Here is a 115,343-nt window from a genome sequence, read left to right as displayed (position 1 = left end):
GCTGGGTTGCCAAAAACATTGTGGCTGCGGAACTAGCCACCAAGTGCGAAATCCAGTTCGCCTATGCCATCGGCCATCCCAAACCAGTTAGCGTGCACGTCGATACCTTCGGTACCGGCACGCACAGCGACGATGCCATTCTCGCTGCTGTACTGAAAGTCTTCAGCTTCAAGCCCGCTGACATCGTCAAGCAACTGGACTTGCTGCGCCCGATTTACAGCAAGAGCACCAACTACGGCCACTTCGGCAAAGACGACGCCGACCTGACCTGGGAGACCACTTCCAAAGCCGACGCACTCCGCAAAGCCGTAGGTAAGAAGTAGCCGAAGTCGCCAGACCTTGGATGCTATGCTTATGACGTAGCCGAAGTCGCCAGACTTTGGACCTATACTACGGACTTCAGCGTTTCGTAAATCTTTTTTGAAACGCTGAGCCCGCGGAGAAATCGTTGATTTCTCTGCGATCCTCTGAGTCTCGGCGTTTAAACTTTGAAAAGCCTCCAATCTCTGGCAAGATCAGCGACAAGATTTCTATCTGGACAGCGAATTACACCAGTGGGCTGGTGTTAATCCTTTGCGAGTCTGGAGATTGAATCCATGAATCTTTGCGCTGTACCGCAGACCCTCGTCAAGCGATCAGCCTGGCTGGGATCTGCGATTTTGACATTTGGCTTGGTCGTCTCATTCGCAGCTTTTGCCAGTTTGGCCGCACCCCTGGTCGCCCATTTTAATGGTGCGCCTGGCGATTTCTCACGTCATATCCTGCAAGTCTCGCTGCTGACATGTGTGCCCTTCGGAATGTTGACCGGATTGGCCGCAGCGCGTTATGCCACGACCAAACGCACGTGGCTCTCGGTTGCCAAGTACTTTTGGGTATTGCTGCTTTTTATCCCGCTATCGCAAACCTCGCTGGCCGGCCCTATGCTCGACTATACCGCAGTCGTATATGGCTTCACGGTTCTGTTTGCGATCGTGAGCGGCAAAGCCTTCAAGCGGCCGTCGCCCAGCGTGCTCAGGGCGCCAACCTGCGCGTAACATCGATGGCATAAGCCGGATATTGCTGCTGTACTAGCGCTTGAGCTGTGCCGCTATCGCGAGCAGTGACCACCATGGAAAAAGGATAGGCGTAAGGATTGGGAGGAACTACAACCACTTCCCACAAGTCGGTTGCACCAGAGTCGACGGCCAACATGTCCAGTTGAAGTAAACGTACCTGGGCGGCTTGAGCGGCGTTGAATTGATAAGCGCGGGCTGCTGACGAGAGCATCAGGGCTTCACGTTGGGCCAACCGCGAACGCTCTGTGTCTTCCATCTTCTCTTTTTGAAGTGCGCGCCAGCGGGCCAATCCCGGCTCCAGTATCGCTCGCTCGGCACTGCCAAACAAAAAGATCGGCACTTTAACTTCTTCGCCACTCGTTAGGGCAATGCTTACGCCTTCGACGGCATAAATATGAGGCACTTTGCCTTGCTCGGTCAACCATGACTTCAATTCGGGCAGAGCGGTGATCTTGGCCGTCTCGAAGTGCTCGACGATACTGGGCAGAATGGCTAGCAACGTCTCGGGCAGTTTGCTCTCTTCTGCACCATCGACCATCAGCTTGGCGTTTAGTCGTTCGACCACCATGTCATGAGCAAAGTAGCCAGCGATCCGACCGATGATTTTCATATCACCTTGCAGCCGCCATACATGATCCTTATCTCTATCAGACAGTTTGCCTGCACCGGCTTCTTCAGATTTGAGATAGGATTGGTCCGTTTCTGATAGCTGCTTGATCTCGACAGCGATTAATCGGCCATCAGTCGTCTTCAGGACTACCACGTCTTCGCTGACAGCAATCATGTCTGCTTCGACTTTAAATCGTCCACTAACATCTGTCCACGTGCGCGCCATGGCGAAGGACGAGCACAATAGAGTCACAATTAGGGCAGCGAAAATTTGCAGACGGGACATGGTTTCACCGAGCTGGTTGGGTTCCAAAATTAAGCGTAACAAGTTGCCAGCATGCAAGTTGCGGACCGGGTTGCTAAAAACTTGGATCAGCGTTCAACTATGCAACTGGCTGGCGTCGACAACCAGTGCGATTGTTAACCGTGCGATTGCTAACCCTGCGATTGATAACCGTGCATTTGATGCTTAAAGAGTGCATTTGATGCTTAAAGAGTGCGGTTGATTTAAAGAACCGGTGAACATTACGGATCCACAAACGTTGGTCAGCATTGCGATTTTGGCTGCCTCAGCGTGCCTGCAGGCGTCGGTAGGTTTTGCCGCGGGTCTATTGGGAATTCCGTTACTGCTGTGGGCAGGCAACTCGTTACCGGATGCTCAGGTAATGATCATTACCGCCATGTTGCCACAGAATGCATTGTCGCTCTGGCGGCTCAGGCAGCACACCTCTTGGCGAGAGGTCGCGGGCCCGGCCACGATTCGGTTGGCATTTCTGCCCCTAGGCATCGTGAGCTTGGCTTATGTCGTAGCCAACTCCGCAAACCTGATCAAGCCACTGGTGGGACTGATTGTCTTGGCTGCGGTGGCGGCGCAGACTGTCCAGACGCGGCCCTGGGAAAGTGCCAAACGTTGGTATTGGGTGCTGGCCGCATTTGGGCTGAGCGGTCTGCTCCAGGGCTTTAGCGGCATGAGCGCTCCACCGATGCTGCTCTGGATTCATGGCCAGCGATTTGCAGCCAAGCGCGCCCGTAGTTTTCTTTTTGCCATATACTTATCGAGCTTCTTGCCGCAGCTGATCATCATGCTGCTTACGTTTGGGCCGAGGATTATTGAGCGCATGCAAGTCTCGTTGATTGCACTACCGCTGGTCGTTCTGGGGGCCATTATCGGGCTGAAAGTTGGCAACCGGTTAGGCGATCGCTGGTTGCGGCCCGCCACGTATGCGCTGTTGGTATGGATGGCGGTCCTATGTTTGCTCGATCCATGGTTGTCGTGAGTGATTTTAAATGGAAGTGATTTTCGAAAGTGTTGTTGCTCTGATCGCGCTGAGCGCAATGGAAATTGTGCTGGGCATCGATAACCTCGTCTTCATTTCCATCTTGACCAGCAAATTGCCGTTGGATCAGCAAACCAGTGCTCGACGTTTGGGACTTGCTGCGGCCCTGGTGATGCGCATCCTGCTGCTGAGTATGATCTTTTGGATGTCCCGCATGACAGCGCCGATATTTCACATGAATGACATCTTGCCCGTCGACGGACTCCAGCGCTACTTCATGATCGAACCCTATGACGACGAGCCTGAAGTATCCAACCCTGCTGCTGACCATAGCGAAACTTCCGCCGACACGACTAGTCACACAAGTGATTCTCCCCAGCGGCTCGTCCTGAACAAACATGCCTGGAACGAGTTCATTGAGGTATCGTGGCGCGACATTATTCTCATGGCGGGTGGACTGTTCTTGCTCTACAAAAGCATCCACGAGATTCATGGTGAGGTCGAAGGCGAACATTCTGACCGAAACACTAAAGTCAAGCAGCCCAGCTTCAACAACGTGCTCTTTCAAATCGCGCTGATGGATATCATTTTTTCGCTCGACAGCGTCATCACTGCCGTCGGCATGGCCGATCATTTGTGGATCATGATTGCCGCGGTGATCCTGGCCGTGGCCGTTATGATCTTGTTCGCCAACCAAGTCGGCAACTTTGTCTCGGCCAATCCAACCATCAAAATGCTGGCCCTGAATTTCTTGCTGATCATTGGCATCATGTTGGTCGCCGAAGGCATCGGGACGCCTATCAGCAAAGGCTACATCTACTTCGCCATGGCCTTTTCGCTGATGGTCGAGTTCTTGAACTTGCGTGTGCGCAAGAGCACGATACCAGTGGATCAAGGCGCTGAAATCTAATTGTGGCGCCCGGTCAATTGTTTACTAGTGCTCTTATCTGTGTGTCGAGAGCCTCGGCTTGGGCATTGGCTTCAGTCAATGGCAGTCCGGCCGTGATGCCGGGTCGCACATGTTTGGTAGCAGTTAGCCAGGCAAGTTTCAGTACTTGCTGCTTTTGTTGCACAAGCTTGAGAAGTTGTTCACCGTGCGGATGTTCTGAATAACCATTCGCGTCCAACCGTAACCCCCAAGCCTTGGCCAGCGGACGAGCGATCACCGCCTGGCCTGCGGCGTTGGGATGAACGCCGTCGCTGGCGAATGTGAAACGAGGCTCGCTCTTGCGCTGCTCTTGAACTACTGATTTCATGGCAGCGTGGACATCGTAAACTTCCCAACCATCGGCTTGCTTACTCAGCAGCCACTTGGAATACTCCTCCAGCACTTCGTCGTAGCCAACATACGGCGTGGTGTATTCACTCAAACCAGCCGGCAACAACTTGTCTTGATTCGGTAACGCATCGAAGTATGCGGGCGTCAGGTGAATGATCTTAGCGCCGCTGCGTTCCACCGCTTGATGCAGTCGCTCAATACCGGACTTGAATTTATCAAAGCGATCCTTGCCTAGCGGGTAGTAGATCCCGTCGTTCATCCCATAACAAGCAACTACCAGCTCTGGCTGCGTTTGTTCCAGCACGCGCGCTAAACGCTCGTGCAGATCGGGCCTGGGAAACTGCCCTCCCGCATGACCGGGTTCGGACAAGCCCGAGACGGTTTCGCTGGGCAGGCCCAAATTCAAAAACTCGATCTGCCGTTTGGGGTCCTGCGCAATGGCCGCCGCTTCCAAACTGGCAATGTACCCGCCACCATGCGTGATACTGTCGCCCAGAAAAACAATACGTTTGACTGGCGGCAGTTTCTCTTGCGTCCAGCCCGCAGAGGACAGAGCCAAGGTGGCCAAACATCCGAATAAAATCCAATGGATCCAAAGGGTAGTTTTCATGGCAGAATTTCTGAATCGAGGAGAAGGTGCTATGGGGGAGTTTGGTTAGTTTAACCCATAGCCCGGCCCATTGGTGTTGCGCTATACTACGCACGCAAGTAAATCTCACTGAGCTTATCCAGAAGAACATCAGCCGCATTTAGACTCATCCACAGCGGTTGTAGAACACGTCCAGGCGTCCCATTCGCGATCAAGGCTCTGCTGGTAATAGAGATGCCGTTGGTCCTTAAATAATCATAACCATGAGTCTCTTGTCCATGACCAGCTATCGATGGCGGATCGTAGCGATTCTGTTTGTTGCTACAGTAATCAATTATATCGATCGACAAGTCTTGTCGTTTGCGATGATCGATGATGGGTTTCGTCGATCGATGCTGGGATTGCCAGATGGTCAGACATTAACCGCAGCGGAAATTGCTCGCTTTAAAGAGCTGATGGGCTATGTCGACTGGGCCTTCAAGACCGCCTATGCCATTGGGTTCTTGGTGATTGGTTACCTGATCGATCGCTTGGGCACCAAGCTGGGACTGGCGGTGGGCATGACCGTTTGGAGTTTAGCCGGCGTACTCTCAGCTCTGACAGCCGGGGTCAAGAGTATGAGCGCGACGCGATTTGTTTTGGGTTTAGGTGAAGCGTCGATATTCCCAAGTTCCGTCAAGGCGATTTCGGAGTGGTTTCCGAAACACGAACGCACTCTCGCCATCGGCATCTTCAATGCCGGTACAAACGTAGGCGTAATCGTAACCGCTTTCGCAGTTCCGCTGCTAACCTTGTACTTCGGGTGGCGCGTCTCATTTTTGGTAACCGGTCTCTTGGGCTTTGGAATGTTGATTGTGTGGCTGGCGTTCTATCGCACTCCCAGCCAGCATCCCCGTGTTTCGCCAGCAGAAATTCAGCACATCGGTCAAGATCGAGAGCCGGTGTCGACCGAGCACGTATCGTGGCTGAATCTGCTGAAGTATCGACAAACCTGGGCACTGATGACGGCCAAGTTCTTAGCAGATCCTATCTGGTGGTTCTATTTGACTTGGTTGCCAACTTTCTTCAATGACAACTCGGTCTTGGGAACGAACCTGGACTTAAAGAATATTGGACTCCCGTTTCTGATCATCTATCTCGTATCCGATTTTGGATCGATCTTCTTTGGTTGGCTCTCGACGCGTTTCATGATGATGGGTTGGTCGCTGAATCGGGCTCGCAAGACAACGCTGCTGATTTGCGCCGTATGCATTATGCCGATCTACTTTGCTTCGACGACCAGTAGCATTGTCGTGGCCATCGCGCTCATCTCCTTGGCGACTGCAGCCCATCAAGGATGGTCGGCCAATATCTATCCGATTGGCTCTGACTTGTTTCCCAAACACCTGGTGGCATCGATTTCAGGGATTGGAGGTACTGCTGGAGCGATCGGTGGCATGATTTTGGCCCCGCTGGCCGGCATCATCATCGCCCGTTTCGGTTATACACCTTTGTTTATCTGGGCTGGCAGCGCATATATCATCGCCTGGGTTCTGCTGAACTTGATTCTGCCGAAGATGGAGCCCATCGAATAAGGCTATGCTTTACTCGTCCAGGTCTTCGTACACGTTACAACGCTTTCTGCTCAAGAAAGATCTCTTTTTGATAGTCGCCTGTCGAACAAACTGCTAGCGGAGCAGATTGGGATAGTTGGCTGATTTGGATGGAAATCAGCTTCACGGAAAATGCCGAGTGGAAATCTAATCCGACTTCGGAGAAGTCGGTTTATGCAGACAGGGAGGTCGTGATGCTACGCCCGTTTCTTATAGTTGGGTGCTTGATGCTTGTCAGTCTGGCAAGCTGTAAGGCTATTTCGAATCATACACCTGTCTGTTACAAAAAACCCCCGCACGCATACCACAATGCGCAATCGGCACAAGCCGCACAGTTTTTCTGGACGGTATTTCAGTCTGCCGACTACGCGCACTCCGATCAAGCTCTAGCAGGACTGACGGCGGCAACTGCTGCTGATCCAACCGACCCACACATGGTATCGCTCACTGGTCTCTGCAGTTTTTGGAAGGTAGTCGAGCATAATAGAGGCTGCATCCCTTCGGCAGCAACGCATGATTTAGCTGTGCAAAGTTTGCAGTACGTGCAACAAGCTGCCTGCATGGATCCGAGCAACCGTTTAACGCCGGGCTTTGTCAGTTCCGCCAAGTATCAGCTGGGCGCCATGCAAGGCAATTGCCACATGATGGATGATTCGGCGATGGAACTGGAACGCAACACGAATGTCTACCCGCAATTCCACGGCTTCGTCGAAGGCTGGGTGCTGACGGCCATGTTGCCGCCCACTCACCCACGTTATGAAGCCGCCGTCGAAGCATATTATGAAACGCTAGATTCATGTGCTGGCATTCGCGTGCCGCGCAGCTTCCCGCGTCTCGGCGAATTCGGCTTCTACATCCTCGCCAAGAAGTCCAAGAATCAAACGGTTTGCTACAACACGGACATCGCGCCTCACAACGTTGAAGGCACACTGCTGGGTCTGGGCGACGCGCTGGTCAAGCAAGGCAAACATCGCCAGGCGCGCATGATTTACGAAAGCATTACCCGCATCCCAGCGTACAAGACCTGGCCCTACAAAGATGTCTTGATGTGTCGCTTGAACAACATGGAAGAGCTAACCGCCAAGTGGGTCTGCGACAGCGGCAAAGTCGATGTCCAAGAGCCCGCCATGTTATTCCAATCCTCCATCTCCTGCACCTGCTGCCACGCGCGCTAAAGGTCACCTCTCCATGCGCAACTGTAGCCGAAGTCGCCAGACTTTGGAGGCGTCACCGATCGACTTCCAATCTGGCGAGACAGGGCTACAAAGGCCTTAGGGTGGCACTGGCTATGCGCAGCATTGCCAGTGTATGGAACGAAGTTGTGCCAACGTTTAAGTCTTGCTTAGTGCCCGGCCCCCTCCCGCAGACTTCGGCTAAACGCCTCGTCTGCGACCTCCCCCAGCTTCGCCGGGGGAGGTGACAGTCACCACTCGGCAGAACGTCAATTCTCCTACTCCTACTCCTACTCCTGCTCCTACTCCTGCTCCTACTCCTACTCCTACTCCTGCTCCTACTCCTACTCCTACTCCTACTCCTACTCTCGAATAGGCGTAGGAGCCTTGCTGGACTTTGCTTGCTACTGAAAGCACATCAACTGGCTCTTGGTGCGCACGTACAGCCGGCCGGCGTCGATGGAGGGTGTCGCGACGATAGGTTCTTTCAAGTCGAGCGTACTGAGAACCTGAAACTCTTTGCCTGCGGACAACAAACTTAGCTTGCCCTGCAAGCTGGCCAACACGATGCGCTGGCCGCTGCCGATCGGGGAGGCGTAATATTGACCGGTCGCGCCTTTCAAACGCTCGCGTTTCAGCACCTCGCCGCTCTGGCGGTCCAAGCATAACATGATGCCGCCATCGTTGATGATGTACACCAAATCTTCCATGACCAAAGCGGATGGGATGTAAGGAGTATTCTTGGTGTACTTCCAGGCAACTTGCGCATCGATCTTGTCGCCTTCGCTCTTGAGCTGGACGCATGACAGCCCACCTTTGTTCAAGAAGGAACCAAAGCCTTTATTCCATTCCTCGAGATCAACTTTGCCGTCACCGTTGCCGAAACCCTGATCGATGCGTTCGATCAATCGATAGGTACCCACCGATTGTTTGACCTCCTCGAGCTCAATGACTTCGTCGCCGTTTTTGTCCGCGTTGCCCAAGGCGGCCATCGGCAGTGGCTCTCCTGGCGGTTCCGAGTAATAGATGAATTGTTTGTCGACGACCGGCGTCGTCACCGGCGCATTACTCAGCCCGAGCACCGAGAACCGCTTTTCACCAGTCATCAAGTCATATCCGACCATTTCGCCTGGAGCGGCGCTGACGATCAACTTCGTGCCGCCGACTTCTGCCAAGGTGGGAGTCGAATAACCGCCAGTGACACCCAGCAGACGTTCCACTTTCCACAACTCTTTACCTGTCGCAACGTCTAGCGCTACGATGTACGGATCGCGAAGTTGATCGAGAGCCACGATCAATCGACCGTCGACCAGAATCGGTGACGCACTGATGCCGTGCATGCTGTAGAACGGACCCAAGTCCTTCTGCCAGACTTCCTGACCTTCAATCGAGTAAACAACTAAAGCAGCATCGGGGAAGAGGGCACACACGTACTTGCCATCGCAGACCGGCGAGCAGGTTGCGGGCGTGTTCGGTGGCGTAGCCGTTTCCTTGCGCGCACTTTCGATCGACTTGGACCACAATTCTTTCCCCGTGGCTGCGTCCAAACAATGCACACTTCTGCGATTGTCTTCAAATGAAGTAACAAACATCTTGCCTTGGCTAAACACCAGCGAAGATGTCCCCGGCGCGAAATCAACCTTCCAGAGAACATTTGAATCGGCAATCGTATCCGATAATCGCAACTCGCTGGCCAGGCCGGTACCATGCGGACCGCGGAACTGATTCCAGTCATTTGCGTGACAGTTACCGGTCATCCCAGGATAACTGGCACCAGCGAAAATGAACGCTACCCACGCACAACTCACCCATAATCTGCCACGCATGTCAGGTAATCCTTTGCAAAGTGGAACTCTACGCAACTATCCTGTTGCCGCATGTTGCTGGCTGTTGCCCATAATCACGAGATTAAAACCTGTTACACTATTTTCGCCATTGGCTTAATCTTGTCTTCTAACCCCCGGGTCCAATCATGCGATTGCCAAGTCTACTCTTGAGTTGCATTTTGTTTTCGACTTCACCCCTCGGTATGGCGCAGGAGCGACCGGCTCGCCCGCCTGCGTTCAAATCGGTGGAAGTGGCCGAGGATCGTTCGATCACGCTCCGCCTGTGGGCTCCCAACGCCAAAGAAGCCAGAATCGCCAGCAGCGATATGCCCGGTGCCAATCCCTTTGGTCCTGGCCCGACGATGACCAAGGGCGATAACGGCGTGTGGGAAGGCAAAGTCGATCCGGTGGTCGCAGGATCGTATCGCTATAGCTTTAACGTCGATGGCTTGACGGTCATTGATCCTCGTAATCCTCTCACTAGCGAATCGAACTCCAACACTTGGAGTTTGCTGCATGTACCAGGCTCTGAATACTCTGACGAGAAAAATGTTCCACACGGTGCCGTAGCCCAGCTCAACTATTTCTCTAAGGCACTTGATCGTAATCGCCGGGCTCACGTGTATACTCCGCCCGGATATGAAAGCGGTAGTGACAAGTATCCGGTGCTGTATCTATTGCACGGTGCAATGGACTGCGATGCTTCGTGGAGCACTGTCGGCCGTGCTGGCTTCATTCTAGACAATCTGATCGCGGCCAAGAAAGCCAAGCCGATGATCGTGGTCATGCCCATGGGGCACACCGGCCCGTTTTCGTTTGGTCCAGAAGGCAATAGCTTGCAGAAGCAGATGGAAGAGTTCCGTCAAGACTTCACCAGCGACCTTCGTCCGCTTATCGAAGAGCGTTATCGAACTGTTAACGACCGTGACCATCGCGCCGTGGCCGGATTATCGATGGGCGGCGCTCAAACGATCGATATTGCCATCAACAACCTGAAGGACTACGGTTACATCGGTGTCTTCAGTTCCGGAGTCTTCGGCATCACTGGCAACTTTCCAGGTGGCAGCGATGCCAAATGGGAAGACACTCACGCTAAAGTACTTGACGATGCAGAACTCAAGCAGGACTTGCGTCTAATCTGGTTTGCAACCGGCAAAGATGATTTTCTGCTGGCCACCAGCCAAGAGACCGTCAAAGTCTTAAAGGCTCATGGGTTCAAAGTCGATTACGAAGAAACCGCCGGCGGCCATACTTGGATCAACTGGCGCGAGGACTACTTGCCCAAGTTCGTTCAACAGTTGTTCACGCATTAATAAAAGCGGCATGTAGCCACCGCTGCCCAGCGGCGGTCAAACGCTGGCATGCGGAACGTAGCTACCGCTGCCAAGCGGTAGTCAAGTGCCGGCTTGCGATTTTAGTTCCGTGTCCACGCCATTCCACCGTCTGGCGACGGTGGCCACGAAGGACAGTCCACCGTCTGGCGACGGTGGCTACGAGGGCCAATAGTATCCGTGATGAATCCACAGTCCAAAGCGAATTAGTGCACCAATCGAATTCAACTGCGAACCGACCGATTCTGGCTTCGTTCTGGCATGGACTTCGCGCATTTCGCTTTACGCTTTGGATCTTGATCGCAAATTTTGTGGCCCTGTGTTTCCCTGGCATCTTTAAGAGCTTGGGCAATGTCAGCCTGACCGATGCCTGGGTTCTGCTGATCATGGTGCAACTGATCATGTTTGGCATGGGAACGCAGATGCGGTTCAAAGACTTCTGTCATGTGCTGAAGATGCCGGGCACAGTCGCGATTGGAGTGACTTGTCAATTCGTGATCATGCCCTTAGTAGCCTACGGGCTGACCAGAGTGATACCGCTCCCTCCGGAGATAGCCGCTGGCATGATCTTGATTGGCAGTTGCTCGAGTGGCTTGGCCTCAAATGTGATGACGTTTATGGCTCGCGGAAACTTGGCGCTTTCGGTGACGTTGACAACTCTAACCACCTTGTTGGCGCCGGTGCTTACGCCCCTGTGGATGCGCCTCTTGGCTACTTCGATGGTGAAGATAGACGCCCTGAAGATGTCGCTGGATATTGTCAAGATGGTCTTGGTGCCGATCTTAGCCGCCTTCGTCCATGACTTTTTAAGTTCATCAAGCACAAGTGTGCGCAGAGCTGCGTGGGCCTGTGTGGGCTTAAGCAGTCTGTGGCTTGTATGGTTGAGCGTGGCGGGCGGGTGGCAATGGCTAACCCTGCACGCATCGGCTACGCTGACGCCGTCGCTGATGTCGCTGCCCGGATTTATTTCCGCGGCTTTTGTGTTTGGTGCACTCTATCATTGGCTAGTTAATCTACTCCCCCAGATCGTCGCCTGGATGCCCAGGCTGAGCATGTTTGGCATTATTTATTACACCCTGGTGGCAACCGCAGAGGGTCGAGAGCAATTGCTGTCGGTCGGCGTACTATTAGTCGTGGCCGTTGCAGTTCATAATTTGGCCGGTTATACGCTGGGGTATTGGTCAAGTCGGTTGCTTGGCCTCAAGGGCAGCGACTCCCGAACCGTCGCGCTGGAAGTTGGACTGCAGAACGGAGCGATGGCGATCGGGTTGGCGCGTGGTATGGATCTACTTGGCACAACCGGTTTGGCCGGGATGATCTTTAGTCCGTTGATGAATGTGACAGGGTCAGTATTAGCCAACTATTGGCGGCAACATCCTGATTCAGACACCGGTGGATAGCAACTTAACCTGAGATATCGAAAACCTGGAACCCATCGCTTCGATCTGGCATTGCGTGAGTCGCAGGGGACGGGTATGAAATATCGCGCATGATTCGCCCGAATACGCCCTGAGCCGCTGGGACCGCAGCCCGTCGCTCGACATGAATGGAGGCCCAGCCTGATGGAGCCCTTAATAGCCTACGTCGGTGACGACTTCACCGGTTCAATCGAGGTACTGGAAGCCCTGCAATGGGCTGGACTAAAGACTGTTCTGTTTCTCAAGACACCCGCGGCAACGGATCTGAGCCAGTACGCAGACTGCCAGGCAATAGGCGTGGCCACCCAGGCCCGCTGCATGACACCTGAGCGAATGGATGCTGCACTTGGGCCATTGATTCAAGCACTCCAGGCGCTGGCGCCCAAGTTCCTGCATTATAAAACTAGCTCCACCGCGGACTCATCGCCACGCACCGGAAGCATTGGCAAAGCCATCGAACTGGGACACACTAGTTGCGGTGCCCATAAGGTCCCCGTCTTAATTGCCGCTCCGTCACTCGGTCGATACCAGGCGTTCGGCAATTTGTTTGCAACGCACGGTGAGCCCGGTAAGATTTACCGCCTCGATCGACATCCCGTGGCGCGTTATCATCCAATTACTCCAATGTACGAAGCGGATGTGCGCGCTCACCTGAGCCTGCAAACATCCCTGCCCATCGAACTGGTCGATTGTCTTCAAACACAACAACCGCTGATGAACGCTTGGGGAACCTCAGGCGAAATCATGCTCTTCGACGCGTTAACCGATCAGGACGTGGCTGTTTTCGGCCAGTATTGCCACGATTTGGCCAGCCACTCGTCGCCTCTCTTTCTGGTGGGCTCCTCAGCCATCGAAAGCGGCTTGTTAGCAAGCTGGAAAGATGCGCCACCGGTAGAAGCGCTGCCAGCCCATACTCAACCAGAGCGTGAACCGGCCAAGGCCGCGCAGATGCTGGTGTTGTCGGGCAGTTATTCACCGGTCAACGAACGACAAATCCTGTGGGCCCGGCAAGCAGGTTTTGATGCGATAGAAATTGAAACAGCCCTGTTGGTCGATCCCGAGACTCGCGATGCCGAACTGGAGCGTGTGATCGATCTGGCCGTCAAATCGCTGGGTGCCAGCAACAGTTTGATCATGCATACCGTCCTTGGGCCCAGTGATCGTCGGCGCAATCAACTCATGAACGCCTTTGCCAAACTCGGTTTAGAGCAAGAACAGATACAGTTGGAAAACTCCAAACGCTTGGGACCGATCTTGGGTGAACTCGTGAGCCAGATCCTCAGCCGACATCCGGTCCAGCGACTAGGCCTATCAGGCGGCGATACGAGCATCTATGTAGCTCGTCACCTGGGGATCGTGGCGATCGAAGCGCTGGTGCCAGTGGCACCGGGCGCGCCACTTTGCCGCGTCCGCGCACCCAACGCATTTGACGGCCTCGAAGTTATCTTCAAAGGCGGTCAGGCAGGGGATGAACACTTTTGGAAGATTGCGTCAAAGCGATAACTACAGGACTTCGCGGAGTAGCTGCTGGCCGCGACGAATATGCAATTCCATCAACTCACTAGCCGCCTGAGCTTGGCCGCTGCGGACTGCTTCCAATATCTCTCGATGTTCAATAACGCTTTGCGGGGCGCGGTTGGGGGATCGTGTAAAGACATTGATCGTCACCAGTCGAATGCGCTGCGAATACTGTTGCATCAACTTGATAATCTGCATGTTCCCCAAGAACTGGCTCGGAAGCGCATGAAACTCGGTATCCAGGTCGACGATCTTTTTACGCTGACTGGTATCGGCAGCGATTTCAGCCAGCGCCTCCAAGTTGGCTTCCCACTGCGCGAATTGATCCCGAGTTAACTGGCCAGTTACGGATTTAATTACAAAGCACTCGAGAGCCACGCGAACGTCGTATAATTCGGCAATCTCGGTGGGTGTGAGTTCGCGAACGCGAATGCCCGATTGCGGTGAGACGACGATGTAGCCTTCCATTTCTAATCGTTCCAGAGCGGCTTTGATTGGCGTCTTACTCATCCCCAACTCAGCCGCCAATTGTCGCTCTGACAAAAAGGCTCCTGGTTCATATTGGCAATTGAGCAGCCGCGCATGCAGTTCATCGTAAGCGCGATTCTTGAACAGTTCGCGCGAGACGGTGGCTCGACGTCGGGTCGGTTGTTTCTCTTCCGGTGAAACAGCGATAATGCACCTCCGCTCGGTTCCGATTTGTAGTAAATCCACCCATCATTCTGAGATCTCAAATTCGAATATTCAACCCCCAAAGTTGAGAATATTTGGCGGTCAGCTTCCCCGCGCAGCAGGGAGTCTGCGGGAGGGGGCACGGCATCTAGCCGATCTCGCCAGAGATTGGAAATCGTTCGGTGACACGTCCAAAGTCTGGCGACTTCGGCTACAGTTGCTCTGCGCATGAAGAGGTGGTTGATTCCATGGAAGCTCTGGTCATTTCTGGCTGAGCAACCAAGTGACGGCATGTCGAGACAATTCAGGGGCAGATTTTATCCCCAGCTTGCGTTTGATGTTCTCGCGATGGGTATCGACTGTGTGCGTACTCAACAGCAATTGGTCGGCAATACTGTGACTGGACAAACCCTCTCCGATCATCCGAAAGACTTCCAGTTCACGAGCACTGAGGCGTTCAATGGGGTCTTCAGTTTCTTTACATCCATCTAGCGACATGGTCAACAAGTGTTCCGCCAGTTCGGGGCTGATATAGCGTTTGCCCGAGGCGATCGCCTGCAGTGCCTCGATGAGATGCTCGCTGGAGTTTTGTTTGTTCAGGAAGCCGGCAGCGCCTGCTCGCAGGCATCGTTCGGCATAGAGTCCCTCTTGGAATCCAGAAACCACCAATGATCTCGTGTGGGGCGATCTCTTCCTGATCTCTCGCAAGAGCGAAACGCCGTCGCCGACTTTGAGTGCAATGTCGACGGTGGCAATGTCGGGCTGGAGTCGTTTAATGAGAGCGACTGCCTCATCTTCTGTGCCGGCCTGTCCGACGACCTGAAACTCTGGGCACAGGCCGACACGCATAGCGATGCCCTCACGAACCAGAGGATGATCGTCGACGATCACAACAGATTTTGGAGCTGGCACATTCATCCCCAGCAAGTAGTTAGGAACCATTGACCATCAAGCTAAGTCTATCCGCTCTATCGGCTATTACAAAGCAGTATGCTACTATGGCGAATTCCACCAGCGACGATTTGACGAAATTCTCTATTGCTATGCGGTTGTGGTGTGTTTCTAAAAAACATAGAGAGCCTACAGCACCACGGGCTTTTGCTGGGCATCACCAAATGTAGACTCTGGGCTCGAAGTCTACCTTCGCATGATTTGCAACTGCGCGTTTGGACAACACGAAAGAAAGCGACCTGAAATGCTCGAAAATTCAGTTCAAGGCATCGTGACAGAGAACGTCAACTTATTGGCTGCCGCATTGTCGCATCTTGGTGAGGGTGTGATGATCACGGACTGCAACTTGACGCAGCCTGGACCTCTCATTTTGTACGTCAATCCGGCAATGTGCAGGATCAGTGGGTACTCAAGCGACGAATTGCTCCATCAGTCGCCTCGAATCTTCCAAGGTGAAGCCACGGATAGAGCCACACTCGATCTACTTAAGTCGGAACTTCTCAGTGGTAGATCATGCACGGTAGAACTCGTCAACTATCGCAAAGGTGGTACTGCTTACGATGTCGAGCTGTTCCTGTCCCCCATTCTCAACCTGCAAGGCGATTGCACGAACTACGTTTCTATCGTACGCGATCTGACGGAACGTAAACTGATGGAAAATGCGTTGCTCGCCAAACATCGACACTTGACCGCGGTACTGGACACGGCCGTCGATGCCATCATAACCATCGACGAGCATGGGCAAATTGTCTCAGCCAACCGCGCCACGGTTAAGATGTTCGGTTTTTCATTGGACGAATTGCTGTGCGCAAACGTGAGCATTCTGATGCCCGAGCCTTTTCGCAGAAACCACGACCAATACATTCGAAACTATCTCGCATCTGGCCATGCGAAAATCATCGGGATCGGTCGAGAACTGACGGGTCAGCGAAAAGACGGGAGCTTATTTCCCATCGACCTATCCGTAACAGAAGTCGATGACTCAAAAATTTTCACGGGCATTATCCGAGACCTCTCCTCGCGACGCGAAATTCAACAAAGAATACTGGAAGTCGCTGGCGAGCAGCAGCGGCAAATTGGCTACCAGTTGCAGGAAGGTGTCGAACAAGATGTCACCGCGATTCATCTGCTAGCCACAACTCTCGCAGATTTACTGCAGTCGCGAATGCTGAATATGGAGGCAAGCCAGACTTCGCCATTCGTGTCGGAAAATGAATTCGGCCAAATTTGTTTACTCGCCGAGCGGTTGACGGCAGGAATTGGTGAAACTCTACGCAACTTGAGCAAACTGAAGTTCGGAATCATGCCGGTTCAATTGGATTCGCGGGGATTGGATGTGGCCCTGCGTCAATTGTGCATGGACACGACGGTCCTGACCGCATTGAGATGCACCTTTCAGTCCAATGCTCTGGTTGAAGTTCGAAATAACACCGTAGCGGCACATATTTTCCGCATCATCAAGGAAGCCATCGACAACGCCTGCAGACGGGAAGCGGTTACGCAGATTGAAGTGCGAATCTCCAAACAGATGGAGCTAGTTGCAGAAGTAATTGACGATGCTGCCCACAGTCCACACAACCGCGGAAGGCGACCGTGTGAATCGGTGACCAGCTATTCGCTCACCTCCGAGATTATGAAGTATCGCGCCGGTCTGATTAGCGCCACTCTATCGAGTGAATTCATCGAACCACGTGGACATGCCATCAAGCTACACGTAAATGTAGAGGTCCTGGCATGAAACATCTGAAGCGCTCACTCGGGGGCGTTTTGTCGCACGTCCACCCTCTTCAATGGCAATCCAGGGATTGGGTGAGCAAAAGCTTTAGCAGATTGGTAGACTGACGCAGGTGGCGAACGGTTGATGTCGTTTTCTCGCGACTGAAACTCCAGCAACTCTCGTGGTGGAGAATACTCTGTGGCCGAACAGGACCCCAAGTGTCTGGACATTGCCTTGGACCAGAGTAGTGCGGCAAATCTGCGAGAAGACCGCGCAGAAAGTGCCGGGCAGCTGACACCCATCTCACGCGACCATTTGGCATCGTTTGTCGAACAAGCTCCCTTGGCAATCGCGTTGTTTGATCGCTCCATGAACTATTTGGCTGTAAGCCAAAGCTGGATAAGGGCATTTGGAAAGGGACGCTCCTCCCTCACCGGCATAAACCATTACGAACTTTATCCGGATCTTCCTGAGCGTTGGAGAGTCGCCCATGGCCGTGCCTTAAATGGGGAAACTCAGTCAAGCAACAGCGATTTATGGGAACAGCCAGATGGCACGCAAATGTGGTTGCGCTGGGACACAAGACCCTGGCTGAAGGAAGACGGTTCCATTGGTGGTATTATTCTGTATAGCGAAGATATTACCGCACAGCAAATTGCGCTCAATCAGCTTTTGACGGAGCAGCAACGATTGCGAGCGCTGCTTCATTCGGCCGTTGACGCAATTTTACTGGTCGACGGCTCTGAGACGATAACGGAAAGCAATCCGGCCACGACTAGACTGTTCGGGTATTCGCGAAATCAATTGGTGGGCAAGAAAGTTAAAGTGCTTGCTCGTTTAGAAAGCGTGTTTGCATCGGCCAAGTCCCAAGCATGTCGCGTGACATCGTTAGGGGCATCCGATGCAGAGCCCGTGCAGGAGTTGGTTGGAATTCAGGCCAGGCATCGAGACAACGGTTTGGTATCAGTAGAGTTATCATGCAGCTACGATCAACATTTGGACATGTTTACTATCATCTTTCGTGATGTTTCTGAACGAAAGTCACTCGAGCAGCAGATTTTGAATGCAACCGAGAATGCACAACAGCGCATTGCTCAGGAACTCCATGATAGTGTCCAACAAGAACTGACTGCATCGGCCCTTATGGCTTCAAGTCTTGTCCAGGTCATCTCCTCGTTGTCCTGTGACTCAGCCAACAATCGATCTGAACAAATTGCTCGTGCAAAAGTGATAGCCAGTACATTGCTGACGAATCTGGTAAGTTCCGGGACCCACATTCGTGACTTGGCACACGGACTTATGCCCGAAGAAGTCGAACCCGATGGACTGATAGGGGCTTTGCAAGAACTTGTCACCAGGAATGACAAGCTCAATGGCATGCGCTGTACATTCATATCAGATCCTACGTGCGAACTGCCGGATTCCAACACGGCCACGCAACTGTATCGAATTTGCCAGGAAGCAATCAACAACGCCCAGCGCCATAGTCAGGCAACTCAATTGGACGTTTCCCTTGCGCAGAAGTCGGCCAAAATCGTCCTCGAGGTCCATGACAATGGGATTGGTATTTCGGCCATCCACCAGACAGATAGCTGCAAAGGAATTGGCCTGCGCACCATGAAATACCGTGCAAATCTAATAGGTGGCGATATACGGCTGTGTCCTCGCACAGGCGGCGGAACCGTAGTGTCCTGTACTATCCGCCGACCCGACAAGGCGCGCGCTTCGCAACAGTCTGGACCACATCTCCGATTGCCCACTGGCAAGCAGTCAATCGCTGCAGAATCGCTGTGAGAGGAGACACACTTGGGAGTCCAGTCAAAATTCGCGCCCACGTGCTTACAAAGTACCGGTATAGAAATAACTCTTAAATGGATGCGACTCGCTAGAGCTGCTGCAGCATGCAAGATTCCCCCTGCGATAAGACTCCGGTACTATCCATTCGCCAGCTGACAAAGACTTACAGGATGGGTGATGTCCTTGTTGAAGCGCTGCGCGGTGTTGATCTCGATCTGTGGTCTGGTGAGTTCGTCGTGATCTTGGGACCTTCGGGCAGCGGCAAGTCAACTCTGCTGAACATCCTCGGTGGGCTCGACAACCCGTCCAGTGGCACTATTCACTACGGTGAGCAAAATCTGACAACCAGCGATGAAGCCGATCTGACGGAATACCGACGTCAACACGTGGGCTTTGTTTTTCAGTTTTACAATTTGCTCAGCGGGCTTACGGCGCTCGAAAATGTGGCACTGGTCTCTGAGATCGCACGCGCTCCGCTGGAACCACAGGAGGCTCTACGTCTAGTTGGACTTACGGAGCGAGCCAACCACTATCCTTCCCAATTATCTGGCGGCGAACAACAACGGGTGGCCATCGCTCGCGCCATCGGTAAACGACCCGACGTCTTGCTCTGCGACGAGCCGACAGGTGCCTTGGATGTGGCTACTGGAATCATCGTCTTGGAAGCCATCTCAAACGTAAACCGTCAACTGGGGACGCTGACGGTCGTCATCACGCACAACGCCACTATCGCAGAAATGGCCGATCGAATCGTATTTATGAGAGATGGCTCTATCGACTCAATTCGAAGGAACTCTACTAAAAAGTCACCGCAGGCATTAGTCTGGTGAGATGACCGTGAACACGCGCAGCCAACTGTTACTCTCCGATCTATTGAAAACCCGGCGACAAGGGGTGGCCATCAGTCTGCTGTTAGCATGCGGTGTGGCCACGTGGGTGATGATGACCAGCGCCATGCAGTCGATATCCTCCAGCTGTGATCATTATTATCGTCAGTATAACTTCGCAGATGTCTTCTTAGAGTTGACCCGTGCACCCAACTCAGTGGCCGACCGGATGCAGGTGATTCCTGGAGTGATACGCGCGCAATCTCGCATTGTCCATCAAGTACTACTTGATATCCCATCCATGCCTGAGCCTGCTGCGTGTCGCATCGTGTCGCTCGGCACTGATCCGGCCAGCGATCTGAATGCAATTTATCTTCGCAGCGGTCGCTACCCCACTGCCGAATCGACCGCAGAAGTCGTCGCGAGTGAACTGTTTGCCAATGCACACCAATTACGGACTGGTTCAAAACTAGATGTTGTAATGAATGGTCGACGACAGAAGCTAACGGTTGTAGGAACGGGCATTTCACCCGAGGCCGTCTATGCTGTGCAGCCAGGACAAGTCGCGCCGGACAATCGACATTTTGGGATTCTATGGATGCCAAGGGCGCAGATGGAAAGCGCGTTTGATATGAAAGGTTCGTTTAACAACATCACCTTTAGCTTGCGACGAGGCGCGTCGAGCGCTGAACTGATGCAACAAATCGATAGACTGGCCGAGCCTTACGGCGGTCGCGGCTGCTACGAGAGAAAATACCAAACTTCCCATGCTCGCGTCTCGGACGAAATCCATCAAATGAGCATGATGGCCTACATTACACCAGCCATCTTTCTGGCCGTCGTAGCCTTCCTATTCAATATCGTTCTCGGAAGGTTGGTTCATCAGCAACGCGAACAGATCGCAACCCTACGCGCGTTCGGATTTCGAATTCGTGAACTCGTCCTCCACTACCTCAGTTGGGTGCTCATGTGGGTTGCATTAGGTTCAAGCATAGGTCTGCTAGTCGGTTACCGGTTAAGTTGGTGGATGACTGGACTCTACTCGCAGTTCTTTCGCTTTCCTAGTACATCACATGAGCTAGGAACTGGGGAGATGATCCTGGCGTTCGCACTATCTTTGTTGGCTGCGGCCATTGGAGCTGCGGCCGCGTTGCGTAAGATCATCGTATTGCAACCGGCGGTCGCCATGCGACCGGAGTCACCCACCGGACACACGAGATTGGTAATTGACCGTCTCGGCCTGCGGAGTTTCTTCTCACCTCTGGCTCGACTGATCGTCGGCAGGCTGCAGGACAATCTTGCAAATTCGTTGTTGACTGTTCTGGGCATTGCTCTGGGTATGGCCGTCGTCGTCGTGGGTGCGTTCCTGGAAGACACGATTGACTACGTCATCGATGAACAATATGAGCTCTCTCAACGGCAGGATATGCAATTGACATTTAATGAAGTGTCTTCGTATTCCATTCTTCACGATTTGATGCAACAACCTGGTGTCCAGCGTGTGGAGCCCTTTCGCGCCATCGCAGTGCGACTGCGAAACGGGCTGCGTGAACGCCGCGTAGCACTGTTAGGACTGGAACAAAATCCACAACTCTTTCGCGTACTGGATGCCAACCAACGGCCTCTCGAATTTCCGGCTCGAGGCGGCCTGACGCTGACTCAAAAATTGGCTGAATTGCTGGACGTCCGAGTCGGACAAGAGTTGGAAGTAGAATTTCTCGAGGAGAGTCGGCGCACGGTACGCATGCCCATAGCCACTGTGTTTCCGAATTATGGAGAACCGGCTGCGTACATAAATCGCCACTCGCTTCACGAATGCTTGCGCGAAGGCCCACGGCTGTCAGGCGCCTTCGTAGATATAGATCTTCAGTATCGCGACAGGTTTTATAAAGTTCTTAAAACAACGCCATCGGTGCTCTCCATTGTTGACAATAACATAGCGCGAGAGAACTTTCGCGCATTGATTGCCGAAAGCACTGGGCTGATGCGGTGGATCAACTCATCTCTGTCCATGATCATTGCCCTTGGCATTATGTACAATTCTGCCCTAATCTCGCTGGCGGAACGTGGGCGCGACTTGGCGACACTCAGAGTGTTAGGATTTACTCACCGCGAGGTCCTGTTCGTGTTAGTCGGTGAACAAGCCCTGCTCGTTTTCATGGCTATACCACTGGGTGTACCGGTTGGGTATAGTTTTGCCTATTTGGTGACTCGGGCACTCGATACCGAAAGTCATCGTTTTCCACTAGTGATCGGGCTTCACACCTTTGCCTATTCCGCGCTGATCATTCTCTTGGCGGCGCTGGGCTCTTCGCTAGTAACCAGACAGATGTTCCGCAAGGTCCAGTTGGTGAGCGTGCTGAAAGTGAAAGAATGAAGAAGAGTCATAAGACTAAGCTACCTTGGATATTCTCTGGCGTCCTCCTAATTGTTTTGGTTGCCTACGGTTTGATACCGGAGCCAACGCTCGTCGATGTCGTGCAAGTTAAGACGGGATCTCTGCAAATTACGGTCGACGCAGAGGGGGAGACGCAGGTAAGAGAACGGTACATGGTCACTGCCCCAATCGCCGGCAAACTAGTTCGATTGAATTTGCATGCGGGCGATCGAGTGGAACTGGGGGCGACACTAATCGCGCGCATTGAAGCTGGTGATCCTGCGCTACTGGATGCGCGTTTCCTGGCCGAGAGCAAAGCACGCGTTAGCGCCGCCGAAGCATCCAGATTGCGTACTCAGGCCGAGCTAGAAAGCTCTAAGGAGGCCAGCGAAATCGCTCGCCACGAGTTCGACAGAGCTCAGAAACTGCAAAAATCCAACGCAATCTCGCAAGCCGACTTTGATCAAGCTGAACATCAACACCGGATTTCGCTTCACAATACCCGCTCCGCCGAATTTGCTCTCAAAGTCAGCGAATACGAGTTGGATTTGGCCCGTGTCGCTCTGAGGAAACTCGACCCGGCACGCAACGGCAACGGCGACAATGCCATGGAGTTGACCAGTCCAATCAACGGTTGCGTGCTAAGGGTATTGCGCGAAGATGGCGGCATAGTCTCCGCAGGCAGCGAGATCTTAGAGATTGGAGATTTGACAGATTTGGAGATGAAGATAGACGTTCTTTCCAAAGACGCCGTCAAAATACCGCTCAATGCAAAGGTCGTTATCGATCACTGGGGCGGTCCGGAAAAGTTAAGCGGTATTGTTCGACGCGTAGAACCAGCCGCCAGGACCAAAGTGTCCGCTTTGGGCATTGAAGAAAAGAGAGTCTACGTACTGGCCGACTTTGTAAGTCCATTCCAAGCTCGAGCAACCTTGGGCGACGGCTTTCGCTTCGAGGCGTCCATCATTGTCACCGAGACCGATCCTCAAACGCTTATCGTCCCAGCCGCTGCGCTCTTTCATGCCAATGACAAATGGCTAACCTATCGCATAATCAACGACAAGGCTCAGGCATGTCAAGTCGAAGTTGGCTTGAGCAATGGCACTATGACCCAGATTACCGCAGGGCTTGAGGCGGGGGACCGCATTATCAACCATCCCTCCACCGATATCCAAAACAATAGTCGTGTACGCTCGCGCTGAGAAAAGCTGCATCTAAGCTCACGGCCCCGCGCTAAGCAAAGTCGATGACCAGAAAATGGCGATTCCAACGATATGCAAGACAAGCCTCAATTTGAAAATCTTTGGGCGATCACAATTTCGAGGTCTGTCTCAATTACGAGGTGAAACATGCGTGTCGATCCGTGGGATATGGCAAGTGACTTAGATCGAGATATTTTGTTCTGCCTTTCAGGAGGACGCTTTGATGGATTGACGATTTCGTCCTCTATGCGCAGTTTAGCGCAGAATTTATGGATCGTCACGAACGCTGGTACGATAGGCAACTGTTTTCGCTTAATTGACACCGACGGACAGCCCTGTCGCCAGCGTGTACCACTAGGATTTGGCTGGGTCTATCCTCGCCATCGCTATCGAGTCACGTCCCGATGTTCAAGCGGCCAGAAGCTGTCAATTCATAGTCACTTTGTGTCTACTGACTACGTTATCGATAATGAGTTGCCTAACTAAGCACCGTCCAATTCGGATTGGAGCCCTGTCCGTGTCCGCGTGGGTAGCAAATTCCCTGATCCAAGAATTGCGGGTTTGATCGATTTTCACACCTGGTTTGACATGGGAAAATCGCTTCCGCCCGAACAAAAGCTCAGGGTAATGACGGTCGCTGGAAATCTAGGCAATAAAAGATCGAGGGTATTATGGTCAGTATGTTGTCAAATCAAGCAGTGGTTGAGCCAGAGGCCCCCTCAATGCTGAATCTGCACAGTGTCATTCAAAAGCAATTGGAGTCAAACGACATCATGCAACTTCGAGGCTTAGTTTGTGAGAGCCACGGACAAGTTGTTGTGCTTCGGGGTCAGGTGGATTCCTACTATCTGAAACAACTAGCCCAGGAGTTGGTGAGAAAGTTGGACTCAACTGTTTCGATTGTCAATCTAATCAGGGTGAATTGACTAGATTCGAGGTGCCCATTGATCGTTGGTCTAGATACCGGACCGGCCATCGCCCAGCGGCCGGGCGGGAATATATTCGTGGTCAAACAAATATCGCACCGGCTGCCAAACCCATGGTCACTTACGAACTCGCTGGCTTCGAAATGCTTGACACGTAAGAGCCTCGGTATTACGGGCCTGGCAAGCAGTTGCCAATGTGGGTGTGTCAGGGACGTGCACGCCTCGAGGCCGTGGGCGTGATTGGGCGATTGTGACCGGGCGACTCGATAATCACTTCATGAGCTCCACAGCCACCCATGAATTGAAAGGCTTCGCCTTCCTTGTGCCTCGCCATTGTTCTTTTGTTCAAAACTCTCCTTACTGACCGGCGACAGCATCCCGTGTGCGGCAACACCACTCTGCCGATTCAGCGACCCTCAAAAAAATCTGTTTGACTTCAGTCAGTGATCGCAATGTGTCGTACCCGAGCGAAAACGATCGATCGACGATTTCAATCTGTAGCAATCTATGTTGCATCAGCTCGTCTGTTCTTGCACCAAGTCTGATCTGCAGTTGCTGGAGCATATTGAGAACATCCAAGAGATCCACCGTGCAACCGCACTTGGCAAGGAACTCGAACGCGTAGCGTAGGCGCTTGATGGCGATGCGCAAATGATGAACGTTGGTGTCACAGATCGAACCGCTCGTGGACGCCGTCACGTACCGGCCACCAAGTTGGACCATGCGGGTACCGACGAATTCTGCCACTCTCACGCGATCGACTTGCGCGACGCTCTGGCGATGTTTGGAAAACACGTCGTCGGCCAACCATCGCTTGATGCAGCGCGCAAACTGTCGCCTCGACCGGTCTCCCCATTTCACCATGTTCTTGACGATCCTGGGGCTGTTTTCTTGAAAAGCGTACGATGCGAGTAGCACATCGCAATTGCGTGCTCCGTCGCTCAACGAGCGTATGCGTTTGCACTTGCGTGTATAGAATCGGTAGTCACTTGGGCGCAAAGAATCTTGAAATAGGAGGACCACTGTCTCCGCCTTACGGCTCGCCACACGGATTGAGTGCACCGCCGATGGCGAACAGTCTTTTCTCAACACTTTCAAGCATTTCTCTAAAGCAAGCAGTTGATCTAAAAGCGGTTCGACAAATGTCTCTGTGGTGAACATGTTTCCTCACCGTGTGCTTCTCTCGAAATGGAGTCGATACCCTCGCGAACGAGGAACTCGCAGAAGTCTGCATAGTCGCTGGGGCCTGCCCGCAGATCCCGATCTTGACGTGATCAGCTTTGGCCGTCTTGATGACCGTGGTAATCAACCGTTTAACCGCTAAGTCGCGTTCATCAGAGACGTCAGCCACGATAGCGGAATCACGATCGACTCCCAAAGTCAATTGCGTCAAGTCATTCGAACCATTCAAAAAGCCGTTAAAAATTCGCAGAACTTGTCTGCCAGTATAACATTCGATGGAATTTCGCACATGACGTAGATCTCAAGCCCATCGCGACCACGCACAAGCCCGTAATATGCCATCTCCGTTTGAACCCTCATCGATACTGTCATATTCGAGCAGAGCTCGCGGATGAACCTTTACATAATTCGAAATGGTGAACTCTTGCCGAGCCAGTCCTATACCATCACAAGGCATCGCTGACAGCGCAAATGCCTCATCGGGCGTTCAAACGCAGGGGGAGGCAACGTAGTAAATTCAACCACTAGAAATTGCGATTCCTCGCGATAGGCGATCTGACAAACCGGTGACACAATTGCCGATGATCACTTTCTAATCCGCACGTCTGCAAGCGGGGAACAAAAATGTCGGTCAGCAAGTTCGTGGGTTTGGGTGTTGCTCTTTCTGCTTTGATGCTGGGAGCGTGGATGGTCACAGCTGCCACGCAGATACCCACATCAAAAGCGTTCGAAGCAAATGAACCTGTCGAGTCCATCCGAGTTGAGCTGAGCATCGGTGCCGGCGGTGAGGATCTCGATGAGCCGATTGCCTTGGACCTTGGTTTGGGTTTTCCACTGTGGTTGCATAGGCTGGGGCGCGTCGATAGCGCTACAGCCGCCTTCGGCGCCATCTCCCAGACTGGCACAGACAGTCATGCTGTTCCGGCCGGGCAGAAAGCCGCGTTTGAATTCAATCTTAGTTCAACGGGACTGGACGAACTACGCACCACATCTCAGCTGCTAGCCGGCGTTCACATGTCGGATATCAGCCACCTCGGATTCACAAGCAAAGCGGACCATGGCTGGATTCTCGAAAGTTATTCCATCCGCATAAACGGCAAGCTGTTCTTTGAAAACCATTCGGTCAATGCGAACGGTCGCGGCTGCCAAGATAGTGCGCGGGAGCGCTTGATGGAGCTGACTCGTGAATCGGATCCAGAGCAAGCGGAGCTTACAGATCTGCGATCATTGGTTGCGGCCGAGCTGGCAACCGACGCAGACCGTCAGCGCCTTGGTGAACTGGAACAATCTTTGGGCCCGCACACCGAAGAAGTCAAACGTTTGGAACGACAGCTCAGTGGGACTGCACCTTTCTACAATGAGACTGGATTTCAGTCGGCGTGGCGCGGCCAGGGGAAGATAGAAAAGTTAAAAGTGATTGTCACGACAGCGCCACACTCAGCTGCCAGCACTCTCAACTTCGTCTATTTCCGCACTGGTGGACATAAATACTTGATCGGTTCTGCAATTCGGCCACTATCGCCTGAATTCGGCCCTCAAGAATTCACGCTCGATCTGACTAATACGCCCTTAACCGCTAGCGATCTACGCGGTTTTGCCTTGGGACTACTGGCTCCGCACGAGCCTCTGGGCGACACGCCTGATCGTTGGCATCCACAACGGTTACGAGTCGAGGTGGATGACCGAGTTATGTATGACAGCGAAGACAATAGCGTCGATCGCGCATCTCTCTCGGCCATTCGATTGATTCCGCCTGCCCATCTCAATTTCGCTGGCCAGGTCGTGGTCAACTCGCCGATCGCACGCGAAGTATTCGTATGGGAAGCAGGCAGCGGTGTCGGTCTGGACCTGGCGCATGGAGGTGCCGATGCGTTGCCAGCAGTCGACGAACCAACCTATCCGGAGCCAGAGTCCGCTGTAGTCATCAACCAAGAGTTTGATGTTAGCCAACAGCAGGAAGCCTGGTATGACCCAGTGGCTGAACCTTTCCCTGGAGAAATTGGCTTCGGACCAAGTTGGCAACCCGGCTGGGTGCCTGGGGGAGGTTGGCTACCTGACTGGGGTTCAACCTGGCAGGACGGCTGGGGCCCCGGATACGATCACGGGCCGAGTTGGCTGGATCTATTTCTGTTTGGCTTGTTCCATTCCCATGACCATTTGCCCGATGGCGTGATCCCAGAGCCAGTGGGTACACCACCACAACTTGAACATGTAAATGTCGATTATGTGACGCAAGACATTCAATGGTCTGTCATCGGAGACGATAGCCAGATAGATCACTTCGTAATCGATCGCGTCCTGATTCGCCCGGATCTCGATGTGCCAATTGTGGAAGTGCTCGGCACTCCTCATACCGTTTCTGCGGGACAAAGATCGCTTCCATGGTCAGAGCTCGAGGCATTGATGCCTACATGGACAGCGGACGAAGCCAGTCGTTCGTACATTTCGTATCGGGTGACGATGATCCCCATGGACCCAGCCTTAGGTGTAGATCCAGGTTTCTCTGCGGCAGTGCCTGCACGGCCCATGAACCCCTTATCGAATTTCCACATTCAAGATGAGTTCGAATACACACCAATGGGCGGCTTGGCTCAGCACTTGCCTTTGTCCGCAGTGGGTGAACCCGAGTTGCCCGGTCCAGCCGCTTGGAGAGCAGGTGAAACGATTACGCACAACGGAATCGATGTAGCGAGCTTGTCTCCATTACAACATCATATTGTCACTCGCGCTCAAAACAACGGCGATCAGTCTACAGTTGTGGTGCATGGTCTGTTGCCACCAGGTCATCACAGGTTCATTGCCTATTGCGGCTTTATTGGGGCTGTCCAGCAACATGCCGCCGTGCATGTAACGTCCGTCGTGCATGTGCAGAGCATCGCAGATCCGTCCTTACACATTGGCTTTCCGGCTGGCGTGGCTAATGTTGAGGCTGATCCAGCACAACCACCAACCGCATTGGCACCGGTGATTCACGACATCGACACGGCGTTAGTCGGACCGGGAATGATGTCATTCCGCGCAACTTTTACGTTTCATCATGACGCAGTTGACCCTCAGCACGCGCCTGCGCTGGTGGGGTTGCGCCTATTGGGTATGTGAGCTACTTGACTCTTGAAACTGCTGCATTGGAACTGAGGAAACAAATCATGTCGCGTAACGGTCAATGGCGATCGCTCTCGATGAACACACTCGTCGCGTTGCTAATATTTTTTGTGAGCAGTACGGCCCAAGCGGCCGGTCCGGGAGTTCACGGTCGGGTGCTCGGTCACAATGAAGAGGGTAAGCTGCTGGGTGTAGTGGCTGACGCAAAGATTGAATTTCAGAATCGTAGCGGCCAGACAGTTGGTCAGACGACATCTGCCAAGAATGGCTACTTCAAAATTGACCTGCCTCCAGGCGAATACCTATATACGATTGTTGCCAGCGGATATCGCAAGGAGGATGTAGGACGAGGCTTGCGTTTAACGCAGAGCGATGGTTACGCAATTTTCAATTTAGCGCTAACCGAAGGACAAGATGATCCCAACCGCCAACCGCCCCAGTTGGTACAGAGGGATTTTGGCAAACTACATGGCACCGTGTTCGAAGTAATCAACGGTACTCGCGTTGGTATTGCTGGGGCACGAATTGCCCTTCGACGCGAGGATTCGCGAAAGTTACTTTTTGCTCGTAGTCGTGCGAGTGGGGATGATAGTCGAATCGGTGAATACGAATTTGCCTTGGAAGTTGGCACTTATCGCGCTAGCGTGGTAGCGCCGGGATTCGTAGCGGAGGCGTTTCCAAATACCATCACGATCAAGAATAACACGGATACAGAACAAGACTTTGAACTCAAACGCCCTATAGACGCCGACAGCAAAGGGCAGGGAATTCGTGGGGTGATTTCCATTGTTGATTCCGGCGTTACGCCACCGCCCATCAAGATTCAGATTACGACACTCAGCAGTTCCGGACCTCCAGTTGATCTTCAGCTAGGGCGCAATATCACTTTCTCTCGCGATTTGCCACCAGGCCAATATCGTGTCACAGCGAGCGCAGAGGGTTTCCCAGTTAGCGAGAGCCCGCCCATCTTCGTTATGTCGGGTCGCTATACACAGGTCAATCTGGCTCTGCGCGCGAAAACCGTTCCCGAACCCAAAACATCGGTAGAAGTGTTCGTCTATACAAAGTCTGTCGGTACTCCGGCGCTCACACCAGTAGCAGGCGCCAAGGTCACTTTGTCAAAACAAGGGGCCGTACCGCAAAGTGTGCAGGAGGGTGCTACCGACCATTCTGGCCACGCAATTTTTGTCGTTGAAGAAGCTGGCGAATATGTTGCTGAGGCACATCAAAAGGGCTTCCAGGTCGGCACCGGGCGCGGTGACGTTGAGATGAATCAAAAGCACGAAGTGGCTATTGAACTGATCAAAGATGCGGCAATAGCTACCGAGCTGGCTCTGGTAGTCGACGTTGTCGATGCGACAAACAAGCGCCCTCTGGCAAATGCACATGTACTGGCTCGACAAGAGGGACAGTCCCTGGTGAAAGCCATTCGTGGCGTTACCAACGCTAAAGGACAGGCGACGCTCGAGATTGGGCATGATGGCAAGTACACGGTGATGGCGCAGCTCAGGGGTTATGATCCAGGAGGCACTCAAACTAACGTCCAGAACAATCAGTTGAATCGAGTTACCATCTCGCTGAAGCCAGTGATCTCAGCACCTGCCGAACCGCTCATTCCACCAGCTGAACAAGCGGACCTCGCCCGCACTGATGTGAGTGGTTACGTGGCCTTTCGAGAACCCAACGGCCAATTGCGTTCAGTAGCCGGCGCTCATTTGACTTGGGAACGCGTTGATCAGAAGCAACGGGCTTTTAGCCAGTCTGTATCTACGGCGAATAACGGTAAGTACCAGCTCGAACTGTTGCCGGGCCATTACGAAGTTCGAATCGAACCACCGTTTGGATTCGCGCCGCTGTCAGAGACAGTGGAAGTCCTCACCGGTAAACAAGAGAAGTACTTCATTGTCCAACGCACAACGAACGTCAATCCAGAATCTACTGTTCAGTTGATTGATGTCGTTGGCCAGGTGGTGACCGAATCTGGCCGCAGTCGCATTACCAGTGTGCCTCAAGCCGAGGTTCTTTTCGTCCGCGGGAGTAGCGTAAGCAAAGTAACTGCCGACAACGATGGCAGGTTCAAGCAGCGTTTGCCTGCCGAACAATACAAAGTCCATGTGCGAGCCGCCGGATATGATCCGCTAGAGACAACTGCCGACATTCGAAAGGGAATGGCGACCCTGCGTCTCATGTTGAAACGTTCCAGAACCGCTCCCGCAGATGCCGAACTTACAGCCAATGCGCTGTTGAACATCTCGGTTGTCGAGCGACGCGTAGGTGTTGTAGATAAAATGCTACCGCCCTTGGTCGGCGCAACGATTCAAATTTCGCAAGCAGGCAAGCCTCTATATACCGGCCAAACCAATGCGCTCGGCAACTACAGCGTCCGCGTCAAGCCAGGTTCCTACACGGTGGTTGCGACCAAACTGGGTTATGCCAATGCCGTCGCCGAAATCGGAGTCGCCGGTCGCGACGTGACGCGACAACTCGTGCTCATTGGCGGCGGAGCAGCCGGAAACGAGACTATTCACAAGCCAACGGTCACCGTCCATGTGACTCGACGCGCGGGGCGGCCATCGACTTCAATTAAACCGATTGGCGACCCATTGGCTGGCGCGCAAGTGACTATCATGCTCGGTGCAAAGCAAGTTGCTACAGGTCAAACGAATGCCGCCGGCAACTACAGTGTGCAGTTGGCCCCGGGTAACTACGCCATCAAAGTCATGGCCAACGGGCAAGCCCCCGCGGGCAAGACCATCATTCTCAGCGACCGCGACACTGTGGTGAACTTCCAACTTCAAGGAACAGCTGGCAGGGCTTCTGCGGACGAAGAAGTAAACACGTCAACTACCGATGCTTCGCGCACAGGCATTGAAGATAGCCGGTCCCGCCGCGCTCCACAAACGTGGTACATAGTCGAGCATCGCGACAACAGTCGAGTTCCTTGGGTCCTGCTGGGGGAATATACAAGCCAACGCGACGCCCAAGCCGCACTATTTCGGGCTGTTGAGCGGGGACAGATCTCCGGCGGTGCACCGGCCGAGTCTCGAATTCGAACCGTCGCCCGGGCAGCGCGCTAGTCAAGCCGTCGATAGCTTTGAGCAGTAATTAAGGCACCTCTCGATATGCACAGCATGCGGTACAACGTCCTGTTATTGGGCCTGCTCTATTCAATCGCCGTCACGCAACTCAATTGTCTAACGGCAGATGAACCTGTTCATACCGTCCAATTAGAAGTGTTTTTTCGGAGCGACAAACCATCGGCAGTAGCCGTCAGAAAGTATGCTGATGAGCTCTCTCACAATGTGAAGGGACTTGAGGTCATACTGCGTGATGTTCTTGATCCGCAACAACTCGAGCGATTCTACGATATGTCCAAACGGGTTGGACAGGCGAAACCAGTCGTGCCAGCGTTTCGTTGTTGTGGACGAATGCATTTTGGTTTCGGTAGTCCAGCTACGAGTGACTCCACCATCAAAGACCTGTTCACCGCGGATGTTTACACTCGTCAGACATGCCCCCGTTGTGTTGAGGCCAAACAGTTCATTGAAGAATTGAAAACGCGTTGGCCAGCGATCGTGTTTCGAATCCATGAGATTACCGAAGACGCAGTCGCACGGCAGCGATGGGAAACTCTATGCCGCGGGGCGGGTGCCGTGCCCGGCTTGCCGACAATTGACTTTGCTGGTCACGTGATTATCGGCTACCAAGGACATGATGTTACTGGCAAGCAACTGGAAGTGTTGATCGAACGCAAATCAAAAGTCGAAGAGCCGGACAACGCCCGACCAAAACCGAGTCGGAGTTTGAACTCCAGTTGGGAGCCTGCTGTTTTGCCGAAGCGGTTTATTACCAAGCAACGTCAGTTTGCCCACTCTGGGATCGTTTTGCCAGTTGCGTATGTCCGCGGTCCACCACCGCTGGAACTGCCGGAAGAAGCCAGCGATGCAGAAGCACCAGAAGCGACACTAGCGGAAACAAACTCACTGGCCCCGCCCGAACAAGACAGTATAGAAGTCCCGATATTCGGCAAACTTCGAGTCAGCGAACTTGGCCTAACGCTATTTTCGTTTATCGTTGGACTCGTCGACGGTTTTAACCCTTGCGCCATGTGGGTGCTCGTATTTCTGCTCTCAGTACTTGTCAACATTAAAGATCGACGGAAGATCATCTTGATTGCGGGCACGTTCGTGTTAGTCAGCGGTCTGGCGTACTTCGCTTTTATGGCTGCCTGGTTGAATCTTTTTCTTTTGATAGGCATTGCTCGCCCGGTTCAAATTGCTTTGGGGTTCCTGGCGATTCTGATTGGCAGCGTCAACATCAAAGACTTCTTTGCGTTCAAGCAAGGTGTCACCCTCTCAATACCTGAAAGCAAAAAGCCCGGACTCTATCGTCGGGTGCGCTCTATCGTTGAAGCTAAGTACTTGGCGGTGGCCATCGGCAGCGCGGTCGCGCTCGCAATCTTTGTCAACATGATCGAACTACTCTGTACCGCCGGTTTGCCTGCAGTCTATACTCAGATACTCACATTGCATAAACTGCCCACCTGGAATAATTATCTCTATTTAGCGATCTATATTTTCGCATATATGCTTGACGACACGATCCTGATGGTGATCGTCGTTGCCACGCTGTCCCGTCGTAAACTTCAAGAACGCGAAGGCCGTTGGCTTAAACTCGTCAGCGGGTTGGTTGTATTGGCGCTGGGCATCTTGATGATCTTTAAGCCCGAGTGGCTGCTCATTGGACACGGAAATTAGAACCCTCAAGCAGACCGTGTCGAACGCTAAGCACGTGGACAGTCTCCATTTGCTCGGCAACAGGACCAGGTAGTGTCGTCTCCGGCTAAGCAAATGGGAATGGCCTTTCGCGGAGCGAAAGGAGACTATGTCATTTCGCAGATGAAATAGCGCATAATAGCTACTGGGCTGATCTAGTCACTATGGAAGCTCTTTATGCGATACTCAGTCTCCGTCTTGCTGGCCATCGTCACCCTGATGGGCGTTAGCATCAGCGCCTTGGTGGGCTCGAATGAACAGTGGTTCCGCGTCATGAACTCAATTCTGTTTGCGGCCGTTGTCATTGCCGCCACCATTTCCGTTTTCGGTGCCAATCGCAGTCGAGCATTTGCTCTGGGGTTTCTGCTCGCGTGTTTGCCTTACCTATACCTGACGCAGCCCTACGGTTCCAACCGCAGCGGCACGCTGGTTACGGACATGGGACTGGAGTTCATGGATGCCCATTTACAGTTTTCACGTGAGCGACGCACGCCTGCTGGCGAGACCGTCCGAAACCTTGGCAACGGGACGGCACAGATAACTGGTCCGAGGAAACGAATGATAAAAACTTGGCAAGAAATTGAGGCCATGGACTACGCGAAGTATGCTTACGGCCCCGGCCTTGTCCCCAACCGCAGGCACTACATGGCCATCGGTCATCTCATCGCAGCGCTTTTTGTCGGTTGTGGTAACGGCATCTTGGCCAGCTGTCTAAAGTCGCGCCACAACTCAGCCAACGGTCGCGCAGCCACACCTGAAGGAGATTTGTTACCTCCACCAACCAACGGTTAAGTCCATCTTGTAGCGGGCGAAAAGCGGCCCAGGGGAAACAGGTGCCATGTTAACCGAAACGCAAATTGAAAGGATCATTGCCCGTCGTCGTGCGTTTGTCCTTTCCGGGCTGATGCTGATGATGACTCCGTTCGCTTTGCCACGTGACTGGGTATTTGGAGTCTTAACGGGCTTTATGCTTTTGTCGCTTGGCATCTACTGCACGGCCATGCGCAATTGGCGTACCGAGCCTGGAGTTTGGATGATAGCCTGTCTACTAACCTCTTTCTTTGGTCCCACTCTGGTCTACTGTGAATATCTGTATTGGCACGCGCACTTTTTCAATCCAGCGCCGAATAAGCCTGTCCAGGCATTAACTTGGGAGAAACTGCGATTGTCGATCGATGCCTTACTGGCGTTGATCGTGATGGCGATCCTCGTCAAGCTAACGGTCGCAGTGGCCATTGAGAACTGGAGGCGAACTCGCCCCACGTAGCCGAGTCTCTCCGAGACTCGCCACCGAAGGACACCATCCTCGTTTGGTAGGCGACTATCCAACGGCAGCGACTTCTCTGTGCCTCCGTGTCTCTGTGGTTAACAATTCGAGCGGTTGGAATAGTCGTTGGGTGAGGGACTACGCCAGTGACTTTAACCGATTAATAAGTAGGTCTTCGCCCACCGGGCATGCGGTCGGTCGAGAATTTGGTTAGAGGGTGCTGAGCGGCTGGGGACAGCCGCCGACCTCAATAGTGATATGGGTGCTATGAAGAGTTGACTTCGCTATCATGTTGCCATACCCGCCTTACCCACTTAAAAAAGATGGGCGGACGCGATCGGAGGTGTTTTCATGCGATCAGAGACTCTGAAGGTTTCCTTTTACGTGGTGTGCCTGGCTGTTCTCGGTCAGTCTGGTCAAGCACTGGCGCAATCTGAGGGCATCAATTTTCTCCCCAGTCTGAACTATTGGGAACTTTCCTTTGAAATCGTAAGCAACTCGAACTTTGCGCCTGAGTTGGAGATATCGCCACATCAGATCAACGAGATTGCGAAGATGCGCAGCCGCCCCGACTTGAGCGAACTGATTGCAGCGAAGCGGCGGGAGTTAGCAGAGAAAGGGAAGTTCCATACCATACGTGACGCGTACGTCGAGCTGGATGCGAAGATTGAGCAAGAACTTGGTACTGTTCTTCATGTCGAGCAGCTTAGGTCACTAAGATCGGCCGCTATGCGAGCTCGATTCAACGATCCCACTGCTCCGTTGAGGGATGGTGAGGTCTGCAAGCTGATACAGTTAGATCCTGCAGATAGTGCGCAATTGCTCGAGAAAGCCGAGCCTCGACTAAAGGCTTACGAAAGCGATTTGTCGAAGGCCTTGGACCGGCGCAGCCAGGCAGTCTTGCGTTCTATTCCAGACGATGCACGTATATTATTAGATGAGTACCTCAGCTTGGGAAAGCCAGTTGGTGCTCAAACGCCCGACAGCGCCGAATATAGTCGGCTACCGTTTCCCAGCTATACCGAGTCGTTGAGTACGATCAATCTAGCTGGCGTAGATGAAGAATTTCACGAATCTGCAAGCTTAACACCAAAGCAAGTAGCTCTTTTGAGAGAGGTTGCTGAAACATCACGTCTTAGTCATTTCGCATCTCAGAACAAGATTAAACGATTGCCGGAGTATGCCGAGGCCGTTCGGAAAGAAGGCATTCGCCAAATCAAGGAGATCCTGACACCTACACAGTGGATTTTCCTTGCTCGCCGTCGAGCTCAGGAAGAGTTCCGATTTAGTCCTTTGTCGATGTTTGGTCGAACAGAAGTTGTAGCCTACTTGAAGCTCGATGCTGATCAACTGGCCTCAGTTCGAGAGTCGGTGCGCCAGTGTAACGAACAATACCAACAGGAGCAAAAGGAATTGGACGTAAAGCTTTTTCAACAGCTTTGCCAAGCCATGCCCGAGAATTGTCGTGTAGCCATGCAGAAGCTCTTTAACGATCTCTGGTGACGCCGTGTGGGCGAATGCTCCTGCTGAGCCCAACACCGTCATGAGGAACGGACATAGACTCGGGGGCTAGTCTGTTTGCGTCATTGCTAACAAGCTAATGCTGCCATCACCACATTCCCCCGGAACTTTGTCCGTGCATCGCAACGGTGTTTGGCTCAGGAGGACCTTCGCGCTCCCGGACCACATTCCCCGTAAACTTTGTCCGTTGTTCTGTGCGGTGTTTGGAACGGGAGGGCGAATGCTCCTGCTGAGCCCAACACCGTCATGAGGAACGGACATAGACTCGGGGACTAGTCTGTTTGCGTCATTGAACCAACCTGATGCTTCCAACACCACATTCCCCCGGGACTTTGTCCGCGCTTCGCAACGGTGTTTGGCTCAGGAGGACCTTCGCCCTCCCGGACGTTCGGTCGGTGGAGAATCTGGTTAGAGGGTGCTGAGCGGCTGAGGACAGCCGCTCTACATATTGATTCGCCAGAAGAGAAAGTGGTCGGGGCCGGGATCGAACCGGCGACACATGGATTTTCAATCCATTGCTCTACCAACTGAGCTACCCGACCATCGGGTTGGCTGTTTAACCAGCGGTTTTTCGCTCGGAGGATTCTACGAGCCATTTTAACGGCTGTCGAGCCCCAAATGTGCGCTGGGCACGCCGAAAGCCTTGACGGCTTCGGCTACCGAGTTCCGCTACGGGCACGATTCTACCTGCCAACTTCTGCGTGGCAAGGCGGGCCAGGGCTGGGGAGGTCGCATTCGGCATGACCAAAGCTGAATTTTTTCTGCCCACGGTGAACTCTCTGCCCACACCACCACGTCTGGCTAAGTACAGTGATGCAAAAATCTTTGGCGACTGCCGGGCTTTATAATGAACCCGAGGCAAAGGGGCGGCCGATGGTGGGAGTTTGAGGTAAATATGGCTGAAGCGCTGGTCGATCTGCTCGTCAACCAAGAAATGAGTTGGCAGTCCGGTGAAATTACACCTATCGAGCATCTATTCATGCGCTTACCTTCCGACTCCCATTGCCATGACAATCTGCTAGCGCTAATCTGCAACGAAGTCTGCCTCAGACTGCGCGCCGGCGACAAACCTGCCTTGGCCGAATATCAACTTCGATTCCCGCAACTGGCGCAGCAATTGGCTATCCAGTGGGAAATCGATCAATGGCTCTCCGACGGCTTTTCAACTTCTCTACTCTCGAGCGTCAACGGTTACCTGAACCCGCGGCCGCCAACCAAGGCGGTATCGATCTCGGCGGCCATGACTGAAAGTGCAGTGAGTGTCAACTCGATCGGGCATTTGCACGCACAGTTTAGTAACGCTCCCGAGGAACTGGCAACGCATTCACGGTATCGATTGATTCGACAGATTGGCCGCGGCGGCATGGGAACGGTGTGGCTAGCCATGCATACATTCATGAATCGGCCCGTAGCTCTAAAAGTCATCCGGCCCGATCTGTTATCCAAACCCGCTGCCATCGCCCGCTTTCGTCGCGAAGTGCAAGCGGCGGCCAAACTGCATCATCCCAACGTGGTCACCGCCTACGATGCCGAACAAGTCGGCAACACGCATTTCCTGGTCGTCGAATATATCAAAGGACAAACCTTGGCCAGCCAGGTTGCCAAGGGTCCACTCACGATTTCCGCCGCTTGTCATGCGATTCACGATGCGGCGCGCGGATTAGACCACGCACATCAATCCGGCCTGGTTCATCGCGATGTAAAACCCGGGAACTTGATTCGCGACTCAGCCGGCATCGTGAAAGTGCTCGACTTTGGTTTGGTAGTCGATCCCACCGACGATTCATCGATTACCGGTGAAAACATGGTCATGGGTACGCCAGACTATGTGGCTCCTGAACAAGCTCTTAACCCCAGCCAGGCAGATGCGCGTTCCGATATCTATAGCCTGGGTTGTACGCTCTACCATCTGCTCAGTGGTCACGCGCCCTTCATCGGATTAACCTTGCTCGGCAAGCTCGATGCGCATCGTTACTCAACACCTGCACCCATCCCTGGCCTGCCTGAGTCGTTGCAAGCGATCGTTTTCAAGATGATGGCCAAGCGACCCGATGATCGCTTTCAATCAGCTGCCCAAATCATGGAAGTGCTCGCGCCATTCTGCGATGGTCAATACACTTCGCTGCCAACGCCGACCGCAGCCGTCCAACCCACCAGGTCTCGCCGCACGTTCGTTATAGCCGCTTCGGCCGTGGCGGCCGTGGGTCTGTTGGAAGTCGGTCGTCGACAATGGTGGCACTCAGCCAAGCCAGCGCCCGACAAACGCAAGCCGAGCACTAACGGAGTTGATCCCGCTCCCATAGCTCTGCCCCCAGCCTCCGATGCTCAATCGGAGTCGATTGCTAACTTTCAACGTCACCAGTTGACAACTCCCACTTCGATGGGCGATGGCAGCGCGGAACATTACACCATCGAAGATCGACTGCTGAAGATCAACGCCATCTCTTACTGGCAAGTCTGGATGAACTATGCCCACGTCCGCTCCAACCAGATCACGCTACGAACCAGCTTTCGATTCTCAAAAACGAACGATGAATCTGTCTTAAAATTTATCTTCATGACCGAACAGGTTGGCGATTATTCGCTGGAAATATTCCCCCAACACGATGAGATATGCCTGGTCGAGGTACGCACGAACCAGAAAAAAACGCGTTTGCATTGCGCTAGCCTGCAGAAAGAGCTTGGCCAACAATGGATGACAGTCGAGTTTGCGTTGCAGGATGAAGCTTTGACCGCGATGCTCGATCACCAGAGGAAACTGGAGGGTGCTTGCCTGGCTGCCCGCGACTACTATGTGGCCGTGGCCGCTCAGAATTGCCAAGCCGAAGTTTTCGATTTGAGAATATTTGCTCGCTCCTGAAGAGTCCTACAGGGCTCATACTTTTCGCACGACTCTCTGCAACACCCGTCCATTAGAACTTTGATACTTGCAAAGCGGCACTCGAAAAACGACAATTGGTTAGTGGGGCGTGGCAAGCGGGTTGGCTAGGAGCGAAGGCATGAGTGGCATGACGGGCCAATGGATCGACTTTTATCAGCGTTTCTCCATAAAATCGCAGGTATGCCTGGCGGTTTTACTCCTGTCGGGTGGCTTGTCTATCGGTATGCGTCAGGCGACCGCTTACACCCCAGATGACCCTGCCGTGTTGGCCATGGTCGACAAAGGCATTCGCTATCTGGAAAATTCTGGCATGCAGAATGCCGTCGGCGAATACGAAGGTGGCCACATTCTGGTCGGCTACACCGTCTACAAAGTTACGGCCGACAAAGATCATCCGCTGGTCAAGCAAGGTCTCCAAGCGGCCGTCGAACGGGCCAACACTGCTCTGAACAATCCCAAAGCACACCACAAGATCGTCTACGATGCATCCATGGCCGCCTTGTTCCTGGCCGACATGGACGCAGTGGAATATCGTCCGCAGCTGATCCAAATTCGTGATTTCTTGCGCTATGTTCAAAAGCGCCACGGCGGGTTTGGTTATCTGGACAACCAAACTGGCGATACCTCGCAGACACAGTATGCCATGCTGGCCATGTGGGCCATGGCCAAGAACGATATTGATGTGCCGACTGATATGGTTGAAAACACCTTGCGATATTTGTTGGCCTCACAAGATCCATCGGGCGGTTGGGGGTACCAGGCGAAGTTGCCCACCGGAAGCGAGCTGATTGCTCAAGATGCGGTCAGCAAGTCGTTAGCCACCGCCGGCATTGGAGCCACGTTGATCGGCGCCGATATTCTGGGCATCTTGGGCAAACGAGCGCTAGTCGAAGAGGATCCCGACATTCCTAAAGCGTTCATGCGCATCGACTTGATCGAGAAAGAACGCGAGAAGATCAAGAACAGCGGTGGCGGCATGAAGCTGGATGACATTCGACCCACGGTCGAAAAGGCCGTCGATTATCAGAAGCGTTATCCCTATTCACCGGTCGGCAAAGGTTGGCTGTACTACTATCGCTATTCAGAAGAACGTTACGAGAGCTTCGTCGAAGTGCTCAACGGCAAAGGTCGCGACAAGAGTCCGGCCTGGTACAACGCGGGCGTCAATGAACTCAAACGATTGCAGTCGCCCGATGGTGCGTGGGGCAAGCTCAACAGCGACTTCTGCCCACCAGAAGTCTGCACGGCTTTTGCAATCCTGTACATGATCCGCAGTACGCAAAAGACCATTGCCAAGCTGAACGAAGGTTTTCAAGTCGGTGGTTATTCGCTGCCGAGCAACACGTCAACTGTGCGGCGTGTGGGCGATAAGATCGTCAGCGAAGAAACAGCGACTGTTGACGGTTTGCTGGAACTGATGGAAAAGAATGGCACGGAGAATGTCGAAGTAGGTCTGCTGCCCGAAAACTTGACGCTCTCCAAAGATACCACCGAGCGCAAAGCACAAGTTGGGCGTCTGGCTCGTTTGCTGCGTAGTAAAGACTGGAAGTCGCGGCGCATCGCCGCCAAGTTGCTTGGCCGCAGCGATGACATCAATCTCGTGCCCGACTTAATCTACGCTCTGACCGATACGGATCCCTTGGTGCCGATGATCGCCGAAGAGAGTTTGCGTTTGCTAACTCGTAAGTTAACGGTGCGACATTTGGCTGAAGAGCCAACCGAGGATCAGAGGCGGACGGCGGCCAAGTATTGGCGCGAGTGGTACACTTCTATGCGACCGGACTACGTGTTCCTGGACAAGTAGTTTTAATCCCATCGACTCATCTTTTAAATAGACTGCTGAATCTTCTCTATGACGGCAAAGCAATTCATCGATAAGCTGGAAGTGCTGGGGTTACTGTCGCCGGATATTTTGGATGAGCTGCGCCGCCAGGTTGAAGAAAGCAAGGCTCGCATCACCGCCGGTACGCTGGCGCGGCTGTTGGTCGATAACGGTCACTTGACGAAGTTCCAGGCCACCAAGTTGATCTCGGATGAGAGCAAAGACGCGCCCGAGAAGCGTTCGAGCCAACCGGCGCAAGAGGAATTGGGATTGGCACCTGAAAAGGTCCCCGCCAACAAGGCCATCATTCTCGACGACGATGAGCGCAATGCCGATGTAGTGGACGTCGAAGTGATCGATCCCAACGACGATATCGTCGAAGTGGAATTGGTCGATGACGATGGTGTAGTGGAAGTCGAAGTGGTCGAAGAGGCCCAACGCAAAGTGGTAGATGCAGTCGAAGTCGACGAGCAGCCCAAACCCAAGAGTGCTAAACGCATCACCAAGATCGAGTCGACCGGTAAACGCAAGGAAAAACGGACGCCCAAGCCGATACCCAACAAACGTCCGCTGATGGCGTCGAGCAAAGATGGTAAGAACCCGTGGGATTCACACCGCATTCTAACGGTCGGTGCCGTGCTCGGTCTGCTGGGCGTCTTTGCCATCGCTTTGATTTATTACTTCACCAGCGAGAGCGCCGACAAGATGCTGGAGTTGGCCGAAGACGCTTACAAGCCGAATAACTACGAAATGGCGCAAAAGCGTTACGAATCTTTTGCCAACACGTTCAGCAGTCACAAAGATGCGTCGCTGGCCCGCGTGCGCATCGGCATGAGCAAGATTCGCAAGGACATCGAGAGCTTGCCCAATCCGATCGATGCACTCAAAACCGCAGAAGCCGTGCTGCCCACGATTGCCAAAGAACCCGCCATTGCCAGCGAGCGAGGCGATGTGGCTGGCGCGTTGGTCATGCTGGCCCAAAAGTTCAATCAGCGAGCCGACAACGCGCCGGACATCGAAGGTAAAAAGAAACTGATGGCGGAAATGAAACGCCTGGGTGGACTGATGACTGAGGCTCAGTATGTCGGTAACGCCACGCGCGAACAATTCGGCGTCGCCATGCGCTCGATCGAAGAAGATACCAAACGCATCGAACGCGATATCGCTCGCGAAGAAGATCTGCAAGCATCGCTGGTCAGCATTGACGAGAAACTGAAACAAAACCAAACCGGCGAAGCTTATCTGGTGCGCGCCGGTTTGCTCTCGCGGTTTCCGCAACTGGAAACTGATCCTGGACTAATGGAACGCGTCCAAGAAGCGGCTCGCATTCAACAGGCGCAAGTTGGATCCGAAATACCGGAAATCAAAATCCTGCCCGACGCGCCCGCCAGTGCTTCCACCAAATCGATCGTGCTGGCCAATCGCGCCGGGAAAGAAATTCCAAGCCAGGCTGGACGCATTATTACGGTAGCCGCCAAGGGAACCGTCTATGGCTTGGATGCGCAAAGCGGGGCAGTCAAGTGGCGCTATTTTGTGGGTCGCGACATGGTGGATGATCCACTGCCCACTTCCGATCAACTGGAATCGGATGTCATCGTGTGCCGTCCCGACTTGGGGCATTTGACTCGGTTGGATGGAGCCACTGGCAAAGTCAAATGGTTCTGTGATTTGGGGGGTCCAACCAACGCGCCGCGCGTGGATGCGGAAGACATGTTGGTTGCACTCAAGAACGGAACACTGCTGAACATCGAACCCGACAGCGGTCAGGTGAAATGGGCCGCGCAGACCGGCCAGCCATTGCGCGTAACTCCGACGGTCAATGCAGAAAAGCCCGTCATCTATGTGCCAGCTGACCATCACAACTTGTACGTCATCTCGCGCCAAGACGGCAAGTGCCGCGAAGTGTATTACCTGGGACACAATGATGGTTCCATTGTCGTACCGCCGATTCACTTGCTAGGTCAATTGTTTGTCTTTGAAAATCGCACACCTACGAAGTCGACGGTGCGCGTACTGCAAACCGATGATGCGGGCCTAAAGGTCAGCCCCGCGCAAGAACCATTCGAGATGGATGGCAACATTACAACGATGCCAGTGATCGATGGTCGCAAACTGGTGGTCATGTCTGACTTGGGACAGATCAAGGTCTTTGACATTCAAGCTGGTGACGACAAGAACAAAGTTTCCGTGCTGGCATCGGAAGTTGCGAGTGAATCGAAGCCGATCAAATCATGGGGCGTGATCGAAAGCAACCAGCTTTGGACGACCAATGCCCGCTTCACACGCTGGGATGTGCAGGTCAGCACAGGCAAATTGGTACGACCATGGATCATGGATGAAGGCGATCAGTTTGTCGGTCCGCCGCTGAAGTTTGGCGACATCATCGTGCATCGTCGCATTCCGCGCGGCAATCGAGGTGTGCGCGTCAGCGCCGTGACTGCCGACGCGGCTGCGATCCAGTGGGTCGTCGATTTGGGCGCGCCGGTCATTCATCTGGCCTCACCGGCTGCTGGTCGCTTCGACGCGGTGTTGTCGACCGGTGCGCAATTCGCGATCGATCCATCTCAGTTGGCCTTGAATCGGGCTGAATACAATACTGATACTTTCAAGCCCGGAATGAACTACACCCATCCACGAGTGCTGGCAGGTGGCACCATAGCGTTCCAGAATACCGCGACGACCAATCGCATTCTGACCTACGCCTCCAACCCCAGCGGCGAAAAGGTCAAACAGACTCAAGCCAACTTCTCTGGCGCACGGCCTACGGCGCCAGCAACTGCGGTCGGCAACAACTTGGCTATCGGACTCGACAACGGACAGTTGTTGGTGATCGATCCGTCGACTGGTCTGCCCGCGGCCAAGCCCTATCAACCGCAAGTTGAACCAGGGAAGAAGCATCAATGGAACGAATCGGCTTACATGGCTGATTCCAAATCGCTATTCGCTACTGACAATCGCAAGCTGTATCGCTTGGCGGTGAGCGATTCGTTGCGACCACTTTCTGAGATAGATCTCAGCGGCGCGCCTCTGGGACCCGTGGCCGCCTCGGGCAAGAGTGTCGCGGTAGTGATAAACAAACAAACCGAAGAGAGCCTGGTGATGTACGAAAGTGCCTCGCTGACTCGCAATGGTGTTGCGGTCTTGGATGGACGTTGGCAAGCTGGACCGTTTTCCATCGAGGGCGATGCGGTGTTGGTGCAGACGGATCACAAGCTGCAAGCGTTCACCGAGGGAGCCAAGAAGATTTGGGAACTTGATTTTCCTCGCGTTCGCCTGGTAGGGCCACCGACCAGTAACGGCAGCGCGATCGTGCTGGCGGCCACCAGTGGTCAAATCTGGTTTGTGGATCCGCTGCAAGGTAGCGTGCAATCCCAACAAACCGTCGATCAACCGCTGAGCGCGGCTCCACTGATTGTGCAGGGCGGCATGTTGCTAGGGACCGATGAAGGCAGCGTATTACTGTTGCCTCGCAGTGAAACACCTGTGTCGACCAGGGGGGCTAACAATGCTCAGTAATGAGCCCTTGGTAAGCAACAAACGGTCAACCCTGGCTTTGATCCTTCGGCGCAGTGTATGTATTAAGCCTGCCGGAACCTGCGCGCCGCGAGTTGTAGCGGCGCTGGTGATATGGCTGGCTTGCCTGGCTCAACTGGGTGCACAGACTTACGAACCACCTCTGATCGATACGCCACCGTTTGACCTGGTGACGCTAACCACCACGGCTGGTGGCAAGTCGGTCAAGATCGCTCCGCTGCCGGTGCGCAACTTCGAGCGCCGCCCGGCGGACACAGAACGCTTGCAAGTCGTGTTGCTATCGCACCCTGAGCGCAAGTACGAAGTGCTATGGCGCGATATCGACCGCGTCGAATTCTTCGAAGTCATGATCTACGACGAAGCCACCAAGAAACTCGCCGAGCGCGACTTTATCGGCGCGTTCATGAACTTGAGTTACCTGATGCAGAACTATCCCAAGACACCCAACTTGGAGAAACTGCGTCGCGATTTTATGTTTCAGAGCGCCGCTGTGCAGTTTGCGGAAACGCGAGCGGATTTCAATCGCAACTTCCAAACGATGGCCACCTTGGAAGAGCTGTATACCACGGCACCGGAATACGAAGCCAACAGCGTGCTGACAGGTCTCTCCAAAGTTACCGACACGTTGATGCGTTACTATCAGAATAAAGGCGACATGGCCAGTGCCAAGCAATTGCTCGAGCGACTGGCCAAAACCTACGGCGATAAACTGCCGAGCGTAACCGAATGGAAGAGCACCTTCTTGAATCTGGCGCAGCAACGCAAAGAGCAAGCGATTGCCCTGATGAACGCTGGCAAGTTTCGCGAAGCCCGGCGAGCGGCGATCGATATGTCCAACATCTCGTCGGATATCGAAGGCGGGGCAGAACTGGTGGCTGAGATTCGTCGCCGCCATCCCATGATTCGCGTCGGCGTTACTCAAAAAGCTGGTGCGATGGATCCCGGCAACTTGTTTAACTGGGCAGGTCGTCGCGCTGGCATGTTGGTTTACCGACCCGTGGTCAAATTCTTGGACACTGGCACCGAAGGTGGCCGTTATCAGTTCGCTCTCGGCAAGCTGAAACTGAGCGAAGACAATCTGCAGCTAACCATGAGCATCGATCCCGATATCCAAGCGGGAATCGACGGTTATGACCTGGCCCAAGACCTGGCCGCGCGAGCCACACCGGAGGACCCGGCCTACGACGCATCTTGGGCGGCGATCGTCAAGTCCATATCGACGCCCGGTCCTACGCAGTTGTTGGTTCGACTGCAGCGGCCTCACGTCTTGCCGCAAGCTTTATTGCAGTACAGCTATCCGGACACCGCCGAGCAGCCATCGCCACTGCCCGGACCGTACAAACTTTCGGCCGTTGATGGCGATGAAACTTCATTTGTACTCCGCGAGCGCGTACCAAATTCCAAAATGCCCGTCGAGATCGTCGAAGTTTTTTATGAAGATCCGAAAGTGGCCGTCAATGAGATGCTGCGCGGCGAGATCGACGCTCTAGACCGCATCTATCCAGCGGATGCGCGACGTTACGAACAATCGAAGCTGATGAAACTGGGTGGGTACTTATTGCCCTCAGTACATATGCTCGTACCAACTTCGGAACATCCGTATCTGGCAAAAGAGAAGTTTCGACGCGCACTGATGTATGCCACTAACCGCAGCGAAATTTTGCGGGGCGAATTGATCAACAGCGACAACCCACGCGACGGTCGCTTGCTGAGTGGCCCATTTCCAATTGGTGCCGATGACAATGATCCGCTGAACTACGCTTACGATCCCTCGATCCAACCCAAGCCTTATGATCCACGTTTGGCCAAGCTGTTGGTCTATATGGCTGAAAAAGAAGTTCGCGCTCAAGCCGGCAAAATGAAGTTGCCAGTGCCTGATAACACACCACTGAAAATTGGTATCCCCAACTTTGAGGTGGCTAAAGTGGCTGTGCAAGCGTTGATCGAACAGTGGTCACTGATCGGTATCAAAGCCGAAACGGTCATGCTACCTGAAGGCATGGCCTTCGATCCCGATTTGGGCTGCGACCTGGTATACGTAACTGCCAACATGTGGGAACCAGCAATTGATATTGAACGGTTGCTGGGCGGCGCTAGCCCGGCCGCAACTAGAAATCCATTTATCGTGCAAGCCCTGACGAAAGTGCGCAAAGCCCGCAGTTGGCGTGAGACGCGCGATGCGCTGCAAAGCCTGCATCAGTTGGTCGATTATCATCTGCCGATACTGCCCTTGTGGCAGATCTCCGATTACTTTGCCTACTCACCCAGCTTGCAAGGCGTCGGCGATCGATCGGTGACGTTGTATGACAAGATTCAAGATTGGCGTTTGGGTCCCAGCGGTATCCCCGTTGCCAGTCAGTAAGAGCACGAAGTCGCACCCGATGACAGATTCGAAGGGTTTCAATTGAGTATTCAGTGGTCCTGGTCAAAAAGCTGGCTGGCTGTCGCACTAGCGCTGGCGTGGTGCGCAGTTTGCGCCGTCAACACTGGCCGTGCGGCGGATGAGACGGAAATTTGGGAATACTCGCCTTACAAAGTCGCTGTCTGGCTAGCCATCGATCCCGCGATTGATAAATCGGACATCGCGCGTGAGGAATTGACCGCAGAGATTCGCGCGGGTCTGAAACGCACCTTTGGCGCGACCTGGGCTATAGAATTTCCACCTGTACCTCCGAACATGCAGACGACGTTGGAGCGTGGGGTCGACGGCATCGCAGTGGAAGACTTCTCAGACCTCGACATGGTAATGCTGCTGGATAAAGACAACCAGGAACTAAAATCCTTGCGGGTATTTGATACCGCGCTGCAGCAGTTGCCTGCCGTCGGCATGACGATTGGGGATCACCAACAACTGCTGGTAGATACAGCGCCCTTGGCACAGTCGGAGCAGGTCACCGGTTTGTTGGGTAAGACGACGGAACTGTTCGAAGATTACGAGCAGCTGCTAGGGGCTCTGAAGTTGAATCGCATTCCGGGCGTGTTCGTCCCACGCATGCGCATGCCGCTCTTTGCCAATACCACGCGAACCATCGCCACCATGTTGCCATGGCATACAGAACGATACTTGCGAGAGTATGACAAGCTGTTCTTGATGCGTTGCCAAAGTGACGGCGATGGCTATGCGATCGAAGTGCGCGAACTGGATTGTCCGATGCGTCAGTTCGGTCCGCTGGTCAGCAAGCAGACGGCCAACTGGACTAACGTGGCGCATCTATTGTGCTCGTCCACGGTAACCGCGTTCGCGCCCGTAGCCCGTATCGAGGAAGCCAACGGCCGACTAGTTACTATGCTCAACCGGGCTGGTGGCTTGGCTGTGGGACCAAATCCTGCGGTGATTCGAGCGGGTGAAGTGTTGCAGCCGATGATTCGCCGCGAGGATCGGCGCGGCGGTGCGGTCCTGCTGGAACCCATTCCCTGGACATACATTGGTGTAACGCAGGCCGATGATGGCATCCACTTGGAAGGCACTGCGTATTCTGCCATGGGCAACGTCTTGCAAGGCAAACAAACGCGGCGTGCACAGCGCATCGCGTTACGCGTGCGACCGCTCAGCGACCATTCGGATGTCAAACTGGTTGTGCGCACCAACCCCAACGAGACGCAAGCGGGTTGCCAAATTTATCAGCGCGATTTGTTGACCGACGATATGCGATTCTTGGGACACACCGATTGGCGCGGCATCATCACAATTCAGCGAGATGATGTCCTGGGCAGCTTGGTTCCGGAAAGCATCAAGATCGCGCAAGTCAAAGCTCGACAACTAGCAGCCGCCGAAGCCGACAAAGCTGCCCTGGAAGCCGAAGTCGCTCGACGCGAAGCGGAAAAGAAAGCGGCGCAAGAGGCCAAAGAGAGTGGCACCTCAGACGAAGACGCCCGCGGTCCCGCCGGTCAACCTGCTCCAGAAGCCAAAGTTATCGAAGGTCAAGGTGCGGCAGCACCCGGCTTGGCCGATAAACCTGTACCGCTACCGCAGACCAATCAACAGGATCAGCATGTTCTCGATGCGGCGGTCCCCTTGGTGCAACCGTTGGTGCTGCTGTACGTCAAAAGCGGCGACACAGTTTTGGCTCGTCTGCCTTTGGTACCTGGGCTGAACGAAGTTGATGTGGCTGATCTGCCCAGCGACGCAGTTCGTCTAGAAGCCGAAGCCTACTTCCGCGGCTTTCAAGGTGAGGTGTTGGATCTGATCGGTCGACGCGCCATCAGCACATCGCGCATGGCTCAGCTGCTGAAGGATGGCAAGTATGCGCAAGCTGAAGAACTGATCCGCGAAGTCACGTTGATGCCCGACTACAAGACGATGTCGGATCGCATGAACTCGATTCACGAACGCATGCTAGAGGCCGCTCGCGAGCCTGGATCACAAGGTGCCAAGACTCGCATCGATAGAATGCTCAAGGACACGCGCGAGATCTTGCAGAAGCATGTCGAGAGAGATTTACCTCAGCAGTTTCGGGCTGATATGGAAGCGGCCAGGGCCCGCTCTGCTCAAGAGGATCAAGAGGCAGCCGATCGCGCCGCCGCCGCGGAGGCCGCAGCCGCCGCCAAAGCGGCTGCCGACAAGAAATGATAGGCGGATCTTATGAGACTAAGCACATCGACACGTCCAATTCGGGATTAGGGCACTAACAGGATTCCTGATGATGTCGAAGTTAGAGCTTTGGTCAATAAACGACGTTCGGATTGCCGGTCCAGTTGGATACGAGCAATGCTTGTTGCCAGGCAGTAGTCCCACACCACCGCTTTTCGTCCTGATTTCGACCTCATCTGTCCGCAGAGCGCACCTTCGATTTTTTGTCTTAGATTGTCTGGTTCGTTCTGAACTTAAGTCCCCCTGATACGAAAAGTGCCCTAATCCCGAATTGGACGTGTCGATGCGCTTAGTCACTCCCCTTGCGCTCTTCGTAGCCTTATCCGTAGTCGCCTTATCGGTATCGGCCAGGGCCGACGATTTCCCGCCGATTAAGAACAGTCCCGCTGAAGCTCACCTGGCTCCGATGCCAGCCGATCAGGCAGCCGCGAGCATGAAAGTGCCCGCGGGATTCAAGGTTGATCTCTTCGCCAGCGAACCCGAGGTTCAAAACCCTATCGCCTTAGCGCTCGACTCGCGCTCCCGCGTGTGGATCGCAGAGAACTTCACTTACTCTGATCGCACTCAGCGATTTGACATGACGATGCGCGATCGTGTGCTGATCTTTGAAGATACCGATGGTGATGGCCGGTCCGACAGTCGACGCGTTTTTACCGACCAGGTACAAATGCTGACCAGTGTCGAGCTTGGTCGCGGGGGAGTGTGGCTGATGTGCCCACCCCAGTTGCTGTTTATTCCAGACGCCAATGGCGATGACCAGCCTGATGGCCCGGCCCAAGTTGTCCTGGATGGTTTCGATGTAGCGCAAGACAACTACCACAACTTTGCCAATGGTCTCAGTTGGGGGCCCGATGGTTGGCTATACGGACGATGTGGTCACTCTTGCCCAGGTTGGATTGGCCCACCCGGTACGCCGCGCGAACAACGCGTGCCCATCGATGGCGGGCTGTGGCGCTATCATCCTGAGCATAAGAAAGTTGAAGTGCTCTGTCATGGCACTGTGAACCCGTGGGGACATGACTGGGATGAGCATGGTGAACTGTTCTTTATCAACACCGTCATTGGGCACTTGTGGCACATGCTGCCCGGCGCACATATGAAAGAATCATTCGGCGAGAGTATGAACCCGGATGTTTACGAGCGCATGGAGATGATCGCTGATCATTATCACTTCGACACGAAAGGTACCTGGTCGGAAAGTCGAGATGGACTGGCCAACGATTTGGGCGGTGGCCATGCGCATATCGGGGCTGCCATTTATAAAGGTGATCAATGGCCCGCGGAATATCATGGTCGTTTGCTGACCATCAATATGCATGGTCGGCGCATCAATACAGAGCGACTTGAGCGCAGCGGGGCAGGGTACGTCGGTAGGCACCAGAAAGATTTGCTGATCGCTGAAGATCCTTTTTTTCGCGGCCTCGATCTACGTTTCAATCAGACAGGCCAGGCCTTAATCATCGATTGGAGCGACACGGGCGAATGCCATGAAAGTACCGGGGTTCATCGCACCAGCGGCCGCATTTACCAGCTCAGCTACCAAGCCACCAAGCCTTCATCGAACACACCAACATCGGATGCGGCCGTCGATGAAGCGAGTGAGGTGGCAAGACGACTCAAGGCCATTTGGGCTACTTACCGCAGCGGTTCGCTCACACGCGAGCAACTGCTGGCCATGTTGGATGACCGTGATGAACATATACGCGTGTGGGGTATTCGCCTGCTAACCGACTTGTGGCCGCTGGACACCATCCTGGGACCGCAGACACACGCGCAGTATCCGCCGGATGTTGCCAGCAGTCTCGAGCAATTACTTCAAATGGCTAAGAGCGATACATCAGGATTGGTCCAGTTGACGTTGGCGTCGGTACTGCAGCGTCTGCCGATCGAACTGCGAAGCAAGTTGGGGCAAGCTATAGCGTCGCATGTGGAATATGCAGAGGATCGCGACTTGCCCTTGTTGGTATGGTATGGTCTGGCGCCACTGGGTAGTGCCTATCCGCAGGAACTGGTAGAAGTGGCTCGCGCCAGTCGCTGGCCCAAATTGCATCGCTTTATCGCCCGCAAATTGGCGACGTCCGGATTGAGGACACCGACGTCCATCGAAGCCCTCATGCTTGTAGCCCGGGATTTACCAGACGCATCGCAACAACAAGTGGTGCTTGGTATGGGCGAAGCCTATCAAGGCATGCGCCAGGTCGCTAAGCCGCGCGGCTGGGATGCGCTGGCCGCACAGCCAGGTGTAGCGCGAGCGGATGAAGTCCTGCGCAAGTTGAATACGCTCTTTGGCGATGGACAGTCGCTGGACGAGATTCGAGCATTAGTGGTCAACAATCGAGCCGAGATGGTGACGCGGCAACGCGCCTTGGAGACGCTGATCGATCTACGGGCCAGCGACCTGCGCAGCCTGTGTGAAAGCGTCCTCGATGTTCGCATACTAAACGCCACCGCAGTCAAAGGTCTGGCGCTGGTCAACGATCCGGCCGTAGGACGCGCGATTGCTTTGAAGTTTAAACGCTTTCAACCCGAAGATCGCTTGTCAGTTATTGAAACACTGGTATCGCGAGCGACATTCGCGCGCGAGCTGTTGAAAGTTATGGCACAAAAGAATTCACCGATCGCTGCAGCGGACTTGAATGCCTTCCATGCGCGTCAAATTCTTTCTTTGAACGATCCGCAGTTGGCTGAAGAGTTGGCCGAGGTCTGGGGACAACTGCGTGATACGCCCATAGAACGTCGCGAACTGATCACCAAGCTGAAAGGGCAGCTTACGCCGGATGAATTGCGCCAAGCTGATCTGCCGGCTGGGCGACAACTATTCAACAAGAGCTGCAGCCAGTGTCACGTCTTATATGGCCATGGCAAACCCATTGGCCCGGAACTGACCGGCTCGCAACGCACCAACCTGGATTATCTGCTTGAGAACATCGTGGATCCCAGCGCCGTGGTGGGCAAGAACTACCACATGTCCAAAGTTCTAACCGACGACGGTCGCGTCGTTAGCGGCTTGATCGTTAGTCGCAGTGCACAGTCGCTGGTCATCCAAACACAAACCGCTCAAGAAACCATATCGCTTGAAGATATTGAGCGAATCGAAGAAACAACGCAGTCTCCGATGCCTGAGGGTATTTTAGAGACGCTCAGCAGTGAACAAGTTCGCGATCTGATAGCGTACTTGATGCACCCAAGCCAGGTGTGAACTCTTCCGTAGCCGATCTCGCCAGAGATTGGATAAGCGTCTCGGATGCTAATCCAAAGTCTGGCGACTTCGGCTACGGGGTGTTCATCCAAAGTCTGGCGACTTCGGCTACAGAGGTTCTACACCTGTTGCTGGCGTTCGATGGAGTACAGGTTCAGCTCACCGATCAGGTTGGGTGCCAGCAAGTCGGTTATGAAAGTGTCATAGCCTGCGTCACCGTAGATGTTAGCTTGGTCGATGAAGCTGCCTCGGAAGTCGAAGTAGTCATCGCCGGAATTGCCGAAGGCAAACAACACATCGATGTCGGATTGACGTAGTGCCAAGCGATCATTGCCTACCCCCAACTGAATGTCGGCTCGCGGTCCGCGAACGTTGTCCAGGGAAACACGATCCGCACCGTCAGCGGTGTTGATGTTCAAGTTGCCCGCATAGGTGTTGCGCAGAGCGACCAGATCATCACCGCCTTCGGTGATCACTTGCAGAAGCGCAATGGCTCGACCGTCGTTGATATTTATCTGATCATTTTGCGGAGAGCCGTATATGAAGACATTGGAGTTTGCGCGGAAGCTGTTCAGAGTGGCAGTTAAGGGGCCACCAGCGTCATCGATGATCAGATTGGTGCCAGTGATCACCGCCTTGGCTGAAATAGAGTCTGCGCCATTGCCGGGAACAATCGTCAACGCACCGCCGACGTCAATGCGCTGCGCGGTGTCGGCCAGCGTGGCCCCATCCACTCCGGGTAACAACTCAATGTTGTCATTGCCTTCGCCCGTGTCAATAACCATCGAACCTGCAACATATACCGACTGCAATCGGATATCGTCGTTGCCACCAATGCCTAAAATGTTGAAGTTCTGCGCGACGCTCAAACGGACAGCCACGCTATTGCCAAAGCGAGTTTCTCCGGCATCTTGTAAGCCGGCCACTAGTTCATCGTTGCCTTCACCCAAGTTGACGTTGAGCGTTTGGAGTTGCAAGCGAGTTACGCGTACCTGGTCGTCACCGCCGTTCATCACGACGAAAACACTACCGGAGAAGTTGGCTGATTGAAACGAGCCATTAGGCGTGCCGTTGATACTAGTGGGTTGAGCCGATGCATCATTGAATCCATTAACGCGGATGCCACCGCTGCCATTGGATTCAATGGAGATCGTATTCGACAGACCATCTCCAGTGACATATAAGTTGTCTCCGCTTCGCGAGACAGCGACGTCTCCGGCTAAGAGGCGACGGTTTTCCAGATTCTCAACAAACAGGCTGCGAGCCAACCGCTTCAGCATTGTAGTTACTCCTTTGAGGTGGGAACAAACGCAGTCGTGTGGGTAAAACTTGATTGACCAACTTGGTCAGCGACTGGTCGGTTCGGCCACCTTGCAAAGGTCGCGCCTGTATTCACCGAGTGAGTTCTCTAAGCACCTGATGTTCTGGTGATTATCAGACTACTGGCATAGTGCTCGATATCGATTCAATTCCGCAGCGCCAATCTGTTGGCGTTTGATGCGGATGCGATCATAGCGATAGTCGCCGAATATCTGCGTAGCGTAAGTTAGATAAAGCCAATGCTCGTGCTCTCCGTGGCTTTCGACATAAGCGACGGGCACTTGGTTGGCTTGCGCGTCATCGTCGCGTTCAATAAAGCCAACAGGCACCCAGTCGATACCGTTTAGCGAAACTGCCTGGCAGATTTTGCGCGAAGCCCATGAGGCCAAAAACTTGGTTTGGGCTGGATCGGTGGGACGTTTAGGCTGATACCCCGTTGGGTCGGCGAAAGCGATGTAGACATCTTCGATCTTAATGACATCGGGATTTGGAAAGTTGCCCAGGCACATATTGTCGGCGCCTCGGATAACTTTCCAATCGGCCGGTTGTTTGAAGTCGCCGAGGTTTTCCGCGTAACACATACCCATATCACGTCCGTCCCAGGCATCGAACCATAGTTGCCATTTGTTCTCGCTTCTCAGCAGCGACGGTCGATGGTACGCGCCGGAGGGAGGCATGAAATCACCTGCCCTAGCCGGGGCTTGTCCGATGTTCTGATGGTCGATCAGAATCGGCGCGGAGGTTAACTGCCACTGCAAGCCATCTTTGGACGTGGCCCCCATGATGCAGTTCAGATCGGAGTCTCTATCACCAGGCTTGCCAAACGGTATGCGATCTTGATTAAAACCGGTGGCGCTGTAGGCCATCACCAGTTGATCGCCGTGCTTGACGACAGATGGATCGCCATTGTGCCACGAGTTGTAGATTTCATCTTCGGCGATGATAACTGGTCGCCATTGGGTTGGCTGCTGGCCATCGTCCCAACGATCTTCACCACAGTAAACTTGCCAGGGACCTTCCAAGCGGGCCGCACGAGCTGCAAAGATCATGTCGCAACCACGGTTGAGCCCCAAACTTCTGTTACAGTCCTCGGCGACCCACCCGAAGAACCAGCCGCGATATGGGTAGTGCGCGTCGGTAGGCTCCTTCAAGATGGTCAGGTGGTACATATTGTGGAAGTTGCGAATCAGATCGCCGCCAACTTGCTCCCAGTGGTTCGACTGATCGACGTGTCGACCAAAGGAGTGACCATCGACGGTTTTCGACTTGCCGTCTGCTTGAGCTTGGACGGTACTGGTCAACAGCAGCGCAGCCACGCAGCTTATGGCCAAGTTTCTTAACATGGTTGATGCCTCAGCGTTTTAGTGAACAAATCGGGCGGCGTGGCAATATACCAGTTCCAGTGAAGCGATTCTCCAGTGAAGAGATTCTAAGCCCGGCAACGGTTCGGGTTACCGTTTCGTCAAGGAATTGCTATATTTGTGACTCGTTGTGGCAAAGTTTCTTCCGCCGAGGTTTCTTGATGACATTGATGTTGTTGGCCGACAGTTTCTCTTCGTTATTCACCCTGCATGCCCTCCAGGTGGTGGCAGCGCTGGTAGTGATCGAGGGACTATTGTCAGTCGATAACGCTTTGGCTATCGCGGCGATGGCCAGCCATTTGGATGAGAAGAAACGCAAAATTGCGATGACGATCGGCTATGCCGGGGCGTATGGCTTTCGGATTATTGCCTTGTTCCTGGCCGGCGTGATCATCAACAATCACTTCCTGATGGCGATCGGCGCGGCCTATTTGATCTGGCTGATGTGTGACCATTTCGCCGAGGATGAACAGGCAGAAGAGCATGGCCAGCAAGGCGGAAAAGTGCCGCACAGTTTCGGGCGGACTATCGCCATGATCGCGTTTCTGGACCTAAGTCTGAGTTTCGATAACGTAGTCGCAGCCGTGGCTTTCGCTCGTGATAACATTTACCTGGTGTATCTCGGAGTGACCATCGGGATCATCACGTTGCGCCTGGTAGCGGGTTACTGCATTAAACTGCTAGAGAAACATCCATGGCTGGAACATACCGCGTTTCTCTTGGTCGGCTTCGTTGGACTGTTGCTGACCGTTGAATTGAACTGGGACACTTTCGTCAAACGCGAAGTGTTTCTCGGCAATTACCCGATCATTCACGAAGACTCAGGGCACTTTCACTTTCAAAAGCCCGTGAAGTTCGCTGGTATTTTTACGATTATCTTCGGGCATATCTTGTACGAAAGAGTACCCGCCTTTCGCGCGGTCATTCGCCCGTTTGCGGTCCTGATGCGACATGTCTTGGCCGCCGTCGCGCGGACCATGAACTTGCTATTCATGACGCTAACCTGGCCGATCCGCGCCCTCTATTCTCGCGCCCGCGGCTAACGGTTCTTTGGAGTGCTGTGGCGCAGCCACAGCTTTGATGTAATAACCAAACTGTACCGCAGCCTGCACGAACCATTAGTCATGAACGAATCCTCATGCGTGCAGAGATCGTACAGCTATTGACTATCGAAATACCATGGCCTTAGGGTGGCACTGGCTATGCGCAGCATTGCCAGTGCATGGAACGAAGTGGTGCGGTTGGCGAGCCTGCTGAGCAGCCAATGTAAGCGAAGTTATGCTGGCTACTCTGGAGGGACGCTACTGTGACCGGTTTGCTCATTCGGGAATGAACCGCCGTTGGGCGCTCACAAACTTCGCTTTCCTTGGTTTATGCAGCCGCAGACCGAATATCGATCGCTTCGTTCTGAGCACTGGCAATGCTGCGCATAGCCAGTGCCACCCAGCACCCTAAACGCCATGCTTGCAGATACTTGAGTTAGAGGGTGCTAAGCGGCTGGGGACAGCCGCTCTACATCAAAGCGGTGCCGCCGGCACCGCACTCCAAAGGGCCGACGACTTGCCACCTGAAGCGGCGTCCGTCTAATTCCAAGCAACTCTTGCCGGCCCGCAGGGCGGATTGTATTTCGCTCAAAATGTGATCGGTCTCGGAACCACTTTGGCCCAGCTGAATTGAACAGCATTCCGATATCGTACGGTTTTCGACCATACAGCTTCCCACCCAGTTCAGGTCGCGGTACAAATCGATCTGGTGGCGAGTATTGCAGGTTGCCAGCATGGTAGTCGAGTCAGCGTCAACGGTTTTCATGGGTGGTCGTTCCTACGGTGGGTAAAGGGGATTGTACCCATACTCATAGACGTAGCCGTTTGCCAAAACGAAAGGACCAGGCTCCACGAAAGGGAGAATTTTCTCAGCCAACGTGGGACTTCAGGACGGCTCTACAGTAACTAGTGCGCAAAAACACCTAACCTTTCAATCAAATGAAGGAATTTTCTTCCAGCCGCGCAATACCGCCTGAGATATTAGATATGCCCTTAGGTCAGTTGAGGGCAGGTCAGCACAGGCGTGAGGAATTGGCATCCGTTTTGATCTGGTTCGTTCTGGGCGGGCCCAAGACCTAAGTCAGAAAAAACGTCAGTACAGAGATATATAGGAGTCGATGGTGAGCAAAAAATCCCACATTTCAAGATCCAACACCCAGCGTCGGGTAAGCGATCTGGTTTCCAAGAGCACTCCCGAATTGGCAGCCGTCATTGAAAAAAACATGCAGGCGATCGACGCGCACCGCCAGGAGGCCGAACGTTTGCGGTCGACGCAAGACCGAATCGCAGACGCGATCACTTATTTCACAGGCAGTATGCCGTTTGTCTACCTGCACATCGTACTTTTTGCTGGCTGGATTATGGCGAACCTCGGTTTGTTCCACTTGCCAGCTTTCGATCCGTATCCCTACGGCATGCTGACCACAATCGTTTCGCTGGAAGCGATCTTTCTATCCACCTTTGTGTTGGTCAGTCAGAATCGCCAGGCTCACATTGCAGACCGCCGAACCGAACTCGATCTGCATATCAACCTGCTGTCGGAGTACGAGATCACGCGCATTCTGATTCTGTCGCATGAACTAGCTAAGCGGCTACAGATTCATACGCACGCCAAAGGCTTGGCAGAGCTAGAAAAAGACATTCGTCCCGAAGTCCTGCTGAAGGAGCTGGAGAGCCGAGCTGAAGAAGCTAACAAGCAGCCACATGCGTAGGTCGACTTCGAAGAAGTCGACCTACGATGGGCATTGGCCATCAGATTAGATGTCGGTGACTTTCTCGTTGTAAGCACCGAAGATAGTATCGCGAGCTGAGCCCGTGCGGCGAGCGAAGAACCAATCGGCCCCCAGCGAACCGGTGAGCGTATCCTCAGCCGAATCGTTCAATACGGTACTGGTATTGAGCTCTGGAGCAAGGTTATTGATGCGATTGTTGTAAGACGAGTTGGCGTTCCACTTGTTCAGAATGGAGAACAGGGTATCGACATTGTTCTCGTGCGTGCTCTGCCCGCCGATCATAATGTCGCCACCAGCTACGCCAAAGAGTTTGTCCTTGCCTTGCCCCCCGATCAGGACATCGCGGTTCAGACCGCCATAGATCCAATCGTCACCGGCGCCACCTGAGACAATCGAACGACCGCTGCCAGCGTACAGTTTGTCGTTACCGTCTCCACCATTGATCAACGTTGGCGTCAAGATGAACGGACTGACAATTACCGTATCGTTGCCGGACTGGGCGTAGACCACGATCCGCGCCAGCGACTGGCTGTACCTGGTCTTCGACCCGTTGATATTGACTTCCACACCGGTGAAGGTTCTATCAACTTTGATGGTATCGGAACCGGTGGTGCCACCCACAACCAGGACGCTACCAGCCGATGTCGACTGAATAGCTGTTGAACTGACCGATACACTCTTGGAAACTACGTTGCTGGTCGCACCACCTTGATCAGTGGCGACCAGTTTGACGGTGAAGTTGGCCGCGCGAGTATAGGTGTGAGTCACAATGACCCCAGAACCATTACCGGCTGTGGCGGGCACAATCGTATCAGGTGTGCCATCTCCCCAAATCACTTTGTAGGTAAAGCCCACAGCGCGATCAGCCGCCGAATCATTGGCCTTGAGAGTAAAGCTCAGTTCTTGACCACGCACGCCACGGGCTGGAGCCGTTAGGCTGGCGATGGGTTGCGTATTGCCAGTCGCATCCGTTACGCCCGTGATCGTGATGTCGATGACTTGCGACGCTGTGCCGTCTTGCGACTGGACAGTCAACGTATCATGAACAACCTGACCGGTCGTCAATGCATTGGTATCGGGATCAGCATTGTTGAGAACATAAGTCCACTGACCAGTGGCGGCATCAAAGGTGAAACTACCATAAGTGCCCACTAGCGACGCTGGCGTTTGGAACGTGGCAGGTGAATCCGCATCGGCAACATCCAAGTCGCCGCTCACACTGTTTACAGCCGCATCTTCAACCAGCGAACCAGTTGAGGTGCCCGTAATCGTGGCCGCGTCGTTGCTACCGGTGATGGTGACAGCGATCGTGGCTTGGGCACTTCCATCGACGGTCGTTACGACCAATGAATCTTCAACCGATTGTTCCGCGGCTAAAGCATTGGTATCTGCGTCAGCATTATCGAGCGCATAACCCCAAACGCCGGTTTCCGCATCGAAGGTGAACAAACCATAGGTACCTTGAAGCGCCACGGCGTCAGGTGCCTGGAAGCCCGTTGGCGAATCTACGTCGCTAACGTCCAGATCACCTGAGGCGCTGGAAGGTGCCGCATCTTCAATCACCTCGCCGGTCAACAGACCAGTGATAGTGGCTGCATCGTTGGCACCGGTGATCGTCACCACGATGTCCACCGACGCGGTGCCATCACTCGACTGAACGGTGATGACGTCTTGAACAACTTCGCCCGCTTCCAAGGCGTCGGTGTCTGGATCCAAGTTGTCCAGGTTGTACGACCACTCACCCGTAGTCGTGTTAAAGTTGAAGAAGCCATAAACTGCCGTCAGGCTGACAGGTTCGCTGAAGTTCAGTGGCGAATCCACATCTTCTACCGACAGTTGGCCCGTCAATAAACTTTCTTCACCATCTTCGACCAGCTCGCCGGTTGAAGTACCCGTGATGGTAGCTGTATCGTTGGCCCCGGTGATCGTCACAGTAATAATGGCACTGGCCGTACCGTCCAGCGAGGTCACCGTCAGGGTATCGACGACGACTTCCTCAGCAGCCAACGCATTGGTGTCGCTATCGAGATTATCGAGCGCGTAACTCCAAATGCCGGTTGCCGAATCAAACGTGAACTCGCCGTAAGTGCCCACCAGCGTAGCGGGTGTCTCGAAGACGTCTTCGCCTGCGTCAGCGTCGCTTACTTCCAGGTCGCCACCAACAATCGACGTCTCATCATCTTCAGTTACGCTGCCTGAGTCAGAGCCTGTAATGGTTGCCGGCGAATTAACGAAGACTGTCAGAGGAGTTTGAGTAAAGACAACTTCGCCATCGGCGACGAAACTTAGGCCAGTCGGAAAGGCTAGCGGATCATCAGGATCCAAGGCGGCATCGATCTCGATTCCGTCAATACGGAACCTTTGCACGCCGCCACCGGCGACCTGGAGTGAAACATCCAGCGATTCAAAGTCGAAAACATCGCCAGCGTCGAGGGTAGCTACTTGAACAAACACACCCAAGTTAGCGGGATCTTCGACAAGCAGCGTAAAGGTATCGTCGCCGTAGCCTGCAAAGACTTCAACTTCGGCAAAGCTCGGGCCGCTGGTGACTTGATATTCGTAACCTGTGGCCACCAGCGGATCGTAAGTTCGGCGGACGCGTCGCTCAACTACATCGGTGAAGGTAAACGATCCATCTGAACCGCCACCACCTTCATCTGGTAGAACCACCGCTTGCACGCTCAAGCGATAGTCTTCGACTTCACCATCGAGTGCTTCACCGGCTGGGCCTAGATTTGCCTGGCTGGATAGACGGAATCGAGCGTAGGCGTCGGTGAGCGCCCCAACTGTGGCAGGCACCGCAAACGTCAGTTCGTTCACCCCAGCCACGACCGGCTGCGCAGTAAAGATCTGCTCGCCTGCATCATCCCAATCACGGTCGGCATTGAAGTCGATCCAAGCGTTGATAAAGCCGGCGCCCGAACTCGTTACATTGACGCGGGCCAAAAAGCCTGAGGCGGCCGTGGCGAAGACAATGCCGTTTTCGTCGTCATTAAAGTCGAAACTGTCATCACCTGAAGCACTGGGGTCGGTGAAACCATCCGCATCGGCATCAATCGGCGCCCATCCAAATTGAGTAGAGTCGCCAAAGAACAAGTTCGAGAGCAAATGCCGCGCACCGTCATTCTCCAACAAAGTCGGATAGACCGCTGGGTTGGCATCTGTCGGTGCCACGTATGCGTCTCCGAAGTCGTATAAAACCTCGTAGGCTCCAATATCAAACGGCTCAAAACGCCCAAACTGTCGCTGATCAGTACTTTCAGCCAACGAATTGCCAGCATCGATGGCGGGACTGCCAGGCAATAAGGCGTGTGTAAACGTGGGCCCACCATTGTCCGACAGCGGTCCGATCAGCGGATCATCATTGATCAAGTTGTTCGCGGTAAAGGAAGCGGGCGATGCAAACGAACCTGACACATTATTGGAGGCGTTGCCAACTGAATTGAGCGAGACGATGGTGTTGGAAACGGTGGGTAGGAACACCGTGTTAACGTTAATACCGGCTCCGACGCCGTTTTCATTACCATCAATGCCCGCTTGATTATTGACGACCGTACTGGAACGCAGTTCCACTATGCCTACTGTAATTTCGGACGGACCAAAATAGATTCCGCCGCCATCATCATCGGCCCGATTCCCGGAGGCGGTCAAGTTCGACATGAAGACGCCATCGCTAACCCAAATGGCTCCCCCGTCTGCCAGGCCATCGAAGCCTTCTCCTTTTTCAGTTGCGTTGTTGGTGAACAACGATTCTTCCAGATAGGTGGCTGCAAAGCTTGCACTTCCAAGACCTGCGCCCCGTGACAGAACTCCACCACCGAATGCACTACCTGCGGTAGAGCTACCACTTCCGCCGACAGACAAATTGTCGCTAATGGTTGACGTGGTAACAGAAATACCGAACAGAGCATTGCTCCAGATTGCTCCCCCTTCGCCATTGCCGCCGATATCGCCATCGCCACCTTGCGCGACGTTTCCGGAAAAAGTCGAATTGTCAGCTTGGAAACTAGCATTCGCATAGATGGCTCCACCAAGTCCAAAGCCAGCTTCGGTGTCGGAGTTACCGCCGCGAGCCGTGTTGTTCCTCAATTGGGAACGGTTAAAGTATGCGGTCCCGCCCAGCCCAACAAACACTGCTCCACCGCGGCCGTCTTGGTTACTTGCACCTTGCGCCACATTGCCTTCGAAAAGTGACTCAAACGCATCCAAATTGGCAAATGCAAACTCGCCTTCCAAGTAGATTGCTCCACCAGCGCGGGCAGTGTTGTTCAGTAGGCTGCTGTTGCGAACCCGGACCGTGTCTCCGAAGGAGTAGGCTGCACCGCCAAAGCCGCCGGCACTATTGCCTGAGACGATCGACGAATTGAATTCGAGGCTTTCTAATAGAATTTGACCTTCGTTCTCGACATAAACAGCCCCGCCATCAACGGCTGCCTGGTTATTGGTCACAAAACTGTTGTTGAACTCGACGTGATCGTTGACCGAGTAGACCGCACCACCGGAGCCACTTTCGGCGATGTTATTGTTAAACGTAGAATCAGTCACAATCAACGTCGTATTGGGGAATGATTGTTGTGGTTCGCTGACCGTGTACACCGCACCAGCATTTTGAAAGGCGAAATTACCCTCAACGGTACTGCCGTCAAGAATTTCAACGTGTCCATAGCTGTTGAAGATCGCACCCCCAGTGATCGCCGAGTTGTTCGTTATCTGGGTATTGGTGATGATCAACGGCACATAACCGATAATAGCATTTTCAAACGAATCGAAAATGACTTCTTGATTGTCGTGGAAAATGGCCCCGCCACGACCTGCGCTGTTAGAGTTGAGAATAGCGTTGTTGATCGTCAGGTCGGTGCTGTTGTTGTAGATTGCCCCGCCATCGCCCTCGAAATTACCACCATTGCCATTCTGCAAAGTCAAACCATCAAAGAGTACTCTAGTGTCCTGTTCTTCAGATGGATCTACAAACAGCTCGAACAGGCGAACCTCATTGCCACCGTCAATGGTTAGCTCGGTCGCACCTGGGCCAACAATATCCACCGAGCCGAAAACAAATAATGTGTTCTGCAATTCAATGGTTTCCGGCGTCGACTCAAATGCGAATTCAATTCTGTCGGCACCAGGGTTGTTGTTGGCTTGGTTAATCGCCGAACGCAAGGTCACGATACCGGGATCGTCCGTTTCGATGTCGAGCGGACTATTGACGACATAAGTCGCCATTAGATTTCGCACTTCGAGGTTTTCAACATTGAGCAAGCGGCGGCGCTTGGAACGCAACTGCTTCTCACTTAAACCACGACTCTTACTGGAGATGAAACTCTTTCGAAAACTCATAACGGGCGCCTCGCTTGGGGAAGTTGAGGTGGGAGAAATGCTGTTTCAACAGAGAAGTTGAAGGCGGCAAGATCTTACTACTTACCCCCCCAGTTGAAAAGCGGGTGCGATTCGCCATAACCATGTTACTAAACCCAACACTCTACATTTGTACACCTAGTTTCCCAGTAGGGCGAAGGTCTGAGCCCTCCCGGCCTTGCGCGTGGAGCAGCTGTCCTCAGCTGCTCAGAACCCTCTAACAGAAGCTTCTTCCGACCGGATGACCTGCGTTGCAGTTGGTTCGGACTAGCGTTGCAGGTTTACGACTTGCCGGGTGCTAAATGTAGAGCAGCTGTCCTCAGCTGCTCAGAACCCTCTAACCAAAGCTTCTTCCGACCGGATAACCTGCGTTGCAGGTAGTTCGCACCAACGTGACAGGTTTACGACTTGCCGAGTGCCAAATGTAGAGCAGCTGTCCTCAGCTGCTCAGAACCCTCTAACCAAAGCTTCTTCCGACCGGATAACCTGCGTTGCAGGTAGTTCGCACCAACGTGACAGGTTTACGACTTGCCGGGTGCTAAATGTAGAGCAGCTGTTCTCAGCTGCTCAGAACCCTCTAACCAACGCTTCTTCCGACCCGATGACCTGCGTTGCAGCTGGTTCGGACTAGCGTGACAGGTTTACAACTTGCCGGGTGCTGAGCGGCTGGGGACAGCCGCTCTACAACTTAGCGGTGTTGGGCTCAGCACCCGCTTTCCGCTATAATTTGCCGCACGGCTATTCACCTTTAATGTAATGCACGAACATGACAACTTACCGAATCGCTTGGCTGCTCCCGCTTCTGACATCGATGGCGATACTCATTGGCCCGCATGTCGGCTCAGCTCAAGCTGATGATACGCAGGTTATGCGAACGATCGTGCGTCAAGCGGGCGATGATGGTTCGAAGGCGTATCGCATTCCAGGTCTGGCCACGTCGCCTCAAGGCACCTTGCTGGCTGTCTTCGATATTCGCCACGATGGTTCAGGTGATTTGCCAGCCAACATCGACGTCGGTCTGATGCGCAGTACCGATCGCGGCCAGACGTGGTCAGCCATGCAAACCATTCTGGATTTCGACCAACAGGTGCCAGAGTCGCGCGGCAACGGTGTGGGCGATCCCGCGATCTTGATTGATCATCACACTAAGACAATCTTCGTGGCAGCTCTGTGGTCCAAGGGTGACCGTGGCTGGAAAGGGTCTGGTCCAGGTTTGACTCCGGACGAAACCGGCCAATTAGTCCTCACCAAAAGCACCGATGATGGAGTCACCTGGTCTGCTCCGATCAACATTACAGACAAGATCGACGGCCGTGATGCCGCTTGGCGATTGCTCTTTAATGGCCCAGGCAGCGGTATTCAACTTCGCGACGGTACGCTGGTCTTCGCAGCCCAGTATCGCGAAGCTGACGGTACCTCGCATGCCTGTTTCTTATTCAGTCGCGATCATGGTTTGACCTGGAAACTCTCGCCGGCTGCAATTCCCACATCGCCACCGACTAGTGAATCGCAGATTGCGGAACTGGACGATGGCTCGTTGCTGTTGACGATGCGCGATGAATCGCGCAGCGGCCAGCGCCTGTGGGCTCGATGGCAATGGAACTCGGGCGGGGCTGACAAAGGACCTGGTCAATGGTCACAGCCCTGGCATGTCTTACCGGACCCAACGTGCATGGCCAGTCTACTACAAGTACCCGATGGCCCACTATTGTTCTCCAATCCCAACCACAATCGCGAGCGAGTGGCGATGACGGTTCGGGCTAGCACCGATGGCGGCCGCACGTGGAACCAGGGCCGATTGATCGACCCGAGGCACTGTATGTATTCGTGTTTGACCCTCTTGGACAAGGGCGACGTTGGTCTGCTGTACGAAGTCGAAGGCACACTAACTTTCGCGAGTTTTCCACTGAGCTATATCACGCAAGCGCCATGAGTATGCCTGCCATACCTCAGCTTCTTAGCCAGCCAGGCAGACAGCAGTTGGCCGCCAGTTATCGCGACGGATTGCTAAGCGATACGCTGGGCTTTTGGTTTCCGCGTTGTTTGGATCGCGAGCATGGCGGCTATCTTCACTTCATGGATCGCGACGGCACGTTGATCGATACCGACAAATCGATCTGGGCTCAAGGTCGCATGGCCTGGCTGCTGCTGACGCTATTTAACCAGTACGAGCAGCGCGCAGAGTGGTTGGAATGGGCCGAGTATGGACTGAAGTTCTTGCGTCAATTTGGATTCGCCTCAGATGGCCGCATGTTTTTTCATGTGCAGCGTGATGGCCAGCCGCTACGCCAGCGGCGCTACGCGTACAGCGAAGCGTTTGCCGCGATCGCTTTTGCAGCTCATTACCGCGCGACTCAGGCCAGCGAATCAGCCGACATTGCCCGCCGAGCCTTCGCGCAGTTTACCGATTGGAATTTTACTCCGGGACGCATGCCGCTAAAGTCGACCGACGTTCGTCCCATGATCGGACTGGCTCCGCGCATGATCACTTTGGTCACAGCTCAAGAGCTGCGCACAAACCTGGGCGACGATCCACACTGGACAGTTTGGATCGATCGCGCGATCGATGAAATCGAACGACTGTTCGTTAAACCGGATCATCAGGCCGTGCTGGAAAATGTCGCGCCCGATGGCCAGATCCTGGACCACGTCGATGGTCGGACTCTAAATCCAGGACATGCGATTGAAGGCGCCTGGTTTATCATGCGCGAAGGCGAATATCGCAATGACTCGCGATTGATAAAGCTGGGTTGCCAAATGCTCGACTGGATGTGGAGCCGCGGCTGGGATGCGGAGTATGGTGGCCTGCTCTATTTTTGTGATCTATTGGGCAAGCCACCTCAGGAGTATTGGCATGACATGAAATTCTGGTGGCCACATAACGAAGCGATTATCGCTACGCTGATGGCTTTCGAAGCCACGGGCGACGCACGTTATGCTCAGTGGCACGAGCAAATACACCATTGGAGTCATCAGCATTTCGCCGATCCAATTCACGGCGAATGGTTTGGATACTTGCATCGCGATGGCAGCTTGTCTTCAACGAGCAAAGGCAATCTCTGGAAAAGTTGCTTTCATCATCCCAGAATGCAATGGACCTGCTGGCAACTCCTGAGCCCATAGCCACCGTCGCCGTAGCCGTAGCCACCGTCGCCAGACGGTGGACGCCGCAGCCAAGGTTAAATTTACACAGGCTGGAAGCCTATGCCACAATAGTTTATGCATAAACTATCTCTAACCACCGTGCTGCATGTAAACTTCTTCATAGGGCTGCACGACCACGAAACCGTTACCTTGAAACTTCATCTGCAAGCTCTCACCGCTGCCGCGGCCGAAGAATGTTTTCAGCGAAACATCGGTTTTGAATTCTGGTGACAGTGATCCGCTCCAAGCGATCGTGGCGTTGGGATCGGTGAACACCGGCATCGAAGGCGTAACACCCAGCGTCAGTGGATCATAATGGGAGGTGATGGCCAACATGCCGGTGCCTTCGAACCGGGCATTAAATAGACCGCCGGACAACATGGCCGCCATCTTCCGCATCATCTTGATTTCGTAGCGCAAGGACTCTTCGAAAGCCAGAACATCGTTGGCATTGACGAAAATCGATTCGTTCTGCAGTGAGAGAATTGTGATCTTCTTGCCGGCATCCGCCAGATAAACTTTGCCTTGCCCAGCAGCCCGCGTGAGTTTGGTACCCTCACCGCTGACGACTTTTTTCAGCAAATTGCCGACGCCCTGTTCCAGTACGCCTTCGCGCGTGAATTTGACATTTCCAACATACGCAACCATGGAACCGGTCTTGGTCCAAACCGAACCGTTCAAGTTCACTTCCAGAACGCGGTCGCCTTCCATCTCAAATAAACCTTGATTGGAGTCTTTTTGGGCGGTGCGTTTGAGAAACTCATCCAATGCGTATTTCTGCATCTCTGTACTCCGGGATAAACTAGGTCTGGCGAAAAGTTACGAGCAATATAGCACAAGCCGATGACGAACTTTCTTCACTTCCGCGCGGCTTTCATTTAAAGTGTTACCCAATAGATCCGCTACTACGCCTCCCACCCAAAACCGAAAACTATGCTCCGTAAACTCTCATTTGTGCTCGTCTGCTGGCTGCTAATTGTCACATCATCTCACGCGGCAGAGCTGGATCTCACTCGGTTTGAAAAGACAACCGTCTGCGGTGACCTGGTACAGCCGCTCGAACTGGATGTTGCCCCCGATGGTACGATTTTTCTGATCGAGCTAGGTGGCATTTTGAAAACCATCGAACCACTGACCGGCAAACAAGCGGTTGTGGGCAAGCTGGATGTAACCACCGCTCAGGAAAATGGCCTGATAGGCATGGCGCTCGATCCGCACTTCGCCGAAAACAGCTGGATTTACTTACAGTATTCGCCGCCTGACTACTCCGGCCAGCGCATCAGCCGGTTCGATTTTCGTGACGGTCAACTGGTGTTGAGCAGCGAAAAGATTCTCTTCAGTTACGAAGAGCAGCGTCGCGAGTGTTGCCATCATGCAGGTTCACTCGAGTTTGGTCCCGAGGGTCACCTGTATATCGGCACAGGGGATAACACCAATCCGTTTAACGACTCGCAAGGCTATGCACCGCTGGACCAGCGCGACGATCGCCAGCCCTGGGATGCGCAGCGTTCGAGCGGCAACACGCGGAGTTACAATGGCAAGATCCTGCGCATCCATCCCGAACCCGATGGAACATACTCGATCCCCGACGGCAATCTGTTTCCCAAAGATGGATCGATCGGCCATCCCGAAATCTATGTGATGGGCTGTCGCAACCCTTGGCGCATCAGTGTCGATCAGCGAACGGGCATTCTGTATTGGGGCGATGTAGGTCCCGATGCCGGCGGTAACAGCGAGCGTGGCCCGCGCGGTTACGATGAAGTCAATCAAGCGCGAGCCGCCGGCAACTTTGGTTGGCCCTACTTCATTGGCAACAACTTTGCGTACCCAGTCATCGACTTCAAGACCGGCGAAATTCAGTCGGCCATGGATCCAGGCAAGCCGTTTAATCGTTCGGTCAATAACACGGGTAGTCAAGAATTGCCACCAGCTCAACCAGCCATGATCTACTATCCGGGCGGCGCGTCAGAAGAATTTCCCGAAGTCGGCTCGGGTGGGCGCACTGCCTGCGCAGGCCCTGTCTACTACTTCGATGCCGCCTCGACCGCCACCAATCGCTTGCCGGAACAATACCATCGCACGCTGTTCGCCTTTGAGTGGTCGCGCAATGCGATCTACGCAGTCCACATGGACGATCAATCCAACTTGCAGCGCATTGAACATTTCTTGCCGCACATGCCCTTCATTCGCCCGGTCGATATGGTCGTTGATGTTCAAGGTTCGCTGCTGGTTATCGAATACGGCGAGACTTGGGGCGTTAATACCGACGCGAGATTGGTGCGCGTCGACTACGTGCGCGGCAACCGCAAACCGCAAGCGATGGCTCAAGCCACTAGTAGCGTGGGCCGAGAGCCGTTGGTTGTTCAATTATCCGCCTCTGGCTCGCAGGATAAAGATGGTGATCCGCTCCGTTATCATTGGACCGCTATCGCCTCGGCTCAGCCTGGGGCTACAGCCATGTCGCTTGGCACCACCGCTGAATTGGAAGCGGTGTTCGACCAGCCCGGTGTCTATACAGTTCAACTGACCGTCAGCGATCCGCACGGCTTGTCCGATCTCACGACGCTACCGGTCATCGTTGGTAATTCCCGGCCTGAAGTGGCGTTTGTGACTCCACTCGATGGAGACTTCTTTACGCCGGGTCAACCTGTGCGATACCAAGTCGTCGTTCGCGATAGCGAAGATGGCACCAGTGATCTCCAGCAGGCTGAGCAGGATGACTGGGAATTGATCGACGTTTCTGCTTCATCGCGACTATTCACCGAAGCGATCGTCGTAGCGCCCCACACGGCGGCTGCGGAGGTAGCCCCGGGTCTGAGTCTCATTCGCAAAAGCGATTGCCTGAATTGTCACGCGCCCAGTCGACCCTTGGTCGGTCCAAGCTTCCTGGAGATTGCCAACAAGTATCGCGATCAACCGCACCAAGTTGATCAAACGGTGCAGCGGGTCATCAAAGGCTCTACCGGTGTGTGGGGCAAAGTCGGCATGTTGCCGCATGGTCAACACACCGAAGCCGAAGTGCGTAGCATGGTCGAATACGTTTTCAGTGCCACAGCCGGTACTGCCAATCCCAGTGCGCCTGGTTTCAATAACGAGTTGACCGCGCAGAATACCGAGGGTTCGATTCGACTGGAAGCCAGTTACACCGATGCTGGTCGAGGCGAGATTCCCAAATTGATCGGCAGCGGCAGTGTGCTGCTGCGCAATCGCCACTCGCAAGCCGAATCGGCCGATGAAATTGTCGGCGCTCAAGCTCTGGGATCGGGGCAAGCGGAAAACAAACAGTTTGTGGGAGCCATCAATCACAACGCGTACTTGAAGTTCTCGCGCGTACGTTTCGACGAGCTCAAGAACATTACGGTCCGCGTCGCCAGCGCAGGAGTCGGAGGCCGCATCGAGATCCATCGCGCCACGCCCGACGGACCGCTTCTGGGGCAGACGCCGGTGGAGGTCAACGGCAAGTGGGAGGAGTTTTATGAAAAGACCATACAGCTCGAGCCCAGCCACGGCCAAGATGATTTGATTTTCGTCTTCAAGAACGAAGAGCAACCTGGCGGACTAATGAACATCGATTCCCTGACGTTCAACTAAGCCGTGGGCGTTAGCCTCGGTTCCGGCTCACCACCGACCTTGGTCGGTGGAAGCATGACTGAATGGCTAGTAGTGGCCGCGACCCTAGCCTATCAGTCATCGGTCCACCGAGGCAAGCTCAGTGGTGCCGACGGGGCCATAGCTTGGATAAAATGGCAACTGGTTCAATAGTCACCCAATCGCTCTCAGCGAGCTGATCCTAAGCGTTATTTGCAGAAGGATAAACCGCAATGGCTAACAAAACATTCGTGGGCTCTGCAGGCGCATTGGTACTGGCCTGCGTTGCGTGCCTTTTTCCTGCGGATGTTGAAGACAGTTCCCATCTGCAGACGGAAGACTCGCTTACCGCGAGAGTTGCGGCGCTTGAGCAGACAGTGGCCGAACTACAACAGCAAATTCACAATGACAAGATGGTTTCATCACTTGCTGGTCATTATTGGGTGGAGGAATCACGTGTTGTGGCTGGTGAACAAGAGGAGCAAGGCGAAGAGGTGGCTTGGCGTCTTTCGACAGAGGTTTCATCAAATCGCTACCTCCTTGGCTCAGAGGTTTCTGCCTTTGAGTATGGCCAATTCACTATCGATGCGTCGAAAGAGCCTGCCTGGATTGACTTTGAGGTTCCAATGTTCGGGCAAAAACACGCGGTCAAAGGAATTGTGCGAACATCGTACGGTGTCACCTGAGCCCATGTCGTGGTAAGCAATCCGTACACGCCACCTGAGTTTGACAGACACCGTTCGGGTACGGGCACATTTGATCGTCGCTACTGGTTTCTGGCGTTGCCGCCTCTGATGCCACTTTCCTTTCACAGCGTCGTACGTATCTTCATTGCATCCGACGAAACACTCTACCTGGCTTTGTTTACCCTGGCAGCGACCATCCCTGCTATGATCTGGTCCCAGTCGATGATCGATCGACTGCGATTGTCATTCTGGAAGTCATATTTTTTAGCGTGCGGCGTATGTGGCATCGTCTTGCTGTGCGCCATCCTTTCGCCCATGCTACTAGACTGGGTAGAGTTCGCTTACTCTAAGGATGATTGGGCGAAGCGAGTTAGATGATCTCACTTTATGTTCTCTCGGACCGACCTGGGTTCTTTGAGGAACGCCATTGTAGAAAACGCAGAGACGCAGAGGGTCGCAGAGAAATCCAAGCCTGCCGATCAAACGCATCATGGCAGGCCTTGAATCACCGAACTAAAGGTGGTCAGGTCTCTTTTTAGAGCGATATGACGTTGGGACGCTTGATGCCAGCGAATAAGTTTGAAAAGGGTGGAGGACGGGGCTCGAACCCGCGACAACTGGAGCCACAATCCAGTGCTCTACCAACTGAGCTACATCCACCGTGTTGCGAACGACCCGATTTTAGGATTTCGCGAGCTAGTCGTCAATCGTGTCCGCTGGCGGTAATGAAGTTTTGGAGCTGGAGGGGAATTGAGGGGTGGAATACACAGGCTAGAAGCCTATGCCACGAACACAGGCTGGAAGCCTATGCTACAGGTCGAACACAGGCTGGAAGCCTATGCCACAGGTCGGACACAGGCTGGAAGCCTATGCCACAATTGCAGCTGGGAGCCTACGCCACGGGCAAATGGCTATATTATGAGGGCTTGTTCAGATTCTCCTTGTACTTGGAAAGCGACTATGCGTGCGAAGCTCCTGGCGGGTATCCCAGCGGAAAATTCGGCTTTGTATCACCGCGTGCGATTTGGAGTCGGTGATCCGGCCGCTTGGATTGAACTGGAAGCCAGCGCGAAAGCTGCGAAAACCTTGATCTTTATCGTCCGCGATATCGAATGCGATCGAGCTCGAGCGGCCGTGAAAGTCGACCAGGTTTCGCCGCCCGCAGAATTTACGCCCGCCGGCGGATTGTCCGGCGATCGCGCGACCGCGACCGCTCAGTCAGTAGCCGAATGTCTCAGGCGTCACGGCGTAACCACCGTCACCACCGATCGTACCCTGCCGTTTATCTACGCCTGGCATATCCAGCAAGCTCATATCAAACTCGAATACTCAGCCGAAATGGGCGTCCTCGAACGCCGCAGCAAAGACGATCAAGAAATTCAGTGGATGCGAGAAGCCCAAGCAGTGACCGAAGACGCCATCTTGATGGCTTGCCAAACCATCGCCTGGGCTCAAGCCGATCGCGACGGCACACTGCATCACGATGGTGCCGAATTGACCAGCCAGCGTATGCGGCAAATGATTAGCGTCTACTTGCTGCAACGTGGTTACTCCAATCATCACGATTCGATCGTCGCTTCGTTACCTCATTCAGCCGATTGTCATGATCGTGGCGCCGGGCCGCTGAAAACTGGCCAGCCAGTCATCGTCGATATCTTTCCCCAATCGCTGGAAACGCGTTACTGGGGTGATTGCACGCGCACCGTAGTCCATGGCACCGTCTCCGATGAAGTCAAACGCATGCACGCCGCAGTCGTCGATGCCAAACGCGCCGCCTGCGCCGCGCTGGTCACCGGCGCAACGGCCGATAGCGTCCACGCAGCCACCAAGAATACGTTGGCCAAACACGGGTACGCCTTTGCCCGTGGAGAGATCTCCGACGATGCGATCATGCCACATGGCACCGGCCACGGTGTGGGTTTGGAAGTGCACGAACCTATACTGTTGGATGATAACGGGGGCACACTGCTAAAGAATGAAGTGCTGACCGTCGAACCGGGGTTGTACGGCCGCCGCGCCGGTGGTGTGCGCGTCGAAGATATGCTGGTCGTAAAAGACGATGCACCGCTGAATCTGAATCGATTGCCCGAAGGATTGAGCTGGGACTGAGCGCGTGGTCGCATCCACGCGATTAATCGGCCAGCGAGGTATGGTCGTGGACGATAACCCACTGACTATCGATTTGTTGCCAGATCAGTGAGAACTTGCCGCCGATGGCTTGCTCACGATTCAGATGCCAATTGCCGATGACCAACATGACTTCGGATCCAATGGGTTTGAACTCCAGCTGATCAAAAGTTAACTGGCCCATCGTGGCCGCATCGGGATAGCGTGTTTTATAGCCATCCAAGGTGGCTTGCCATCCGCGAGTTACTTTACCACCGGAGGCGAAGGTCAGTTGATCACTCTTCCAATAGACCTGCATAAACTGATCGATGTCACCGGCGTTCCAAGCCGCTTGTTGCTCGGCCAGCTGATCGCGAATAATGGACTCGACTGACGCAGGTTCGGGAGTCGACTTAGCAGGTGTTATAGGCTGCAATGCATTGGTTCGCGTTTGTTCAGTATGCAACCTCGACTTTGCCTGCGCCTCAAGTTCGCGAGCTTGCATTTCCTGTTTTCTGGCGGCACTGGCGGCTAGATCGGCGAGCCTCATTTGCCGCAGTGTACGCTGCCAGACGAAGAAGCCTCCGCCTACGGACAGTAGCAGCAACAGTATCACCGCCGCTACAATCGCGGTCGATCCAGAAGATTGTTGCGACATAACCAATACTCCAAGGGCTGAGTTTGCCCTGACACGAAGAGTGCCCTAATCCCAAATTAGATGTGTCCACGTGCTTACTTTAAGACTTGAAAGCCGCCGCCGCCAGCCACCACAACTGCCTCACTGGTTACCAGCAATTCAAAAATCGGCTTGATCTCAGTTGCAGCCACGCGCTGCACGCGCATCTCACTGCTTGAAAGCCAACGCACGCTTCCGTCATCGCTACCGACCACGATAGATTGGTCATCATCGGACCAGGCCACACAGTGCGGCATACAGTCGAGCCGTGCAAAGCGTATCTGCCGCGCGATCTGTGGTTGCCACAGTCGAACCGTTTGATCACCACCGACGGTTGCCAACTGAACCGGCGCGCCTTTTCGCAGGGCCAGATCGTAGATGGGGGCCGTGTGGCCATCTAGGATGCGAATCACCTGGCCAGTCTCTGCTGACCACAAATGCAGCGTACCTTCGATTCCACCGGTGACTACCTCGGTTGCGGTTAAGAAGCAGCCGCTAGTCAACATCCGCGTATGTCCAACATAACGCTGTATCGAGCGACCTTGCAAGTCGAGCAACTCACTGTCAGCCGCAGCCGACACGACCATCATGCGTTGACCATCGGGCGACCAGGCAACCCGATGGAGGACATCGTCGTAGCGTGATACGCTAGCAGTTACCTCACCACTAGGCCAAGCGTGAATCTCGATGGCTCCGCTTTCAGCCGGACTGCCACCGGCCACTAACAACGCCGTGCGATCGGGCGACAGTTGCAGGTCATGAATGTGCACAAGCTTGGTGGAGATGCGACGCAGCTCTTGCCGATCGGGCAAGCTATAAATGATCACTCCCGACTGCGAACCCACTATTAATTCGCTGCGTGCCTCATCGAGCTCCAGGGCTGTGACCGGCGGTTGCGCATCGATGTTACGACTGAGCACCAATGCCGCTAGCAGCGTAACAATCGAGGTCAAACAAATTGGAAAGTTAGCCAGAGGCTTGCTCATGACGTTATTCCATCAATCATCTGTCCATCGCGATTGATCGTTACCGGCCGACCGTCAGGGGTGATTAAGGTCTTACCAGGATCGATGCCCAGCAAACTATAGATGGTGAACGCCAGGTCGGCTGGAGTAACGGGTTGGTCGAGCGGACCTTCGCCGGTCGCATCGCTTCGGCCAATCACTTTGCCCGCAGCTACTCCGCCGCCGGCCAGAGCTACACTGAACACACCGGGCCAATGATCGCGACCACCTCGAGGATTCAGCTTGGGCGTGCGCCCAAACTCGCCCATCGCCACCACCAACGTTTGCTCCAGCAAACCTCGATCTTTTAGATCGCTGACCAGGGCACTGAAGGCTTGATCAAATGTCGGTATCAATCCAACGCCTTGTTTGGCGCCAGCGTATCCGTCACGCAACTGCAGAACTAAGTCGCTATGCGTATCCCAACCAGTATTCACCACGGAAACAAACGGCACCCCGCGCTCAACCAAACGCCGCGCCAGCAGACAACTTTGACCGATCATCCGCATTCCATAGCGCTGGCGCGTCGACTCCGATTCACTCTGCAAATCGAAGGCACGCATTGCTTGGGGCGACAAGACTAAATCAAAAGCTTGACGCATGGCCGGATCCACACCATCCAATTGATCATCATTGGATCGCCGCATCGCATCCAACTGCTGTAAGAATTCGCGGCGCCGGTGCAAACGCAGATCCGTGATCTCTGGATGGGGTTGCAGATCGCGGACTTTGAACTCAGGCTTGGATGGATCGCCACCAGTTGCAAACGGTTCGCAGCGTCGATCGAGAAAACCAGCGTTGCCAGCTCGTGAATCAGGAATCGAAATAAACGATGGCAACGTGGTCGACGGCCGCTGATGAGCCAGGACAGAGCCTAAGCTGGGATAATCCAAAACAGGCGACGGCTTGTAACCGGTCAACATGTAGGTATTGGCCAGTCCATGTTCACCCAGCGGCGATGTCAATGAGCGCAGAAGCGTCAACTGGTCAGCGATCCCAGCGGTTAGCGGCAGATGTTCGCTGAAAGCGACTCCCGGCAGTCGAGTACCAATCGCGGAGAATGGGCCACGAACTTCTAGTGGTACCTCGGTTTTGGGATCAAACATCTCCAGATGACTCGGGCCACCGTCGAGCCAGATCAAGATGCAGCTCTTGGCTTTCGCATTTTCAGCGACTGCACCAGATGCGCTCAAACGCAGAAAGTCCACGATCGACAAACCAAGTGCCGAGAGGCAACCCCAGCGAAGTGCATCACGTCGTTTCATATCAGTGGTTCTTTTGAAACTGGTCACTACTGAGCACCGCCCACAGAAAGTCTTCCAAAGCTTCTGGGCTATCGAGCTGCTGGCACCAAATTGATAACTGCTGGTCGGTCGGTGGGCGAGACCAGGCGAGCGTCACGAACTCTTTCACGATCACTTGGTACGGCATGCGCGCCGCCAACATGCGCCCCAAGCGGCTGTTCGGGTCGCGCAGAGCCCCGTTGATTAGCTGGCCATTGACCAGGTGCAACTGGGTAGCCAGTCCAACTTGGGCACTCGAAGTTCCACAGTTGACACGCGAGCAACGGCCCAAGCTGTCGAGGGCGGGGACCTTCATCAGCGGATCTACGACGTGTACAGCTCGCACATTGCCCGTAACATCATTCAAGTTGCTGGCACTCAAGTCGGGCACGACGCCAGTAACGTCGGCGATGGCATCCAACCATACTTCCGGTGGCAGCGGCTTGCATGGCACATGAGCATAGAACGCGTCGGCCCGGGTCGTGCTTGCGCGCGCATAACTCTCCGACAGCGCGATGGTTCGCAACAAGTAACGCAGGTCATATTGATGCGTGAACGTTGAACTGGCCAACTTGTCGAGCAGCTCTGGATGCGACGGCGGATTGGTGTCGCGCAGGTCGTCGACCGCTTCGACCAGGCCACGACCCAGCATGGATTGCCAGAGGCGATTGGCGAACGCGCGAGCGAGTGTTTCTGAAGATTCGTCTGTGAGCCATGTTGCCAGTGCATCCAGCGGCGCGGTGTTATCGACCAGATCGCGAGCCCCGGGCAGACGGGGTGTCGCTGGCTGACGGGTACGCGGATTGGTGACGGCGCCACGTTCCATCAGCCGCACTTGTGGTCCGCGATCCACGCGAGCCAGAATGGAGGCCAGGCCGTGATAGTCGGCTTGAGTCCAGCGGTCCAAGGGATGATCGTGACAATTGGCGCAGCCCAGGCGCGCACCCATGAAGACACGGCTAACCAGTTCTGCATGCGCGCGCGGATCATTAACCATGCGCGCGAAATTTGCGGGACCAACTTGCTCGGCATCGCCAGTAGCGGTTAGCAGTTGGTGCACCATCTCCGGCCAGGCTGTGCCACTGGCAATCGTTTGACGTATCCACTGGTGATACGCGTCGATCGATCGACTTTCGTTGGGCAGTCCGTGCAACTCGAGCAGACGAGCCGTCCGCAACGTCCAGTAATCAACAAACGCGGCGCTGGCCAACAAACGATCAATCATTCGCGCGCGTTTGTCGGGGCGTTCATCGGCTCCAAATTCCTCAACGGTGGCCGCATCAGGCAGACGTCCCGTCAAATCCAAAGTGGCGCGGCGCAAGTACCCATAGTCATCAATAGCAGGTGCAGCCTCTAAGCGCACGTCCGCGAGCAACTGATGGATCTCTTGATCAATAAAGTTATTGCCAGCCAGTTGGGGACTCAGTGGCTGTTCCGTGTCGGTCTCAAATGGCAAGCGAACTTGAATCGGCACAACTCGATCGAGATAACGAGCCAAGACCACATGTTGGCCCGGTCGCAGCAGGCGAATACGTTGCGAGTCAGCGCCCGCACTCTGATTGACAAACTGAACTGCGTCAGGATCATCGGCGGTGAAGAGTGTGAGCGAGGTTACATTACGCGTTTGGTCCGCGGTCCACGTGGCCCACGCTGTGAGGTCGACGATCCGATCAGGCTGTTGTTTAACCACTTGCGCGTCGATACGAAACTCCTGCAGTGGCTCGGCGCGGCCAGGACGGGCACCTTCGACAATCCAGCGCTTGAGCAACTGGAAACCGACTGAATCCACTGGCAGGACATCGCCTCCGCCGTGATCCAATTGGCTGCTCGGTTTGCGGAGCACCAGGCTTGTATCAACGTGTTCCACATTGACGCGCCGGCCTTCGAAGGCATAGACGAGATTGACATAATCATCGGCGGGTCGGCTGCCCAAGAGGGACAGTTGCAGATTGCCACGACCGATAGCCGCGCCGTGACATGCACCCGCATTGCATCCCGATCGCGTCAGCAGCGGAATGATTTCCGTATGAAAGTCGACGGGATCGGCGGCGGAAGAAAGCAAACAAAGCCCGCAGAGACTAGCTGAGAAGATCAGCCAGGGGGTCAAGCAATCGGTACTGCGGCGGATGAATGTTCGCGTCACTACCTACTCAATGTACTGCAACCGAGACTAACGCCTGCGGCTTAGTGTGTGTTGAACCGAGGCTAACGCCTGCGGTTTAGGTGGGTTCAATAACCGAGGCTAACACCTACGGTTTAGTTATGTCTTCGAGTTTGGCAACTGGACCTCCGACGACATCGGCGATTGACTGCAGCACTTTCGGCAGATCGGCTTGTAAGCTGGGCTGGACCAAGGCAAAGTTAGCTGTGACTTTGTTGTCTTTAGCCAACAACACAGTCAAAGCAACTTTACGATTCAAGCCGTAGCTGCCAGGACCTTCGCGGCCATCGGGCGATACTCCGATAGGCGCCTCCGCGGTTAGCGCATGCTGAATGCGTTTGATCGAACTTTCGCCGGTAGTCGCATCTTCGTCCAGCCACACGACGCCGGTGTGTAAACCATCGTCGAGGCGTTTGACTGAATAAGCGGTCAGGGTTCGCGTGAAAGCGATTGCTGGTCGATTGAGTTGATGTACAAAGACAAGCAAGATGGGCTTGCCCTTGGCCTCGGCGACGAAGTCGAGATCTTTACCCGCTTGTTCGCCCAAGACGCCGCGCACTTTGAATTCCGGCAGAGCTTCACCAACTTGCGGCCCCGAGAAAACGGGATCTTCAGCTAGCGCGGGCACAGCCAAGAACATGCTGAGGAATACGACAAATAGTTTCATGGAAGTCTGAAGCCTGTGGTCTGAAGCCTGAAGCCTGATTGTAAAACAAAACAAGCCCTCGAGCAAAAATTTGCTCCAGGGCTTGTAGCATAGCCAAAGCTGACCCGGTGCGGGCCGGCGGCCTGTCCTTACGACTGGCTTTGAACGCGCAAGCGCTTTTGAATGTCGGTTTCCAGAACGCCGAAGACAGCTTCGTGACGTTGAACGGACATTTGCAGAGCGGCCAACAGACGCTTGGCGGTGTAGAAGTTCATGACCACGCGCTGCTTGACATGGATTGGGTCCTTAGGCATGCCAACTGGTTGTGGGTTCAGACCGAAGTCAACGATCAGTTCTTCGGGCGAGCCAGTAACGCGGCAGAAGTTGGCGTAGCAAGCCGATACGTCATCGTCCTTGACTTGAACTTGCACTTGTTGTGGTGCGCGGGTTTCTGCGGCTGGTGCTTCTTGTTCCATAACGTCTGTTTCTTTCGACATGAGTGATACTCCCAGACTGCTTGAGGGCAGCCTCCTTGTGACGTGATCAACGATTGATCACACAACTATTTTGCTGACTTCGCTGACGTGCAGTTTAACGTTAAACTGCATGGGACGACCTCGAAATCGCTTTATACCAAAAACAAAACTACCTTACATTTCAAAACGGAATGTGCGGGCTAGAAAACGATAAAAACGCCAGCCGACTGACTTCCAGCCGACATAGATTTTGGCATAGCCTCGATAACCGGCGCGCAGTGGGACTTTAGCATCCGACAAGGGCACTCGGGCTTGATAAGAAGTGCTCATTGGTCGCATGCGGCCGCTGGCATCCATTTCGGTATCAACACCGCCACTGGCTTGAGTACCTAAATTCTCAGGCAAGCTCTTCATCTCGGCTTTGCTGATCGTGCCAATCTGTCCGCTGAAGGTATTCAGTCGAGCCGATTCGATCTTCATATCGACTTCGTGGCCTTCTTTGACCAGGTCGATGTCGGCCTGGTCGACAACCAGCACGGCTTCCATCTTCTGGGGTTCACCGATCATGCATAGCAGGTCGGATTGGGCGAAGAAGGCTTCATCATTCTTAGATGCGAAAGGATTTCCGCTCCAGCCTGGCAATTGTTCTTCACCGCCGGCGCCTTTTTGATCTGGTTTGTTGGGTGGCTGAATAACTGTACCGGCAACTGGCGAACGCACGACTAACATCTCCGCGCGTTCCATGGCTCGGTTGTATAAATGCTCTTTGCTGGCTACAACTTCATTGTTGACTTGCAAGAGCGCCAAAGCTTGCGGATCGTTAAACTTGGAATCTTCCAGAGCAGACAACCGAGCTCGGGCGGTTTCTAATTCACCGAAACTCTTAACGACTTGTAGTCGCACATCAGCACTATCCAGTTCGGCAATCGGATCACCAGCGGCTACAGTATCGCCGGGCTGTTTGTGCCAGCGAACCAAGTGACCGGGAACCATCGCAAAGACTTGCGACGCGTCTTGAGGCTGAATATCCATGGCGCAATCGACGTGGAATGGCAATGGTAAGAAGGCCAAGGTGCCTACCAAGGCGGTACCTACAACCGCTGTCGTCAAAACTCGATTGCGTTTCATTTTACTGGCCCTACCAGGCGTACGGAAGAACTTGATCGTGGCCCACAGCGGTTGAACAATCATGCCAACCAAACCCGAGATGGCAATCAGCCTGCCAACTGACTTCAAACCATAAGGTTCTAGAACACTGTTTAAGAACAGAATAATCGAAAAGACAACTACCCAACGATAGACTACCGCAGCTACTGTATAAAGCGCGAACCAGAATCGATTGCGATGCGGCAAGAACGGGTTGTCTTGCAGTTCTAAGCCTAAGCAGTACTGCTGGAACCAGCGCTTCAGAATCTCCGTGCTCTTCTGACGCAGATTAGGAATTTCGAGAATATCCATCAGGATGTAGTAACCGTCAAAGCGTAACAGCGGATTGCCGTTAAACATGACGGTGCTAACCGAACAGATAAACATCACCGACAGACACAAAAAGTTGACCATGCCGTCGGTACTGAACCACCAAATCCAAGTCGCGATCGAGGCCAATATCAATTCGACATAGATACCCGCCGCGCCGATAAACACACGGTGCCATTTATTGGGCAACATCCACGAGTCAGATACATTGCAGTACAGACATGGAGTGAACACGAGGAACATCAGCCCCATCTCGTGGCACTCGCCACCAAACTTCTTGCAACTCAGGCCGTGCCCAAACTCGTGTAAGATCTTGACGATCGCCATCGTCGAGCCCAAGTAGATCCACTTGTCAGCCGCGAAGAACTGTTCGAACGTGGGCAGTTTGGCACGAAACTCGTGATACTCCAGACCTACCAGCATGAGTGCGCTCAGTCCAAAGAGCGCCACGAAGACGACGCACAGGGGCGTGAACAGCCACCAGGTGAACGGAATCAAAAAGTTGAGTATGCGTTCGGGATCGATACCGCGAAAACGCAGTGCAAAAACGTTGGCCAACTTGCCCAACAGTTCTTTCTTCTTGCGCTGGTCACCGCGCCGACGCAATTGCCGGCCTTGACCACTGGCGTTGGAGATCACCAACCCGCTGCGGTGCAACATACCAACGAATTGCTGCAAGTCTTGCAGGGTAATGCGCTGGGGTGCAAACTGGCGCTGGAATGCCTCTTTAATGTCATGCAAGCTGGTTTTGCCATCGAGCATATTCAGAATGGCGAACTCTTCCTCATGGAAGCGGAAGTAGTTCAGGCCGACCGGTTCTTTGATAACCCAGTAGACGCGACCATGATATTTATGCTTTTTGGCGATCAAGTCCGGACGACAGCGCAGCTTCAGCGGCCGCATTGCGCTGTTGACTAGACTGTCGGCCATTGTGGTCATGAGATTAGCTGGTTTGGCTGGAGGTGTGCTGGGTGTGGCATAGGCTTCTAGCCTGTACCTATGGCATAGGCTTCTAGCCTGTACCGTTTTAGTTTCTTTAGTTCTACACAGGCTGGAAGCCTATGCCACATTTAGACACAGGCTGGAAGCCTATGCCACAGGGTTATTCGGGAATGGCGAAGGTCAAGTCGACTACAGCTTGCATGCCGTCGCGAAGGACCCACGCGTTACCGCCAACGGTGTTGGGAACCTTGGCCCAAATTCGACAAGTGGCCATTTCGACTACTGGGCTGACGAATTCGACGCGGGTGGTGTGAGTCCACTCTTTACCATTGATTGGGATGCGAATGGTCATGATGGCGTTGTGCAGTCGTGCGGCGTCGGAGCTATGGACAGGCACGATCGCTTCGATGCGCATTTCTTTCATGTGCACCAAACGCAAGATCGGTTCGCCGGCTTTGACCCATTCACCTTGATCGCGGTAACGCTCTACGATGATGCCGTCGTAGGGTGAAGTGACTTTGCGCAGCGTCAACTGAACTTGAGCAGCTTGCACTTTTTCTTTGGCCACAGCGGCGGCCAGGATATCTTTGGCGTGATCAACTTCGGCTACTTCGATGCCCAAGCGAGCTTTCTCAGCCTCTAGCAGTTTGCGGCGGGTCTCTTGCTTGGAGGACGAGCCCTTGTCGTACAGGCCTTTGACCTCAATGTATTCATCGTCGGAGACTTCCGAAACCTTCTTGGAGAATCGCAGGTTCGCATCTTGCTTGGCTTGCGCGTTAGCCGCTTCGAACTCTTTCTGCGCTACGGCCACTTCTGCCTGCGCAGTGCGGTCATCGACGGCTAGAACCATTTGGTTCTTTTCAACTGCGGCGCCTTCGTCCACCAGCAATTCTTGCAGGATACCGTCGGCTTGAGCCGCTAGTTTAATGTCATGCAAACACTTCACGGCACCTTTAACATTAGTGATCGAGTTACCGCTGAGCGATGGTTCGCGAGGAGTCGTCGGTGAGAACGCACTACCCAGCGGCGAACGCCCAGGGGCTTCGGGCAGTGGATTCTGAGCTTGCGAATTGGCTGGATTCAAAGCTGGTGGTTGTGGTGACTGTGCACCTGCGACGGCGGCCAACATGCCGACGCCGAGGGCTGCGGTCCACTTGATTGACTTGGCGATTTTCATATTCAATCTCCCGAGGATTGCGAAAAGGTAGGGGAGTCGATGCTGATGTGAAAATGGAAAGGAGAACAGTTACGCAGAACGCTAGAAGACTACGTTGGCATAAATCCACTCGATTACTTCGTGGAACCACACGAAGGCTGCGGAGGCTTTGCCGCAAACAACGTCAGCTTTGACTTCAGCGCCAGGACGCTTGGACAGCGCGTTAACGTCGTCTGGTTTGACGCGGAGCTTAACGACCGCACCTTCAGCTTGATCCAGTTCGGCTCGGCCGTGCACATTGGCTCTTTCAAGTTTGCCTTTGAGCGTGACCGATGGGTCCGTAACCATGATGTATTCAACTGGCAAAGCATCCACCTTGAGTTCGGAGAACGCGTTGTCGAGATACTTCATGCGTTTTTCGGGCATGAGCAGTTCGAGTTCCCAGTCGGAATTGGTATCGGCCACCGTGACCAAGATCTGGCCGGTAACCACTGGTCGATTGTTGAGGTTCTTTCTCAAGTCCCAAGTCATTACCTCGCCATCGATGGGACTGAGCCGAATTAGCTGGTTGTATTTTTCGACTTGCAGTTGGTACTGAGCATCCAGGGCCTGCTTGCGAACGATGGCTTCGTTCAACTGGGCCTGCATGCGAACCTTTTCTGTCGGATCGTTTTGAAAGGCTTTGGAGTTGATCTGCGCGCCCAGCGTCGCGATCTGCTCGTTGGTTTCTTGACGTTGGCCTTCGATATTGGTGATCTCGATTTCCAAGTCACGATTCCGCAACTTGACCAGTGGATCACCTTTCTTCACTTTGGAACCATGATCGACGTAAACTTCGACCACTTCGCCATCGACGTGGGCGAAGACTTGTTTTTGACCGACCGGTTGCAACGTACCGTTGGCTTCCAGATCGTGGTTGATCCTCACCAGGAACAGCAGTAGCAAAGCAATTGCGCACAGGGTCAAAATGGCCACGGTCTTGGGCAGAGCCGAACCGCGGAAGAACCAAGTCGCGCGACCCAGTCCGCGCCACAAGGGCATCAAGAACAGATTGTTGTGTGTAAGCGAATTGGCTAGAGCGCGAGCTGTATGTTCGTATACTAAGTCGGCGCGCGAACGCAGCAGATCCGACGGCAATTGGCTTTCAATTTGCTCAATGACCAGCGCGCCGATGATCTCACGAGCCGACAAGTCTTCGCGCTGCACATGTTGCTTGGACATCACGTCGCCTTCGACCACTTTTTCAGGTCGACGAATCGGCAGCACAGCCACGGTGCGTCCATGCGAGAGATCGACGTAGTCTTCGATAGCTTCTTCTAACTGTGGTGGCAGATCTTCGACCGAACCGTCGTACCACAGCGGGTCACCAGCGGCGACCACGCGCGAGGTGAGCTTGTTAAGTGCTGAAACGATGTTCGAGCGACTTTCGATCGTGTCTTGACCGCTGATGGCAATAACCTTGCAGCTGCCGCCTTTCTTGATAGCGACGCTGACGCGATCGCATTCGATCACTTGGCGACCTTCGTTGGCAATCGTGTAGGCGGTATCGCGCAGTTCTAGATTATCGTGAACCAAGCGAGCAAAGTGGTCGGCCTGTTGCCACAGGTGTTGACGATCCGAGACCTGCTTGAGCGTGTGGCCCTTTAACCATTCGCCGATCAATCCGGCCATTTGATCCAGGAATCGCAGATAGCCGCGTTGAATGTTGGGAGCCGAGTCTGGCCGCTGGAAAATCTCGATGATCCCCATCGACCGTTTGCCGCTCGATAGTGGTGAGAGCACGAGCAAGAACGGAGTGGGATTGCCTTCGGATTGATCTTCGCCGATATAAGCCCCAGGCGGTACCAGGTCCGATTGCCCCCGAGCGAACATGCGGGAGAGCAGTTTGCCGTGCCGCATCGCATCTTCGCTGTCGGCTTGCAAGAGATTCTGATTGACTTTGATCTGGTAACTCAGCCGCAGCGAACCAGCTTCGTCGATCAACCAAATCGCGCCACCGATCGCAGCCAGGGCGTCGATGATGCGTTGGAGGACCGCTGGATAATATTCGTCGGCCGGATGATCCGATCGCGAGAGATCGGAGATCTCGTTGATCAGCCCACGAATCTGCTGTTTGGTTTGCTCAACGGTTTCTTGCGAGGGAGTTGAGGACATACTTACCTTACCACTGGTGGCTGATCGGTGTTGATTGCAGATTTGAAGTTAAGTGCCTCACGCGACCATGCAACCCGCCCGGTTGGTGAGGACTAACGATTTGACCCAATCCGTGGCCATGCCTGGTATGGTTATACCAATTCCACAGCCTTGGCAACCCGGACTCGCCCCCGGAACTTGGGGGTTTGGATGAGCTATAAAACTCAAAGTTCCCAGGAAAAAGCCCGAAAACTAGTTTTCGTATTTTTCATCCATCCCGGTATCGACAATCGGCCATGTTCGTACGTAGAGTATAAACATGCCGAGCAGCGTTTGAAAATATCGATGTGGAAAATTTTTTCCCCGAAGAAACCTTTACCAACGCTGATTTGGCACCGTCGAATGCCTTAGAGGCAGAGCGATAGGCCGGAACTTTCAGGCGCTAGTGGCATCGAATTGGCAAATTCGTCCTTGGGATGAAGGCGTAACGACCAGGTAGGAAACTGCATGAGTACAGATACCCTCGAGCACGCATTGCAGGAATTGCCTGGCAATGCATCGCTGCCGACGAGTTCCCATATCAAGAAACTGGCCAAGCTGGTCGATGGCGATCTGCCGTTGCAATCTTTTCTTGAACAACTCGTCCCGCAACTGTGCGAGCTTTTTTCGGCGATGGCGGGCGTCGTATGGCTGAAAGCCCATGCCTCTGGCGGCGCGATCTTTGGTGTGCCTTATCAAATGGATCGCATCATCCAGTCGACGCTCGATCAGAAGAAACATGAAAAGCTGGTCCAGTTAGCCTGGCGACAACGGCAATCGATGCTGGCTGAACCGCAAGCACCCAAAAGCAAAGCCTCTGCCAGCAGCAGCCCAACCAGTCACGCACTGCTGTTTGGTCCCGTCATGCACTTGGGCGAACCAATCGCGTTGGTGGAACTGGCCTTGCCACATACCGAACAGCCTTTGGCTCCGGAACAGAAGAAGCTCTTCCTGCGTTCCATTCAACTAGTCGGCGAACGGGTATACGGCGGACTGCGCCAGCGAATGAGTTTACCTGGTGCCACGATTGGTCAAGCGGTCGAGCAAATGCAGCAGTTGGCTGACGAGATCAGCGTGCAACAGCAGCAGATTCGCCGCGCCATTGAGTCGCGCGTGCAGCAGTTTCACGGCTGGGGATTTGGATCGCTGGAAGAGAATCAACGCTTTGCCAAGCTGCTGCATCAATTGCTGGATAATCATGGCTTGCGCGTGGAGTGCCCCGAGTGTGGCAATCCATCGATCTTGCGTTGTTTGCGAGCCGGCAATGCCAAACATGGCGTGTTCGTCTACGATCACTATCTCGACAGCGGCCGCACCTTCCACGGCGGTCCCACCACCGTCCCTCTGCTAAAGGTTGTGAACAAGCCACTCCGAAGAACAGCCGGGGAGTAACGTCACCTCGTGTAGAGCAGCTGTCCACAGCTGCTCAGCACCCTCTAACCAAAGTCTCTTCATACTGCTTGTCCGAAATTGCGACGGTGGGAACTGGGTGGGTCCCCGCATCTATGTCCGTGATTCACGAGGGTGTTTGGCTCAGGAGGACCTTCGCCCCTTCGCCCTCCCGGACCAATGGTCGGTTGAAGATTCGGTTGGAAGGTGCCGAGCAGCTGAGGACAGCTGCTCTACATTTTCGGTGTTGGGCTCAGGAGGACCTTTGCCCTCCCGGGACAGCCGCACTATAGGAGCTCATGCTATACTTACGCGCTATGGTAGCTGTTGAACAATATCTGAAACCGGAACTGGCGGCGCAGATCAAGCGTTTGGATTTGCGCGCGCAGATGGTGGTGCGTGGATTTTTGCAGGGATTGCATGCTAGCCCCTATCACGGCTTTAGCGTCGAGTTCAGTGAACATCGGCGGTACGCTGCCGGTGACGATCCCAAAGACATCGATTGGGTGGCTTACGCGAAAACGGGGAAGTATTACGTCAAGAAATTCGAATCCGAAACGAACTTGACTGGGTACCTGGCGATCGACTTGAGCAAGTCGATGGACTATACGTATCGCCAACAATTAACCAAGCTAGACTATTCAATATGCCTGGCAGCCGCCTTGAGTTATCTCATGATCCAGCAACAAGATCCCGTGGGGCTTGTCACTTTTGATACGCACCTCAAAGCTTGTGTGCCCCCGCGGAGCCGGCGTTCGCAGCTGCCGACGATTCTCAGCCAACTGACCAAGTTGAAGGTCGCCGGCCAAACCGACTTGGCTGGGTCGCTGACGCAACTGGCTGCCATGCTTCGGCATCGCAGTTTGATTATGCTGATGAGTGATCTGCTGACTGACGAAACCAGTATGTTCAAAGCTCTGCGCAACTTGAGACACTCGGGACACGACATCATTATCTTCCATGTGCTGGACGAAGCCGAAGTGACCTTTCCCTTCAGCGGCAATGTAGAACTGATCGACCCGGAGACCGGCGAACGGCAGAATGTCAACGCGGCTGACGCCGGCGCCGACTATCGCGCGGCGGTCAACCAGATGCGCACACGTTTGGAGAAAGACCTGCAACAAATGCGCATCGACTACGTACCGTTGGATACCAGCCAACCTTATGACAAGGCGCTGATGGAATATCTCTTGCGCCGCCGTGGCAGGTTTTAATATCGATGGCGCTGATTGAACTGACCAACGTCTCCAAAGTCTACGTGATGGGCGAAGTCGAAGTCCATGCGCTGCGCGATGTGACGCTAAAAATCGAACGTGGCGAATCGGTCGCACTAATCGGTCCTTCGGGTTCCGGCAAGTCGACGCTGATGAATACGTTGGGCTGCTTGGATCGCCCCACCAGCGGCAGTTACCTGCTGGGCGGTGAAGAAGTCGTCACCATGTCGCGCGAGCAACGCGCGCGAATTCGCAACAAGCAAATCGGCTTCGTGTTTCAAAATTTCAACTTGCTCGCCCGCACATCGGCTCTGGAAAACGTTGAACTGCCGCTGCTGTATGGTAAATCCTTAACGGCCAAAGAACGCCGCGAACGAGCCATCGAAGCCCTGAGATTGGTCGGCCTGGCCGATCGTCATGATCACCATCCCGGTCAACTCTCCGGCGGACAACAGCAGCGCGTGGCCATCGCCCGCGCTTTGGCTACCAACCCCAGTATGTTGATGGGCGATGAGCCGACGGGCAATCTTGATACCCGAACCAGTCGCGAAATCATCGAACTGTTTGCCAAGCTGAACGCGGAACATAATCTGACCGTAATCCTGGTGACTCACGATCTGGCTGTAGCCAAGACCGCCAAACGCAACCTGGTCTTGAGAGACGGGGCGATCGTCTGCGATACAACCAGTGCCATCGAAGCGGCTGCCGCGTTGCAGAGCGCGCAAGAGTTTGCTTGACAGGAAGATCAACCGTCGTGGTTTGCACGTTAAAAGTTGAAATTGCCATCTTGCTATCGCTGATCTGCGCATCGGTTGTCGCGCAGGATCGCATCCATTACGGACCTGATTTACCGCGACCAGCCAACGCCTGGAATCCGCACCAAACGACTGTTATCGAAGGCAGTATTGAGAAGCTGAACAGTCAGTTTATTGAGTACATCGACACCGAAGGCAAGCCACACAAGCTGGCCAGCGATCGTATCGAACGCATCGAGGTCCAGTGGGATACCGAGGCAACCGCCGCCGCTCATCAACGCTTTGTGGATCGCAAGTACGTCGAAGTTCTGCGCAAGAATGCTGAGGTGTTGCGCAATGATCGCGCGGCCCAGTGGCAGTTAGTGATCCTGCTGTCGGAGATTGTGGAATCGTTCGAAGCACTGGGCAAACCGGAGTCAGCTGGCAAGTATTTCCTATTGTTAACTCAGCAATCGCCTCCGGATTTCGTGCTGGCCACGATACCGTTGAACTGGACGTCGCGCGAAGTTACACCTGGCATCCTGGACGCCGCTCACGCGTGGATCAATGACAAAGACCCGTGGGCCAATTTACTGGGGGCCAGTTGGCTACTGCTGACCGATCGCCATGAAGAAGCCAAGCAAATGCTGCAAAAGCTGCAGGCCGGACCCAACAAGACGATCGCCAAGATGGCCGCAGTGCAACTGTGGCGCGCGGTGCCACCACCTGAGACAACTGGTCGAATGAACAAGTGGTTCGAAGCTCGGGATACGCTCTCGTTACCCATGCAACTTGGTCCCACCGAATTTTTGGCTGACCGTTTATCGCGTATCGATCGAGGTCCACTAGCCGTAGGACAATGGTTGATGATTGCGGCGCAAAATGAACATCATCCCTATCGCGCAGCCCAGGCGCTCCAGTCCGCGGCCGAGCGATTGGAACGCGATAGCACAGAGACAGCCACCGCCGAAGCGACACGTGTAAAAGCGTGGCGTGATCAATTGTTACAATGACTTGTTTAACTCGCCCAGCAGGCAAGGAATCGAATTGAGATGAAGACCGATAACAGTACCGTAGCTTGTTCGCTGGAAGGCAACATCTTGGTCGTCAACGTACTTGCCGAGCAACTGCGGGATGTCAAAGAAGTTCAGAATTTGCGAGAAGGTGTAATACCGGCGATCGAACAATCGGGCGCTCGCAACGTGGTTATCGATCTATCGAACGTGAAACATTTGGGCAGCATCGCTTTCTTGGCGTTTCTAGCTATCCGCCGTCAATCCGGCATCGATCGCATCGTGCTCTGCAACCTCAGCGAGTTCGTGCAAGAACTCTTTCGCATGTGCAAACTGATCGCTTCGGGCAACGGTAAGGCAGCTCCCTTTGACCAAGCTGCGACCAAGGAAGAAGCAGTGAAGCTGTGCTCGGCCAATGCCTAAGTGGTAGCCACCGCTGCCAAGTGGTGGATGCGATACGGACCAGGTCCACCGTCTGGCGACGGTGGCTACGGATGAGTCCACCGTCTGGCGACGGTGGCTACGGACACGACTGGCGACGGTCGCTACTTCTCTCGAAGCGGTAGCACATCGACGCTAACCTTCAGACCATGATTGCCGCCGCCTAAAAAGACGCCGCGTACTGGGACTACATCGTGGTAGTCACGGCCCCAGGCAATCGGAATATGATCTTTGGCAGCGACGCAATTGTTGGTGGGATCCAAATCAACCCAACCTGCCTGGCCGCCACAGTACAAGCTGAACCAGGCATGCGATTGATCAGCCCCCACCAGGCGTGGCTTGCCCGGGGGCGGCACCGTGCGTAAGTATCCGCTGACATAACGCGCCGGTAGACCAATCGAGCGCAAACAACTGATCGCAATCTGGGCAAAGTCCTGGCAGACACCACGCTTCAGCGCCAAGGCCTCCGAGGGCATCGTGTTGACGAAGGTTGCCGCGGTATCGTAAGTGAACTCTTTGTGAATTCGAGCTGTCAGGGCTTGAGCGCACAATAGAATTGGTCGGCCAGGTGTAAAGTCCTGCAGTGCGTAGTCGGCAAACGCCTGCGAGCGATGCACGCGCCGCGAATCGTAAAGATACTTGGTGGCATCAATCCAGCTCTGATTGCTGGGCGACTCAACACCCAAGTCAAGTCTGCCGGCGATCATCGCCACCACCGATTCCCAGGGCAATGTCGTTTCCGCTGACGGCAGTTTGCGAGGGACGACCCGTACGCGACTGACTGAAGTCACTTTCAATTGACGATGATTTTCCTCAATCGAGAATGCGTGAAAGCGATTGCCGAAGAAATCTTCGCGACCATGCATCAACTGTGGCTTGGGCAGAATCGTAAGCTTGTGCGAACGCACGCGCACATGTGCATCATCGCGCGGCGTCAACATGACCAGGTTGTGGCAGACCCGCACGGGTGATTCGTAAATGTACGAAGTGGTATGAGTGATCTTGTATCTCATCGCTTCGTATCCTGTCCAAGCGCGTAATGTCGCTGTTGGCCAGCATGAATGAGAAACTTGCCGGAGATCGCATCGGCCAATTTTGGCAAGATATCGACCACGCGATCCAACAGCCGCGCCAGCGCCGAACGACTTTGCTGCGCATCCACGCGCGCCAGTTCATACGGATCGGCCAATCGCACAGCGTTGAGCAATGCCAGCGCGAAACGCTGCTCGATGGAACGCGGTCCGTCAACAGCCGAGCGTGGCAAGTGATCCACATGCGTGCTGATCATCGCCAGTTGATAGACCAAGGAGCGCGGGTTTGTTTCGTCGGTAATCACCAGGTCGATCACCGGTGCCGGTTGGATACTGGCCAGGTAGCGCGAGCGATAGGTCATGACGCTGTCGAGCGTAACCATGACCGCTTCGAGTACCTCGTTCTCATGCGCAGTCGGCGTCGCCATGGTCGAGCGACAGAGGATGGCTGTTTGCCAAGCGCGTTCGATTCGACGCCCCATATCCAGGAAACGCCAGGCCTGAGTTCGCGTCATACTCTCCGCCGCCAAACCGGACAGCGCGACCAGTTCGGTCACCAGTTGATCCAGCATCGCAATCGATTCGGCCGCGTCAGGTTTGCGTTTGGCCGGCGCGCGACTGGTCTCTTCAATACGCGTCACGATGCGCCACAAGTCCAGAGCCACGCGGTCGCGAACTTTTGACGCAATGCGCACCGCCTGGTGAATGCTGGCTCGCAAGCTCATCGACAAGCGTTCATCGTACGCCGACAGGGGCAGCATTTCGGCGATTTCTGGCAAGTTCTGGTTCAGCTCTTCGATGACGTAATCGGGCTCGATCTGGCCGCGCTCGGCCAGGGCTCGCAAGAGCACTGGCATCTCGGGTACGTCCTCACGCTCACCAACCAGTCGCATCAGCGCGGTGCGCAGCAAACGTGATTGCGATTCAGCCCGCTCCACATTGCGGCCCAACCAAAACAGATTGTCAGCCACACGACTGGGCAAGTCATCGCCACTGCGACGCAGCGTTAAATTCTCTTTGGTCGTGGCCAGCAAAGTGGTTTCTTCAACCGGCCGCTCACTGAGCACCCACACATCCTGGCTGAGTTCACCAGCGGTCATAACTTGCTCAAGGGCGGTTGGATTGGAAGCGGCTCGCCCTAGGCCACTAGGCAGCGGTATGTACTGGCCATGCTTTTCGACCACAAAGCCGCGGAGCGCGAATGACCACGGCTGCAGTTGTCCATCGCCCCACACTGGCACGGTCGAACGTTGAATCGGCTGTTGTGCCACGTACGCCCAGGGCTTGGCATTGATCTGCGCAATCAACGTCTCACGCGCTGCTGCCGACAAGCGGGCTGGCTGCGCAGCCGGTGAATCGTAGGTGCGAAAAGCAGGGCGTATCAAGAGGTCGTTCAAATGCTCGAGCACATAACTGCGCGCGTTTGCATCGCCACACCACCAGGTTGGCACGGTCGGAATCAGTAACTCTTCACCCAGTCGATGACGGCAGATGTTCGCGATGAACGGCAACAAAATCGGCGATTCAACCAAGCGGCTACCCAGTGAATTGGCGATTGAAACCTCACCGCAGCGCAGCACCTCCACCAGTCCTGAAACGCCCGAACCCGAATCCGGCGCTAACTCAACCGGATCACAATCGTCGTCATCCAAGCGCCGAAACAGCACTTCGACTGGCAAGAGTCCGCCGAGCGTCTTGAGCATGACGCGATTCTCGCGCACTGCCAGGTCGTCTCCTTCGGCCAAGGTATAGCCCAGATAGCGAGCCAGGTAAGCATCTTCGACATACGAGACGCTGTGAGGGCCTTTGGTCCACAGGACAATGCGTGGGTTTTCTTTGGAGCGCGGAGCCAACTCCTGCAATGATTCGCGCAGCGTCTTGAAGAACGGCGCGAGTCGATGTACGCGGCATTGCCGAAAGGGGACCGGCAAGTTGCGCGAAGTGATAATGCGATTTTCGAGCAAGTATCCCAAGCCAAATGGGGCGCGCGTGCGGTCGCCGGTTACCCACCACTTGCCATCCGGTGCGCGGGCCAGGTCAGCGGCGAACAATTGCAGGTACCGCTGATGACTGGCATTGAGATCTTGGTAAGCGGGACAGAAACTAGGATTGGCAAACAGGGCTTCGGGTGGCAACAAGCGATCCACCAGCAGCGATCGATTGCTGAAGAGATCAACCAGGATCAACTCATAGAGCCGAGCGCGCTGCACCAAACCCGCGGCAATACCTTCCCATTCCTGGGCGCTGAGAATGACGGGCATCGCGTCCAAGCGCCAAGGGCGCGTGGCTTCGTTGGCGTCGCGTATCGCGAACGTCACGCCATCGTTGTTGATTTGTCGTTGCACACGTTCCCACCGCGACTTGAGTGTATCGACACCCATCGCATCCATGTGTTTGACCAGGGAACGGTAGTGAGGCCGCAAAACTCCGCCGTCAAACGCTTCGTCATACGTTTCGGAGCTGGGTTTGTATTCAGCAAACAACCCAGTAGCGGAAGCGTTTTCGGCCGGTGCGTTCATTAGGGATGTGGGGTCCGACGCAGGTCGAGCGTTAGCGGAAAGGCCGGATTCCGTTCGGCGGGAGGTGGTGGCCGGTAACCTGGCGAATGCCCCATACGGAAGTATCGAGCCGCACGCCGTGCTTCTGCTTCAAATGCGTTAACTGGGAAAGTTTGGTAGTTTCTGCCTGCCGGATGGGCGACGTGGTACGTGCAACCTCCGAGCGATCGATTGGTCCATGTATCCAGGATATCGAAAACCAGCGGCGTATGCACAGGAATTGTCGGATGCAAAGCGCTCGGCGGAGCCCAGGCCTTGTAACGTACTCCCGCTACATATTCGCCTGGAACGCCCGTTGGATGCAATGGCAATCGACGTCCTTGGCATGTGATAGCAAATCTATCCCCATATAGTCCAGCCACCTTGACTTGCAATCTTTCGACAGATGAATCCACAAAGCGCACCGTTCCCCCGCCTCCAGGTTCTTCGCCCAGGACATTCCAGGGCTCGATGGCCGAGCGAAATTCGACGAACAAATCTTTGAAATTCAAATCGCCAATCACCGGAAAGCGAAACTCGTAGTGAGGCGCAAACCAAGCGCGTTCCATGGGCACACCCGCCGTTTGCAGATCACTGATCACATCAGCAAAATCTTCCCACACAAAGTGCGGTAACATAAAGCGATCGTACAGCGAAGTGCCCCAGACGGTCAGCGGCCGAGTGTAAGGTTCACGCCAGAAATGTGATACCAGCGCGCGAATCATCAACTGCTGCGTCAGACTCATCTGCGCATGCGGTGGCATTTCAAAGCCCCGAAACTCCAGCAAACCTAGACGACCTGAACTGCTGTCGGGCGAATAAAGTTTGTCGATACAAAATTCGGCGCGATGCGTGTTGCCTGTCAAGTCGATCAACAAATTACGGAAGATGCGATCGACCATCCACGGTGGACAATAGGTGCCCGCAGGTGGCACTTGGGCAAAGGCCAACTGCAGTTCGTAGATCGCATCCTGGCGGCCTTCGTCGGCGCGCGGCGCCTGGCTGGTCGGCCCAATGAAGCGACCACTAAAGAGGTACGACAGCGAGGGATGGTTGTTCCAATAACCGATTAAACTCTTGAGCAAATCAGGCCGTCGCAAGAATGGACTATCCAGTGGCGTAGCACCACCAATGACCACGTGGTTGCCACCACCGGTGCCCGAATGTTTGCCGTCGAGGTCAAACTTTTCAGTACCCAGTCGCGTCAGTCGAGCCTCTTCGTATAACCCAGTGGTCGTGGCAACCAATTCAGGCCAGTTGGTGGCCGGATGAATATTGACTTCGATCACACCGGGATCGGGAGTGACCTTGATATTGTTCAGCCGAGGATCGTTGGGCGGCAGATAGCCTTCGATGACCACAGGCATTTGCAAGTGTTCGGCAGTGGCTTCAACTGCGGAGATGATTTCGAGATAGTCCTCCAGCGACTCCACGGGTGGCATAAAGATGTGCAAACGGCCATGGCGCGGTTCAACGCACAAGGCAGTGCGCACGCTCATACCGCCAGTGACGGTGCCATCCGATTCGATAATCGATTCGGGTAACTGATCGCCGCTATGATCACCGCCTGCTGGCAGCTCTTGCTCGCTAATTCCCTTAATCGACTTGGCGCTTTTGGGCGCTTCGACATAACCCTGCTTGCGATAAAGCGGATGGGGCAGGGGAGGCAGGGCGACGGTTGGATCGACTGGATTAAAAGGCAAGACGCTGGAGGTGATGACCACCGGCAGCGAATCCAGCGGCAGGCGCAGTCCAATTGGCGAATCACCCGGCAACAAGAACAGTCGATCGCTGCGGGTGGGCCATGGTCCACTGACCCAGCGATGCCGCGACTGCCACCATTGTCTTTGCAGTGGCAGCACCAGGCCGACGGGTTTTTCGATCCCGCGTTCAAAGACGCGGGCCATACGTGCGCGCTCTTCGGGATCTTTTAATTTCGGATCGCGTGGGTCGACATTGACTGGCAAGCGAGCTTCTTTCAGCACGTAATGCGCGATGTCTTCGTAAGCCGGACGAATGAACTGGGCGGTGACGCCCAGCACGGTCGTTAGATGTTCCACAAAGCGGGCGGCCGCGCTCAGGCCTAGACCGTAATCATGATCGATGTCCGCAATCAGTCGCGCATCATGCCACACGGGCAAACCGTCGCGTCGCCAATAGCAACCCAGCGCCCAGCGCGGCAGCGATTCACCCGGATACCACTTGCCTTGTCCGTAGTGCAACATGCCACCGGGCGCATAACGCTCGCGCATGCGCTTGATCAAGATCTCGGAGAGTCGACGTTTGTGGGGACCCACGGCGGCTGAATTCCATTCAGCGCCTTCCATATCGTCGATCGATACGAAAGTTGGTTCGCCGCCCATAGTCAGTCGCACATCATCGCGCTGCAAGCGCTCGTCGATGGCATTGCCCAGAGCTTCGATGGCTTGCCATTGATCGGCTGTGTAGGGTTTGGTGACGCGTGGATCTTCATGCACGCGCGTGATCTTCATCTCGAATTGGAAATCGGCTTCGCATTCATCGTGCGCTCCGGAGATCGGCGCCGCGGTCTGCGGATCCGGGGTGCAGGCCAGCGGAATGTGCCCTTCACCGGCCATCAAACCAGAGGTTGGATCCAATCCGATCCAGCCCGCGCCTGGCAGGAAGACTTCTGCCCAAGCATGCAGATCGGTGAAATCATTTTCCGGCCCTGAGGGACCATCCAGACTTTTCACATCGGCCGTTAGCTGGATCAAGTAGCCGGACACAAATCGGGCTGCAAAGCCTAAGTGCCTGGCCATCTGCACAAACAGCCAGGCCGAGTCGCGACACGAACCGCGTTTGGAAGTCAGCGATTCCTCGACGCTCTGCACACCAGGTTCCAGGCGAATCGTGTAGCCGATCTCTTCTTGAACGCGACGGTTCAGATCGACCAGGAAGTTAACGGTGCGACGCGGCGTGCGATCAACACTTGCCAAGAATTTCTGGCCGTGGGCTGCCAGCGGCAAACATTCCATAAACGGCCGCAAGTCGCGGGTCAGCGATTCATCGTACTCAAACGGAAACTCTTCGGCCGACTGTTCGACGAAGAAGTCAAACGGATTGATGACCGTCATCTCAGCCACCAGGTCAACTTCGATGCGCAGAGCTCGAGTTTGTTTGGGGAACACAAACCTCGCTTGAAAATTGCTGTGCGGATCCTGTTGCCAATTGACGAAGTGTTCGTGCGGTGAGACTTTTAGCGAATAACTAACGATCGGCGTGCGACAGTGCGGTGCTGGTCGCAAACGAATGATCTGCGGGCCCAAGCTGATCAATCGGTCGTAGTTATACGTAGTGACATGGTGCAGAGCGACGCGTATGGCCATAGGTCAGTGCTGGATCTATAAAAAGTGAAGCGGATGACAAATTGAGGAGGGAACTTGTCAACCTTGTTTTTGCGTTTGAGTCTGGGACGACTGTGTTTGAGATTGAGATTGAGATGGCGCAGGAGTGCTTTCCACGGGGCGAATGGCAAAGAAAGTTTCGTGAATCGCGCCGCCGATGTCGTTGATTTTGGTTTGGAGATCGTCGATGAATTGATGCAGACCTCTAGCCACAATCGTATCGACATCAGTGTAAGCCAATTCGGCTTTTAAGCTGCCCAAGCGACGCTCGGCAGAGTTACGATAGGTCAAGGGTTGCGAACCGGTGATTTCGCGCATCGACCATTCAGCCCCTGACAAACAGAACTGTACCGAGCGTGGAAAGGCGCGATCCAGGATCAAGAAGTCGACTACTTTCTTGACGCGCAAGGAGCGGTATTTGCGACGATACATTTCGAAACCGGAGACCGATCGCAGCACGGCCGACCATCCCAGATCATCGATCGTCGTGCCCACATCGGCGGCCGATGGCAGCAGCGTAAAATATTTGACGTCCAGAATGCGACTGGTCTTGTCGGCCCGTTCCATCAACCGGCCAAGGTTCGCAAAATGCCAACCTGCGTCATGTGACATGGTGGCATCCAGGATGCCGTTGAACAGGTGCGCGTGCTGCTTGACACTGCGATAATAATCGCCGGGTGAATTCAGAGCCGCATCGTTCTTGGCTTCGGAATTAACAAAGTGGTAGAACTCATTCAGTTCTTCCCAAGCTTCCGAAGAGATCGATTCACGCACGGTGCGCGCGTTTTCACGCGCGGCCCGCACTGTAGTGATGATGGAGTTGGCGTATTGAGTATCCGAGGTCAAAAAGCGAATGACATTTTCAGCGGTGGCCGCGCCGTAATGTTCGCGAAAGAACTCGACATCACCTGTCGTACTGACTAGTGGTTCCCACTGCGGCACTTCCGAAGAAGGCTGGTCGAGAATCAAAGTGAGCGTAACATCAATGAAGCGGGCAAGATTTTCGGCACGTTCGATATAGCGTGCCATCCAATAAATCGACTCAGCAACTCGGCTCAGCATAGTCAGCAGGATTACTCCAAAGTAGTCTGACGCAAATTGTAGCCCGACGCGGGGCGTCGGAAGATTCAATGAGGTCCGGCGCCAAGCGCTGAACCATCGCTTTTGTATTCATCTAGTTCGCTGTGCGATTCAGCTAGATGCCTAATCGTCAATTTCGCTTTCGCTGCTGGCAACGACCCACGTGTCCTTGCTGCCACCACCCTGCGATGAATTGACGACCAGGGAACCCTTTTTAAGGGCCACGCGTGTCAGTCCGCCCGGCAGCACCCAAATATCTTTGCCGTACAGGACGTAGGGCCTCAAATCGACATGTCGCCCTTCGAAGTTGCCGTTGACCATCACGGGCACACGCGACAAGGCCAAGGTCGGCTGGGCGATGTAGTTGCGCGGATCGCTCTCGATCTTGTGAGCAAACTCGGCTCGCTGCTCGGCAGTCGAATGTGGTCCGATCAACATACCGTAACCGCCAGCTTCGTTGGCTGCTTTGACGACCAGTTCCTCCAAGTGAGCCAACACATACTTGCGATCTTCTTCGCGTTCGCAAACGTAGGTTGGCACGTTGGGCAGAATCGGCTCTTCGCCTAAGTAGAAGCGGATCATATCCGGCACATATGCATAGATAACTTTATCGTCGGCCACTCCGGTGCCAGGAGCATTGGCCAAGGCCACGTTGCCGCGGCGATAGACGTCCATCAGACCTGGCACGCCCAACATCGAATCGGCGCGGAAGCTGAGTGGATCAATAAAGTCGTCGTCGATGCGGCGATAGATCACGTCGACACGTTGGAAGCCATCGGTGGTGCGCATGGTCACGTAACCATCTTTCACCACCAGGTCGCGGCCTTCGACTAGTTCCACGCCCATCTGCTGCGCCAGGAAGGCATGTTCGTAGTACGCTGAGTTATAGATGCCAGGGGTCATCACGACGATGGTTGGCGATTGCGACTGCGATAGGTAGGACAGGGTGTCGTAAAGTCGGCTTGGGTAACTGTCCACCGGCCGCACACACGAATCTTTGAAAGCTTGCGGAAAGCTGCTCTTCATGACCATGCGATTCTGCAAAACGTACGACACCCCTGAAGGACATCGCAAGTTATCTTCCAGCACGTAGATCTTGCCATCGCCGTGGCGAATTAAGTCGGTACCGGTGATATGGCACCAAATACCGTGCGGCGGGTTGAGGCCATGGCATTGAGCGCGATAGGACTTGGCCTTGGCCAAGATTTCGCGAGGCACAATGCCGGCTTCGATGATTTCTTGATTGTGGTAGACATCGTTGATGAAGCGATTGAGAGCGGCGATACGCTGCTTGAGGCCAGCTTCGATCGTCTGCCATTCGTCGGCTTCGACGATGCGCGGCACGATATCAAAGGGGAAAATTTTTTCAGTGCCCTGGTCATTACCGTAGACGGTAAAGGTAATGCCCATGCGCAGCAGGGCCCGATCGATCGCGGATTGCCGCTGTTTCAATTCGCCTGGAGGCAATGAATTGATTCGCTGGATCAGGACCCTAGCCCCGACCCGTGGCTGGCCGTTTTCGTCGAACAGTTCGTCGAAGAAATTTTCGCGATCGTATTGCTGAAACGTATGATCTATTTGCATTCTCGTTCAATTCCTCGCACTCGAAACGGGAATCGAACCACCGCCCTTGGCTCGCTGCCGAGCCGATAGCTTAATCTAATTGCTAGCGAGCGTGCTAGGTCGGATACGCCCCAGGTTTGTTTTATGTGGCATAGGCTTCCAGCCTGTGTCTTCGTGTGGCATAGGCTTCCAGCCTGTGTCTTCGCGTGGCATAGGCTTCCAGCCTGTGTCTTCGTGTGGCATAGGCTTCCAGCCTGTGTCTTCGTGTGGCATAGGCTTCCAGCCTGTGTCTTCGTGTGGCATAGGCTTCCAGCCTGTGCATGAAGACAGAAAGACACAGGCTGGAAGCCTATGCCACAAATCGCCGAAATTCGTCAGCATTATTATTGGCCCGGCGCTGTACTTCCTGGTAGAATGAAGTATCTAGCCCAAACCAGGTGGCCGTGCAGTGCTGCGTGCGGTGGCAGAATAATCGTTATGCTCCTTAGAGTTTGGCCCGGACTGGACCGAAGGATCGAAAGCATGCAGCGAGCAAGCGTTCACAGGCTAACCCTGCGCAAGTTTGGCAGTGCCTTGGGGTTAGCGTTTCTAGTTGGCGGTGCGGTTTTTAGCACCGGGTCGCTCCCATCTCGGGCGGCCGATGGTGGTCCACCTGCAGCTGACCACTTGGAAAAAGAAGCTACGTGGAAATGGCCTGATATCGCGGTCATCGAGCAGCACATGATCAGCTATATGGATCAGACGCAGGCTTCGGAAGAAGTCCGCGGACAGGTCCTGCAATCCTGGAAAGAATCCGCTGAAGCGGTCCAAGGTCCACCGCTGCTGGAGCGCATTCTGGCCGCCGCGTCGATTATCGACAAGCGAATTGCCGAAGTCGTCAGCCGACTGAACGACCCTGTGGCTCCGCCGGTAATGGTTAAGGAACTGCCATGGCTCAGCAGCGATGTGCCGGGCTGGTTGCAAGATGCAGTGCGCTTGGCCTGCGGCCGCGCCTTGGCTCAGCGACGCTTGTACGACGAAGGGCTCGAAACGCTCGACGGATTGGAAATAGCTCAAGTTTGCGATCCAGCTTCGCTGGTTTTCTATCGTGCGGTTTGCCAGCACAATTTGCTGCAAAAGAAGGAATGCATCACCAACGTCGACCTATTGTTGCAGCGTCGCGACGAATTGCCGGCCCGTTTCACGCAGGTGGCCCAACTGATGGCCGCGGACATCCAGCCATTAAAAGATGACTCGTTGGACGAAGTCGCACGATTGATGAACGATGTGCAGCGTCGCCTGGACTTGGGGCGAGCCGGTACGCAAGTTCGTGATGAAGAAAAAGAGATCGTCGACAAACTCGACAAGATGATCGAGCAAATCGAAGATCAAATGCAACAACAGCAACAGCAACAACAGCAACAGCAAAGTGGCGAGCAGCAACGCCAAAACGGAAAATCTCAGCCGATGCAGGATAGTCAGCTGGCCCGCGAACCGCCTTCGGCCGGTGATGTCGACAAGAAAGAAGAAGGCAAGCGATCGGGCTGGGGCAACTTGCCGCCGCACGAACGGCAAGCCTCCTTGCAACGCATGACCCAACAGTTACCATCGCACTATCGTGAAGTCATTGAAGGATATTTCCGGCAGTTGGCCAAAGAAAAGAAATAGGCGATGAATTTTCCAGAGGCTCCAGTGGCGGTGATAACTGGAGCCGCTTCGGGGATAGGGCGAGCCACAGTTCTGAAACTGGCCGCCAATGGTTATGCAATCTTGGCTCATACGGCTCGCAACCTGCGCGGCCTTCAAGAGACCTGTAGTGACGCTCGCGATCTCGGCGCCCAAGTGCGGGCAATCACGGCCGACTATCGACAGCCTCAGACTCTCAGGCAGCTGGTCGACGCCGCATTCAATTGGCGCGGCCGCGTCGACGCTTGGATCAACAATGCCGGGGCTGATGTACTGACCGGTCAAGCGCGACAGCGTTCCTTCGAAGAGCGTCTAAGCGAATTGTGGCAAGTCGATGTGGCCGGGACCATGCTGATTAGTCGCGCGGTGCTCGACCGCTGGAACGTCTGCGCCCAAGAGCATCAAGGCAGCTCGCGACCGGCCCTGGTCAACATTGGCTGGGACCAGGCACCACAGGGCATGGAAGGCGATAGTGGTCAATTGTTCTGCACCATCAAAGCCGCCGTAATGGCCTTTACGAAAAGCCTCGCGCAAACTGCGGGTACGACGGCGCGTGTCAACTGTGTGGCACCCGGTTGGATTCGTACAGCCTGGGGCGCCGGAACCAGTGAGTATTGGGACCACCGCGCACGCAGCGAAGCGATCCTGGCGCGGTGGGGCGAGCCCGACGATGTAGCCAGCGCGATTGCATGGTTAGTTGGCGACCAATCATCCTTCATCAACAATCAAGTCATCGAAGTCAACGGCGGCTGGCGCCGAAGCCAGCCACCGCCCCCAGCCGCTTCATAGTGCGTTATAATCTGGGCTTGGCTGAACGATCTATCGTAAAGCGACTGTCCTCAGCCGGCTTATGTCACCTCCCCCGGCGAAGCTGGGGGAGGTCGCAGACGAGGCGTTTAGCCGAAGTCTGCGGGAGGGGGCTCGTTACCGAAACGAATATGTTATGCAGCGGAATGCACCACACAAATTGTTTCGCGCAACGTTATGTGTTACATAGTTTGAAGGATGGGAATGCAGTTTCTTTTTCAGCCACTGACTTGGGGCTTTATGTTGATTGGGGTACCGATTTTGGTGCACCTGATCAACATGTTGCGTCACCGGCGACAGAGTTGGGCAGCGATGGACTTTCTGCTGGAAAGCTATCGCAAGCACCGGCGCTGGGTGCTGCTGAAACAATGGATCCTGCTGGCCCTGCGCATCTTGGCGATGTTCTTATTGGTCGCGATGCTCGCACGCTGGATCAACAATTCGCAGAGCCTGAGTTGGTTCGGTGGTCGCGTGACCCATCACTACATCCTGCTGGATGATAGTTTATCGATGGGCGAACAAGAAAAGGGTGAAACGGTTTATGCCAAAGCCCTCACTGCCGTGCAGTCGTTGATTCGCGCTATTTCGACTCAACCTGGCGAGCATCAACTAACGCTGCTGCGCTGGAGCCGGGCTGAGCTGGCGACGCGCGCCGGCAAGGAGCAAGCCCGCGTCGATGTGGCGGCAGATTTGATCTCGCAAACGATTCCGCAAGACCCATCCAGATTGCTGGACCGGATTGCCGCTTCGCAACCATCATCGCTGCAGATATCAGCCGAGCCAGCGGTGGAATTGATCGAGCCACTCATATCGACGAACAACAACGACCAGGTAGAACTGTATTTCGTTACCGATTTGCGCCGCAATGAATGGAGCCAACCCGAATCGCTGAAAGCCAAGTTGTCGGCCTTGATTCGCGGATCCTCACGAGTGCAATTCATCGATTGTGCGGAAGGGCAACCAGCGAATTTGAGCCTGGCGGGGTTGGAACCAGAACAAGAGACCTGGGCCGCAGGTGTACCGCTGATGGCCAAGTTCCAAGTTACTAATCACGGCCAACTAGCCGCTCAAAATGTGGTCGTCAAAGTTCGATCCGTCCTGTATTCGGAGGGGGCAATTGTACCTAACCTGAATACGCAGTATTCCGGTGAAGCCATCGAGGCTCCACCAGTTGTGATTGATCGCATCGGTCCCGGAGAGACAGCCACGCGACAAGTGCAGTTGGTCTTTCCTACAGCCGGCCAGCATGTTATCGAGGCCTCGATCGCCGATGATCGCTTGCCGCAAGACAATCGTCGCTGGTGCGTCATAGGCATTCGTCAATCACAGAAGATCTTGTTGATCGACGGTAGCGCCGATCCCAATACGCAATCGTTCGTCAAATTTGCGTTGCAACCAGACGGCCGGCAACCGACAGGTATGACCGTGGAGCGCGAAGACCCAGCTTACCTGCGCGATACTACGCCCGAGACGCTGGCTACTTGGGATGTGGTTGTGCTGCTGGAAGTACCGCAACTGGATCCGCAGGCCGTAACGATGCTGGAGGCGTATATCAAGGGCGGTGGTGGCGTAGCCTACTTTGCTGGCCCCAGTTCGACCGTGCAATCGATTAACAACTATCATCGCGAAGGCAACGGCTTCTTTCCTGCGCCGATCTCAGACATCACTGAGCATCTGATCCGTCCCGGCAACGATCAGCCTCAAGTAACCGCTACGGATCATCCGATCTTGGCTCCGCTAAAAACGCTTGAAACCTCGCCATTTCAATTGGTCGAGATTCGCAAGCAGTTGAAAGTGGCTGGCAAGCTCGATGCGACCGGAAACGTTGAGGTGGTCGCATATGGTCCTGAGCAGATGCCACTGATTCTGGATAAACGTTACGGCGACGGTCACGTGGTGGCCCTGCTGACGGGTTTGACCAGCGATGCCGCCAGCGGAAGTTCACGCTTGCTCAGCGGCAATCAAAAAGTGGCGTGGAGCAATTGGGCGCAGGACCCGACCTTTGTGGTGCTGACGCTGCGTATGGTTGGTTATCTAGGCAGCTTCCGTCGCGCCGAAACGAGTGAGCCCGTGGGCACGACGCTCAAGGCTAACTTCGTAGGTCAGACATTTCTGCCCAACGCGGATTTAATTCTGCCTGCGCAAGGCGATGGCCCGCGCGCTAAGATTACATTGCCCGCCGATCAAGCCTCGCCCGAGCAAGCCGTGCCGCTAACAGTTTCGGTCAATCTGTCTGAAGAGAATGGGCAAGTCGACGCACTGCTGCGACCGGGCATCTTTGAGTTTTGGATGCAAACGACCGATGGTGGTTACGCTGGACACAACCTGGCCCATAATGTTGCCTCTGGCGAAGGCAACCTGTCCCGGGTCACGCGCAGCGAACTTGAAGAACGCTTTAGCCCGATGAAAATCAGTGTGCAATCGGCCGACTCACTCAGCGGCGCGGCCTGGTCACCTGAGAAAGCCTCGTACAGCTCACTGCTGTTAGCCTTGCTGGTCATAGTACTACTGCTGGAACAAGCGCTGGCGTATTCAGCCAGCTATCATGTGCCTGCTGTCGCCAAATCAGGAGTCGCATGATATGGAACGTTATGGATGGCTGATGTTGGATCGTCTGGAATCCATGGCTGGCATGCTTGGACAAACGCGAGTTTATTATCAGTGGACGCGATTTGAACAACTCGATGAGTGGTGGCATTATCTGGGTCTGGTCGCCCTGCTGTGCCTGGTGATTGGGTATGTGATCTGGTGGTATCGGCACGATACGCAAGAACAGGCTCGGCCAGTACGCTGGGCACTGTTGATGTTGCGTTTGGTGGCGTTTGGTGGATTGATTCTGTTCTTTCTGCAGTTGGATAAACGCTCCGAATTGCGGGTCACCCGTAACTCTCGCGTCGCGATTCTGGTCGATACATCGCTGAGCATGTCGTTGCCAGGTACGCCCAGTGCCAGCGGTACTCCAAATCCACTGGCCCGCAGTGAGGAAGCTTCACAGCTGATCAGTTCATCACCAGTGCTAAACGAATTGGCGGCCAAACATGATGTGACGGTGTATCGCTTTGACCAGGTACCGCGCCCCGTGCAAGTTGCTTCGCTGGTCAAGCCAGCCACTGCGACCACTGCCGCTGATTCTAGCGACGATACCCGTCTGCAAGTGCTTTCGCGAGCTCATACGTTGACGCTCGTCGCTTGCGGCTTGGGTGCGGTGGCGTTGCTGATGATCCTCATTTCATTTGTGGCGCAGATCCTTGGTGCTCGCAATTGGTCAGGCGGCAGTTGGAGTCTGTTTAGCGGTAGCGTGTTGGCGCTAGCCGGTATGATTGTGTTAGCCATGGGCATTCTGCCCGCCAGCGATTTTCCACTAGCTGCTTTGTTTGTCGATCCGCAAACGGCAGTCGACCGTTACAAAAACCTCAATGATGATCCCTTTGCACCTCAGTTAACTCAAGCCAGTGATGCAGCTGATGGCGCTGGCGAAGCGGGTTCGGCCGACGGCACCAAACTACCGACCGATTGGCCTGCCGCACTGGCTCCTGCAGGCATTGAAACTCGCATGGGTGATGCGATCAAAAACGTACTGGAGCGCGAGCAAGGCAGTCCTCTGGCAGGCATCGTGATCGTTACCGATGGTCGCAGCAACGCCGGGCTAGACCCCAAGGCGATTACGTTGGCGGCACAGAATCAGCGAGTACCGCTCTACTTCGTTGGAGTCGGTTCAGAAAAAAATCCACCGAATATTCGGCTGGTAGAAATCGATGTGCCCAAACGAGTTTATCCGGGCGACAAGTTCTCGATGAAGGTTTTGATTCAGTCGTCGGGCCTGGCTGGTAAACCGGTTACGGTACAAGTAACCGCCGGTGCCAAGGGTGCTGATCCGACTACCTATTCGATTGAGTCGGAAGAGACCGTGGAAGCAGTTACCGAAGAAGAACTGCTGACGGCCAGCTTTGAACTTGAACCGAAGGCTGTTGGCAACTGGACGTACCAGGTCAAGGTGCTGCCGGTCGCTGGCGACATGGATGCGCGCGATGACGCGCAATCGGCCGATGTCGCCGTTATCGAACGTAAGAACCGCGTACTTATCTTTGCAGGTGGTCCTACGCGCGAGTACCAGTTCGTGCGTAACTTGCTCTTCCGAGATCGCGATGTTGAATCCCATGTGCTGCTGCAGAGCGGCGGTGATCCGCTGTCGCAGGAAGCGGCCAAATTGTTAGACGAGTTTCCCGCCGATCGCAATGCACTCAAAGAATATGATGCCATACTGGCCTTCGATGCCGATTGGACCAAGATCAGCGACGCTCAGGCCAAAGCGATTGAGCAATGGGTCGCCGAACAAGCCGGCGGTCTCATGATTATCGCCGGCGATGTCGAAATGCCCAAGTGGATTGCACAAGGATCCGGTGGCGATCGCTCAAGGATCTTGCGTGAGCTATCGCCCGTAGTGCTCGTGCAATCGGCCAGTCGCTCACTGTCGACTGGACGGGTCGAAGGGGAAAAAGCATATCCGCTGAAGTTGACCGACGATGGTAAGCAGACCGACTTTATGTGGCTGAGCGATGATCCGGTCACCAGTGCCAAACTGTGGGAAGATTTTAGCGGCGTCTATAGTTTTAACGGCGCCTTCGAAACCAAGCCGGCCGCCAAGACGCTGGCCTCATTTAACGATCCATCCGCTTCCGATAGCAGCGGCAACTTGCCCATTTACCTGGCTAGCCAGTTTTATGGGGCCGGTCGAGTCGTCTATCAAGGTGGCGGCGAGATGTGGCGCATTCGACAATTGAGCGAAGTCTATTTCGATCGCTACTATACGAAATTGGTGCGCTGGTTATCCGCTGGACGATTGTTGTTGGATTCCGATCGAGGAATTTTGCTGGTCGATCGCGAAGTAGCCATTCAAGGTGATCAAGTCAGCGTGCGGGCCGTGTTGAAAGACGAACGCTTTCAACCGCTGGTGCAGAGTGAAGTAGCGGCGCGGTTGCTCGATCCAAAAAAGATTGGTCGCACTTTGATACTTCGGCCATTACCTGGTGGCATGCAACCTGGCATTTACACTGGTCAGTTTCCCGTGCAGTTGGCAGGTGAATATACAATTCAACTGCAACTAGGCGGACTGGGCTCGGATGAAATACTGCAAGCTACAGTCAAGGCACGCGTGCCTGCCATGGAGATGCAGGGTGCCGAGCGGCACGATGCGCTCATGTTGCCGTTGGCCACACAAACTGGTGGGCGCTATTTTCAGGGTGTATCTTCGGCCATCGAGCCGGCAGAGAAGGGCAACGAAACAGTGCTCTCTGCCGCAATTACTTCGCAAGATCAAATCTCTTTCTTGCCGGGTGTCCCCAATCGGCGTTTTCAACTTCGTTGGCTGGGCTGGTTGATGGGATTGATCGCAGGCTGCTTGACAATTGAGTGGTTTGCGCGACGATTGCACCGCTTAGCTTAAACTGAGCTTTGAACTGTAGCTCCGAAATTCAATGAAGGCACCGCAGAGATGGCCGATAGGATTACGATCATTGGTATTGGCGACGATGGCCTGGAAGGTCTCACCCGTCAAGCGCGCGAGTTGGTTGGTTCAGCCGCGACACTTGTGGGACCATCGAATCTGCTAACGCGACTTTCGCGCCCCGGCCAGGCGTTGGTTACATTGTCGGCCGATCTGGAACAAGCCGCCCGCACGCTGGACGAGGGACTAAAGGGACCGGTAGTCATGCTGGCCAGCGGCGATCCGCTCTTTTATGGAACTGCCCGTTATCTTTGCGATCGCTTGGGCAAAGAACGCTTCGAAGTCTTACCCCACGTCAGCAGTATGCAGTTGGCCTTTGCACGCGTCAAAGAGAGTTGGGATGAAGCCTATCTAACGAATCTCGCCAGCCAAACGCTCGATCGCGTTATCGATCGCGTGCGCAGCGCGGAAAAGGTTGGTGTGTTCACAACCGAAGAAACTCCGCCCAAAGCCTTGGCCGCCGCGATGGTCGACAAGGGGATCGAGTACTTTACGATCTATGTTTGCGAAAACTTGGGTTCGCGCGACGAACGGGTAACGCGTGGCAAAGCGGTCGATATCGCTCGACAGGATTTCTCGCCGCTGAACGTAGTGGTGTTGGTTCGCGATGCCAATGTTCCGGATCGCCCGGCCGACATGATTGGCAAGCGACTGTTTGGCAACCCCGACGAAATGTTCTTGCAGAGTCGACCCAAGCGCGGCCTGCTGACTCCATCGGAAGTTCGGGCCATCGCTCTATGCGAAATGGACTTGGGTCCGCAGAGTATCGTGTGGGATGTGGGAGCCGGAAGCGGATCAGTGGCGATCGAGGCCGCCCGTATCGCGGCCCATGGACGCGTATTCGCTATCGAAATGGATGCGGAAGATTACAATCTGCTTATTGAAAACTCGCGACGTTTTGGCACCACTAACGTGACGCCCATTTTAGGTGAAGCACCCAAGGCGTGGGCCGATTTGCCCGATCCAGATGCTATGTTCATTGGAGGGACCGGTCGTTCCGTAACGCAACTGATTGAGGTTGGTTGGCCAAGACTGCGCCAAGGCGGACGAATGGTAGTAAATGTGGCCAGCATGGAAAACCTGGTCATGGCCCAACGCTTGCTTCAAAGCAAGTCCGTCGAAGTTCACGTACTTATGATCAACCTGGCCAGGAGCAATCAACAGTTGGACGAGCTGCGAATGGAATCCGCCAACCCCTCGTTTTTGCTCATGGCCCGCAATGTAACCTAATTGTGGCATAGCTGTGGCATAGGCTTCCAGCCTGTGTCTTCACCGCTTGCCGCTTCGCAAGGTTTTGAACTTGCACTCGTCCTCGACAAGAACAAACAACAAGTGCAGCGTCGAAACCCACGGGTTGGGACTAAGATTCGGTGCAGGTTCGAAGCCTGAAGCTTCACACTAGAAAGAAAACTCATCTATGAATGTGCAAGACTTCTTGCAACATCATCATCTCGATCGCAATCCGTTTGCCGAAGAAGATGCGCAGACTGATGCCGTGTTCAAACAACATTGTATCGACAGTACATTTCACCCGGCCTGGGACAAGGTCTTCGGCAGCCCGAATGATCCTTCGACTTCGATTGTGTTTGGCCCCAAGGGTTCAGGCAAGACCGCCATGCGACTGCAGCTGGACAAACACATTCGCAATCACAATCGCCAGCATGGCGACCAGCGAGTCTTCGTCATTCATTACGATGACTTCAATGGATACATCGGGCACATGCAAGCCCGGCTGGGTGGGTGGCGAACTCGCAAAGCCGATAAGGTCTTGCAGCAGTTCGGTATTCAGGATCACATGGACGCCATTCTGATTCAAGGTGTCACCACGCTGGTCGATCGCATCTTGCAGACCACCGGCAGTCCGACGGGTCCCGATGAGATTGTGCAACAGGATGCAGTCGATAGGCTCGACGGCAATCAGCGCGGCGACTTGTTGCTGCTGGCCACCTGCTATGATCAATCGACAGTGGGCAATACGAGCGTTCGCTGGGAACAACTGCGCTCGCGTTTGCGTATACCGAAGTGGAAAGCCTCAATCGACTGGATCATTGCCTGGCTGGGCACCATCGGAGCAGGCATCGCCTGCGGCTATTTTTACTTTACCAATCAACTATCTCTGAAGTGGGCGGTGATTGCCTTTGTGGTAGTAGCGCTGATAGCTTGCGGTCAATATTTGTATCGAGCGATTCGCTGCTTTATGCGCGCCGGGCAACTCATCCGCAACTGTCGCGTGCGTCGGCAGAGTACCACGGAGCAAACGCGTTTATTGCTCAAGCAACCGTGGTCCGCCTGGTCAAGTCAGCCCATGCCGGGCGATCGCGTCTCGGCATCGCGCTACGAACTGCTGGAAAAGTTTCAGCACATTCTGCGCACACTCGGGTTTCCCGGCATCCTTATACTGGTTGACCGAGTAGATGAACCGCAGTTAGTCAACGGTCAACCGGAGCGGATGCGGACTTTGATCTGGCCACTACTGGACAACAAACTGCTCAAGCATCCAGGAGTGGGATTTAAGTTGCTGTTGCCGCAAGAGTTGCATTATTTTGTCGAGCGTGAAAGTCGCGAGTTTCACGAACGCGCCAGGCTGGACAAACAGAATGTCATCTCGGGATTCGATTGGACCGGCGAAGCTCTGTATGACCTGGTGTGCGCTCGCATGCAGGCGTGTGCCTCGCCCGGGTCCAAGCCACAGCCGACCGACTTGTTCGATCCGTCGGTCGACAAGCAGCGTTTGATTTCTGCGATGCGCGATTTGCGCGTGCCGCGAAATCTGTTTCGCTTTCTGTATCGACTGGTTTCGGAACATTGTAAGAAGTACACCAGCAGCGAACCTGAGTATCGCATTGCTGTTTCGACCTTCGAATCGGTCCTGGCGGTCAGCCAAGAAGAGTTCCGGCGACAGTAAGGCACTGCGGGCAGTGGCGGAGTTGACTAAGTCGACTAGCTGGTTCAAATTACAGCACACACCTCAACTCCGCCCTCAAATCCACCCGATTGGCCTCAACCGCCTATGACTGCTGTCCCGATGCCGCCGCTGGCTGAAGTCGAACCGTTTATGAACTTTCGGCGGCTATTCTACTTGCACGGCCCCAATATATGGTCGCGGCGTTCGTGCATGGAAGTTTGGGTTGACTTGGGCCGGCTGAAGGATCATTCCAGCGAGATTATGCCGGGCTTCAATGAACGTTACAAAGTCTGGCTACCAGGTGTCATCGAGCATCGTTGTAGCGTCGGCGAGCGCGGCGGATTCTTCCAACGCTTGGATCGAGGTACCTATTTAGCGCACATTCTCGAACACACCACGCTAGAACTGGAGACGTTAGCCGGTAGCGAAGTCGGATTTGGTCGCGCGCGTGAAATGAGCGAAGAAGGCGTTTACAAAGTTGCGATTCGTTTTGAGGAAGAGAGCGTCGGGGCGGCTTGCCTGTATGCTGCCCGCGAGTTGCTGAAAGCCTGCATCTACGATTTGCCTTATGACGTTGTCGCCGAAGTTGCCAAGCTGCGTGATATGGCCGATAGGCGTTTGCTGGGGCCGAGTACCAAAGCCATTTTGAGCGCTGCCGCTGAGCGTAATATCCCCTTTCGTCGACTGACGATGGGATCGCTGTGTGTCTTGGGCCAAGGACACAAGCAGCGCCGCATATGGACGGCCGAAACCGATCGCACCGGGGCGATTGCCGAGTCCATCGCGCAGGACAAAGAACTGACCAAACGCCTGTTGCACACAGTAGGCGTGCCGGTGCCGGAAGGTCGGCGCGTAGTCAGCGCCGAGGATGCAGTTACTGCCGCATCAGAAATTGCTGCCCCAGTTGTGGTTAAACCCGTCGATGGCAATCATGGCCGGGCAGTGATTCCCAACTTGATCGATGCCGATGAAATTCGCCGAGCTTACGACCTGGCCATTGTCGAAGGCAGCGGTGTCATGGTCGAGCGATTCATTCCTGGCGATGAACATCGTTTGCTCGTCGTCGGCCAGCGGATGGTGGCTGCGGCCCGTGGTGAACCGATAACCGTAATCGCCGATGGCCGCCAAACGGTTCACGAACTGATCATCAACGTGGTCAATAAAGATCCTCGCCGCGGCGATGACGAATCGCAACCGCTCAACCCAGTGGAGGTCAACGAGCCACTCCATATCGTCTTGGCTCAGCAACAATTGACGCTCGACAGCATCCCGCCGGCGGGCCGTGAAGTTTTGATTAAGCGGCACGATAATTTGTCGATGGACATTACCGAAAAGGTGCACCCGACGGTTGCCAATCACGTTGTGCGAGCCGTCGAAATGGTCGGTCTGGATATAGCAGGTGTCGACCTGGTATCCACGGACATTTCGCGACCACTGGAGGAGCAACAAGGGGCGATCGTCGAAGTGAACGCCGGACCCGGATTATTGATGCACCTCAAGCCATCGCAAGGTACCGCGCAACCGGTAGGCCAGGCCATCGTCGATCACATCTTTAGCCAGCCCGGTGATGCGCGCATTCCCATCATCACCGTCACCGGTTCCCGCTACGTCGCCAAGACAGTCCATTTGCTGAAAGACCTGCTGATGCGCAGTGGACATCGCGTTGGTTGGTCCGATGGCGTAGGTTTGCATCTGAACGATACGGTGCTGGATCGCAAGACCACCTGTTCGGCTGATCATTCGCGTCGACTGCTCATGAATCCGCAATGCACGGTCGCTGTGCTGGCCCTGAATCCAGATAGTATTTTGCGGGCGGGCTTGGAGTTTGATCGCGGTGATGTGGCAATCGTCACCGATGTAGACTGGGAAGCTCATCTGGGTGGCGAGTTTGATTTATTCAATCGCGACAAAGTGTTTGGTGTGTTCCGCTGCGCGGTCGATGTCATTTTGCCAGGCGGCACCGCCATCTTGAACGCAGCCGATCCGATGGCCCTGGAGATGAAACCACTCAGTCAAGCTGGCGTGATCTTGATGGCGACAGATCCCAATCTGCCGGCATTGAATGAACATCGGCTGGCGGGCCTGCCGGTGGTCATCTGCACCTCCGGCAAGATCATCGGTGCGATTGGCGAATCGCAAGTCGAATTGGGCTCGATCGCTGATATGGATGGCCCGCTAGAATCTTGCCTGGCAGCCATGGCTGCTGCGTGGCATTTGAAGCTGCGCCCACGGGAGGGCGAATGCTCCTGCTGAGCCCAACACCGTTTTGAACTACGGACGTAGGGTCTGGGGGATGTGGTGATGGAAGAACATGCCTTGGATACTGCGACCCGTGAGCGGCCCCGGTCTGTAGAGCAGCTGTCCTCAGCTGCTCAGAACCCTCTAATCCAAGCTGCTTCACACCGCTTGTTCGTGATGGTGACGTGCGCGCCGCAAAAGTCTCCGGGACTTTGTCCGTGCTTCAAAGCGGTGTTGGCTCAGGAGGACCCTCGTCCCGGTCTGTAGAGCAGCTGTCCTCAGCTGCTCAGAACCCGGCAAGTCGCTTAGCTGTAACGCAGGACCATTGGTCGGAAGAGACTTGGGTTAGAGGGTGCTGAGCGGCTGGGGACAGCCGCTCTACATTTGGGCTCGAGGATGCGCGCGGTTGTAAACTTCTTTGAGATTGGCTGTGGAGAGGTGCGTATAGATTTGAGTCGTTACCAGGCTCTTGTGGCCTAGCAACTCCTGCACGCTGCGAATGTCTGCGCCGCGATCCAGCAAGTGTGTGGCAAAGCTATGGCGAAGAGTGTGCGGCGTGGTGCGCAAGTCCAGGCCGGTCAGCTTGAGGTACTTTTCGAGCATCCGCGCAACGCTGCGTGTGGTCAGCCTGGTTCCAAAGCGATTGACGAATACGGGTGCTTCGCGACCTTGGGGCTCTTTGGGTGAGAGAATGCGTTTGCGCATGTACGCTTGCAGAGCGTCGACTGCATATCGTCCTAAAGGACTCATGCGTTCCTTGCGACCTTTACCGCGAATTCGAGCCACGCCTTCGCCGCAATCGATGTCGCCGTCGTTCAAACCCACAACTTCGCTCACCCGCAGGCCGGCGGAGTACATGGTTTCTAGAATGGCCTGGTCACGCAAACCCATCGTGTCGCGTTTGGGTGGTGCGTTGAGCAGCTGGAGGATTTCGTCGCTGGTCAGGAAGTGCGGCAGCTTGCGTTGACCGCGCGGGTTACGAAGCGGTTTGGCTGGATTGGACGCACTTAGTTCCCGCTTTTGGGCGAAGCGATAAAAGCTGCGCAGCGAGGCCAGTTTCCGCGATATGCTGGTTCGCGCATAGCCGGCCTCGTGCAGCGCCGAAATATAGCCACGCAAATCGCGCGGAGTGATGTCACCCGGCGGTTTGTCACCCCCGAGCTGCTCGACCAAGAACTCAGCCAGGTCCAGCAAGTCCTCGCGATACGACTTGATCGTCAAATCTGAAGCGTTACGTTCGGTGTCGAGGTAACGCAAGAATTGAGTAATCTCACTACGCATTCTATTGTGGCATCGTAAAGCGGGGAGTGACCATTCGATCGGGCTTGGGTAGTGGTGTGGCCGACAATTGGCCAGCATCCACGGCGGCCGCCGTTTCGCGAATCTTCTTGCTCAGTACCGCTGCATCATACCAGCTGAAACTCAGCTGGGGATCAGCAGCGTAACGACCTAACATGCGTAGAGTTTCTACGCGATGTTCGTCGTCATACAAAAAGATGTACCGCTCTTCGCCTTTGACCATCGCCAACACATTGATCTCTTTGCTCATGCCTCATCCCTCCCTGGAGCATGCACGTGCACTTGTTCACCTGTTTGTCACGAGTGTTGATTCATGACGAGTGGGTCGCTCGCACAAGAATCGTGACATTGGATGAACGTCTCTTAGTTGCAATCCATTACTGCAAATTCAGCCGTAACATTGCTGGGCATGACGAACAGACCTAAGCGGCAAACTGTTCGGTTTGAAACAACCGAGACCGTTAGTTCTGATGACGACCAGCAGTGCTGTCTGTAGCGATTGATCGCGTCGTAACCCTAGATATGCAAGGGACTTCGCGCTCTATCGCTTCAACGCTGGTATCGGTCTATTGGCCATCGAAAGATCAAGCGGCTTTCATCTTCGCCGCCGCGACAAGCGAGCGTTTCTGTCACGTGAAAGTGACAACAGACTCTTATAAAGTCTTCGCTTCTTTGGAGATACGCTTGCCAACCACCGAAGCGTACGTCGTCTCGGAAGTAAAAGTAGTCCGAAACACGTCGTGTAAAATCTTCGTCATGACCGTTATAGTTCCGCATGTGCGAGATGATAGGCTCATGCTGTGGCAGCATTGCAGGTCGCACTGGTGAGGGTCCGTCAGGTACAAAACCGCGTGGATCTGGCCAATCATTAGGCAAAGCCAACGCAGTCGCTTCGCCGCTCATCGGCAGCCCGCTCGATCCAACTACTATCTCTGTGTCAGCTTGTTGTGCGATCAGTTCTGACACCGATGCCGGTTGGATAAGCTCTGCGTCCTCAACTTGATCTTCTGGCATCAATGCTGGAGGTGTCGAGTGTTTTTCCATCGGAGGAGGCGCAGGTGATTCCATGGGCAAACCTTGCGCAGTCAGTTCCGGCGTCTGCGTTTTCAACTGCTCCGCTGCCAGAGCCCGCTGTGCCTCGCGATGCACCCAATCAGGAATCTTCTTCTCTTCTTTGGTACCCCAAGGCATGCCGTAACCCGGCAGCACTGGATGAAAGCCAGGATTGGCCGCATACCAATTGACCTTCATACTCATGCGCGGTGGATAGTAGGGCGTATAGTCGATGACCGAACCCAACAGGACGGCATCCACCCCGAGTGCTTGCGCGAACTCTTGAAAGTCCTGTCCGTTAGCTAGCGGGCGCTGATACTCTTCCAACTTGGCCTTGACGACCCCCAAGGGCAGCACTTCAAAGCCCGGGATCGCTTGCAGTTCGTCAATATAGGCCAGAGCGACACGCTCGCCCGAGAGAGTAGGTTCCTGACTCTGATTGACAAACGGGAGCACCGCAATCGTTTTCAATTGTGGAAACGGATTGTTGTACTGCGGCTTGTGCTTGATGTCAGGAATCAAGCTGCAACCGGTAGAAATCGCAATGCAAGCTATCGACACACAGTAGCCAACCACCCAGCGGCAGAGGCCAATTCTCATTCCTGGTGAGTTGCTAGCTTGAGCGAGAGTCACTAGTCGGCTCTGTCAATGGTTAAAGACAAGCCGGCCTACGTGGCAATAAATGCAAACAAACACGTCGACCACCCCCCGGCGGCTAACGATATCATCGGCAAAGTTTACCTGACCCCTACAGTTTAAAAGTCAGAATCTCCCAAAAGTCGCCCCCGTAGCGGAATGCGTCAAGCATTTCGCTTGGCCCGTCCCAACCAGGGAAGGGCGCAAATGCCCAGCCAAGCTGCGGTCATGGCTACCGGTCCGGTCGAAGTGAGCATGCGATGGTTGGCATCGGATATCGCGCCGCCTTTCAGGAAAACTTCGGAGCTGGGGTAGTTCCAGGCGACCAACAGCAGCAAACCGGCGATCACCCAGCGCATGCGTTGCGAACCGCGAACGGTGCTCGGTTCGTTCAGCAGCAGCCCCATGGCAATTGGAAAAATCAAAAGTGCATCGTACACGTGGTGATAAAGTGTCGAGAGGATGCTGACAGCCACGATGCCGCTGGATAGGCCCGCGCAGCGATAATCGCCTTTCACGAATTGCATCCGCCA

The 115,343-nt window shown here is 54.4% G+C and carries 78 protein-coding genes and 2 tRNA genes (2 of these 80 only partly in view); 47 read left to right on the top strand and 33 right to left on the bottom strand.

Annotation, left to right across the window (positions count from 1 at the left end):
* Both metK and SH573x_RS11975 read left to right on the top strand, forming a co-directional pair.
* On the top strand, positions 1-323 hold the 3' end of the coding sequence (gene metK / locus SH573x_RS11980) for a methionine adenosyltransferase (RefSeq protein WP_479355304.1). 880 nt of this gene lie to the left of the window's left edge; only the last 323 of its 1,203 coding nucleotides appear in the window; the start codon falls outside the window, past its left edge; the stop codon is at positions 321-323.
* 273 nt (positions 324-596) lie between these two features.
* Complete coding sequence (locus tag SH573x_RS11975; RefSeq protein WP_479355302.1) at positions 597-1,034, top strand: hypothetical protein; 438 nt, start codon at positions 597-599, stop codon at positions 1,032-1,034.
* Here the strand turns inward: SH573x_RS11975 and SH573x_RS11970 are convergent.
* Positions 1,012-1,950: an SHD1 domain-containing protein gene (locus SH573x_RS11970; protein ID WP_479355300.1), complete on the bottom strand. Its 939-nt coding sequence runs from the start codon at positions 1,948-1,950 to the stop codon at positions 1,012-1,014. The two genes, SH573x_RS11975 and SH573x_RS11970, sit on opposite strands and share 23 nt — an antisense overlap.
* A gap of 232 nt (positions 1,951-2,182) precedes the next feature.
* On the opposite strand from SH573x_RS11970, the gene SH573x_RS11965 reads away from it, so the two are divergent.
* Both SH573x_RS11965 and SH573x_RS11960 read left to right on the top strand, forming a co-directional pair.
* Complete coding sequence (locus SH573x_RS11965) at positions 2,183-2,941, top strand: TSUP family transporter (protein ID WP_479355298.1); 759 nt, start codon at positions 2,183-2,185, stop codon at positions 2,939-2,941.
* A gap of 10 nt (positions 2,942-2,951) precedes the next feature.
* Entirely contained in the window at positions 2,952-3,851 is a 900-nt protein-coding gene (locus SH573x_RS11960; RefSeq protein ID WP_479355296.1) for a TerC family protein, read from the top strand.
* Between the two features lie 13 nt (positions 3,852-3,864).
* Here SH573x_RS11960 and SH573x_RS11955 read toward each other — a convergent pair whose 3' ends face one another.
* Positions 3,865-4,830, bottom strand: a complete 966-nt coding sequence (locus tag SH573x_RS11955) for an SGNH/GDSL hydrolase family protein (protein ID WP_479355294.1) — start codon at positions 4,828-4,830, stop codon at positions 3,865-3,867.
* A 242-nt stretch (positions 4,831-5,072) separates the two neighbouring features.
* Between SH573x_RS11955 and SH573x_RS11950 the strand changes: the two genes are divergently transcribed.
* Positions 5,073-6,383, top strand: a complete 1,311-nt coding sequence (locus SH573x_RS11950) for an MFS transporter (protein ID WP_479355292.1) — start codon at positions 5,073-5,075, stop codon at positions 6,381-6,383.
* A gap of 578 nt (positions 6,384-6,961) precedes the next feature.
* Positions 6,962-7,576 (top strand): hypothetical protein, encoded by a 615-nt coding sequence (locus tag SH573x_RS11945; RefSeq protein ID WP_479355290.1) that lies wholly within the window; start codon positions 6,962-6,964, stop codon positions 7,574-7,576.
* A gap of 401 nt (positions 7,577-7,977) precedes the next feature.
* Here the strand turns inward: SH573x_RS11945 and SH573x_RS11940 are convergent, their stop codons facing one another.
* Positions 7,978-9,399: an outer membrane protein assembly factor BamB family protein gene (locus tag SH573x_RS11940; RefSeq protein ID WP_479355288.1), complete on the bottom strand. Its 1,422-nt coding sequence runs from the start codon at positions 9,397-9,399 to the stop codon at positions 7,978-7,980.
* 146 nt (positions 9,400-9,545) lie between these two features.
* Between SH573x_RS11940 and SH573x_RS11935 the strand changes: the two genes are divergently transcribed.
* From SH573x_RS11935 to SH573x_RS11925, 3 genes are all read left to right on the top strand, one after another.
* Positions 9,546-10,712 (top strand): esterase, encoded by a 1,167-nt coding sequence (locus SH573x_RS11935; protein ID WP_479355286.1) that lies wholly within the window; start codon positions 9,546-9,548, stop codon positions 10,710-10,712.
* 227 nt (positions 10,713-10,939) lie between these two features.
* Positions 10,940-12,130 carry a bile acid:sodium symporter family protein gene (locus SH573x_RS11930; protein WP_479355284.1) on the top strand — a complete coding sequence of 397 codons (1,191 nt, stop codon included), beginning with the start codon at positions 10,940-10,942 and terminating at the stop codon, positions 12,128-12,130.
* 162 nt (positions 12,131-12,292) lie between these two features.
* The gene (locus SH573x_RS11925; protein ID WP_479355282.1) at positions 12,293-13,651 is read left to right on the top strand and encodes a four-carbon acid sugar kinase family protein; all 1,359 of its coding nucleotides are present in this window, start codon (positions 12,293-12,295) and stop codon (positions 13,649-13,651) included.
* On the opposite strand, the gene SH573x_RS11920 is transcribed toward SH573x_RS11925, so the two are convergent.
* Positions 13,652-14,380 carry a GntR family transcriptional regulator gene (locus SH573x_RS11920; protein ID WP_479355280.1) on the bottom strand — a complete coding sequence of 243 codons (729 nt, stop codon included), beginning with the start codon at positions 14,378-14,380 and terminating at the stop codon, positions 13,652-13,654.
* Between the two features lie 219 nt (positions 14,381-14,599).
* On the bottom strand, positions 14,600-15,280 hold the full coding sequence (locus tag SH573x_RS11915; RefSeq protein WP_479355278.1) for a response regulator: 681 nt from the start codon (positions 15,278-15,280) through the stop codon (positions 14,600-14,602).
* A 253-nt stretch (positions 15,281-15,533) separates the two neighbouring features.
* Here SH573x_RS11915 and SH573x_RS11910 point away from each other — a divergent pair, with 253 nt between their 5' ends.
* The 7 genes from SH573x_RS11910 (at position 15,534) to SH573x_RS11880 (ending at position 24,135) form a co-directional block, all read left to right on the top strand.
* A complete protein-coding gene (locus SH573x_RS11910; protein ID WP_479355276.1) occupies positions 15,534-17,027 on the top strand; it encodes a sensor histidine kinase in 1,494 nt (497 codons plus the stop codon).
* Between the two features lie 177 nt (positions 17,028-17,204).
* The gene (locus SH573x_RS11905) at positions 17,205-18,800 is read left to right on the top strand and encodes a PAS domain-containing sensor histidine kinase (protein ID WP_479355274.1); all 1,596 of its coding nucleotides are present in this window, start codon (positions 17,205-17,207) and stop codon (positions 18,798-18,800) included.
* Between the two features lie 173 nt (positions 18,801-18,973).
* Positions 18,974-19,633, top strand: a complete 660-nt coding sequence (locus SH573x_RS11900; RefSeq protein WP_479355272.1) for an ABC transporter ATP-binding protein — start codon at positions 18,974-18,976, stop codon at positions 19,631-19,633.
* Between the two features lie 7 nt (positions 19,634-19,640).
* Positions 19,641-22,007: an ABC transporter permease gene (locus tag SH573x_RS11895; RefSeq protein WP_479355270.1), complete on the top strand. Its 2,367-nt coding sequence runs from the start codon at positions 19,641-19,643 to the stop codon at positions 22,005-22,007.
* Positions 22,004-23,209, top strand: coding sequence for an efflux RND transporter periplasmic adaptor subunit (locus tag SH573x_RS11890; RefSeq protein ID WP_479355268.1), 1,206 nt, complete (start codon positions 22,004-22,006; stop codon positions 23,207-23,209). The genes SH573x_RS11895 and SH573x_RS11890 overlap by 4 nt, the downstream gene beginning before the upstream one ends.
* A gap of 147 nt (positions 23,210-23,356) precedes the next feature.
* Entirely contained in the window at positions 23,357-23,695 is a 339-nt protein-coding gene (locus tag SH573x_RS11885) for a hypothetical protein (RefSeq protein WP_479355266.1), read from the top strand.
* 185 nt (positions 23,696-23,880) lie between these two features.
* A complete protein-coding gene (locus SH573x_RS11880; RefSeq protein WP_479355264.1) occupies positions 23,881-24,135 on the top strand; it encodes a BON domain-containing protein in 255 nt (84 codons plus the stop codon).
* Positions 24,136-24,492: 357 nt separating this feature from the next.
* On the opposite strand, the gene SH573x_RS11875 is transcribed toward SH573x_RS11880, so the two are convergent.
* Together SH573x_RS11875 and SH573x_RS11870 are read right to left on the bottom strand one after the other, a co-directional pair.
* Positions 24,493-25,254 carry a CHAD domain-containing protein gene (locus tag SH573x_RS11875; RefSeq protein WP_479356715.1) on the bottom strand — a complete coding sequence of 254 codons (762 nt, stop codon included), beginning with the start codon at positions 25,252-25,254 and terminating at the stop codon, positions 24,493-24,495.
* Positions 25,169-25,606: a putative PEP-binding protein gene (locus SH573x_RS11870; protein WP_479355262.1), complete on the bottom strand. Its 438-nt coding sequence runs from the start codon at positions 25,604-25,606 to the stop codon at positions 25,169-25,171. The genes SH573x_RS11875 and SH573x_RS11870 overlap by 86 nt, the downstream gene beginning before the upstream one ends.
* Before the next feature lie 335 nt (positions 25,607-25,941).
* Between SH573x_RS11870 and SH573x_RS11865 the strand changes: the two genes are divergently transcribed.
* Both SH573x_RS11865 and SH573x_RS11860 read left to right on the top strand, forming a co-directional pair.
* The gene (locus tag SH573x_RS11865) at positions 25,942-28,416 is read left to right on the top strand and encodes a hypothetical protein (protein ID WP_479355260.1); all 2,475 of its coding nucleotides are present in this window, start codon (positions 25,942-25,944) and stop codon (positions 28,414-28,416) included.
* A 47-nt stretch (positions 28,417-28,463) separates the two neighbouring features.
* On the top strand, positions 28,464-31,496 hold the full coding sequence (locus tag SH573x_RS11860) for an MSCRAMM family protein (protein ID WP_479355258.1): 3,033 nt from the start codon (positions 28,464-28,466) through the stop codon (positions 31,494-31,496).
* Between the two features lie 150 nt (positions 31,497-31,646).
* Here SH573x_RS11860 and SH573x_RS11855 read toward each other — a convergent pair whose 3' ends face one another.
* Positions 31,647-32,009 (bottom strand): hypothetical protein, encoded by a 363-nt coding sequence (locus SH573x_RS11855; RefSeq protein WP_479356885.1) that lies wholly within the window; start codon positions 32,007-32,009, stop codon positions 31,647-31,649.
* Between SH573x_RS11855 and SH573x_RS11850 the strand changes: the two genes are divergently transcribed.
* From SH573x_RS11850 to SH573x_RS11835, 4 genes are all read left to right on the top strand, one after another.
* Positions 31,971-33,176 carry a hypothetical protein gene (locus tag SH573x_RS11850; RefSeq protein WP_479356713.1) on the top strand — a complete coding sequence of 402 codons (1,206 nt, stop codon included), beginning with the start codon at positions 31,971-31,973 and terminating at the stop codon, positions 33,174-33,176. The genes SH573x_RS11855 and SH573x_RS11850 overlap by 39 nt on opposite strands.
* Before the next feature lie 195 nt (positions 33,177-33,371).
* Positions 33,372-33,986, top strand: coding sequence for a hypothetical protein (locus tag SH573x_RS11845; protein ID WP_479355256.1), 615 nt, complete (start codon positions 33,372-33,374; stop codon positions 33,984-33,986).
* Between the two features lie 46 nt (positions 33,987-34,032).
* Complete coding sequence (locus SH573x_RS11840; RefSeq protein ID WP_479355254.1) at positions 34,033-34,461, top strand: hypothetical protein; 429 nt, start codon at positions 34,033-34,035, stop codon at positions 34,459-34,461.
* A gap of 573 nt (positions 34,462-35,034) precedes the next feature.
* Positions 35,035-35,964 (top strand): hypothetical protein, encoded by a 930-nt coding sequence (locus tag SH573x_RS11835; protein ID WP_479355252.1) that lies wholly within the window; start codon positions 35,035-35,037, stop codon positions 35,962-35,964.
* Positions 35,965-36,451: 487 nt separating this feature from the next.
* On the opposite strand, the gene SH573x_RS11830 is transcribed toward SH573x_RS11835, so the two are convergent.
* Positions 36,452-36,524 (bottom strand) — tRNA-Phe (locus SH573x_RS11830).
* A gap of 353 nt (positions 36,525-36,877) precedes the next feature.
* On the opposite strand from SH573x_RS11830, the gene SH573x_RS11825 reads away from it, so the two are divergent.
* The 6 genes from SH573x_RS11825 to SH573x_RS11800 all read left to right on the top strand — a co-directional run bounded on the left by SH573x_RS11825 (position 36,878) and on the right by SH573x_RS11800 (position 52,009).
* A complete protein-coding gene (locus tag SH573x_RS11825) occupies positions 36,878-38,842 on the top strand; it encodes a serine/threonine-protein kinase (RefSeq protein ID WP_479355250.1) in 1,965 nt (654 codons plus the stop codon).
* A gap of 139 nt (positions 38,843-38,981) precedes the next feature.
* Complete coding sequence (locus SH573x_RS11820) at positions 38,982-40,667, top strand: hypothetical protein (protein WP_479355248.1); 1,686 nt, start codon at positions 38,982-38,984, stop codon at positions 40,665-40,667.
* Positions 40,668-40,715: 48 nt separating this feature from the next.
* Entirely contained in the window at positions 40,716-44,201 is a 3,486-nt protein-coding gene (locus SH573x_RS11815) for an outer membrane protein assembly factor BamB family protein (protein WP_479355246.1), read from the top strand.
* Positions 44,191-46,581, top strand: a complete 2,391-nt coding sequence (locus tag SH573x_RS11810; protein ID WP_479355244.1) for an ABC transporter substrate-binding protein — start codon at positions 44,191-44,193, stop codon at positions 46,579-46,581. Before SH573x_RS11815 ends, SH573x_RS11810 begins: the two co-directional genes overlap by 11 nt.
* 42 nt (positions 46,582-46,623) lie before the next feature.
* Complete coding sequence (locus SH573x_RS11805) at positions 46,624-48,789, top strand: hypothetical protein (protein WP_479355242.1); 2,166 nt, start codon at positions 46,624-46,626, stop codon at positions 48,787-48,789.
* A gap of 304 nt (positions 48,790-49,093) precedes the next feature.
* Positions 49,094-52,009: a PVC-type heme-binding CxxCH protein gene (locus tag SH573x_RS11800; RefSeq protein WP_479355240.1), complete on the top strand. Its 2,916-nt coding sequence runs from the start codon at positions 49,094-49,096 to the stop codon at positions 52,007-52,009.
* Between the two features lie 119 nt (positions 52,010-52,128).
* On the opposite strand, the gene SH573x_RS11795 is transcribed toward SH573x_RS11800, so the two are convergent.
* Positions 52,129-53,289, bottom strand: coding sequence for a hypothetical protein (locus SH573x_RS11795; protein ID WP_479355238.1), 1,161 nt, complete (start codon positions 53,287-53,289; stop codon positions 52,129-52,131).
* A 159-nt stretch (positions 53,290-53,448) separates the two neighbouring features.
* Positions 53,449-54,672 carry a hypothetical protein gene (locus SH573x_RS11790; RefSeq protein WP_479355236.1) on the bottom strand — a complete coding sequence of 408 codons (1,224 nt, stop codon included), beginning with the start codon at positions 54,670-54,672 and terminating at the stop codon, positions 53,449-53,451.
* 179 nt (positions 54,673-54,851) lie between these two features.
* On the opposite strand from SH573x_RS11790, the gene SH573x_RS11785 reads away from it, so the two are divergent.
* Positions 54,852-55,733 (top strand): TerC family protein, encoded by an 882-nt coding sequence (locus SH573x_RS11785; RefSeq protein ID WP_479355234.1) that lies wholly within the window; start codon positions 54,852-54,854, stop codon positions 55,731-55,733.
* A gap of 469 nt (positions 55,734-56,202) precedes the next feature.
* Here the strand turns inward: SH573x_RS11785 and SH573x_RS11780 are convergent, their stop codons facing one another.
* Entirely contained in the window at positions 56,203-56,499 is a 297-nt protein-coding gene (locus SH573x_RS11780) for a hypothetical protein (protein ID WP_479355232.1), read from the bottom strand.
* Positions 56,500-56,851: 352 nt separating this feature from the next.
* Here SH573x_RS11780 and SH573x_RS11775 point away from each other — a divergent pair, with 352 nt between their 5' ends.
* Positions 56,852-57,445 (top strand): DUF1003 domain-containing protein, encoded by a 594-nt coding sequence (locus tag SH573x_RS11775; RefSeq protein ID WP_479355230.1) that lies wholly within the window; start codon positions 56,852-56,854, stop codon positions 57,443-57,445.
* Positions 57,446-57,490: 45 nt separating this feature from the next.
* On the opposite strand, the gene SH573x_RS11770 is transcribed toward SH573x_RS11775, so the two are convergent.
* Positions 57,491-62,803, bottom strand: a complete 5,313-nt coding sequence (locus SH573x_RS11770) for a VCBS domain-containing protein (protein ID WP_479355228.1) — start codon at positions 62,801-62,803, stop codon at positions 57,491-57,493.
* 784 nt (positions 62,804-63,587) lie between these two features.
* Here SH573x_RS11770 and SH573x_RS11765 point away from each other — a divergent pair.
* Both SH573x_RS11765 and SH573x_RS11760 read left to right on the top strand, forming a co-directional pair.
* Entirely contained in the window at positions 63,588-64,754 is a 1,167-nt protein-coding gene (locus SH573x_RS11765) for a sialidase family protein (RefSeq protein ID WP_479355226.1), read from the top strand.
* Positions 64,751-65,944 carry an AGE family epimerase/isomerase gene (locus SH573x_RS11760; protein ID WP_479355224.1) on the top strand — a complete coding sequence of 398 codons (1,194 nt, stop codon included), beginning with the start codon at positions 64,751-64,753 and terminating at the stop codon, positions 65,942-65,944. Before SH573x_RS11765 ends, SH573x_RS11760 begins: the two co-directional genes overlap by 4 nt.
* A gap of 111 nt (positions 65,945-66,055) precedes the next feature.
* Here the strand turns inward: SH573x_RS11760 and SH573x_RS11755 are convergent, their stop codons facing one another.
* Positions 66,056-66,748, bottom strand: a complete 693-nt coding sequence (locus SH573x_RS11755) for an AIM24 family protein (RefSeq protein WP_479355223.1) — start codon at positions 66,746-66,748, stop codon at positions 66,056-66,058.
* 150 nt (positions 66,749-66,898) lie between these two features.
* Between SH573x_RS11755 and SH573x_RS11750 the strand changes: the two genes are divergently transcribed.
* Together SH573x_RS11750 and SH573x_RS11745 are read left to right on the top strand one after the other, a co-directional pair.
* Entirely contained in the window at positions 66,899-69,556 is a 2,658-nt protein-coding gene (locus SH573x_RS11750; protein WP_479355221.1) for a PQQ-dependent sugar dehydrogenase, read from the top strand.
* 230 nt (positions 69,557-69,786) lie between these two features.
* A complete protein-coding gene (locus tag SH573x_RS11745) occupies positions 69,787-70,239 on the top strand; it encodes a hypothetical protein (protein ID WP_479355219.1) in 453 nt (150 codons plus the stop codon).
* Between the two features lie 586 nt (positions 70,240-70,825).
* Here SH573x_RS11745 and SH573x_RS11740 read toward each other — a convergent pair.
* A tRNA-His gene (locus tag SH573x_RS11740) sits at positions 70,826-70,900 on the bottom strand.
* Positions 70,901-71,199: 299 nt separating this feature from the next.
* Between SH573x_RS11740 and SH573x_RS11735 the strand changes: the two genes are divergently transcribed.
* Entirely contained in the window at positions 71,200-72,348 is a 1,149-nt protein-coding gene (locus SH573x_RS11735) for a M24 family metallopeptidase (RefSeq protein WP_479355217.1), read from the top strand.
* A gap of 22 nt (positions 72,349-72,370) precedes the next feature.
* Here the strand turns inward: SH573x_RS11735 and SH573x_RS11730 are convergent, their stop codons facing one another.
* The 9 genes from SH573x_RS11730 to SH573x_RS11690 form a co-directional block, all read right to left on the bottom strand.
* Positions 72,371-73,003, bottom strand: a complete 633-nt coding sequence (locus SH573x_RS11730; RefSeq protein ID WP_479355215.1) for a YybH family protein — start codon at positions 73,001-73,003, stop codon at positions 72,371-72,373.
* A 74-nt stretch (positions 73,004-73,077) separates the two neighbouring features.
* Positions 73,078-74,007 (bottom strand): WD40 repeat domain-containing protein, encoded by a 930-nt coding sequence (locus tag SH573x_RS11725; RefSeq protein ID WP_479355213.1) that lies wholly within the window; start codon positions 74,005-74,007, stop codon positions 73,078-73,080.
* Complete coding sequence (locus SH573x_RS11720; protein ID WP_479355212.1) at positions 74,004-75,290, bottom strand: DUF1501 domain-containing protein; 1,287 nt, start codon at positions 75,288-75,290, stop codon at positions 74,004-74,006. The genes SH573x_RS11725 and SH573x_RS11720 overlap by 4 nt, the downstream gene beginning before the upstream one ends.
* 1 nt (position 75,291) lies before the next feature.
* Complete coding sequence (locus SH573x_RS11715) at positions 75,292-77,451, bottom strand: DUF1549 domain-containing protein (RefSeq protein ID WP_479355210.1); 2,160 nt, start codon at positions 77,449-77,451, stop codon at positions 75,292-75,294.
* A gap of 106 nt (positions 77,452-77,557) precedes the next feature.
* Entirely contained in the window at positions 77,558-78,136 is a 579-nt protein-coding gene (locus SH573x_RS11710) for a hypothetical protein (RefSeq protein WP_479355208.1), read from the bottom strand.
* A 128-nt stretch (positions 78,137-78,264) separates the two neighbouring features.
* A complete protein-coding gene (locus SH573x_RS11705) occupies positions 78,265-78,612 on the bottom strand; it encodes a DUF3467 domain-containing protein (protein WP_479355207.1) in 348 nt (115 codons plus the stop codon).
* Between the two features lie 153 nt (positions 78,613-78,765).
* On the bottom strand, positions 78,766-80,997 hold the full coding sequence (locus SH573x_RS11700; protein ID WP_479355205.1) for a hemolysin D: 2,232 nt from the start codon (positions 80,995-80,997) through the stop codon (positions 78,766-78,768).
* Positions 80,998-81,169: 172 nt separating this feature from the next.
* Positions 81,170-82,186, bottom strand: coding sequence for an efflux RND transporter periplasmic adaptor subunit (locus SH573x_RS11695; RefSeq protein ID WP_479355203.1), 1,017 nt, complete (start codon positions 82,184-82,186; stop codon positions 81,170-81,172).
* A gap of 81 nt (positions 82,187-82,267) precedes the next feature.
* Positions 82,268-84,319: an efflux RND transporter periplasmic adaptor subunit gene (locus SH573x_RS11690; protein WP_479355201.1), complete on the bottom strand. Its 2,052-nt coding sequence runs from the start codon at positions 84,317-84,319 to the stop codon at positions 82,268-82,270.
* Between the two features lie 486 nt (positions 84,320-84,805).
* Here SH573x_RS11690 and SH573x_RS11685 point away from each other — a divergent pair, with 486 nt between their 5' ends.
* The 5 genes from SH573x_RS11685 (at position 84,806) to SH573x_RS11665 (ending at position 89,110) form a co-directional block, all read left to right on the top strand.
* Entirely contained in the window at positions 84,806-85,729 is a 924-nt protein-coding gene (locus SH573x_RS11685) for a hypothetical protein (RefSeq protein WP_479355200.1), read from the top strand.
* Positions 85,730-86,025: 296 nt separating this feature from the next.
* The gene (locus tag SH573x_RS11680; RefSeq protein ID WP_479355198.1) at positions 86,026-86,940 is read left to right on the top strand and encodes a DUF58 domain-containing protein; all 915 of its coding nucleotides are present in this window, start codon (positions 86,026-86,028) and stop codon (positions 86,938-86,940) included.
* A 5-nt stretch (positions 86,941-86,945) separates the two neighbouring features.
* On the top strand, positions 86,946-87,677 hold the full coding sequence (locus SH573x_RS11675; RefSeq protein WP_479355196.1) for an ABC transporter ATP-binding protein: 732 nt from the start codon (positions 86,946-86,948) through the stop codon (positions 87,675-87,677).
* A 17-nt stretch (positions 87,678-87,694) separates the two neighbouring features.
* Positions 87,695-88,687 (top strand): hypothetical protein, encoded by a 993-nt coding sequence (locus SH573x_RS11670; protein ID WP_479355194.1) that lies wholly within the window; start codon positions 87,695-87,697, stop codon positions 88,685-88,687.
* A gap of 39 nt (positions 88,688-88,726) precedes the next feature.
* Positions 88,727-89,110: an STAS domain-containing protein gene (locus SH573x_RS11665; protein WP_479355192.1), complete on the top strand. Its 384-nt coding sequence runs from the start codon at positions 88,727-88,729 to the stop codon at positions 89,108-89,110.
* Between the two features lie 122 nt (positions 89,111-89,232).
* Here the strand turns inward: SH573x_RS11665 and SH573x_RS11660 are convergent, their stop codons facing one another.
* The 5 genes from SH573x_RS11660 to SH573x_RS11640 form a co-directional block, all read right to left on the bottom strand.
* Positions 89,233-90,141, bottom strand: coding sequence for a transglutaminase family protein (locus SH573x_RS11660; RefSeq protein ID WP_479355191.1), 909 nt, complete (start codon positions 90,139-90,141; stop codon positions 89,233-89,235).
* Positions 90,138-92,678: a circularly permuted type 2 ATP-grasp protein gene (locus SH573x_RS11655; RefSeq protein WP_479355190.1), complete on the bottom strand. Its 2,541-nt coding sequence runs from the start codon at positions 92,676-92,678 to the stop codon at positions 90,138-90,140. Before SH573x_RS11655 ends, SH573x_RS11660 begins: the two co-directional genes overlap by 4 nt.
* Positions 92,678-96,043, bottom strand: a complete 3,366-nt coding sequence (locus tag SH573x_RS11650; RefSeq protein WP_479355188.1) for a transglutaminase family protein — start codon at positions 96,041-96,043, stop codon at positions 92,678-92,680. The genes SH573x_RS11655 and SH573x_RS11650 overlap by 1 nt, the downstream gene beginning before the upstream one ends.
* 57 nt (positions 96,044-96,100) lie before the next feature.
* Entirely contained in the window at positions 96,101-97,123 is a 1,023-nt protein-coding gene (locus SH573x_RS11645; RefSeq protein ID WP_479355187.1) for an alpha-E domain-containing protein, read from the bottom strand.
* Positions 97,124-97,264: 141 nt separating this feature from the next.
* Positions 97,265-98,725 carry a circularly permuted type 2 ATP-grasp protein gene (locus tag SH573x_RS11640; protein ID WP_479355185.1) on the bottom strand — a complete coding sequence of 487 codons (1,461 nt, stop codon included), beginning with the start codon at positions 98,723-98,725 and terminating at the stop codon, positions 97,265-97,267.
* 501 nt (positions 98,726-99,226) lie between these two features.
* Between SH573x_RS11640 and SH573x_RS11635 the strand changes: the two genes are divergently transcribed.
* The 7 genes from SH573x_RS11635 to SH573x_RS11605 all read left to right on the top strand — a co-directional run bounded on the left by SH573x_RS11635 (position 99,227) and on the right by SH573x_RS11605 (position 111,837).
* Complete coding sequence (locus tag SH573x_RS11635) at positions 99,227-100,351, top strand: hypothetical protein (RefSeq protein WP_479355183.1); 1,125 nt, start codon at positions 99,227-99,229, stop codon at positions 100,349-100,351.
* 3 nt (positions 100,352-100,354) lie between these two features.
* Positions 100,355-101,158: an SDR family NAD(P)-dependent oxidoreductase gene (locus tag SH573x_RS11630; RefSeq protein ID WP_479355181.1), complete on the top strand. Its 804-nt coding sequence runs from the start codon at positions 100,355-100,357 to the stop codon at positions 101,156-101,158.
* A gap of 222 nt (positions 101,159-101,380) precedes the next feature.
* Positions 101,381-103,756, top strand: a complete 2,376-nt coding sequence (locus SH573x_RS11625; RefSeq protein ID WP_479355179.1) for a BatA domain-containing protein — start codon at positions 101,381-101,383, stop codon at positions 103,754-103,756.
* Between the two features lies 1 nt (position 103,757).
* A complete protein-coding gene (locus SH573x_RS11620) occupies positions 103,758-106,619 on the top strand; it encodes a hypothetical protein (protein ID WP_479355178.1) in 2,862 nt (953 codons plus the stop codon).
* 48 nt (positions 106,620-106,667) lie between these two features.
* Positions 106,668-107,909, top strand: a complete 1,242-nt coding sequence (cbiE, locus tag SH573x_RS11615; RefSeq protein WP_479355176.1) for a precorrin-6y C5,15-methyltransferase (decarboxylating) subunit CbiE — start codon at positions 106,668-106,670, stop codon at positions 107,907-107,909.
* Positions 107,910-108,096: 187 nt separating this feature from the next.
* Positions 108,097-109,584 carry a hypothetical protein gene (locus tag SH573x_RS11610; RefSeq protein WP_479355174.1) on the top strand — a complete coding sequence of 496 codons (1,488 nt, stop codon included), beginning with the start codon at positions 108,097-108,099 and terminating at the stop codon, positions 109,582-109,584.
* A gap of 105 nt (positions 109,585-109,689) precedes the next feature.
* On the top strand, positions 109,690-111,837 hold the full coding sequence (locus SH573x_RS11605; protein ID WP_479355172.1) for a cyanophycin synthetase family protein: 2,148 nt from the start codon (positions 109,690-109,692) through the stop codon (positions 111,835-111,837).
* A 363-nt stretch (positions 111,838-112,200) separates the two neighbouring features.
* Here the strand turns inward: SH573x_RS11605 and xerC are convergent, their stop codons facing one another.
* From xerC to SH573x_RS11585, 4 genes are all read right to left on the bottom strand, one after another.
* Entirely contained in the window at positions 112,201-113,103 is a 903-nt protein-coding gene (gene xerC / locus SH573x_RS11600) for a tyrosine recombinase XerC (RefSeq protein WP_479355170.1), read from the bottom strand.
* A 1-nt stretch (position 113,104) separates the two neighbouring features.
* On the bottom strand, positions 113,105-113,371 hold the full coding sequence (locus tag SH573x_RS11595) for a hypothetical protein (RefSeq protein ID WP_479355169.1): 267 nt from the start codon (positions 113,369-113,371) through the stop codon (positions 113,105-113,107).
* Positions 113,372-113,670: 299 nt separating this feature from the next.
* On the bottom strand, positions 113,671-114,774 hold the full coding sequence (locus SH573x_RS11590; protein WP_479355167.1) for a hypothetical protein: 1,104 nt from the start codon (positions 114,772-114,774) through the stop codon (positions 113,671-113,673).
* Positions 114,775-114,974: 200 nt separating this feature from the next.
* On the bottom strand, positions 114,975-115,343 hold the final stretch of the coding sequence (locus SH573x_RS11585; RefSeq protein ID WP_479355165.1) for a glycosyltransferase 87 family protein. Its footprint extends 939 nt past the window's final position; the window shows 369 of its 1,308 coding nt (coding positions 940-1,308); the start codon falls outside the window, past its right edge; its stop codon occupies positions 114,975-114,977.

Source organism: Rania fehmarnensis (assembly GCF_056494185.1).
Note: the sequence above shows the minus strand (reverse complement) of the source record. Positions and strands in the feature narration are given on the sequence as shown.

What these genes read in the sequence shown, in the direction of transcription:
- SH573x_RS11975 (WP_479355302.1), top strand. Translation starts at nt 597, where the DNA reads ATGAATCTTTGCGCTGTACCGCAGACCCTCGTCAAGCGATCAGCCTGG.
- SH573x_RS11970 (WP_479355300.1), bottom strand. Translation starts at nt 1,950, where the DNA reads ATGTCCCGTCTGCAAATTTTCGCTGCCCTAATTGTGACTCTATTGTGC.
- SH573x_RS11960 (WP_479355296.1), top strand. Translation starts at nt 2,952, where the DNA reads ATGGAAGTGATTTTCGAAAGTGTTGTTGCTCTGATCGCGCTGAGCGCA.
- SH573x_RS11955 (WP_479355294.1), bottom strand. Translation starts at nt 4,830, where the DNA reads ATGAAAACTACCCTTTGGATCCATTGGATTTTATTCGGATGTTTGGCC.
- SH573x_RS11950 (WP_479355292.1), top strand. Translation starts at nt 5,073, where the DNA reads ATGAGTCTCTTGTCCATGACCAGCTATCGATGGCGGATCGTAGCGATT.
- SH573x_RS11945 (WP_479355290.1), top strand. Translation starts at nt 6,962, where the DNA reads ATGGATCCGAGCAACCGTTTAACGCCGGGCTTTGTCAGTTCCGCCAAG.
- SH573x_RS11940 (WP_479355288.1), bottom strand. Translation starts at nt 9,399, where the DNA reads ATGCGTGGCAGATTATGGGTGAGTTGTGCGTGGGTAGCGTTCATTTTC.
- SH573x_RS11935 (WP_479355286.1), top strand. Translation starts at nt 9,546, where the DNA reads ATGCGATTGCCAAGTCTACTCTTGAGTTGCATTTTGTTTTCGACTTCA.
- SH573x_RS11925 (WP_479355282.1), top strand. Translation starts at nt 12,293, where the DNA reads ATGGAGCCCTTAATAGCCTACGTCGGTGACGACTTCACCGGTTCAATC.
- SH573x_RS11915 (WP_479355278.1), bottom strand. Translation starts at nt 15,280, where the DNA reads ATGGTTCCTAACTACTTGCTGGGGATGAATGTGCCAGCTCCAAAATCT.
- SH573x_RS11910 (WP_479355276.1), top strand. Translation starts at nt 15,534, where the DNA reads ATGCTCGAAAATTCAGTTCAAGGCATCGTGACAGAGAACGTCAACTTA.
- SH573x_RS11900 (WP_479355272.1), top strand. Translation starts at nt 18,974, where the DNA reads ATGGGTGATGTCCTTGTTGAAGCGCTGCGCGGTGTTGATCTCGATCTG.
- SH573x_RS11890 (WP_479355268.1), top strand. Translation starts at nt 22,004, where the DNA reads ATGAAGAAGAGTCATAAGACTAAGCTACCTTGGATATTCTCTGGCGTC.
- SH573x_RS11885 (WP_479355266.1), top strand. Translation starts at nt 23,357, where the DNA reads ATGCGTGTCGATCCGTGGGATATGGCAAGTGACTTAGATCGAGATATT.
- SH573x_RS11880 (WP_479355264.1), top strand. Translation starts at nt 23,881, where the DNA reads ATGGTCAGTATGTTGTCAAATCAAGCAGTGGTTGAGCCAGAGGCCCCC.
- SH573x_RS11865 (WP_479355260.1), top strand. Translation starts at nt 25,942, where the DNA reads ATGTCGGTCAGCAAGTTCGTGGGTTTGGGTGTTGCTCTTTCTGCTTTG.
- SH573x_RS11860 (WP_479355258.1), top strand. Translation starts at nt 28,464, where the DNA reads ATGTCGCGTAACGGTCAATGGCGATCGCTCTCGATGAACACACTCGTC.
- SH573x_RS11855 (WP_479356885.1), bottom strand. Translation starts at nt 32,009, where the DNA reads ATGGATTCGAAACACGATCGCTGGCCAACGCGTTTTCAATTCTTCAAT.
- SH573x_RS11845 (WP_479355256.1), top strand. Translation starts at nt 33,372, where the DNA reads ATGCGATACTCAGTCTCCGTCTTGCTGGCCATCGTCACCCTGATGGGC.
- SH573x_RS11840 (WP_479355254.1), top strand. Translation starts at nt 34,033, where the DNA reads ATGTTAACCGAAACGCAAATTGAAAGGATCATTGCCCGTCGTCGTGCG.
- SH573x_RS11825 (WP_479355250.1), top strand. Translation starts at nt 36,878, where the DNA reads ATGGCTGAAGCGCTGGTCGATCTGCTCGTCAACCAAGAAATGAGTTGG.
- SH573x_RS11820 (WP_479355248.1), top strand. Translation starts at nt 38,982, where the DNA reads ATGAGTGGCATGACGGGCCAATGGATCGACTTTTATCAGCGTTTCTCC.
- SH573x_RS11815 (WP_479355246.1), top strand. Translation starts at nt 40,716, where the DNA reads ATGACGGCAAAGCAATTCATCGATAAGCTGGAAGTGCTGGGGTTACTG.
- SH573x_RS11810 (WP_479355244.1), top strand. Translation starts at nt 44,191, where the DNA reads ATGCTCAGTAATGAGCCCTTGGTAAGCAACAAACGGTCAACCCTGGCT.
- SH573x_RS11800 (WP_479355240.1), top strand. Translation starts at nt 49,094, where the DNA reads ATGCGCTTAGTCACTCCCCTTGCGCTCTTCGTAGCCTTATCCGTAGTC.
- SH573x_RS11795 (WP_479355238.1), bottom strand. Translation starts at nt 53,289, where the DNA reads ATGCTGAAGCGGTTGGCTCGCAGCCTGTTTGTTGAGAATCTGGAAAAC.
- SH573x_RS11790 (WP_479355236.1), bottom strand. Translation starts at nt 54,672, where the DNA reads ATGTTAAGAAACTTGGCCATAAGCTGCGTGGCTGCGCTGCTGTTGACC.
- SH573x_RS11785 (WP_479355234.1), top strand. Translation starts at nt 54,852, where the DNA reads ATGACATTGATGTTGTTGGCCGACAGTTTCTCTTCGTTATTCACCCTG.
- SH573x_RS11780 (WP_479355232.1), bottom strand. Translation starts at nt 56,499, where the DNA reads ATGAAAACCGTTGACGCTGACTCGACTACCATGCTGGCAACCTGCAAT.
- SH573x_RS11775 (WP_479355230.1), top strand. Translation starts at nt 56,852, where the DNA reads ATGGTGAGCAAAAAATCCCACATTTCAAGATCCAACACCCAGCGTCGG.
- SH573x_RS11770 (WP_479355228.1), bottom strand. Translation starts at nt 62,803, where the DNA reads ATGAGTTTTCGAAAGAGTTTCATCTCCAGTAAGAGTCGTGGTTTAAGT.
- SH573x_RS11765 (WP_479355226.1), top strand. Translation starts at nt 63,588, where the DNA reads ATGACAACTTACCGAATCGCTTGGCTGCTCCCGCTTCTGACATCGATG.
- SH573x_RS11760 (WP_479355224.1), top strand. Translation starts at nt 64,751, where the DNA reads ATGAGTATGCCTGCCATACCTCAGCTTCTTAGCCAGCCAGGCAGACAG.
- SH573x_RS11755 (WP_479355223.1), bottom strand. Translation starts at nt 66,748, where the DNA reads ATGCAGAAATACGCATTGGATGAGTTTCTCAAACGCACCGCCCAAAAA.
- SH573x_RS11750 (WP_479355221.1), top strand. Translation starts at nt 66,899, where the DNA reads ATGCTCCGTAAACTCTCATTTGTGCTCGTCTGCTGGCTGCTAATTGTC.
- SH573x_RS11745 (WP_479355219.1), top strand. Translation starts at nt 69,787, where the DNA reads ATGGCTAACAAAACATTCGTGGGCTCTGCAGGCGCATTGGTACTGGCC.
- SH573x_RS11735 (WP_479355217.1), top strand. Translation starts at nt 71,200, where the DNA reads ATGCGTGCGAAGCTCCTGGCGGGTATCCCAGCGGAAAATTCGGCTTTG.
- SH573x_RS11730 (WP_479355215.1), bottom strand. Translation starts at nt 73,003, where the DNA reads ATGTCGCAACAATCTTCTGGATCGACCGCGATTGTAGCGGCGGTGATA.
- SH573x_RS11725 (WP_479355213.1), bottom strand. Translation starts at nt 74,007, where the DNA reads ATGAGCAAGCCTCTGGCTAACTTTCCAATTTGTTTGACCTCGATTGTT.
- SH573x_RS11720 (WP_479355212.1), bottom strand. Translation starts at nt 75,290, where the DNA reads ATGAAACGACGTGATGCACTTCGCTGGGGTTGCCTCTCGGCACTTGGT.
- SH573x_RS11710 (WP_479355208.1), bottom strand. Translation starts at nt 78,136, where the DNA reads ATGAAACTATTTGTCGTATTCCTCAGCATGTTCTTGGCTGTGCCCGCG.
- SH573x_RS11705 (WP_479355207.1), bottom strand. Translation starts at nt 78,612, where the DNA reads ATGTCGAAAGAAACAGACGTTATGGAACAAGAAGCACCAGCCGCAGAA.
- SH573x_RS11700 (WP_479355205.1), bottom strand. Translation starts at nt 80,997, where the DNA reads ATGGCCGACAGTCTAGTCAACAGCGCAATGCGGCCGCTGAAGCTGCGC.
- SH573x_RS11695 (WP_479355203.1), bottom strand. Translation starts at nt 82,186, where the DNA reads ATGAAAATCGCCAAGTCAATCAAGTGGACCGCAGCCCTCGGCGTCGGC.
- SH573x_RS11690 (WP_479355201.1), bottom strand. Translation starts at nt 84,319, where the DNA reads ATGTCCTCAACTCCCTCGCAAGAAACCGTTGAGCAAACCAAACAGCAG.
- SH573x_RS11685 (WP_479355200.1), top strand. Translation starts at nt 84,806, where the DNA reads ATGAGTACAGATACCCTCGAGCACGCATTGCAGGAATTGCCTGGCAAT.
- SH573x_RS11680 (WP_479355198.1), top strand. Translation starts at nt 86,026, where the DNA reads ATGCTATACTTACGCGCTATGGTAGCTGTTGAACAATATCTGAAACCG.
- SH573x_RS11675 (WP_479355196.1), top strand. Translation starts at nt 86,946, where the DNA reads ATGGCGCTGATTGAACTGACCAACGTCTCCAAAGTCTACGTGATGGGC.
- SH573x_RS11665 (WP_479355192.1), top strand. Translation starts at nt 88,727, where the DNA reads ATGAAGACCGATAACAGTACCGTAGCTTGTTCGCTGGAAGGCAACATC.
- SH573x_RS11660 (WP_479355191.1), bottom strand. Translation starts at nt 90,141, where the DNA reads ATGAGATACAAGATCACTCATACCACTTCGTACATTTACGAATCACCC.
- SH573x_RS11655 (WP_479355190.1), bottom strand. Translation starts at nt 92,678, where the DNA reads ATGAACGCACCGGCCGAAAACGCTTCCGCTACTGGGTTGTTTGCTGAA.
- SH573x_RS11650 (WP_479355188.1), bottom strand. Translation starts at nt 96,043, where the DNA reads ATGGCCATACGCGTCGCTCTGCACCATGTCACTACGTATAACTACGAC.
- SH573x_RS11645 (WP_479355187.1), bottom strand. Translation starts at nt 97,123, where the DNA reads ATGCTGAGCCGAGTTGCTGAGTCGATTTATTGGATGGCACGCTATATC.
- SH573x_RS11640 (WP_479355185.1), bottom strand. Translation starts at nt 98,725, where the DNA reads ATGCAAATAGATCATACGTTTCAGCAATACGATCGCGAAAATTTCTTC.
- SH573x_RS11635 (WP_479355183.1), top strand. Translation starts at nt 99,227, where the DNA reads ATGCAGCGAGCAAGCGTTCACAGGCTAACCCTGCGCAAGTTTGGCAGT.
- SH573x_RS11630 (WP_479355181.1), top strand. Translation starts at nt 100,355, where the DNA reads ATGAATTTTCCAGAGGCTCCAGTGGCGGTGATAACTGGAGCCGCTTCG.
- SH573x_RS11625 (WP_479355179.1), top strand. Translation starts at nt 101,381, where the DNA reads ATGCAGTTTCTTTTTCAGCCACTGACTTGGGGCTTTATGTTGATTGGG.
- SH573x_RS11620 (WP_479355178.1), top strand. Translation starts at nt 103,758, where the DNA reads ATGGAACGTTATGGATGGCTGATGTTGGATCGTCTGGAATCCATGGCT.
- cbiE (WP_479355176.1), top strand. Translation starts at nt 106,668, where the DNA reads ATGGCCGATAGGATTACGATCATTGGTATTGGCGACGATGGCCTGGAA.
- SH573x_RS11610 (WP_479355174.1), top strand. Translation starts at nt 108,097, where the DNA reads ATGAATGTGCAAGACTTCTTGCAACATCATCATCTCGATCGCAATCCG.
- SH573x_RS11605 (WP_479355172.1), top strand. Translation starts at nt 109,690, where the DNA reads ATGACTGCTGTCCCGATGCCGCCGCTGGCTGAAGTCGAACCGTTTATG.
- xerC (WP_479355170.1), bottom strand. Translation starts at nt 113,103, where the DNA reads ATGCGTAGTGAGATTACTCAATTCTTGCGTTACCTCGACACCGAACGT.
- SH573x_RS11595 (WP_479355169.1), bottom strand. Translation starts at nt 113,371, where the DNA reads ATGAGCAAAGAGATCAATGTGTTGGCGATGGTCAAAGGCGAAGAGCGG.
- SH573x_RS11590 (WP_479355167.1), bottom strand. Translation starts at nt 114,774, where the DNA reads ATGAGAATTGGCCTCTGCCGCTGGGTGGTTGGCTACTGTGTGTCGATA.